Origin of the sequence: Streptomyces sp. CB02261, from assembly GCF_001905665.1 — a bacterium.
Classification (GTDB): domain Bacteria; phylum Actinomycetota; class Actinomycetes; order Streptomycetales; family Streptomycetaceae; genus Streptomyces.
In genome coordinates this window covers 514631-625065 of the sequence record NZ_LIVX01000001.1, presented here as the reverse complement: position 1 = coordinate 625065, position 110435 = coordinate 514631, and the positions used below count along the sequence as shown (strand labels likewise).

The window sequence follows — 110435 nt, the reverse complement described above, 5'->3', positions numbered from 1 at the left end:
CGGCGGAAAGCCCCCGACCGGCGGCGGCAACAACAACGGCGGATCCGGCAACGGGCCCCGCGGCAACCCCCTCACCCCCCAGCCCGGCTGGCACGGCCAGACCGGAAAGGGCATGAAGAACCACCGCAGGGACGCGCTGGACGTCAAGCACCTCAGCCCGGAGGAGCAACGGAAGCTGCTCGTCGACGAGGCCGACAAGCTGGCGAACGACGCCAAGAACCAGCCGCCCAGCAACCCCTACCCGGAGGGCAAGCACCGGCTGAAGACCGCCTGCGCCGGGACGCTCCTCCACGACGGCGTCCTGTCCTCCCACACGAGCAACACCGGCCTCGGCGACTCCCAGATGTCCACCCACCCGGCCCTGAAACAGATCCTGGACCAGGTGGAGAGGGACCTGAAGGCGGCCGACCAGAACCCGGGCAACGGCCACGGGAAATGCGCGGAGGTCGCCCTGGTGTCGGACCGGCTGCACCAGCTGGACCCCGACGGGACCAAAATAGTCTCCGGCGACGACGTCCAGCAGGCCATGAAGGGGTCGCTCGTGTACTCCGTGCAGATCGGGGACCTGCGACCCGGTGAGGGCCAGCTGTTCCACGGCGACTACAAGCCGCCGTGCCGGTCCTGTTCGAAGATGCTGCCGCTGGCCGGCGTCATCGCGCACCACTGAGAGAGAGCAAGGCATGCCGAGAATGACAGCGGAGCAGGTCGAGGCCGCCCTGACCGAGGCGGGCTGGTCCCGCGGACGCGACATCGGCGCGGAGCTGCCCGGACTCCTGCGGGTCGTGACGGAACGCTTCGCCGAGGAGGGGCACCCCGTCGAGCCGTTCGGGGCGGCCGAGGACTTCGTGCGCGAGTTCGGCGGGCTGCGCCTGGTCGTTCCCGGGGACCCGCCGGACGCCGTCGGCTTCACCCCGCACTGGATCTACGAGGAGAGCGGCGAGGACGTGGCCGAGCTCGCCGAGAACCTGGGCCGGAGACTGTTCCCGGTCGGATACGAGGAGTTCGACGGCGCGATGATCCTCATCGACGACACCGGGCGCTTCTTCCTCATGCACCACACCGGTCCCTATTTCCTCGGAGCGAACACCCACGAGGCCGTCAGCTGCCTGCTCCGCGGCCCCCAGCAGGAAGCGAGGCAGTACTTTGTCTGACGTCATCCCGGGCACGGCCGCCTCCCTGCTGGTCCAGGGGACCATCACCACCCAGACCAACCTGACCGGCGAGGGCGAGCCGCGCCTCCACCCCGCCGTCCAGGAGTTCTTCGACGCGCTCCCGACGCGCCTGCGCGAACCGTTCCTCGGCCACTGCGCCGAATCCGCGCTCATCTCCGACCAGCTGTACGCCCTCGACGCGCAGCGCGCGGACGGCGGGACGACCACGCTCCCCGACGCCCTGCCGCACTTCGCGAACGCGGCCCTCGTCTCCCGGAAGATCCGGCCCCAGGGCGACCCCGAGCACGGCACACCGGCCCGTCTCTGCCGAAGCTGCACCGCCCTTGTCGAGGCGCTGGGCATCACCGTCGTCCAGGGCGCCTGACCGCGGCCATGACCCCTGACCACCTGACCGAGCGCGCGGGGGCGCCCGACCGTGACGCCGAGCGCGGCGGGACCTCTGATCACGGGTCCGTGTCCGGGTCCGGCGTGACGCCCGACCACGAAGCTGAGCCCGCCGGGGTGCTTGACCGTGACGCCGGGCGTGCCGGGACCTCTGTTCACGGGTCCGTGTCCGGGTCCGGCGTGACGCCCGACCACCGGCCCCCGTCCGTCAAGGTGCCCGCCCCGGCCGGCCCGCCGGAGGGCCGGGACGCCGGAGACGCCGCGATGCTCGCGCTCCTCACCACCGCCGGCCTGGGCCCCTGGGCGCTTTTTCCCGCCGCCGAGCGCGCGGCCCGGGAGTTCCACGGGCTGCGCCTCGAACCCGCCGCCCACGGCGGCCGTGAGGTCGCGGCGACCGGTTGCGTCGTCGACCCCCGGGAGGCCCGCTACTCGGGCCCGTCCCTGCACCGGCTCGCCGGAACGCTCGGCACCCGTCTCTTCCCCCTGGGCCGCACCGACGCCGACGCGACACTCGCCGTGGACGAGGAGGGCCGGCTGTTCTCCCTGGACGTCGGGGGCGCCTGGCTCCTCGCCGACAGCGTGCGGGCCGGGCTGACCGCGCTGACCGAGGGCCTGCGCCCCGTACGCCTGCGAGCGCGGTCGTGGCAGTGGCCGCTGGACGCGACACGGGCCGACCTGGCCGGCGGCGTCCGGGCGGCACTGGTCGCCGTCTACGTCCTGCACACCCACGAGGTGTTCGACGCCCGAAGGCTCCGGCTGCGCGCCACCACCCTCCGGGGGATCGGCGTGACAGTCCTTGACCAGGTCTTCCGCCTGAGCCCCGGTCGCCTGGAGGCCAGCGCGCAACCCCTGGTCACGGCGATGGAGAGCCACCTGTCCGCTCTGTCGCAGCGAGCCCACTCCTGCGAACTGGTGCTGTCGGTACCGCCGCCGGCCGGCACGCGGGCGCCCCTGGCCGAGCTGGCCTGCGAGGTCACGGTGGGCGGTTCGGCGGGCTTCGCCCTGTCCCTCTCGGCGGGCGCGGGCGCCTCCGTGGGATCCCCGGCCGCCCTCGTGGAGCGGTGCGTGGCCGCCTTCGACGCCTGGGCGCCCACCACCTGACCGCCATGGCCGAGGCACGCCTTCTCGTCCGGACCCGTCGCGGGACGCCCGCGCCCCCGTCCGGTCCGGACGGGGCGCACGCCCCCGCCCCGGCCGCCCCCCTCACCCCAGCCCCAGCGCGAAGACCGCGAAGCCCGCCGCGAGCAGTCCCGCCAGGGTGCGGCGGGCGGGGCCGGTGGTCGTCCAGGGGGATTCGAAGGACCGGGCGTACCGGCCGATCAGGACGAGCAGGCCGGCGAAGACCGGCATCCACGCCAGCCGGGCGAGGATCCAGCCGACCGAGTCCGGCGCGCCGACCAGGCCCGGCACCTCCCCGAGGTACGAGGCGGGGATCGCGGCGGTCAGCATCGCCGTCTGGTGCCAGCACAGGATCGTCATCGCGGACAGGTTGATCACCACGACCGGGGCCCACAGCGCGGGCCGCTTCAACAGACCGCCGAGCCGCTCCCGGAGCAGGATCGCCGCACCGCTCTGCGCGGCGGCGAGGGCGAGGACGAGCAGCGACGGCGGGTGCGAGTTGGTGCGGGCCTCGCCGGGCACGCCGACCATCGACGCCGGGTAGCCGAAGACGAGCAGGAGTGCGGCGAACAGCGCCGCCCCGCCGACCAGCAGCCCCCACGCGTGCCGCCGCGTGACCCGTCCCTCGCCCCAGGAGACGCCGAGCTGGTACGCGAAGAGCCACCCGGGCATGATGTTCAGGAGGCTCAGCCAGGACGGCACGGCGTCCGCGTACGGCCCGTACCGCAGGAAGTCGACCACGGCGACCGAACCCAGCAGCGGAGCCGCGGCCCAGACCCCGAAGCGGCGGGTCGCCCGCACGCACAGCGGGGTGAGCGCCGTGACGACCGTGTACACCCCGACGAACCACAGCGGCTGGATCACCAGCGTCGACGCCGTCCGCAGGGTGTCCACCGGCACCCCGAGGCCGAAGTGGAGCAGCGGCAGGAGCGCCGCCCACACGGCCGTGACCCCGAGGACCGGGCGGCCGAGCCGGGCGAGGCGGCCCTTCAGCCACGCACCCGTGGAGCCCTCCCACCGCCGGTACGACAGGACCGAGGCGTAACCGCCGACGAGGAAGAAGATGCCCAGCATCTGGAGGACCCAGCTGACCGGGGCGAGACCGGCGAAGGCGCCCAGCGGGCTCGCGTTGTGCAGGGCGCCGTCGGCGGAGAGCGTGAAGCCGCCGAGCAGCCAGTGCCCGGTGGGCACGGCGAGCAGGGCCAGGGCGCGCAGCCCGTCGATCGCCCGGTCGCGGTGGGTCGGCGTGCCCGCCTCGATCTTCTCGATGAGCCTGTTCATCGGACGTCTCCCTCGGCGATCGCGGCGAACGTACGGAGCGAGGTGGTGCCGGGCGCGAAGTAGCCGCCGTGGCCGGTGGAGTCATCGGCCGGGATCCGACGGGCCCCGAAGGCCGGGTCGGACGGGTCGGCGCCGTGCCCGAGCCCCGCGAACTCGACGTTCGGGACGCGGTCGATCCAGTCGGTGGGGTCCTTCGCGGCCCAGACGCGGGCGGAGGTGTCGAGTTCGGCCACGTTCTCGGCGCGCATCCCGGGGGAGCCGAGGACGACCAGGTCCTTCGCCTTCAGTTCGTGGGCGGCGAGGCCGCAGACCACGGAGCCGTAGCTGTGGCAGAACAGGGAGGGTTCGGCCGCCCCCACGGCCGCGAGGCCGGCGACGAAGCGGGTGAGCCGGTCCGCCCCGGCTTCGGCGAGCCGACCGGTGGCCGCGTCGAGGCCGACGCCGACGGGGGTCGTGTACCCGGCCCAGGCGACGACCGCCGTCCGGTCACCGGTCGCCCGGCGCAGCGCGGTCGCCATGTCGGCGAGGGGCCGTACGCGGCCCGCGTCGATGTCGGAGCCGGGCACGATCACGGCCACGTGCTCGGCCCGCGCCAGGTCCCCGTACACCAGGGCGACCTGACCCCGGCCGCGCGGATCGTGCGCCAGGACTCGTGCCCCGCCGAACTCCCCCCGGGTGGAGCGGGCGTTGGCCTCGTACCGCAGCTCCAGCGGCGCCCCGTCGAGGTTCCCGACGACCCCGGGGTGGGTGCGGGCCAGTTCCCTTTTTCGTACGGGGTCGAGTCCCGCGAAGTACCGCGCGATCTCGGCCGGGCTCATCCGCTCCGGGTCCGGCAGCCCCGCAGCCCGCCACCCCGCCGTCCCGACCGGCGCACCGGTGACGGCCTCCTGGGCGTCCCCGGACGCCCAGCCGGCCGTCCCGGCGATCACGGTGGCCACCAGGGCCACGGTGGTCAGGGTCCTCGCAAAGCGGCGCATGGGGTCGCCCTCCCTCTCCGGTTCTCGCTCGTTCGTCGGCGAGAGGAAGGTAGGAAGACGACGGGTGTCGGCACGTCACACCGGGGAGCCAACCGTGGGCTGATACCCGGGTAGGGGGTGGAGGAGCGGGCAACACCCGGGTGGGGGTGGGGTTTTCCCCCGGGGGACGGCCGGGGGGCTGGTATCTCAGTCCCCGGACGCGTACCTCAGTCCCAGGGCGCGTACCGGAACGTCAGGACGTGCCCGGGGTCACCAGTCCCGACTCGTACGCGAAGACCACCGCCTGCGCCCGGTCGCGCAGGTCCAGCTTGGCGAGGACCCGGCCGATGTGGGTCTTCACCGTCTGTTCGGCGAGGACGAGGTGGTCCGCGATCTCCTGGTTCGACAGGCCCCGGGCGATGAGTTCGAGGACCTCCGTCTCGCGCGGGGTGAGTCCGTTCAGGCGCAGCGCCGTGGTGTCCCGGCGCGGTGCCGGCCGGGACGCGGCGAAGTCGGCGATGAGCCGTCGGGTCACGGACGGCGCGAGCAGGGCCTCGCCCGCCGCCACCACCCGTACCGCCGCGATCAGATCGGCCGGCGGCGCGTCCTTCAGGAGGAAGCCGGAGGCACCCGCGCGCAGCGCCTCGTACACGTAGTCGTCCACGTCGAAGGTGGTCAGCATCAGCACCTTGGGCCGGTGCGTGACGCCCGTCGGCGGGTGCAGGATCTCCCGGGCGGCTGCGAGCCCGTCCAGCTCCGGCATCCGTACGTCCATCAGCACGACGTCCGGGTGGGTCGACCGTGCCACGTCCACGCCCTGCCGCCCGTCCGGCGCCTCGCCCACCACGTCGATGTCGGGCTGGGCGGAGAGGAGCGCGGCGAAACCGGCCCGCACCATGGCCTGGTCGTCGACGATGATCACGCGGATGGTCACTCGGGGTCCTCGGCGGTCGGAGGCGGCGTCGCCGCGGGCGGGTCGGGGGTCGACGGGTCCGGAGTCAGCGGCCCCGGGTGCAGCGGGTCCGGGGTCAGCGGGCCCGGGGGCACCGGGTCCGGGGTCAGCGGCAGGCGGGCGGCGACCCGGAAGCCGCCGTCCGGCAGCGGCCCGGTGTCGAGCGTGCCGCCCGTCAACCGTACGCGCTCCCGCATGCCCACGAGCCCGTGCCCGGTACCGGACGCGCCCCGCTCCACCGAGGAACCGGGCTCCACGGACGGGCCGTTGACGACGAGGACCGTCAGCCATCCCCCGTCGGCCCGCACCGACACCCGGGTGGACGCCCCGGGGGCGTGCCGGACGACATTGGCCAGGGCCTCCTGCACGATGCGGTACGCGGACAGGTCCACCGCCTGCGGTACGTCCCCGAGGTCGGCGGCGAGCCGCAGCTCCGCCGGCACCCCGGCCCGTACCGTCGCCTCCACCAGCTGCTGGACCCGGTCGAGACCCGGCTGCGGGGCCCGCTCGCCCTCGCTCCCGTCGCTGCGCAGCACGGACAGGAGCCGTCGCATCTCGGCCAGCGACTCGCGGGCGCTCGCCGCGATCGAGGTGAACTCCTCGCGGGCCGCGTCCGGAAGCTCAGGGATGCGGTACGGGGCCGAGTCGGCCTGCACGGTGATCACGGACATGTGGTGGGCCACCACGTCGTGCAGCTCGCGCGCGATCCTGGCCCGCTCCTCGAGGAGGGTGCGGCGGGCCCGCTCGGCCTCGCTGATGGTCTCCTGCTCCACCAGGCGCCGCTGCACGTCGCCACGCGCGCGTACCGCCGAGGTGAGGAGCAGCAGGACACCGCTCAGGACGAGCAGCAGGGTGTGGACGCTGGTGTACCCGGCCGGCCGGAACGCCTCCAGGACGTACCCGGCCGCGCCCGTCGCCAGCCAGACCCCGAACAGGGCCCGGCGGGACTCGCGGAGACCGAGGGCGATCATCAGCGCGCAGTAGCCGACCACGGCGGGCGGGGTCCAGGGCCAGAGGTGGGCGCGGGGGCCGTCCGACGCGAGCAGGACGAGCGCGCCGAGCACGTCGGCGGCGAAGATGATCCACCAGGCCTGGAGGGGGCGGGCGACGGCGAGGATCAGCGGCGCGGTCTGGGCGGTGCCGATGGCCCCCGCGAGCGCGCCGTTGACGCCGTAGTCCCCGGTGAGGAGGTGGACGGTGGTGGGGAGCAGTGAGGCGACGAGGGCGACGGCGACGGCGTACGGCAGCGCCCGCACCCAGCGCGAGGAGGCGTCGGCGAGGAGCGGCGCCCCGGGCGCGGCCGGGGTGGTGAGCGCGGTGCCGAGCCCGTGGAACATCTCGCGTGTCCGGGCGCTGAGCCCTCGGAGGGTGGGCGGCTCGTGCCGCGGTTCGGTAGCCATGACCCGCCCAGCGTAGGCAGGGCACCCGGCCCCCGGCGTCATACCGGGGACCGGGCTCCGGCCTGATACCCGGGTATGACGCGGCGGGTGCGGGGGTCTAGAGCTCCGCCAGGAGTTCCGCCTTCTTCGCCGAGAACTCCTCGTCCGTCACCAGGCCCGCCTGGTGCAGTTCACCCAGGTGCCGAATCCTTTCAGCAACGGCCCCCGGGGCGGCGACACGGGCGGGGACGCGGTCCGTGGTCCGGATCGCGGCCAGGACCGCCGCCGCGAAGGGGAGCGACAGGTGCACCGGCCCGTAGCCGAGGCCGAAGACGACGGAGGCGGGATCCAGGTCCGGCTGCGGGGCCCGGGGTTCGCCGCCCCGGGGCAGCAGGCGCAGGTGCCCGTCGAGGACCTCGGGCGAGCGCCACTCGACCCCGCAGAGGTCCCGCACCTGGAACGTCTGGTCGCCCGCCTTCCACTTCTCGGAGGACGCCCCCGTCCAGGACCAGCGGAACGCGACCTCCCCGTGTCCGTCGAAGCTGGCCTTCCCGTCGTACGCCTTGAACGACTGCGGACCCGCGGGCGGCGCCACCAGGAAACGGTCGGTCGGCGTCATGTCCACGATGTCCGGGGCGTCCGGGACGGAGTCCGGGGCGTCCCCGACGTCCGGAGCGTCCGGGAGGTGCGAGGCACCCGTGATGCCGGTCGCGGCGCCGGCGACCTCCGCGGCGCCGGTGACCCCCACGGCACCGGCGACGTCCGCGGGACCCGTGACGTCCGCAGCACCCGCGACCCCCGCGGCGCCCCACGCGCTCGCCGGTCTACGCGCGAGCACCGTCCGCAGTTCGTCCCGGTAGTACTCGGCCAGCGTCTCCCGGTCCGCCGGCAGCACCAGGCGGTACGGATCGCAGTGCTCCGCGAGCTGCCCCGCGGCCGCCTCCATCAGGGGATCGGCACCCGGCCTCGGCACGGCGTGCAGCACGACGGTGCCCCGCTTGCCCGGCGTGAGCGTCACGGACGCCAGCGCCTCGTGCGGTATGCGGCGTTCGCGCAGCACGCTGAAGAGCCTCGGCGTGCGGTTCCCCCGGTCGAAGCGGATGACGAGGGCGTCGCTCTCGAACTCCCAGGTGGCTTGATTTCCGGCCAGCACATCACCCATACGCCTCATCGTAAGCGGCGCGTGCCCGCGCGTCGCCCCTGTGAAAGGTCCCGAAATTACGGGATCTACGCGCGTCAGCGCCCTTCCGCACCGGATATTCCGTCGTGGCAGGCACCGTCGGCACGTGCGCACACCAGGTTCCGGTAGGCGCCGACGCCTATCGCGGCGAAGTTGCCGAGACTGTCGGTTCCCGGCTCGAAATAGCCGCTGTGGCCGATCGCCCGGCGCGCCGACAGGAGCCGGGCGCCGAACTCCGGGGCCACCGGGTCGGCGCCGTGCCCGATGCCGGCGACCTCCATGTGGGGCACGTCCGCGATCCAGTCGTCGGCGTCCCGCATGGCCCATACGCGCGCGTGGGTGGCGAGTTCGGCCGCCCGGCCCACCCGCATGCCGGGGCTTCCGGCCACGGCCACATCCGTCACCCGGTCGGGCAGCCGGGGCGCGGCGACCCCGCAGAGCACGGAGCCGTAGCTGTGGCAGAACAGCGCCACGCGCGCGTCGCCGGGCAGGGCCTCGGTCAGCCTCACGAGCCGCGCGGCGCCCACCTCTGCGAGCCGGCCGGTCATCGCGTCGACGCCGACCCCGGCGGGCGCGGTGTAGTCGGCCCAGGCGATCACCGCGGTGCGGGTGCCGGGCGCCGACCGCCGCTCGGCGTCGTGGAGGGCCTCGGCCATGCCGACGGGGGCCGCGTACCGGCCGTGGGTCTTCTGGAAGGTGAGGAGGGTGGTGTCGACGCCGGGCACGATCACGGAGACGCGCCGGGCCCGCTCCAGATCCCCGAGGACCTCGGCGGCCCGCCCCGCGCCGGTCGGGTCGAAGGACAGGATCTGGCGGCCGGGCCGCATCAGTGAGGTGAAGCGGTCGAACCGGCGCCGCGCCTCGTGCCGTCCCTCGGAGGACAGCCGGGTGTCGTCGACCCTGCCCCGCTCGGCGGCGAGCGCGTGGCCGAGGGAGACACGGTTGGCGCGGTAGCGCAGGGCGACCGGGACGCCGTCGAGGTTGCCGACGACGAGCGGGTGCCGGTCGGCGAGCCGGGCCGCGCGCGCGTGGCCGAGGCCGGCGAAGAACGCGGCGACGGTACGGGAGGGGCTGCCGGGTCCGGGCAGCGGGCGGTGGTCGATCCGGTCCCGCGCCCAGGCGGCGAGGGCGGCCTCGCGGGACGGGCCGGGTGCGGGGCGGTGCCGGGTCGTGGTCCACCCGGTGGTCGCGAGGAGCACGAACACGACGGCGAGCGCGAGGAGGGCGCGCACGACGGCCAGGGTGGGCGAGGCGGCTTCGGCTGAGGTCACGGGCCGCCACCCTACGGGGCGCGGGTGAACCCGCGCGGGTCCGGTCCTACGGAGCGCTGCCCGGCCCTCGTGTCCCCGCGGTCCTGCGGAGCGCTGTCCCCTGCCCCGTGTCCCCGCGGCCCTACGGAGCGCTGCCCGGGCCCGCGTCCCCGCGCTCCCGCCAGCTGGGGGTGAGGGCCGGGCCGAGGTGGTCGAGGTACTTCTCCGTGAGGTCGCGGATGGCCTCCAGGCTCTGGTCCGTGCCCCGGCCCCACAGCTGGCCCGTCACCCGCATCACGCCGCTGAACGCCGCCACCGCGATCCGGGGACGCGGGTCCTCGTTCAGGTCGAGACCCTCACGGCCGGCGATGATCCGGGCGATGGTCTCCTCCATCTCGTTGGAGCGCCGCAGATGGACGGCGAGCAGCGCGGGCGTCGACTCGATCATCTGGAGGCTGCGCAGATACAGCTCGACCGGTACGACCTCGGTGATGGCGTCGCCGATGGTGTCCCAGGCGCAGAGCACCGCGTTGCGCATCGCGTCGAACGGACCCTCGGCCGGCGGACGCTGTCCGAGGGCCACGACGAAGCGCTCCTCCACCATGTGCTGGACGGCGAAGGCGACCTCCTCCTTGGAGGAGAAGTACCGGAAGAACGTGCGCTGGGACACCTCGACGGCGTCGACGATCTCGTCGACGGTGGTCCGCTCGTACCCCTGGGCGGTGAAGAGCTCGAGGGCCACCCGGGTCAGCGCGTCGCGCGTGCGTTGCTTCTTCCGCTCGCGCAGGCCGGGCAGGGTCACGTCAGGGTCCTCTTTTCAGGCATTTCGTCCAGCTCAGCGTACCTGTGAGCTACGTGACAGTTACTGGCTCATGAATCGCTTTGTCAATTGTCAGTGACTGTCACTAGCCTCGTTCGCATGAATAGTCAGACCACCGTGGAAAAGGCCCCGCAGGGTCAGGGGGGCGTCCGGGAACCCGTTCCGGGCCCGGCGAAGGGACTGCGCGGCCACCCCTGGCTGACCCTCTTCGGCGTGGCCGTGGGCGTGATGATGGTCGCCCTCGACGGCACCATCGTCGCCATCGCCAACCCCGCCATCAAGAACGACCTCGGCGCCTCCCTCGCCCAGGTCCAGTGGATCACCAACGGCTACCTGCTGGCGCTCGCCGTCGCCCTGATCACCGCCGGCAAGCTCGGCGACCGCTTCGGCCACCGGCAGACCTTCCTCATCGGCATCGCCGGCTTCGCGGCCGCCTCCGCCGCGATCGGCCTCTCCCACAGCATCGGGGCCGTGATCGCCTTCCGCGTCCTGCAGGGCCTCTTCGGCGCCCTGCTGATGCCGGCCGCGCTCGGCCTGCTGCGCGCCACCTTCCCCGCCGAGAAGCTGAACATGGCCATCGGCATCTGGGGCATGGTCATCGGCGCCTCCACGGCGGGCGGCCCGATCGTCGGCGGCCTGCTCGTCGAGCACGTCAGCTGGCAGTCCGTCTTCTTCATCAACGTGCCGGTCGGCGTCGTCGCGCTCGGCCTCGGCCTGGTCATCCTCAAGGACCACCGGGCCGAGAACGCCCCGCGCTCCTTCGACGTCCTCGGCATCCTGCTGCTCTCCGGCGCCATGGCCTCCCTCGTCTGGGGCCTGATCAAGGCCGGCGAGTCCTGGGGCTGGACCGGCGGCAAGACCTGGGGCTGTCTGCTCGGCGCGGTGCTCCTCTTCGCGGTCTTCGCCTTCTGGGAGACCAAGGTCAAGGAGCCGCTGATCCCGCTGGCCATGTTCCGCTCCGTGCCGCTCTCGGCCGGCGTGGTGCTCATGGTGCTCATGGCCTTCGCCTTCATGGGCGGTCTGTTCTTCGTGACCTTCTACCTCCAAGGCGTGAAGGGGCTCAGCCCGGTCGACAGCGGTCTGCGCCTGCTGCCGCTGACCGCGATGATGATCGTCTCCTCGCCGCTCGCGGGCGCCCTGATCACCAAGTTCGGCCCCCGGGTGCCGCTGGTCGGCGGCATGGTCTGCACGGCCGTCGCGATGTTCGGCATGATCACGCTCTCGTCCGGCACCGGCACGCTCGTCATGTCCCTCTGGTTCGCGCTGCTCGGCCTCGGGCTCGCCCCGGTCATGGTCGGCGCCACCGAGGTCATCGTCGGCAACGCGCCGCTGGAGCTCTCCGGCGTGGCCGGCGGTCTGCAGCAGGCCGCGATGCAGGTCGGCGGCGCGCTGGGCACGGCCGTGCTCGGCGCCGTCATGTCGTCGAAGGTCGCGGGCGCCTTCGAGGAGAACTGGAAGGCGGCCGGCATTCCCGCCCCGGTGAACCCGCAGCTCGAGCAGGCCGCCGAGTTCGGCATGGCCCCGGCGGAGCTGGCGAAGGCCCCCGGGATGACCCCCGACGTCCTCCAGCAGATCACCGGCGTCATCCACGACACCTTCCTGGACGGCATGGGCCTGGCCTTTACCGTCGCCGGTGGCGTCGCCGTCGTCGCGGCCCTCGTCGCCACGCTCACCAAGCGCGGCGAGAACGCGGAGGCGGGCGGCATGGGCGGTCACATCTGACGTCCGTCGGGGTTCCCGTAGGGGGCCGTCACCCGTTCGCGTGAACGGGGGCGGCCCCTCTTCCGTCGAGGGGCGGCCTCCGCCATTCTCGTGATTACAGAGAGTGACGAAACGGGGGTTCCTCAGTATGTATACGAAGACCGCTCTCACCCTCGCGGTGATGCTCACCGCCCTCCTGGTGGCTCCGGCGACGGCCGCGCCGTCCGGGGCCGCGCGCGCCCATACGGCGGCGGCCCCGTCCGGGACCGTCCTCGGAGCCTGTGGACCCGGCCGGCTCTGCCTCTGGCCCAAGTCCGACTTCAGGGGCCGGGCGCGGACGCACGAGCTGGCCACGACCGACATCGACAGCTGCGTCGCCCTGCCACCGGGCACCTCGGCACACTCCCTCGCCAACCGCACCGGCCGCCCGGTCACCACGTACCAGTCGGCCGAGTGCGCCGAGACGGGAGAGTTCGAGACCTACCCGGGCCGGGGGACATGGGTGCCGCAGACGCCCTACGAGGTCAGAGCGTTCAAGCTGTGGGAGCGCTAGGGGAGGGCTCGTCGATCACGCCGGGCCCGCCGATCACGTCGATCACGCAAGGCTCGCCGGGACGCCCGCCGGGCGCGGGGACGTCCGGCGGGCCGGCAGGTGCGGGCACCCCGGCCGGGGCCGAGAGCCGCGACACCTCGGCGCGCAGCGCGCGGACCTCCTGGGTCAGCGTCTCCAGAAGCTCGGTCTGACGGCGCTCCGCCGCGTCGTCCCGCTCGAAGCGGGAGATGAACCAGGCCGCGATGTTCGCGGTGACGACACCCAGCAGGGCGATGCCCGACAGCATCAGTCCCACCGCGAGCACCCGGCCGAGACCCGTGGTGGGAGCGTGGTCGCCGTAGCCGACCGTGGTCATCGTGGTGAACGACCACCAGACCGCGTCCCCGAGGGTCTTGATGTTGCCCTCCGGGGCGTCCCGCTCGACGTGCAGCACGGCCAGCGAGCCGAACATCATCAGCCCGACGACCGCGCCCGCCACATAGGTGGTGAGCGTTATCTGCGGGGCCATCCGGGCCCGCCGGCCCACGAGGAGGAGCGTGGACACGACCCGCAGCAGCCGCAGCGGCTGCACCATCGGCAGCAGGACCGCGAGCAGATCCAGGGGGTGGGAGCGGACGAAGGCCCAGCGGGCCGGGGCGAGCGCGAACCGGACCAGGTAGTCGACGGCGAAGGCCGCCCAGACCGCCCACTCGACATGGGTGCACAGCCGGTGCACCCAGGGCGCGGCGCCCGGAGCCACGATCGGCACGGCGTAGGCGACGCCGAACGCCACGGCGAGCACGAGCAGCGGCGCCTGTGTGCGTTCTTCCCAGCGATCCTTCATGCGGGGAATCGTAGAGAACGCCGAAGGGCGGCGGGACCAGGGTCCCACCGCCCTCACCAGGAGCTTCCGTGCTAGGCCGTGTCCGGAAAGTAGCGCCGTCCGCCCGCGAGCCGGGCGGGACGGTCCGGACACGGCCTAGGGGCTCAGGCGTCGCCGCCCGCGGGGCCCGGGTCGGCGGCGGCCACGTCGAGCAGCTGGTAGCGGTCCACGGCCTGCTTGAGGACCGACCGCTCGACCTTGCCCTCCCGGGCCAGCTCGGTCAGCACCGCCAGCACGATCGACGGGGCGTCGATGTGGAAGTAGCGACGGGCCGCGCCGCGCGTGTCCGCGAAACCGAAGCCGTCGGCGCCCAGCGAGCTGTACGTGCCCGGCACCCAGCGGGAGATCTGGTCCGGCACCGCCCGCATCCAGTCCGAGACCGCCACGAACGGGCCCTCGGAGCCCTGGAGCTTGCGCGTCACGTACGGGACGCGCTGCTCCTCGTCCGGGTGGAGCATGTTGTGCTCCTCGACGGCCACGGCCTCGCGGCGCAGCTCGGTCCAGGAGGTGGCGGACCAGACGTCGGCCCGTACGTTCCACTCGTCGGCGAGGATCCGCTGCGCCTCGATCGCCCACGGCACGGCGACACCGGAGGCCATGATCTGCGCCGGGATCGCGCCCGCGTCGGCCGGCCGGAAGCGGTGGATGCCCTGGAGGATGCCCTCCACGTCCACGTTCTCGGGCTCGGCCGGGTGCTGGATCGGCTCGTTGTAGACGGAGAGGTAGTAGAAGACGTCCTCTGCCTCGGGGCCGTACATGCGGCGCAGACCGTCCTTGACGATGTGCGCGATCTCGAAGCCGAACGCCGGGTCGTAGGCGACGCAGGCCGGGTTGGTCGAGGCGAGGAGGTGCGAGTGACCGTCCGCGTGCTGGAGGCCCTCACCGGTCAGCGTCGTCCGGCCGGCGGTGGCGCCCAGGACGAAGCCGCGGGCCAGCTGGTCGGCCATCTGCCAGAACTGGTCGCCGGTCCGCTGGAAACCGAACATCGAGTAGAAGACGTACACCGGGATCAGCGGCTCGCCGTGCGTGGCGTAGGCGGAACCGGCGGCGATCAGCGAGGCCGTGCAGCCGGCCTCGGAGATGCCGTCGTGCAGCATCTGGCCGGTCGGCGACTCCTTGTAGGCGAGGAGGAGTTCGCGGTCCACCGCCTCGTACTGCTGGCCGAGCGGGTTGTAGATCTTGGCGCTCGGGAAGAAGGCGTCCATGCCGAAGGTGCGGTACTCGTCGGGGGCGATCAGCACGAAGCGCTTGCCGATCTCCTTGTCCCGCATGAGGTCCTTCAGGATGCGGACGAAGGCCATCGTGGTGGCGATCGACTGCTGGCCGGAGCCCTTCTTGGCCGCCGCGTAGGCCTGGTCCTCGGGGAGGGTCAGCGGCTTCGCCCGTACGACCCGGGTGGGGACGTACCCGCCCAGCGCGCTGCGGCGGTCGTGCATGTACTGGATCTCCTCGGAGTCCCGCCCCGGGTGGTAGTACGGCGGCAGGCCGTCCTCCAACTGCCGGTCGGTCACCGGGATGTGCAGCCGGTCGCGGAAGCGCTTGAGGTCGTCGACCGTCAGCTTCTTCATCTGGTGGGTCGCGTTGCGGCCCTCGAAGTTCGGGCCGAGCGTCCAGCCCTTGACGGTCTGCGCGAGGATCACGGTCGGCTGGCCCGCGTGGGCCTTGGCCGCCGCGTAGGCCGCGTAGATCTTCTTGTGGTCGTGGCCGCCGCGGCCCAGGTGCAGGATCTGCTGGTCCGACATGCCCTCGACCATCGCCCGCAGCCGGTGGTCGTCGCCGAAGAAGTGGTCCCGGATGTAGCCGCCGGTCTCCGTGGCGTACGTCTGGAACTGACCGTCCGGGGTGGTGTTGAACTTGTTGACCAGGATGCCGTCGCGGTCCTGCGCGAGCAGCGGGTCCCAGGAGCGGTCCCAGATCAGCTTGATGACGTTCCAGCCGTTGCCCCGGAAGATCGACTCCAGCTCCTGGATGATCTTGCCGTTGCCGCGCACCGGGCCGTCGAGCCGCTGGAGGTTGCAGTTGACGACGAACGTCAGGTTGTCGAGGCCCTCGCGGGCGGCGATGGACAGCTGGCCGACCGACTCGACCTCGTCCATCTCGCCGTCGCCGAGGAAAGCCCACACGTGCGACTTGGAGGTGTCGGCGATGCCGCGCGCCTCCATGTAGCGGTTCATCCGGGCCTGGTAGATCGCGCCGAGGGGGCCGAGGCCCATCGACACGGTCGGGAACTCCCAGAAGTCCGGCATCAGCCGCGGGTGCGGGTACGAGGACAGCCCGTTCGGGAACTTCGACCTCTCCTGGCGGAAGCCGTCGAGCTGGGTGTCACTCAGTCGGTCCAGGAGGTACGCGCGGGCGTAGATGCCGGGGGAGGCGTGCCCCTGGAAGAAGATCTGGTCGCCGCCGTCGCCCTCGTCCTTGCCGCGGAAGAAGTGGTTGAAGCCGACGTCGTACAGCGAGGCCGAGGAGGCGAAGGTCGCGATGTGGCCACCGACGCCGATGCCGGGACGCTGGGCGCGCGACACCATCACGGCCGCGTTCCACCGGGTGGCGTTGAGGACCTTGCGCTCGATCTCCTCGTTGCCGGGGAAGAACGGCTCGTCCTTGGTGGCGATCGTGTTGACGTAGTCCGAGCTGCGCATCTCCGGCACGGCCACGCGCTTCTCGCGGGCGCGTTCGATGAGACGGAGCATGAGGTAGCGGGCCCGCTCACGGCCCCGCTCGTCGACGGCGGCGTCGAGGGAGTCGAGCCATTCCTGGGTCTCTTCCGGGTCGAAATCCGGGACCTGACTGGGAAGGCCGCCAATGATGATCGGGTTGCGATCGGATCCGGGAGCCACGCTCTTCCTTCGCTGTCGGTGGTGCCCACGGGGCCACGGAGTGGTCGGGATGTCCATCGTGTACCCCGCCGACGCCAGGCGTCACATTTACCGAGGGGTAACCCCCAGGGGGTGTCTCCGGTGTCGTTCAGCACGTCTGGGGTGCGCTCAAATCGCAACCTTACGCCCAACTCGCGCATGCGTTTCGTCCGGGCGTTCGGCAGACTGAAACCGCAGAAGTCAGTAAACCGGGATGAATCATGTGTGCCTGATCACGGAGCGGGGTCCCACGGCGCCGGAAGTTGGGGCGAGACGGCCCCAAACGTCACCGTTTCGGCGGTCTCCACGGCCGGGTACTTGCGCGATCCACCCCGGCACGTGTGGACTACGGCCAGCGCCGCGCGCATACGCGCGGCCCAAGCATTTACCGAATGAGCAGGAGGCAAGCCGTGAGCGCGACCGCGGACCACGCGGAGGAGCGGACCAACCCGGCCGGAAGGCTGGGGTTCGAGCCCGGACAGGTGGTCCAGGAGATCGGCTACGACGACGACGTCGACCAGGATCTCCGTGAAGGCATCGAGTCCATCATCGGGGCCGATCTCGTGGACGAGGACTACGACGACGTCGCTGACGCCGTCGTGCTCTGGTTCCGCGACGAGGACGGCGATCTCACCGACGCCCTGGTGGACGCCATCGGTCTTCTGGAGGACGGCGGCACCATCTGGCTGCTGACGCCGAAGACCGGCCGCGACGGCTACATCGAGCCGAGCGACATCAACGATGCCGCGCAGACAGCTGGTCTCTCCCAGACCAAGAGCATCAGCGTCGCCAAGGACTGGACGGGCACCCGCCTGACGGCCCCCAAGCGCTGATCACCACGCTGCGACGAGCCCCCGCCGGTACGCCGGCGGGGGCTTTCGTGCACAGGCCGTAGGCTGGGGTTCACCGATACGGCCCAAGGGCGGGGCCCGGCGAAGGGATGCGTGCGCGATGGCGATCGAGGTCGGCACCAGGGCTCCGGACTTCGAGCTCAAGGACAACCACGGACGCACCGTGAAGCTGTCCGACTTCCGCGGCGAGAAGAACGTGGTGCTGCTCTTCTACCCGTTCGCCTTCACCGGCGTCTGCGCCGGTGAGCTCGGCGAGCTGCGCGACAACCTCGCGACGTTCGTCAACGACGACACCCAGCTCCTCGCCGTCTCCAACGACTCCATCCACACCCTGCGCGTCTTCGCCGAGCAGGAGTCCCTGGACTACCCGCTGCTCTCCGACTTCTGGCCGCACGGCGAGGCCTCCCGCGCGTACGGCGTGTTCGACGAGGAGAAGGGGTGCGCGGTGCGCGGCACCTTCATCGTCGACAAGGCCGGCGTCGTCCGCTGGACCGTCGTCAACGCCCTGCCGGACGCCCGTGACCTCGGCGCGTACGTCAAGGCGCTCGACGCTCTCTGAGCCGCCACCCGGCCCACATCTCCGCGTGCGACGGACGACATCTCCGATTCGCGGGGCGAATCGACTGTTTCGACCGGGAACCCGTCACTAGGATCCAGTCGTTGATCCGAATGCCAACGCACGACCGGGGGCGCTGCCCCTGAAAACCTATGGAGGGACTCGTGGGAGTCAGCCTCAGCAAGGGCGGCAACGTCTCGCTGACCAAGGAGGCCCCTGGCCTCACCGCCGTGACCGTCGGTCTGGGCTGGGACGTCCGCACCACCACCGGTACGGACTTCGACCTCGACGCCAGCGCCATCCTGGTGACGGACGAGGGCAAGGTCCGCAACGAAGGGGACTTCGTCTTCTTCAACAACCTCAAGAGCGCCGACGGCTCCGTCGAGCACACCGGTGACAACCTGACCGGCGAGGGCGAGGGTGACGACGAGCAGGTCAAGGTCAGCCTGGCCACCGTCCCGGCCGAAGTCACCAAGATCGTCTTCCCGGTCTCGATCTACGACGCCGAGAACCGCCAGCAGTCCTTCGGCCAGGTGCGCAACGCGTTCATCCGCGTCGTGAACCAGACCGGCGGCACCGAGATCGCCCGGTACGACCTCTCCGAGGACGCGTCCACCGAGACCGCCATGGTCTTCGGCGAGCTGTACCGCCACGGCGCCGAGTGGAAGTTCCGCGCCGTCGGCCAGGGCTACGCCTCCGGCCTGCGCGGCATCGCGCAGGACTTCGGCGTCAACGTCTGAGCCGAACCGCTCGAACCGTCCGGCGCCGCACCTCTCGTGCGGCGCCGGACGTGCCTCATCATCACCGGGGAGGAACCGAATCATGGGCGTCACGCTCGCCAAGGGAGGCAATGTCTCCCTGTCCAAGGCCGCACCCAACCTGACCAAGGTCCTCGTCGGGCTCGGCTGGGACGCGCGCTCCACCACCGGAGCCCCCTTCGACCTCGACGCCAGCGCCCTGCTGTGCCAGGAAGGAAGGGTCCTCGGGGACGAGTACTTCGTCTTCTACAACCAGCTCCGCAGCCCCGAGGGCTCCGTCGAACACACGGGGGACAACCTCACCGGCGAGGGTGACGGGGACGACGAGTCCCTCATCGTGGACCTCTCCCAGGTGCCGGCCCGCTGCGACAAGATCGTCTTCCCGGTGTCGATCCATGACGCCGACAACCGCGGCCAGAGCTTCGGCCAGGTCAGCAACGCGTTCATCCGTGTGGTGAATCAGCTGGACGGGCAGGAACTCGCCCGGTACGACCTCTCCGAGGACGCCTCCACCGAGACCGCGATGATCTTCGGCGAGCTCTACCGGTACAACGGCGAATGGAAGTTCCGCGCGGTCGGTCAGGGGTACGCGTCGGGGCTCCGGGGCATCGCTCTAGACTTCGGGGTCAACGTTTCGTAAAGCCAAGCAGTTTCACGATGGGGTAGAGAGTGGTTCTGAAAACCTTCGGCTGGTCGTTCGCCATCACGGCGCTCGGCCTGGCCTTCGCCGCTTGGCAGTGGGGGTGGGAGGCGTTCGGGGTCGTTCTGATCCTGTCGATCCTCGAGATCTCGCTGTCCTTCGACAACGCGGTTGTCAACGCCGGAATCCTGAAGAAGATGAATGCCTTCTGGCAGAAGATCTTCCTCACGATCGGCATCCTTATCGCGGTCTTCGGTATGCGGCTGGTCTTCCCCGTCGCGATCGTCGCCATCAGCGCCAAGGTCGGCCCGATCGAGGCCGTCGAACTGGCCCTGGACGATCCCGAGCGGTACGAGGCCCTGGTCACGGACGCCCACCCGGCGATCGCCGCCTTCGGTGGCATGTTCCTGCTCATGATCTTCCTCGACTTCATCTTCGAGGACCGTGACATCAAGTGGCTCGGCTGGCTGGAGCGCCCGCTGGCCAAGCTCGGCAAGGTCGACATGCTGTCGGTCTGCGTCGCGCTCATCGCGCTGCTCGTCACGGCGATGACCTTCGCGACCCACGCGCACACCAGTACCGGCCACGCGGACAAGTCGGGGACCGTGCTGCTCGCCGGCGTCGCCGGCCTGATCACGTACCTCATCGTCGGCGGTCTCTCCGGCTTCTTCGAGAACAAGCTGGAGGAAGAGGAGGAGCGCGAGCACGAGGAGGAGGAGAAGGCCAAGGCCGAGGGCAAGCCCGTCTCCGCGGTCGGCCTCGCCGGCAAGGCCGCGTTCTTCCTGTTCCTGTACCTGGAAGTGCTCGACGCCTCGTTCTCCTTCGACGGTGTCATCGGCGCCTTCGCCATCACCAACCACATCTTCTGGATGGCGCTCGGCCTCGGCATCGGCGCCATGTACGTCCGTTCGCTCACGGTCTACCTGGTCCGCGAGGGCACCCTCGACGACTACGTGTACCTGGAGCACGGCGCGCACTACGCCATCGGCGCGCTCGCCGTCATCCTGCTCGTCACCGTCCAGCACGAGATCAGCGAACTCATCACCGGCTCCATCGGTGTCATCCTGATCGCCTTCTCCTTCTGGTCCTCCGTCCGCCGCAACAAGGCGCTCGCGGCGGCCGAGGGCGGGTCCGGTTCCTCCGGGGACAAGACCGAGGTGTCGTCCGGGGTGTGACACCCCCGACGACGAGGAACGCTTCACTGCGGGGCGGCCGGTGCACCCGGCCGCCCCGCAGGCATGTGCGGTGGTGACGACCAGTGGGGGGTGAAGGCGCATGGCCTTCTGGGACAACCTGTTTCCGGGCAGGACCGCGCAGTTCGACTCCGGCAGCGCCGCGTCGAACTCGATCGACCTGACGCGACGGCGCCCGTCCGTCTCGCTCAGCAAGCAGGGCGCCGCCACCGGCAACCTGCGGGTGAACCTCTCGTGGCGGATGCGGACCTCCGACATCGAGGGCCGCTCCCGCCAGAGCGGACGGCTCCTGCGCAACCCGGCCCTGCTCTTCAAGCCCGAGGTCGTCCAGGCGCACACGCAGGGCATGGTCAACGTCGACCTGGACCTGGGCTGCCTGTACGAGCTCAAGGACGGCAGCAAGGGCGTGGTGCAGCCGCTCGGCGGCTTCTTCGGCGACCTGAACACCGCGCCGTACGTGAAGCTCAGCGGCGACGACCGCTTCGGCGGGTCCTCCGGGGAGACCATCTTCGTCAACCTGGACCAGAAGGACGAGATCAAGCGGCTGCTGTTCTTCGTGTACATCTACGACCAGACGCCTGCCTTCGACCGTACGCACGCCAAGATCACGCTCTATCCGAGCAACGGCCCCCGGATCGAGATCGAACTCGACGAGCGCGCCCCGCAGGCCCGCTCCTGCGCGGTGTTCTCCGTGGACAACACCAAGGGCGAGCTCACGGTCCGCCGCGAGGTGCGCTTCGTCTACGGCTTCCAGGCCGAATTGGACCGGCTGTACGGCTGGGGTCTCCAGTGGGGCCGCGGCTACAAGACCAAGGCGTAGCCCTTGCCCACGTCCTCAGGAACGGACGAACTGGGGGCCCATCGGCGGCATCCGGAACTCCGGCGACGGGTGCTGCTCGGGGGCGGTCACCGGCTGCGGGTAGCCGTACGCGGGCGCGGGGACGTTCACCGGCGGCTGCGGGTAGCCGTAGGCGGGCGCCCGGTCGGGCACGGGCGGCGGCACCGTCGGCCGCGGGGGTACGGGGGTGTGGACGAGCGTCAGGTCCAGGTCGGGGGAGCCGGAGGCGGCCGTGGCGGCCTCCTGGCCCTCCTGGGGCCCCTCCGGGCGGTCCTGCCGCCCCACGCGCCCGTCCGGCCCCTCCAGGCCCTCCTGGGCCGCGTCCTGCCCGGCCTGGTCGTCCTGCGCGTCCTCGTCGACCGAGATGCCGAAGTCGGTGGCGAGGCCGACGAGGCCGGTCGGGTAGCCCTGCCCCACCGCGCGGAACTTCCAGCCGTCCCCGCGCCGGTACAGCTCGCCGCAGATGACCGCCGTCTCCTCGCCGGTCTCCGCGGTCACGGAGAACAGGGCCAGCGGCTCGCGCTCGGGCCCGGGCGTCGCGTCGTACAGCAGGATCCGCAGGTCGGAGACGGACCGGAAGGTGCCGCCGTCGGAGGAGGCCGCGATCACCACCCGGTCGACCGAGGGGTCGAGGGCGCCCAGATCGGCCTCCACGGTGTCCGTGAGGCCCTTGGAGTCCCGCTTCTTCGGCAGCCGCCGCACCAGCCCCGAAGGGTGGCGCGGCTGGTTGTAGAAGACGAAGTCCTCGTCGGACCGCACGCGGCCGTCGGGCCCGAGCAGCAGGGCCGAGGCATCCACGTCGGGGACCCCGGAGCCCGGGGTCCAGCGGAGCACGGCCCGTACGGCCGCGGTGTCGAGAGGGACGTTGGAGCCCTTCAGCATCGCGTGCGTCATGACCGTAATCCTGCCCTCCCGCCCGACCCGCGGACAACGCGGGGGCGGTACCGATACGGGGACGGGGTGACGGATGCTGTCGAGTTACCTGGATTTCATGAGTTGAGGGAACTGCGGACACCCGCACCTACGTACTATTACCGGCCACATGTCATCAGGGTCCAGAAAGGCAGACGGGGGACTTATATGCGTCATTTCGGGCACATCCCGTCCATGGCACGGGCTGGGCTGTTCCACCGCGAGCCGGCCGCGTTCACGGCCGACTCGCCCGCACGCACGCTCGCCGTGGCCCTGGGCGCCACGCTCTACAGCCCGGCCACCAGGCCGCGGCTCGCCGACGACGTGCGCAAACAGGCAGCCCGCGGAGTGGTCTCCATGGTGCTCTGCCTGGAGGACTCCATCAGCGACGCCGACGTCGAAGCCGGCGAGGACAACCTCGTCCGCCAGTTCGCCGACCTCGCCGACACCCCCGTGACGGACGCCGACACCGCCACGGACGTGCCCCTGCTCTTCATCCGGGTCCGCGAACCGCGCCAGATCACCGACCTCGTCACCCGCCTGGGCGAAACGGTCCGCCTGCTGTCCGGATTCGTGCTGCCCAAGTTCACCGAGACCCGCGGCCGCGCCTTCCTCGAAGCGCTCACCCAGGCCGAGGCGGCAAGCGGCCGGCGCCTCTTCGCCATGCCCGTCCTGGAGTCCCCCGAGCTCCTCCACCTGGAGACCCGGGCCGAGACCCTCGCCGGCATCGCCTCGATCACCGAGAAGTACCGCGACCACGTCCTGGCCCTGCGCCTCGGCGTCACCGACTTCTGCTCCGCCTACGGGCTGCGCCGCTCGCCCGACATGACCGCCTACGACGTCAAGATCGTCGCCCACGTCATCTCCGACGTCGTCAACGTCCTCGGCCGCTCGGACGGCACCGGCTTCACCATCACCGGACCCGTCTGGGAGTACTTCCGGCCCGGCGAGCGCATGTTCAAGCCCCAGCTGCGCCGCAGCCCCTTCATGGAGGGCAGCGCGGAGGACCTGCGCACGGCCCTGATCGAGCACGACCTCGACGGCCTGCTCCGCGAGATCGAACTCGACCGCGCCAACGGACTGCTCGGCAAGACCTGCATCCACCCCACCCACGTGGTCCCGGTGCACGCGCTCTCCGTGGTCAGCCACGAGGAGTGGAGCGACGCCCAGGACATCCTGCGCCCGGAACAGGGCGGCGGCGGGGTGCTCCGCTCCGCCTATACGAACAAAATGAACGAAGTGAAGCCGCATCGCGCGTGGGCCGAACGGACCCTCCAGCGCGCCGAGCTGTTCGGCGTCGCCAAGGAGGACGTCGGCTTCGTGGATCTGCTCACCGCCGGACTGTCCGGCTGACGAAGGGACGTCGACGACGTGGTGTGGACCGGAACGTGGGTCGCGGAGCGACTGGGCGTCGAACTGATCGGCGACGAGGAGCTACCGGCCCTGTTGGGCCTCGCACTGCGTCGCAACCCCAAGCGGGCGCACCTGCTGGTCTCCAGCGTGCTCGGCAAGCACGTGCCCCAGCGCCCGTCCGTCGTCTACGGCTCCGGCCTCGACCTCGGCCGGCGCGTCCGCGCGCTCCTCGGCGACGAGGAGGCCGCGCGGTCCGTCGTCCTCGGCTACGCGGAGACCGCCACCGCCCTCGGCCACGCCGTCGCCGACGGCCTCGGCCTCGCCCCGTACCTCCACTCCACCCGCCGACCGGTGGCCGGCGTCGCCCGCGCCGGCGGCTTCGAGGAGTCGCACTCGCACGCCACCTCCCACCTGCTGCTGCCGGAGGACCCGAAGCTCCTCGCGGGCGACGGACCGCTGGTCCTCGTCGACGACGAGTTCTCCACCGGCAACACGGTCCTCAACACCGTCCGCGTACTGCACGAGCGCTACCCGCGCGACCGGTACGTCGTCGTCGCCCTCGTCGACATGCGCTCCGCCTCCGACCTCGGCCGCCTGGACGCCTTCGCGGCGGAGATAGGCGCCCGCGTCGACCTGATCTCCGGCGCCGCGGGGACGGTACGCCTCCCGGAGGGCGTCCTGGAGAAGGGCCAGGCCCTGGTCGCGGAGCACGAGACGGCGTACGAGCCGGCCGACGCCACCCGCGGACCCGGAGCCGCACCCGTACGGGTCGAACTCGGCTGGCCGGCCGGCATACCCGACGGCGGCCGGCACGGCTTCACACCGGAACACCGCGCGACCCTGGAAGCGGCGCTGCCCGCGATGGCGGACAGGCTCGCGGAGGCGCTGAGCGACCTCCCCGCGACGAAGGAGCCCTCCACGACGGAGCCCGCCACGCAGGGCCCGGCCACGCAGGGCCCCGCTACCAGTGCGCCCGCCACGCAAGGCCCCGCCGACCCCGCCCCGGCGCCGCCCACAGGGCCCCGCGTGCTCGTGCTCGGCTTCGAGGAGCTGATGTACGCCCCGCTCCGGCTCGGCACCGCGCTGGAGGACGCCGGTCACGACGTCCGGTACTCCACCACCACCCGCTCGCCGGTCCTCGCCGTCGACGACCCCGGCTACGCGATACGCACCCGGCTCGTCTTCCCCGCCCACGACGACCCCGCCGACGGACCCGGCGACCGCTACGCCTACAACGTGGCCGGCGCGGGCTTCGACGCCGCCGTCGTCGTCATCGACTCCACCGCCGACACCCCGGCCCTGCACGCCCCCGACGGCCTCCTCGCCCAGCTCGCCGCCCACATCCCGCGCGTCGTGCTCGCCGTCGTCCCCTCGTACGCGCCGTCCACGCCGTACACCCCCCAGGACTCCGACTCCGAAGCTCCCGAAAGGAGCTCCATGCTGCCCGAGCCCCTCCGCGGCCCCGCCTTCTCCTCGTACGCGCCCGAGGAGGTCGGCTGGCTGCTCCAGGACCTCTCGGACGTCGAGCTGGAGGCGCCCACCGAGGAACGCGAGGAAGCCATCCAGAGCGGCGGCGCGCACTACGCCGAGTCGCTCCCCGTCGAGTACCAGCCCAGCGGCCGCTACCAGGAGCTCTTCCACAGCGCCCTGGAGAGCTCCGCCGCCCGGATCGCCCGCGCCGTCGGCACCGTCACCGAGACCGTCCTCGCCGAGCGGCCCGGCCGCGCCCCCGTCCTCGTCTCGCTCGCGCGGGCCGGCACCCCCGTCGGCGTCCTCATGCGCCGCTGGGCCGCCGCCCGCCACGGCCTCGACCTGCCCCACTACGCCGTGTCCATCGTGCGCGGCCGCGGCATCGACGCCAACGCGCTGCGCTGGCTCGCCGCCCACCACGACCCGGCCGACGTCGTGTTCGTCGACGGCTGGACCGGCAAGGGCGCCATCACCCGCGAACTCGCCGACGCGATCAAGGCGTTCGAGGCGGCCGAAGGGGTCACGGGCTTCGACCCGGAGATCGCGGTACTCGCCGATCCCGGCTCCTGCGTCCGCACCTACGGCACCCGCGAGGACTTCCTCATCCCCTCCGCGTGCCTCAACTCCACGGTCTCCGGCCTGATATCGCGTACGGTCCTCCGCGCCGACCTCGTCGGACCCGACGACTTCCACGGCGCCAAGTTCTACCGCGAACTGGCCGGCGCCGACGTCTCCAACGACTTCCTCGACGCCGTCGCCGCCCGCTTCGACGAGGTCACCGGCACCGTCGACACCGACGTCAAGGAACTCCTCTCCACCGACCGCACGCCCACCTGGGAGGGCTGGGCCGCCGTGGAGCGGATCAGCGAGGAGTACGGCATCCACGACGTCAACCTGGTCAAGCCGGGCGTCGGCGAGACCACCCGCGTCCTGCTCCGCCGCGTCCCCTGGAAGATCCTCGCCAAGCGCGGCGCGGACGCCGACCTCGCCCACGTGCGCCTGCTCGCCGAACAGCGCGGAGTACCGGTCGAAGAGGTCGACGAACTGCCGTACAGCTGCGTCGGCCTGATACACCCCCGGTTCACCAGGGGTGCGACAGGCGCCGACGGCAAGGCGGTGGTGTCCCAGTGAGTACGACCCTGGTCGCGAGCGACCTCGACCGCACCCTCATCTACTCGTCCGCGGCGCTCGCCCTCGGCATGCCCGACGCCCAGGCGCCCCGCCTGCTCTGCGTCGAGGTCCACGAGGCCAGACCGCTCTCCTACATGACCGAGGACGCGGCCGGACTCCTCGCCCTGCTGTCGGAGGAAGCCGTCTTCGTCCCCACCACGACACGGACGCGCAAGCAGTACCAGCGGATCCAACTCCCGGGCACCGAACCGAAGTACGCGATCTGCGCCAACGGCGGCCACATCCTCGTCGACGGCGTCACCGACCAGGACTGGCACGACTCCGTCCTGCGCCGGCTCGCCGACGAATGCGCGCCGCTCTCCGAGATCCGCGCCTACCTCACGGCCACCACGGACCTGTCCTGGGTGCGCAAGCACCGCGTCGCCGAGGACCTGTTCGCCTACCTCGTCGTCGAGCGGGAACGGCTCCCCGCGGACTGGCTGGGGCGCTTCGGCGCCTGGGCGGGGGAGCGCGGCTGGACGGTCTCGCTCCAGGGCCGCAAGGTGTACGCGGTACCGAAGCCGCTCACCAAGGGCGCGGCCGTCCGCGAGGTCGCCCGCCGCACCGGCGCCACGCTGACCCTGGCCGCCGGCGACTCGCTCCTCGACGCAGACCTGCTGCTCGCCGCGGACCGGGCCTGGCGCCCCGGCCACGGCGAACTGGCCGACAGCGACTGGACGGCCCCCCACCTCGACGTCCTCGCCGAGCGCGGGGTCGCGGCGGGGGAGGAGATCCTGCGCCGCTTCCGGGCGGCCGCCGCCGCGTAGACACCCCGATGGGTCAGCCGCAGCAGCCCCCACCGCAGCAGCCGCCTCCGCCCCCGCCGCCGCCGCTCGGCGCGGGGGCGGAGGAGCCGCCGACGGCCACGGCCGACAGCAGCTTCACGGTGTCGTCGTGCCCGGCGGGGCAGGAGGCGGGATCGGAGGACTCGGCCATGGGACGGCTGAGCTCGAAGGTGTCGCCGCAGGTACGGCAGCGGAATTCGTAACGAGGCATGGGAACAGGCTAGAGCCTGAGCTCAGGAACGGGCAGATGCACGGGGTCCGGTCGCGCGGGGCGGGCTCGGCCGGCTCCCTGCGGGCACCGATCTCGGCCCGGCCGGCACCCGCGACCCCGGGGGCCCGGCCCCGCCCCGGTCACAGGCGAGCCGACGACCCCGGGGCTTTCGGCCCCACCGGGGCGCCCGGCCCACAGTGGCATCCGGCCCACCGGGCGTCCGCCCGCACCGGGGCGTCCGCCAGCACCGAGGCGTCCGGCCCCACCGGGGCGTCCGCCCGCACCGGGGCATCCGGCCCCACCGAGGCGTCCGCCCGCAGCAGGGCATCCGGCATCCGGCCCACCTCGGTCTCGGTCAGTGCCCGGCGCCCCGCTCCTCCCGGATCTGCCCGACGACGTGCGCGGCCGTGGCCCGCACGCCCCCCAGTTCGGTGAGGAAGTGCCAGTAGTCCGGGTGGCGGCCCTCCAGGGTGGCGACCGCGCGGTCGATCCGGGCGACGGCCTCGTCGAGGGGGCGGGCGTGACGCGGATCGGGGGTGCTCCGCCCGAACATCGCGAGCCGCTGCGCGTCCCGTACGGCGAACCGGGTGCGGTCGATCTCCGCCCTCGGGTCCTTCGCGACGGCCTCCAGGCGGCGCAGCCGGTCCGCGGCGGCGGACACGGCCTCGTCGGTCGAGTCGAGCAGCGCGCGGACGGTGGAGAGCAGCGAGGTCGCGTCGGGCCAGCGCTGCTCGGCCCGCGCCTTCCCCGCCTCGGCGAGCCGCTCCTCGGCCTGCCGGAGCGTGTCGGCGGCGTGCTCGGGCACGTGCTGGAGGTCCTGCCAGCAGGGTGCGGTGAAACGCCGTCGCAGCTCCGAGAGGACGGGCTCGACGCCCCCGGTGCGGGTGGTGAGGGCCTCGGTACGGGTACGGAGGGAGACGAGGCGCCGGTCGATCTCGGCGGCCCGCTCGGGCAGGCGCTCCGCCTCGGCCCGTACGGCCTCGGCGTCGCGCAGGACCCGGTCGGCGCGCTGCAGGGTCTCGGGGACGCCGTGCCGGCCCGCGCCCTCGTTGAGCCTGGTCAGCTCGGGCCCGAGCTGGGCGAGCCGCAGGGCCAGGTCGTCGGCGCGCAGCCCGCTCTCCCGTACGGCGTCGAGGGCGCCGCCGGCGCCGCGCAGGGCCTGCCGGGCGCGCTCGACGGCGGGGGCGAGGCGGGCGAGCTGCGTCTCGGCGCGGTCGAGCAGCGGCCCGAGCCCCTGCTCGAACCGGTCGAGCTCGCCCTTGACGCGGTCGAGCTCGTCCTTGGCGCGGGTCAGCTCGGCGCGGGCCCGGCCGGCGGTCGCCGCGTCGAGCTCGTCGCGGTCGAGGTCGTGGGCGTCGACGGCGGAGATGTAGAGGTGGCTGACCTCGTCGATACGCCGCCCGAGAGCCTCGAAGCCCTCGACGGCACGGCGCGCCTCGGGGGAGCTGTCGACGGCGCTGATGGTCTCGATGGAGATCCGCAGGCCGCGCTGGGCGGTGTCGAGCTCGTAGAAGGCGGAGGCGGCGGCGTCCTTGGCGGCCTGAGCCTCGGCCCGCTGCCCTTCCCCCCGCCCACCGAACCAACGACGGGTCCCGCCACCGGCGAAGGCGTGCGGCAGCAGCGCACCGACCAAGAGCGGCAGAGCGAGCACAAGCCCGAGAGACGACCCCCCGGACGCCGCCCCAGCCGCCTCCGGCCCCCGGCGCGGCGCGTCACGCCACCGGACACCGGCCCCCCTAGCGTCGCTCACCGCCACGTACCTCTCCCCGTGCTGTGTCCGCCCTGCCCGGTCCGGTTCATTGTCCCACCCGGTAAGGACGAACACACGAGCTGATCAGTTCACCCCACCCCCGGAAACCCCCCATGACCGCACCCGCTACCCGGAGTACCCACCCGACCACGCAACCCAACGACCCCCCAGGTATCCGTTTGCGGGACCCACCCGTGCGCCATGTAGGCTGTTGCCTCTTCCACGGGTGCGTAGCTCAGGGGTAGAGCGCTGCTCTTACAAAGCAGATGTCGGCGGTTCGAAACCGTCCGCGCCCACCAGCAGGTAGCACGACAAAGGCTCAGGTCACCGGTACTGAACCGGGAGCCTGGGCCTTGTTCGTTCCCCGGGCCGGGGAGGCGGGGGAGGGGCGGCGTGCCAGATGCGTCGCCGGACTCGCCCGGCCGTACTTTCTTGATCTACTCGTCGACGTGAGCGGCGATGGCGTGGTCACGCCCGTGCACCAGGTGCTGATAGATCAGCGCGGCCCGCACCGAGGCATGCCTCCCGTGCCGACCTTGCTGAAGTCTAGGCGCGGGATATGACAACGGGTGTTGCCTCGTGAACTATTCGTGCGTGCCGAAGAGCACTGAGAGAGCCTGTTGGCGCGCTGACCAGGGCATCTATGACTGAGTAGGGCAGCCCCGGACATGATCCGGGGCTGCCCTGTCGTTGGGCGTGCTGCTGCTAGCCGAGAGCCGTCGCCTGATCTCCCCCTCTTCGCGGGTGGTGAGGTCCAGGGCGGGCAGGCGACGGCCGCGGATTGTTGCTACGCGGAGCACGTCCTTGAGGGCTTCTGTCAGGTCTGCCGACAGTTCTTGAAGCTCCTCCAGGTCACCAGCCTCGTCCCTGAGGACTTCCATCGCGTGTGCCACGAGGGCGGCCGCGAAGTTGAGTTGGATCGCTTCGGTACTGTCGGCCAAGCGGGACAGGTGCCCGCCTTGGTCGTCGGTGCTCAGGTAGCAAGGCTTGTCGTCCGGGCCCAACCACGGCAGGAGGCGGAGTTCGTTGTGCGGCGTCATCCTTCCTGTCCCTTCTCGCCGGCGCTTGTTGTGTGGTGCGTGATGAAGAGCGCATCAGTTCGATCGCTGGGGAGCGTCAGGAGGGCTGCCTCGACCACACGGCCCATGGTGTCTGTCGACACGCGGGTGATGGAGAGGACCGCCAGTGTTGAGGTGATTCGGAGGATGGAGGCTTCTTCGAGGGTTGGGAGACGGACGCATACCTGGTCTCGGCTTTGCTTCACGCCGGATCGGCGACAAGGCATCTCAGCCGACGCCAGGTCGCGCGGGACGTAGACGCGGGCCAGGCTGTGCAGCCTCTTTCCCTGGTGGGTGAGGTAGAGGAACTCCGTCAGTGGGGTGCGCGAGGGGACCTTGAGTAGGGGGATGAGGTCTCCGCGTGCCCGGAGGTTGGTGGTGCGGATCGTGACGTGGAGGTCTGCGTCCGGGGTGAGGTGGCCTTCCGCGTCCATGAGTCTGCGGAGGGGCGGACGGACGTAGTTGCCCTTGCCGTGGATCTTGTCGATCAGGCCCTCGGCCTGGAGGAGTGCGAGGGCGTTGCGCAGGGTCGGGGTGCTCACCTTGTACTGGGCGGCGAGCCTCGGTTCCGAGGGGAGGCGGGCGCCGGCCTGCAGATGGCCGGCGGTGATTTGGGTCCGGAGGTCGGCGGCGATGGTGTCGCGGAGAGACGGCATGGCGGTCACCACCTTCTGAGTACTCGTATGGCGATCAGGCGCGTACGGGTGTGCATCGTCAGGAGCTCGCCCGATTCGAAAAGGAGGCGCTTGGCACCGCCGGGCAGTTGGCGGAGGTCGGCCACTTGGCACGGCTGGCCGCCGATCTGAATCAGGTCGCCGCGCTGCACCGTGGTCGTGGTGATCTCGACCGGCGAGGCAAGTGCACCGCCCGAGGGATAGCCGTTCATGAGGCCGCCTCTGGTGACCTGGTCGCGGAGTGGCAGGGGCAGGCGCACGCTTCGTAGACGACGGGGATGTCGATTGGTGCCGTCGCCGGGGAGGAGTGCGCGCACTCGTGGTGGGTGCCGATCTGGCAGGCGCTGGACCGATAGGGCGTGGTCGCCGCCGAGGGGATGCGGATCATCCGTGGGCCTCCACCGGCACGAACCAGGTGTGGGCGAGGAGGTGGGGCGGAATCGGGGCCGAGTTCTGTCGGGTTCGGTCTTCGCCGACCAGGACGTACGGGCGGACGAGGGCCGTCTCTTCGCCCGGGAGGAAGTTTGTGCGGTCTCCGAGCTGTCGGAGCAACAGCGTCAGTTCGTCGGGCGGTTCGGGGAGAGCGAGCGTCGGGCGGGTCGACGTTAAGGGCTCCCAGTGCCGGGCCCTTTGGGCGTATCGATCTCTGGTGCGCCTGATGGCGCGGCGGATACGGTTGAACATGCTGATCAGCTCCTATCGCTGACGGCCAGGTCCCTGGACATCGCCCGTCGCGGGGACCGCTTTGTTCACGGCGGCCCATAGGGCGCGTCCGCCCAGGCTGGTGGCCAGGAGACCGAATCGGTCCGCCGCAGCCACGACTTCCAGAACCTCCTGCCATGTCTCGGCGGGGAGGGATTCCGGTAGCTCCGCTTCGATGGATGTGTGCTGCGGGTGCCCTTCCACGCGTGTGGTGAGCCCGACCGCTGACAACCGGGCAGCCAAGGCCTCTGCGCTTACTTCTGGAGCAGGCACAGGGCAGCCTCCGTCACCGGCGATCACTTTCAGTGAAGCTAGTTAACTAGATTAGAGCTAGTGGACTAGATTTTCCATATGTCTGAGCAGCCGCCTTATCTCCGCATCGCCGACGAACTGCGGCGGCGGATCGCGGAGCACGAGTGGACTCCAGGAGACCGGCTACCCTCTCGGGCCCAGATCGGCCAAGAGTGCGGGGTGGGTGAGAACGTCGTTCGCCGGGCCCAGGAGCTGCTGATCTCCCAAGGTGTGCTGGAGGGACGGGCCGGGTCCGGGGCCTACGTGGCCGAGCCTCGGCGGCGGGTGCGGATGGTTCGGTCTGCGGCGCGCGAGCAGCCGGACGGGTCGCCGTTCCGGGCCGACATGAAGGCCGTGGGACGGAATGGCGGCTGGGAGAGCCGGACGGATGCCAAGGTACCCGCGTCGGCCGAGATCGCTGCGCGGCTCGGGATCGGGGAGGGCGAGCTGTGCGTCCGGACCGTGTACGAGTTCCTCGCCGACGGGCGGCCCGTGCAGTTGTCGACGAGCTGGGAGCCGTACGACCTCACCGGTGGGACGCTCATCGTCCTTCCCGAGGGCGGGCCTCACGCCGGGGCCGGTGTCGTGAACCGGATGGCCCAGATCGGCGTCACCATCAGCCACGCAGTGGAGCAGCCCGAGCCGCGGCAGGCGACCGCCGAGGAAGCGTCGCTTCTTGGGATTCAGAAGGCCGGACTCGTCACACACATCCGGCGGACGTACTACAGCGATCAGGGGCGGCCCGTGGAGACGGCGGACATCGTCGTCCCAGCCGCCCTGTGCGAGATCGTCTACGAGGTCCCCATTAATCAGCAGCAGGCGTAGCCCGGCTCGAAGTATCGTCGGGCCGGCTGCAATCCCGGTGCTGCAAAGACGGGCGATCGGGCGACGATTGGCCGGGAGTTTCCGTTGCCCGCACCCGTACCAGCACCAGATTCGGGCAAGACCGATGATCGTTGCGAGGCACCGTGATCGACGCAGCACGTAGGGCGCGGATAGCCAGCATGGCCGAGGCAGCGGAACCCGTCTGGGTGGAGTCCCATGACGGCACAGCCTTGCAGGCGTTCTTGAAGGAGCGCGGCTGTGACGGGGTGGACGCCGTCAGGGTCACCATGCAGGTCGTGGGATGTGGGCTCGTCGAAGCGCAAAGGATGTTCTTCGCCGCGCCCTGCCGGTCCGACGAGCTCGCCTTTCATAACGCGGTTATGGAGGGCTTGGAGCAGTCTCAGACCCGCAGCACGTGACGATGCCGGCGGTTGTGCTGTCCGGCCCCGTGGGGGCTGGGCTCAGCGGCACAGTCCCATGATGGTGTCGTCGAAGTCGGGGAACTCTTGTGTGGCCTGCGCGACGATCGTTGCTGCCGACGCGCGGCAGGCCGGAGCGTGCTGCTCCGCGATGGCTGCTAGGTCCTCGTTGAGCCGCGGAGCCCAGTCGGGTTCGGGCTCGTAGAAGGCGGCCGCTTCCCACGGGCCGAAGCCGTCAGCCAGCAGCCATAGGAAGGCGCCCAAGTCGCGGGCGACGACTCCGGTCTCTCCTTCGGAGCCCATGAAGACAACGGGCTGCTCTGCCAGGTCTTGGCCGGGGCGGATAAGCCAGAAGGCGACGTTCCCGCCGGTGCCGTCCTGGCCGAAGACGCGGAAGTCATCGCCGGTCAGGTCGCTGTTCCCCGTCCATGCACGGAGCCAATCCGTGGTCTCTTCGGTAGTCAGGAAGGACTCGTAGGGCTCGAAGTCGACGCCGTCCTTGCCTATGCAGTCGAGCCGGACCGCCATGGCAGCGGCGAGCGCAGCGGGAAACTGACGGTCTTCGTTCGGGATCATGCGAACAGATTAGTGACCGCTCGGGAGGCCCACGAGGCAACTGGCCTCACCGGCTGTGCACGTGGGCGTTCGTGGGAGGCCTGTAAAAGCAGCTGTGAGCAGCCGCCCGCGGCGGACAATGGGGTCATGACGCTGACGATTTGGGTCGATGACTGGCAGATCCAGTGCTGTGGAGAGAGCTTCGCGCCAGGAGATGTTGTCTCGTGGACCTTGCTGGAGGTCGATCCGGAGGACTACGCCGACGTCGTCGGTAGCGAACGTGCGGCTGAGATCGACTTTTGCGAGGAGCATCACGGCCAGGAGGAGGGGCACGCGCCCACCTCGGTGGAAGTGGTGTCGATCGTCGAGGTGCACTGCCGTTACGGGGTACCCCTGGGCGCCGCAGACAAGGTGAACTACCCCGTTCCGGGCACGACCGTACTGGTACCGGTTGAGAAGGCGGACGGGTGGGCGAAGGCCGGGCCGGATCTCAGGTTCGCGGGCTACTTGGTGACCGCCCGGCGTGTCACAGGCCTGCCGGAAGGCGCGGCAGCTCGCGGTCAATGAAGGAGCCTGCGGACGCGTGCCAGATGCGTGCCAGATCGAACGGTCAACCACGGTCACTGGAGGATCGCTGCGGTACCCACAGCTTGTGACAGCCCTCGTAGCGCACAGAGCCGGTGAGCTGCGATGACGGATCAGCCTGCGGGTGCCAGGCTTACAAAGCAGATGTCGGCGGTTCGAAACCGTCCGCGCCCACCAGGGAAAAGGCCCCCAGTCGATCTTGACTGGGGGCCTTTGACATCCGCATCTGACGTCAACGTCCATGGTCGGGGGAAACGGTGGAGGACGTCTTCGATACGACCGGGACCCCGCCGAAGGGCTGGATGCACGCCGTCTTCCACGGCGGCCCGTACGGAGAGGACGTGGGGCGCCGCATCCCGGGTCCTCCCGCGCCGGTAACGCTCTCGGTACGGCTGGCCCGGGGCGGTGTGCACGTCTACCGTCTGTGGACGGTGGGGTCATGGTCCGATCCGGATGACCCGATAGCCGTCTACAACCCCGACGGCCCCCCGGTTCCGCCGTCTGTCCTGACCGCCCAGGAGAAGGAGTGGCTCCAGGAGGGGCAACGGAGGCAGGGACTCGAGCCCGTGAGGCTTGTCGCGCTGGCCGCTGGCGGATGAATGGTGTGCGACCCCGATGCCCCCGCCATCGAGACGATGCTCACCGGACTGGCGAAGGGACAGCACCTGCTGCTCCAGCGACTGACCGGTCACGACGAAGGTGACTGCTTCCTCCAGGTCCTGCTCGCCGATGACACCACCTACCTGGTGGAACACAGAACAGGCACAACCGCCGAGCGCCACCGGACGCGATCAGCTACCCAGGCGGAGGTCCATGACGCTGTCCTTCGCTGGACAGCTGATCACGGGACGGTGACCTGACGGTGTCCAAGAGTCGCCACCCCAACGCGGGGCGGAGCGTCGCCGTGTCGTGGCGGGCGTCGTGGAGGCTGGCGTTCTTCGCGACGTGGGGAGAACCACGGCGGGGCCGACGGTGCGTGAGGCGCGGGTTCGAGCGATGCCCTCGGCGGGCCCGAGCAGGGCCGTGCAGCCGAGTCGGGTTGTCAGTGCTCCGGCTTACCTTCTCGGCATGGCGAACAGACCCTCTGAGAACTGGCGTACGTGGATGGCGGAGGTGGCCCGCGACGTCGAGGCCGGAATCCTGGGGCCCGAGTGTGCCGGCGTGGCCGAGATGTACCCCGAATCCTTGCTGAGGGCGACGGACTCAGTGCTGGAGGCGTTCGAGGCGGAGGTGTGTGCGCTGGTGGAGCCCTCCGACGAAGAGATCTTCGGGACGGTCGAGAGGGTTGTCCTCGCGCTCAATTCTGTCGACGAGGACGTCGACCACGGCGGCGCCGGATTCTGCACCGAAGAGCGGGAGCAGCTCTGCGCGTACATCGATCTCACTTTGGGCGAGCATGGAGTGGACGTGGCTGCTCTGGCGGCGAGGAGAGGTATCGATCGAGCCGAGATCACGGACGCGTGGCGCGACTGGTGACCGGCTTCCCCGGCGGTGGACGGCGGTCTGACGCGGTGTGCGGTGGCACCGCCTGGCAGTGGAACCGGAGGGTAAGGCCGGGCTGCTCACGCCGTACGAACGGCATAGTGATCTCTGGGCGCTCACCGAGGCCAGGGTGGGCGGCTCGGCGTGCTCTTGGCTCCGGGGCGAGTTGACGGGGGATCCACAAGGCCGGTGTACTCGCCGCATGGTTGAGGTGGGGGACGCGCCCGGGGGTGGGGTGCTCGGTGGGGAGATGACGGCGCAGCGGTACGTCGAGACGCGGCTGTCGCAGTATCAGGAGTGGTACGACGCCAAGGCGACGCGGATGAAGGCGATGCATCTGCGGATGCGGACCGTGTCCGTCGTCGGTGCGGCGCTCGTGCCGGTGTTCGTGAATCTCGATCTGGGCTTCGCGCGGGTCACGGCCACCGTTCTGAGCGTGATCGTCGTCGCCGCCGTGTCGCTGGAGAGCGTCTACCGGTACCGGGAGCAGTGGAAGAACTACCGGTCGACCGAGCAGCTCCTCGGGCACGAGCGGGTCTACTTCGAGGCCAAGGTGGGTCCGTATCAAGGCCTTCAGAAGCGGGAGGCGTTCTCGACGCTCGTCGCCCGGGTCGAGAGGGCCATCGCCAACGAGAACTCCGCGACCCTGAACGTCATGACCCTCGGCGGACAGGTCGGCGCCGACGTGCAGCAGCACGGGATCCCGTCCCCCCGCGTGTCGCCCGAGGCGAGCCCGGACTAGCAGCGGGCCCCGGGGATCCCCCGAGGCCCGTCCCGCGTCAGGTGCGGCGCGGGGTCAGCACCACTTGTAGTCGACCCGCGTGGAGTTGTACGAGCAGACGTCGACCCGCGTGCCGTTCGACTTCTTCAGCGTCGCCGTGTCACGGTCGTTGTTCCAGACGTACGCGCCACGGTTCTGGTAGACGTTCGCGGCGGTGTTCGTGCCGCGGCCCGTGCGGACCGTCACGATCTTGCCCTTGCCGAGGACGTAGTTGCCGAACGTGTACTTGTGGTTCGCCGCGTCCGTGAGCGTCCACCCGCGCAGGTTGACCGCCGCGCCGGTCGTGTTGCGTATCTGGACGTACTCGGAGTTGAGGCTCGCGTTCGAGCGGCGGTCCGTGCCGGGGCTGTCGTAGTAGATCTTGTACAGGTGCACCGAGCCGGCGGCCTGCGCCTGGGTGGGCAGCAGCAGGATGCCGGAGGCGGCGGCCGCGGTCACGGCCGCGAACGTGCGTGCGCGAAGCATGAATGTCCCTCAGTTTCTGCCGGGCGCCCGCCGATGGGCCCCGACGCGCACACAGAATACGCACGCCCTTCACGTCGTCCGCACAATTTGACGGGATGTGGCCAGAGGTAATTTAAGCTTGTCCGATGTTCGGCGCGTCTGCTTGGCGAGGGCTGCACCTGGGGGGCCGCGCTGCGCTTCGAGGTCACGCGTCGAAGTCGTACTCCAGGACGTACGCCGACGCGTCCAGCGTCATCTCGTTGAGCTCCACCGCCGCCCCCTGCCCCGTGTACGCCGTCCTCCCGATGAGGACCACCGGCGTCCCGAACTCGAGCGCCAACCGCTCCGACTCGTCCGCCGTCGGCATCCGGGAGCGGATCTCCTCACGGAACCGCACCGGCCGGTGCCCCAGCTCGCCGAGCCGCGCATAGGTCCCGCCCGGCCCCGTGTCCGGCTCGGTGATCGGCGTCCCGCGCACCAGCTCGGCGGACAGGTACGACACGGAGAGCAGCACCGGCTTGGCGTCCAGGACGAAGCGGCGGCTACGGACGCAGACGGGCGCGCCCGGCGACAGGTTCAGCGCCCCCGCGACCCGCGCGCCGGCCTCCGTCTCGCCCACCTCGATCTGGTCGACGACCAGGTCCCGGTCCTCCACGTCCGCCGCCCAGACCGAGCGCCCGCTGCCCCACTGCTCGCCGGACAGCCGGGGAATGCCCCGGCGACGCAGCGGCCGGAAGACGCGGACGAAGACCCCGGCGCCCTTACGGGCCTCCGCCAGACCCTCGCCGCGCAGCACGGACAGCGCCTGGCGCGCCGTCATCCGGGCCACCGCGTACGTCGTCATGAGGTCGTTCTCGCCGGGGAGCCGGTCGCCCGGCGCGAAGGCGCCCGACTGGATCGCTGTTCTCAACTCATCAGCGATGCGCTGGTACTTGGGACGACGAACGCTGTCCTGGTCAGTCACGGGTGGACCACTCCCTTCATCTGCGGGACACCCTACGGCGCACCCCGAGGCCAGGGTGCACACGTGTACGCCGCCCCGCCCGGGCGATCCATCCATCGGGGGACATCTCTAGAGATACGTTGACAGGGCCGGTGCTCCGGGCTTCTCTGGGTGTCCCCATGCTTCGGGGACCGGGACGGAGGGACACGTGCAGCCACTGCCCGAGGTCGGTGACCTCGTCCGCGACACCGCCACCGGACGGGTCGGTTTCTACGTGGAGAGCGTCTCCGGGCGCTTTCTGATCAGGGCCGTCCACGGCGCCGGCGAGTGGGAGGCCGAGCCCGCCGACGTACAGCTCGCCACGCCTCTCCGTGAGCTGCGGGCCCGCGCCGCCGAGATCAACGCGCGTAGCCGCCGGGGGCTCGGGGCCTGACGCCTGCGGGAACCGGGCGCCTCGGGGCGGTTGTCAGTGGCGCGCGCCACACTGGAGGCATGTGCCGCAGCATCAAGACTCTCCGACCGCCCGTGCTGCCCGAGGAGGCGACCGAGGACGACATCCGCGCCGCCGCCCTGCAGTACGTCCGCAAGGTCTCCGGGTTCCGAGCCCCCGCCGCCCACAACCGCGAGGTCTTCGAGCGGGCCGTCGACGAGATCGCCGACGCGACCGCGAGACTCCTCGACGGCCTGGAGGTGCGCGGGGCGCACCCCGCGGTCAGGAGGCAGGAGCGGGAGCCGCAGCCGGACGCCGTATGAGATAGGCGGCGAGACCACCCGCGAGGAACAGTGCGAGGGTCGACACCCCCGCGCTGAACCAGGTCGCGCCCAGCCACTGACCGCCGAGCCAGCCGAGCCCCACGCTGTACGAGGCCCAGGTCACGCCCGCGAGCGCCGACCACGGCAGGAACTCCTCCACCCGCCGCTTCGCCGCGCCCGCGCCGAGCGAGACCACGGACCGGCCCGCCGGGGCGAAGCGCGCCAGGACCACGAGCAGGCCCCCGCCCCGCGTCAGGGCCGTGCCGAGACGTTCCTGCGCGACGGACAGGCTCCGCGACCGGGCGATCGCCCGGTCCAGCCTGGCCCCGCCCCGCCTCGCGAGCCGGTACGCGAGGAAGTCGCCGAGGACCGAGGCCGTGGCCGCGCAGAGGAGCAGGGGGAGCAGTGACGGTACGTCGGGGGTGGCCGCGGTCGCCGTCGCCGCCGCCGTGGCGGCGGTGATCACCAGGAAGCCGCTCGGCAGCACGGGCAGGAAGACGTCGAGCAGGATCGACGTCGCCACCACCGGGTAGATCCAAGGACCGGCGGTGAGCGACCGCAGCGATCCCAGGCTGTCGAGCAGATTCACAGGGCCAGAGCCTACGCGGGCGCCGCGGCCCGCCTGCCGGGTGGGTGCCAGGCCCTTTGCCGGGCGGGTGGCGGGCGCTTGCCGGGTGGGTGCCGGGCCGCCGGGCGGGTGGGTGCCGCGTCGATGCCGGGGTGATCGCCGGGTCCCTGCCGGGTTTGCCCCGCTGGAGCGTCCGCTGGGCCCCGCGGGCACGCCGGCGCCGTGACGTATGCGAAAAGGCCGGAACGCGCGCTGCGCGTTCCGGCCCCTTCCTGTATGGCGTACGGCTCCGCGCGACCCCGTAGGGCTTCACACAGCTCGTGCGGGCCGTACGGCGAGTGGTCAGGCCCTGACCGGTGCGCCCTGCTCCTCGCGCTCCTTGCTCGTCCCGCCCGTCGCCGCGCTCGCGCCGCCGCGGGTCCCGAAGAGCCGGTCGACGGCCAGGGCGCCCGGGCCCGTGAACACGAGCAGAAGGAAGGACCAGCAGAACAGGGCCGAGGCCTCGCCGCCGTTCTGCAGCGGGAAGAGGGCCTCCGGCTGGTGGGTCGTGAAGTACGCGTACGCCATCGAACCCGAGGCGAGGAACGCGGCGCTCCGGGTACCCAGACCCGCCAGGACCAGGCCACCGGCGACGAGCTGGATCACGGCGGCGTACCAGACCGGCCACGTGCCTGCCGGGGCGGTGTTGCCACCGAGGACGCCGAAGAGCGAGGCGGCGCCGTGGCAGGCGAAGAGCAGGCCTATGACGATGCGGAAGAGGCCGATCGCGTACGGCCGGGTCTGGTCGAGGCGGTAGGCGAGGCTTCTGCCCGCGCCGCTGCGGGTGGTCGGGTGGTCGGTCATGGGGGGACTCCTTCGGCCTGTGGGGACGGAAACCGATGAGGCCGTAGGTTAGGCACCCCTCAGTAGTACTTGCAAGTTCAACATTCGGCCACCGAGGAGCGGGGGGCGAGGTTCGCTCCCCGGTGGCCGGCGTCGACGTGGCGTCAGGGCGATACGTTTCAGCAGCCGTTGAGGACGGACTGGAGCGCGCTCTTCTCGGCGGAGTCGACGCTGAGGTTCCAGTGGTGCTTCACGTGCACCCACGCGCGGGCGTACGTGCAGCGGTAGGCGGTCCTGGAGGGCATCCACTCCGCCGGGTCGAGGTCGCCCTTCGCCTGGTTGACGTTGTCCGTCACGGCGATGAGCTGCGGTCGGGTCAGGTCGTTCGCGAAGGCCTGGCGCTGCGAGGTGGTCCAGGAGTTGGCGCCCGAGCGCCAGGCCTCCGAGAGGGCGACGACGTGGTCGATGTCGAGGTCGGAGGCGACGGTCCAGGTGGCGCCGTCGTACTCGGAGTACCAGCTGCCGCTGATGGAGGCACAGCTGGAGTCGGTGACGACGTTCACGCCGTCGCGCTTGAGGACGGTCTCGCGGGTGTTGCAGGCGCCGGACTGGGTGATCCAGTGCGGGAACAGGTCCCGGCTGTAGCCGGTGGAGGAACCTTCCGCCTTCACGGTGAGCGCGGCCAGGTAGCTGCGGGCCGTGGCGGCGCTGACGGGGGTGGGCATGGCGGCCTGGGCGGCCGGGGCGGTGGCCAGGAGGCCGGTGACGGTGAGGGCGGCGGAGGTGGCGAGGACCGCGAATCGACGCGCGTAGATCGTGCCGATGGGCATGTGATCTCCCTTGAGGTGGGGGGACGGTGGGTGGCGTCCCCGTGGGGGTGCCGGGCGATGGCCCGGTCATCGTCGCGGCGCGAGATGTCGCTGGGGGGTGCGCCAGGTAACAGAGTGACGACATGGACACGTCACATCAAGGGGTGTGACGTGCCTGATGGAGTGCCAGGTTCCGCCCGGCCTGCTGAGGTTCACGCACGACGAGACCCCGGGCCGTTCCCGGCCCGGGGTCCGTCGTGCGGAAGTGGTGAGGTGGGGTCCGTCCTGCGGAAGAACCTACGGGAGGACCGTCGTCAGGAGGATCGAACCGTCGGCGGCTCGCTCGACCCGCAGGTGCGTGAGGTCCGTGACGTGCAGGTCCGGCGCGAGGGCCGCCGCGCGCGGGCCCACGCCCACGACGCGCATGCCGGCCGCGCGGCCCGCCTGGATGCCGGCCTCGGAGTCCTCGAAGACGACACAGTCCGCGGGGTGGAAGCCCAGCTCGGCCGCGCCCTTGAGGAAGCCCTCGGGGTCCGGCTTGCTGGCCCCGACGCACTCGGCGGTGACCCGGGTCTCCGGCATCGGCAGTGCCGCCGCGCTCATCCGTGCCCGCGCGAGTGCCTCGTTCGCCGAGGTCACCAGGGCGTGCGGCAGCTCCGCGAGCGCGGCCATGAAGGCAGGGGCGCCGGGGACGGGCGCGACGCCGTCGAGGTCGGCCGTCTCCTCGGCGAGCATGACCCGGTTGTCGGCGTAGTTCTCCTCCATCGGCCGGTCCGGGAGCAGGAGGGCCATCGTCGCGTACCCCTGGCGGCCGTGGACCACCTGGAGGACGGCGGCCGGGTCGAGGCCCTGTCGCTCCGCCCAGCGCCGCCAGCAGCGCTCGACGACGGCGTCCGAGTTGACGAGGGTGCCGTCCATGTCGAGGAGGAGGGCGCGGGCGGTGAGCGTTGCCGGGGTGGTGGCAGCCATCGGGTCTCCAGAGGGGGTGGCGCGGAGAACGAAGCGGTCCCGCCCACCGGTCAGGGGTTGCGGGCGGGGCCACTTTGTTTTTGTACGATACAAAACCGAGGGCGGTCTTGGCCAGCCGGTCCGCATGCCGGGATCGGAGCGGGGCCGTTCCCCGTCGGCCCGCCTGCCGCGCGGCTCAGATGTCGGGGGTGTTCTGCTCCAGCGTCCGGCGCGTCTCGGAGCCGTACACGCCCTCCGGGTCTCCCTGGATGTACAGCCAGACCTGGTAGAGGGCCACCGCGTCCCGGACGTCCTCGTCGTACTTCCCGTCGATGCGGCCGCGGTAGACCCACACGGCCGTCAGCCGCCGCTGGAGCTCCCGCACCTCGGACCCGGTGGAGCCGAGGCTCAGCGTCGGCGCCTCCTCCTCGTCCGGGGACTCCGTCGGCGGGGGCGCCGTGGTCGGTGCCGTCGGCGTCGGCGCGGTCGTCGGCGCCGACGTGGAGGGGGACGCCGGCGGGGCCCCGGCGCCCGTGGGGCTCGGCGAGGCGCTGGGCGACGCGGTGGTGGGGGTCGCGGACGGGGTGGGCGTCGGCGACGCGGACGTCATGCGCGGGGTGGGGGAGGACGAGGTCGGCTCCGGGCTCGCGGACGAGGAGGACGGGGTCGGGGACGGCTCCTCGGAGACGGCGAGGTTCAGGGACGCGCTCGTGGTCACCTCGGGCACGGCCGCCCGGTCCTCGGCCTCGTCCCCGCCGCCCAGCACGGCCGCCGCCAGGGCAGCCGTGCCCGCCACGGCGACTGCGGCCACCGCCGCGACCACCAGGCCCCGCCTGCGCCCACGGCCCCGCTCCCGCTCCTGGCCGAGCGGCGGCACGTCGCCGACGCCGCGCAGCAGCAGCGGCATGGTCTCGGAGGGGTCACCGGCGGAGCCGCCGGCGGGGTACGGGTCCGAGGGGCGCTGCCCGGAGATGTGGTCACCGGCGGGGTGCGGGCCCGAGGGCTGCTGCCCGGACGGATGCTGCCCGGACTGGTTCCCGGCGCGGTGCGGGCCCGACGGATGCTGCCCGGACTGATGCCCGGCGGGGTACGGGTCTGACGGCTGCTGCCCAGGCATGGGCTGCCCAGCCGCGGGACGCCCGGCCGGCTGGTACGAACCCGCCCCCGGCGCCCCCACGGCACCGTCGTCCGGCCGGATCGCCGCCAACCGCGCGGTCGGCGGATCCTCGGCGTCGTACGGCGAAGAGGTCGGCGGATCCTCGGCCGCGTACGGCGAAGCCGGCCGCTCGGGCACCGGGCCCGGCGCGTCCTCCGGGGAGTCCAGCGTCACGTACGGCCTGATCCGGAGCGGATCGAAGTCCTCGGCCGCCGCGAGTTCCGCCCGGGCGCAGGCGCAGCCAGGTCTGTGTACACCGCATTCAGGACAGATGTGTCCGGTCATGATGGGTCCCCTCCCCGATACAACTGCGAGCGATTATGCAGCCCACCCCCTTCCTGTGGGCGAACGGCCGTGCCCCTCCGGAGGCCATAACCGGACATTCGGACCAGGATGGAGACGCCGTCCCATGGGCCGTCCGGAGGGACGCCCGACGAGACGCCCGAGGAGACGCCCATGGCCCAGGAAGCAAGCACCTCCCAGCTCGGCGGCGCCCCCATGCCCGGGGAGGGGCAGAGCCACCGCACCGTCCTCGTCGCGATCGGCGCGCTGCTCCTCGGGATGCTCCTCGCCGCGCTCGACCAGACCATCGTCTCGACCGCGCTGCCGACCATCGTGAGCGAGCTCGGCGGCATGGAGCACCTCTCCTGGGTGGTCACCGCCTACATGCTGGCGTCCACCGCCGCGACCCCCCTGTGGGGCAAGCTCGGCGACCAGTACGGGCGCAAGAAACTCTTCCAGGCGGCCATCGTCCTCTTCCTCATCGGCTCCGCCCTCTGCGGCATCGCCCAGAACATGCCGCAGCTCATCGGCTTCCGCGCGGTGCAGGGCGTCGGCGGCGGCGGCCTCATGGTGCTGTCCATGGCGATCGTCGGCGACCTCGTGTCGCCCCGCGAGCGCGGCAAGTACCAGGGCCTCTTCGGCGCCGTCTTCGGCACCACCAGCGTCCTCGGCCCGCTGCTCGGCGGGCTCTTCACCCAGCACCTCTCCTGGCGCTGGGTGTTCTACATCAACCTGCCGATCGGGATCGTCGCCCTGTTCGTGATCGCGGCCGTGCTGCACATCCCGGTGCGTCCGACCCGGCACACCATCGACTACCTCGGCACCTTCCTCATCGCCTCCGTCGCCACCTGCCTGGTCCTCGTGGCCTCCCTCGGCGGCACCACGTGGGCGTGGGGATCGGCGCAGATCATCGGCCTCGCCGTCCTCGGAGCCGTACTCCTCGTCTGGTTCGTCCAAGTCGAACGGCGGGCGGTCGAGCCCGTGCTGCCGCTCAAGCTGTTCAGGATCCGGACCTTCACCCTGGTCTCGGTCATCAGCTTCGTCGTCGGCTTCGCGATGTTCGGCGCCATGACCTACCTGCCGACGTTCCTCCAAGTCGTCCAGGGCGTCACCCCGACCATGTCCGGCGTCCACATGCTGCCGATGGTCGCCGGCATGCTGATCACCTCGACCGCCTCCGGCCAGATCGTCTCCCGTACGGGCCGCTGGAAGGTCTTCCCGATCACCGGCACCGGCCTCACCGGCCTCGGGCTGCTCCTGCTCAACGAGCTCACGGAGACCAGCTCCACCTGGGCGATGAGCGTCTCCTTCTTCGTCTTCGGTGCCGGACTCGGCCTCGTCATGCAGGTCCTCGTCCTGGTCGTGCAGAACGCCGTCTCGTACGAGGACCTCGGCGTCGCCACCTCCGGGGCCACCTTCTTCCGTTCCATCGGAGCGTCCTTCGGCGTCGCCGTCTTCGGCACGATCTTCACCAGCAGGCTCACCCACAAGCTCGACGAGGTCTTCGCCGGAGCCGCCGCCTCCGGACAGCAGCTGCCGCCCGGCACCGGCCCCGACCGGATCGCCGCCGACCCGCGCACCCTCACCGAACTGCCGGCCGCGCTCCGCCCCTCCGTCCTCCACGCGTACGCCACCTCCATCACGGACGTCTTCCTGTACGCGGCGCCCGTCGTCCTCGTCGCCTTCGTCGTCGCCTGGTTCCTCAAGGAGGACAAGCTGCGGGTCTCGGTCACCGCGCCCGACACCAGCCAGACACTGGCCTCCAACCCCGTCGAACGCTCCTCGCACGACGAGTGCGCCCGCGCCCTGTCCGTCCTCGGCTCCCGCGCGGGACGCAAGGCGATATACGAGAAGATCACCGCCCGCGCCGGCCTCGACCTGCTGCCCGCCGCGAGCTGGCTGCTGCTCCGGGTCCGCCGCCACGGGACCGTCGAACCCGCCCGGCTCGCCGAGACCGTGCCGGTACCGCTGCGGGCGATCACGGAGGCGTCCCGGCAGGTGGAGGAACGGCGTCTGGTCACGCGGGAGGGGCTCCAGCTGATCCTCACCGAGGAGGGCGTCCAGGCGGCGACGAAGCTGGCCAAGGCGCGGGAGGAGTCCCTCGCCGAACTCCTCGGCGACTGGTGGGGACCGGACCGGCCCACCGACCTCGTCCAGCTCGTGGAGGAACTGACGGCGGAACTCTGCGGCTCGGACGGGGAACGGCCGCACACCCAGGATCCGCCCGGCGACCACCACACCTGACCGGCGCCGTTCGCCACGCCTGGAGAAGGCCCGACCGTGCCGTCTCAGCCCCGCATGACGACAGCTCAGCACCGGCGGGTGGAAACGCTGACGGCCCAGGGCCGGGGCGGCCGGGGGCAGGTCAGAGTTCCTTGCCGTACCAGACGTCCATGTACGGACCCGTGCAGTACGCCGGGATCTCCGCGTACCCGTGCCGGGTGTACAGGGCGCGCGCCTCGACCAGGTCCAGGCGAGTGTTGAGGACCATCCGGCGCGCGCCGAGCGCACGGGCCGCGTCCTCAAGCCGGTCCATGAGGAGGCCTGCGCCGCCGAGGCCGCGAAAGGCGTGACGCAGGAACACCCTGGTCAGCTCGGCGCGCTCCCCGTCGAGCAGCACCACTCCGCCGCAGCCGGCCGCCTTCCCCTCGTACCGCGCGACGAGGAACCGGCCGGTCGGCGGGGTCAGCCGCTCGACCCCGTCGTCCGCCAGCCCCGCGTCGATCTCCGCCTCGGTCGCGGGGCGCTTCCAGTAGCGGCTCGCGACGTCGTCGTAGTAGTCGCGGCGCAGGGAGGTCGCGTCCGGGGTGTCGACGCGCTCGGGGATGAAGGTCCAGGTCATGCGCGCCATTGTGCGGCGCGCACGGCGAGGGACGCAGCCCGGTTTCTTCGGGTCAGCTCTTGGGCGACGCCTGCTGGACGACCTCGAAGGACCACAGCGTGGACCCGGAGGCGGCGGGCTTCGGCCGCTCGCCGCCTCCCTCACCGCCGCCCTGGTGCGCGGCCTTCATGGAACCGTTCATCCACGCCTGGAAGTCCTCCTCACTGCGCCACCGGGTGTACACCAGGTACTGGTCGGTGCCCTCCACGGGGCGCAGCAGCTCGAACCACTCGAACCCGTCGGAGCCCTCGACGGCCCCGGCCCGCGACGCGAACCGCTGTTCGAGCACCTCGCGCTGCTCGGCCGGGACGGTCAGGACGTTGATCTTCACGATGCTCATGGAGGCCAGGATATGACCCAGAGCCCGACCGACCTCGGGGCCGACGCGGTGCGGGCCCTCGCGGTTCGCTGGTTGCCCTGCCTGGGGGACGGGGACTTCGTCGTCTCGCCCGTGGGGCTGTGGCTGGCGCTCGGGGCCGTCGCCTCCGGGGCGCGGGGTGCGACCGCCGACGAGCTGCGGGGCCTGCTCGGGGTCGAGGGCGAGGCGGCGGGTGAGGCCGTGACCCGGGTCGGGCGGTGGATCGGCGGGACGGGCGCGGTCGGGGTCGCGACCGGGGTGTGGAGCACGGTGCCGGTGCTCGACGCGTTCAAGCGGGGGCTGCCCGACGTGACGTTCGGGCTGCTGCCCGGAGCGGTCGCGTTCGCGCTGCCCGATGACGTCTTCGGGGCGACGGACGACATGTCCTTCGGTGAACTCCCCGACACCCAGGCCGAACTGGACGCCTGGGTACGGGCCGCCACCGGTGGGCGCGTCGAGCGGCTGCCGCTCGGGCTCGACGGGTCCGAGGACCTCGTCCTGCTCAACGCCCTCGCCCTCAAGGCGCCCTGGCTGACCGCCTTCCCCGTGCACCTCACCCGCGACGAGCCCTTCACCGACGGGGACGGCGTCACCCGGCCCGTACCGACCATGCGGCAGCGGATCCCGGCCGGGTGGGCCTGGTACGTGGGCGGGGCCACCGTCGTCGAGCTTCCCTGCGCGGGGGACGGGGGCGTCCGCGTACGGTTCGTGCTCGGCGCACCGGGGGCCGGGCCCGCCGACGTGGTGCCGGCCGCCTGGGCCGCGCCCCCTGAGCGGCGGCCGCTCGCCGCCGGCTCCGCCGACCTCGCCCTGCCGCGGTTCACCCTCCGTACGAAGACCGACGCGAACGCGCACCTGGCCGCGCTCGGCGTCACCCGGGCACTGGGGCCCGGGGCCGAGTTCTCGGGGCTTTCCGCGGCGGACCTGTACATCGACAAGGTCGTGCAGGAGGCGGTGGTCGAGGTCGTCGAGGAGGGGGTGGAGGCCGCGGCCGTCACCCAGGTCACGATGACCCGCAGCGCCGCCCGGCCCCGCCAGGTGGTGGAGCGCATCGCCTTCGACCGGCCCTTCGGGGTGGTCGTCCTCGACCGCACGGGCGAGGTGCCGCTGTTCGTGGGCTGGCGGCGGGGCGGGGGGCGGGCGGCCGGCTGACCGCGCGGCGGTTCGCGCGGTCGGCCGAGGAAGCCGTCAGCCGGCCACGCGCGGGTGGCTCCGCGGCCGTGCGCGCCCGTCAGCCGATCACGCGGGCCAGGAGCAGGCCGTCGTAGCCCTTCGTGCCGACCGTCTGGAGGGCGGTCGCGTCCAGGCGGGGTTCGCGGGCGACGAGGTCGAACAGCTCGCGGGTGCCGGTGATCGCCGGGTCGTCCGGCTGCGCGGTGGTGATCCTTCCGCCGCGCACCACGTTGTCGACGATGATCACGGTGCCGGGCCGCGAGAGCTTCAGGGCCCACTCCACGTAGCGCGGGTTGTTGACCTTGTCCGCGTCGATGAAGACCAGGTCGAACGGGCCCGCGCCCTCCGCCTCCAGGACCGGCAGGCTGTCCAGGGCGGCGCCCGTGCGCACCTCGACGATCTTGTCGAGGCCGGCGCGGGCGATGTTGGCGCGGGCGACGTCCGCGTGGGCGGGGTCGTACTCCAGGGTGATCAGGCGGCCGTCGGCCGGCAGGGCGCGGGCCAGCCAGATCGTGCTGTAGCCGCCGAGGGTGCCGATCTCCAGGATGTTCCGGGCGCCCTGCATCCCGGCGAGCAGATGGAGCAGCTTTCCCTGGTTCGGCGCGACGGCGATCTCGGGCAGGCCGGCCGCCGTGGAGGCGGCGAGCGCGGCCGTGAGCGCGTCGTCGGCCGGTGCGATCGTCCGGCTGAAGTACTCGTCGACCGCGTTCCACTGAGGGTTCGTCATGTCACCGAACGTACACCGGTGTCCACCGCGGGGCGACGCCGTGCCGCGCGGACGAGCAGCAGCGCCGTGACCACCGCGAGCAGCAGGCCGCCGCCCACCGTGAGGAGCCACACCGGGATGCCGCCGGCGACGGTCAGGAGCCGGTCGGTGTACTCGACCCGGCGGTACGGGGTGTCGGCGACGACCCGCAGATGGTGGTCGTCGTCGATGCGGGCCGGGTTCGGGAACTCCTGCTCCAGGACCGTCAGATGGACCGGCCGCTCCCCGGCGAGCCCGGCGACGGCGCCCTCGGGCCGCTCGATCCGGCCGGCGAAGGTCACCTCCGGGCGGTCGCCGCCGATGGGGGAGCGGGGCTCCATCCGGTGGTCGGCCAGGATGTAGAGCCCGAGCGTCTGGGCGGTCGCCGCGAGGCGGGAGAGCCGCATGGGGTAGACGAGTTCGGGGGTGGCGAAGGTGATGCGCAGCGGCGTCAGCTCGCCCTGGAGGACGGCGTCCTTCCGCTGGGGCGCGAGGCGGACGGCGACGTACTCCCACTTCCGGTCCACGTACGGCCGGAGGGCGCCGGTCAGCCGGTCGGGCAGCTCGAAGCCGTTGGTCCGCAGCCAGGTGCCGAGGGCCTCGGGGTCGGTGGCGGTCAGCCGGGCGACGTCGAAGGGCCCGAGCCGCTCGCGGCCGACGACGCCGACACCGCCCGCCCCGGGCGGCGGGGCTCCGGCCCCGTCGCCGTGGTCGCGGTCGAACGGCCAGTCGCCGTCGCGCGGCCAGAAGTGGAAGCGGTCCCGCTGCTCGGGCTCGGTGAGCCGTTCGAGGGCGTCGAAGAGTCCCGGGTCGCCGAGGGTGACGCCGGCCCGGCTCGGCACGGGCATGATCCAGGCGGCGTGCCGGGCGTTGCCGTGGACGCGGAAGCGCATGACGACGGTCTCGGTGCGTCCGTCCCAGCGGACGGCGGACTCCTCCCGGTCCACGCCGATGCGTTCGGACCTGGACGGGATCATGGCGCCGCAGCCGCAGGCGTACGCCGGCGCGACGAGCGAGCCGAGTTGGAGCGCGAGCAGCGCGGCGATGGTGGTCAGGATTCTGTGGGTCCCCCGCATGCCGGGTGGGACGTGCCCGGCGCGGATGCGGTTCCGGGCGGTGGATCGGGTGGCGGTGCGGCAGGGCGCGGTGTTGATCCGGTGGCGGTGCGGCAGGGCGCGGTGTGGATCCGGTGGCGGTGAGGCAGGGCGCGGTGTGGATCAGGTGGCGGCGCGGATCAGGTCGCGGTGCGGACGCGGAGTTCCTTGACGCCGTTCAGCCAGGCCGCCCGCAGTCGGCGGGGCTCGCCGACGAGGGTGAGGTCGGGCAGGGCGTCCGCGACCGCGTTGAAGATCAGGTCGATCTCCTTGATCGCGAGGGACTTGCCGAGGCAGAAGTGCGGTCCGCCGCCGCCGAAGCCGAGGTGGGGGTTGGGGTCGCGGGTGATGTCGAAGCGCTCGGGGTCGGTGAAGACCTCGGGGTCGTTGTTGGCGGAGGAGTAGAAGAGGCCGATCCGGTCGCCCTTGGCGATCTTCTGCCCGCCGAGTTCGGTGTCCTGGGTCGCGGTCCGCTGGAAGGAGACCACGGGGGTCGCCCAGCGCACGATCTCCTCGGCGGTGGTGGCCGGCCGATCGCGCTTGAAGCGCTCCCACTCGTCGGGGTGGGTGAGGAAGGCGTGCATGCCGTGGCTGATGGCGTTGCGGGTGGTCTCGTTGCCGGCGACGGCCAGCAGCAGGACGAAGAAGCCGAACTCGTCGGAGGAGAGGTTGCCCTGGCCCTCGGCGGCGACGAGTTGGCTGACGATGTCGGCGGCGGGACATTCCTTGCGCGCGGCGGCCATGTTCATCGCGTAGCCGATGAGTTCCATGGCGGCCTCGGCGCCGATCTCCTCGGTGATGGCGTACTCGGGGTCGTCGTACGCGACCATCTTGTTCGACCAGTCGAAGATGCGGGAGCGGTCCTCCTGGGGGACGCCGATGAGTTCGGCGATGGCCTGGAGGGGGAGTTCGACGGCGACCCTGGTGACGAAGTCGAAGGTGCCGTCGGCGTCCGCGCCGCGCTTCGCCTCGTCGACGATGGCGTGGGCGCGGTCGCGCAGGGCGGTCTCCAGGTTCCGGATCGCGCGGGGGGTGAAGCCGCGTTGGACGATCTGGCGGACGCGGGTGTGCTCGGGCGGGTCCATGTTGAGCATGATCAGTTTCTGGACCTCGATCTGGTCCCGGGTGATGTGCTCGTTGAAGCGGATGACGGCCGTGTTCTCGTTCGAGGAGAACAGTTCGGGGTGGGTGGAGACGTACTTGACGTCCGCGTGGCGCGTGACGGCCCAGTACCCGTCGTCCTCGAAGCCGGTGACGCCGGGCGGCTGGGGGCACCACCAGACGGGCGCCGTCCGCCGCAGCCGGGCGAACTCCGGGAGGGGGACGCGGTCGCGGAGCAGATCGGGGTCGGTGGCGTCGAAGCCTTCGGGGAGATGGGGGCAGGGCATCGGCAGCACACTCCACATCTGAGGAGACGTCAAGGGATCTGATGGACCGTCAGGAGCTGTCGGGAAAGTTAGTAACGAGTTCTACAAGTAGCAAGGGGCGGGGCGGGAACTGTTGCGTCCCGGACCCTTGCGTACCGGCGGTAGCAGTCATAAGACTGCACGGAGAACTAGAACGCGTACTAGTTCCCCGTGACGCCGACCGACGGGCTGCCGGGACGCCCCGTCCGGTCGAGGAGAGGACGAGCTCATGGCCGCGGAACCCGTCATCGTCGAAGCCGTACGCACCCCCATCGGCAAGCGCGGAGGCGCGCTCGCCAACCTCCACCCCGCCTACCTCCTGGGCGAGACCTACCGCGAACTCCTCGGCCGCACCGGCATCCACGCCGACTGCGTCGAGCAGATCGTCGGCGGTACGGTCACCCACGCCGGCGAACAGTCCATGAACCCCGCGCGCACCGCCTGGCTCACCATGGGCCTCCCCTACGAGACGGCCGCCACCACCGTCGACTGCCAGTGCGGCTCCTCGCAGCAGGCGAGCCACATGGTCGCCAACATGATCGCGGCCGGCGTCATCGACGTCGGGATCAGCTGCGGCGTCGAGGCCATGTCCCGCGTGCCGCTCGGCTCCGGCTCCAAGCACGGGCCCGGCAAGCCCTTCCCCGACGAGTGGAACGTCGACCTCCCCAACCAGTTCGAGGCCGCCGAACGCATCGCCCGCCACCGCGGCCTCACCCGCGAACGCGTCGACTCCCTCGGGCTCCTCTCCCAGGAGCGGGCCGCGAACGCCTGGGCCGAGGAGCGCTTCAAGCGCGAGACCTTCGCCGTCCAGGTCCCCACCACCGAGGAGGAACAGGCCGCCGGACAGGGCATGTGGCGGCTCGTCGACCGGGACGAAGGGCTGCGCGACACCTCCATGGAGGGCCTCGCCCGCCTCAAGCCCGTCATGCCGACCGCCGTCCACACCGCCGGCAACTCCTCGCAGATCTCCGACGGCGCCGCCGCGCTGATGTGGGCCTCCAAGCGCATGGCCCGCGCCCTCAAGCTGCGTCCCCGCGCCCGGATCGTCGCCCAGGCCCTCGTCGGCGCCGACCCGCACTTCCACCTCGACGGGCCGATCGACGCCACGCGCGCGGTGCTCGGCAAGGCCGGGATGTCACTCAGGGACATCGACCTCGTCGAGATCAACGAGGCCTTCGCCTCGGTGGTGCTGAGCTGGGCGCAGGTCTTCGAGCGTGACCTGGACGGCCTGGAGAAGGTCAACGTCAACGGGGGCGCCATCGCCCTCGGCCACCCCGTCGGCGCGACCGGGGCCCGCCTCATCACGACGGCCCTGCATGAGCTGGAGCGCGCGGACAAGGAGTTCGCGCTCATCACGATGTGCGCGGGCGGCGCGGTGGCGACCGGGACGATCATCCAGCGGTTGTAGCGGTTGTAGCGGTTGTAGCGGTTGTAGCGGTTCCGGCGGTTCCGGCGGCTGTAGCGGCCGTCGCCGACGTTCCGGCGTGACCGGTCCGGCGGACCGGTCACGCCGGAACGGTCCGCCGCCCTCACCGCCCCGGAAACGCCGCAGGCCCCGCCCTCCCTTACGGGAGGCGGGGCCTTGCGGGGAGCTCGGCTCGTCGCGACGGTGTCGCGGGGGCCGGGCTTGGCGCGGCTGTCCGGCGGTGACTCTTAGTACCAGCCGTTGGCCTGCCAGAACGCCCAGGCGGCGTTCGGGGAGCCGTAGCGCTCGTTCATGTAGTCGAGACCCCACTTGATCTGGGTGGCGGGGTTGGTCTTCCAGTCGGAACCGGCCGAGGACATCTTCGAGGCCGGCAGTGCCTGGACCAGGCCGTAGGCGCCGCTGGAGGAGTTGGTCGCGGTGTGGTTCCAGTGCGACTCGTGCTCGACGATCTTGCTGAAGGACGCGTACTGCGAGGCGGGGACGATCTCGCGGGCAAGCTCCTGCGGGCTGGCGGCGGAAGCCGAGCCCGTCGTGCCGAGCACCGCACCCGAGGCGCCCAGCAGCACGGCTGCGGTGGCGGCGAGGGACTTGTTGCGGGCGGAGACACGAGTGGTGAGCGAGCGGAACAAGGTTTCGACCTAACGTCGGGGACAAGGGGCGTGTCAGGCGTTTTCGGCAAGCCGGAACCAGAGCCCGGGGAACCCGGGGACTGGGGGGAACCGGCCGTCCGAGGCGCTGCGGTGAGCACCGGCTGCCTGGCGACGTCCACCAGACAAGCAGGGCTGGAACCCCGATGCAACGACCCCCTGTACGAGGAAGGTTCGGACCCGAGAGGAAGGTCCCGAGGGGTGGGTCTGTGGGCTTTCCGCAGGTCATCGCCCACGATGGGCGTTTTGTACGGGTACTTCCCGGCTACTATTCCGGCTCGTACGTGACGTAGGTCCTGTGGGGCGCCTCACCCGGGGAGGGCCTCTCCGGACCCTCGAATGTGACCTGGGCCTCGAAGTTCGCCCGGCGCGTGGCCCGCCGCAGCGCCTTCAGGAGCGTGCCGCCGATCGTGAGGGTGAGGACGACGGTCAGGACGGCCCGGCCGAGGTCCCAGCCGAGGGAGGTCGCCACCAGGAAGGCGAGGAACCGGGCCAGGTTCGCGGGCGCCGGATCGCCCGGCACGAAGAAGATGCCGCCGGAGTCCCCGCCGGCCCCGCCGCCCCCGCCACCGAGCGTCACCCAGCCGTAGAGGTTGGTGACCGTGCCGTACGCGAACGCCGCCGCGAAGCCGTACGCGGACAGCATCAGGAGCTCGGCCCGGCCCCGGAGCCGCTGCGGGCCCGGCAGGAGCCCGGCCCCCATCGTGAACCAGCCCATCGCGAGCATCTGCGTCGGCATCCACGGGCCCACACCGCCCGTGAGCAGCGCCGAAGCGAACATCGTCACCGAGCCGAGGACGAAGCCGAAGCCCGGCCCGAGAACCCGCCCGCTCAGCACCATCAGGAAGAACATCGGCTCCAGACCGGCCGTCCCGGCCCCCAGCGGCCGCAGGGCCGCGCCGACGGCGGCGAGCACCCCCAGCATCGCCACGGCCTTCGCGTCCATCCCGCAGTCGGCGATCGTGGCGACGACCACCGCGATCAGCAGCGGCAGCAGCGCCGCGAAGAGCCAGGGGGCGTCGGCGGCGTGCGTCGTGACCGCCGATCCGGCGTCGGCGAAGAGGGGCCAGCAGATGGCGATCAGCCCGATCACGGAGACCAGGAGCAGCGCGGCCACGGACCGTGGTCTGAGGCGTACGGGCCGTACGCTCACAGCGCCTCCTGGACCTGCTCGACCGTGAGCCACGGCTGCGGGGCGAGGATCTTCGCCACCTGCGGCGAGAACGCGGGCGAGGAGACGACGACCTCGGCCGTCGGACCGTCCGCGACCACCTCGCCCTCCGCGATGATCACGACCCGGTGCGCCAGTTCGGCCGCCAGCTCCACGTCGTGCGTGGCCAGGACGATCGCGTGTCCGTCCGCCGCGAGGGTACGGAGACGGGCCACCAGGCGGGCCTTCGCCGCGTAGTCCAGACCGCGCGTCGGCTCGTCGAGCAGCAGCAGGGGCGGGCGGCCGGTCAGGACGACGGCCAGCGCGAGCGCCAGCCGCTGCCCCTCGGACAGGTCACGGGGGTGCGTCTCGTCCGCCACCCCGGGCAGCAGCTCCGACACCAGCGTCCGGCAGGTCCCGGGGCTCGCGCCCGCGTCCGCGTCGGCGGCGGCGCACTCGGCGGCGACGGTGTCCGCGTACAGCAGGTCCCTCGGCTCCTGCGGGACCAGGCCGACGTGACGGATCAGCTCGCGCGGGTCCGTGTCGTGCGGGGCCCGGCCCGCGACGCGGACGGTGCCGGAGGTCGGGGCGATCATCCCCACGAGGGTGGAGAGGAGAGTGGACTTCCCGGCGCCGTTGCGGCCCATCAGGGCCACGGTCTCGCCGGCCCGCACCTGGAGGTCGACCGCCCGGAGGGCCTCGACACGGCCGCGGCGGACCGCCAGCGCGGTGACGCGGAGGAGCGGGGAGGCGGAGGGTTCGGGCTCGGGCCGGGTGCGGCGCCGCGTGAACAGGGAGACCCGCCCGTCCCTGTGACCGGGTTCCCGCCCCGGCCGCCCGTCCCTGTGACCGGGTCCCCGCCCCTGCCGCCCGTCCCCGTGACCGGAGCCCCGCCCCGACCCCCGGTCCTCGGACGCCGGCCCGGCGGGAAGGGGGTGCGGAGGAAGCCCCCGGGGGTCCCGCCCCTCAAGGCGCGCCTTCAGCTCGCCTGACCTGCGGCGGGCGTCGCGCACGGTGAGAGGCAGCGGGCTCCACCCCGCGAGGCGTCCCAGGCCCACCACCGGCGGATGCACCGGGGACACGGCCATGATCTCGGCGGGGGAGCCCATCACGCCCTCCGGCAGCAGCAGCACCTGGTCCGCGTACTGCACCACCCGCTCCAGCCGGTGCTCCGCCAGGAGGACCGTCGTACCCAGGTCGTGGACCAGGCGCTGGAGCACCGCGAGGACGTCCTCCGCCGCCGACGGGTCCAGCGCGGAGGTCGGCTCGTCGAGGACGAGGACCTTGGGATGCGGGGTGAGCACGGAGCCGATCGCGACCCGCTGGCGCTGGCCGCCCGAGAGCGTGGCGATGGGACGGTCGCGGAGTTCGGCCAGACCGAGGAGGTCGAGGGTCTCCTCGACCCGCCGCCGCATCACGCCCGGCGGCAGACCGAGGGACTCCATCCCGTACGCCAGCTCGTCCTCGACCGTGTCCGTGACGAAGTGCGCGGACGGATCCTGGCCGACCGTCCCCACCAGGTCCGCCAGCTCGCGCGGCGGATGGGTGCGGGTGTCCCGCCCGTCGACCGTGACCCGGCCCGTCAGGGTGCCGCCCGTGAAGTGCGGGACGAGCCCGGAGACCGCGCCCAGGAGGGTCGACTTGCCGACGCCCGAGGGGCCGACGAGCAGCACCAGCTCGCCCTCGGGAACGGTGAGGTCCACGCCCCGCAGGGTCGGCTCGTGCTGTTCGTCCGCCCCCTCGTATCTCACCGAGACGTTCTCGAAGCGGATCACGCGTTCTCCTTGGGAACAGGGGCGACGAACGCGGGCAGCAGCCCCACCAGGATCGACGCGGCGGGCCAGAGCGGGAGCTCCGGCGCCTCCAGGGGGACCACCCCCGGGTGCAGCGCCTCCGGTGCGTACGCGTTCGCCCAGATCATCAGGACGGCGACCGCCGTCCCCGAACCGGCGACCAGCCAGGCCCTCGGGCCCCAGCGGTCCGGCCGGTAGCGGGTGCGGACGGTCCGGCGCCCGCCGAGCCGCAGCCCCGCCATGGCCGCGAGCAGCCCGACGCCGAGCAGCGGCAGCCCGTACCCCGCGCCCTCCGCCGCGAGCAGCCCGTACGAACCGGCGCAGATCCCGAGCAGCCCGCCCAGGGTCAGCACGTTCGTGGTGCGCCGTACGGACGCCGGGACCCGGGCCGTCCGGCCGTACCCGCGCGCGTCCATCGAGGCCGCGACGGCGATCGACCGCTCCAGCGCGCCCTCCAGGACCGGCAGACCGATCTGGAGGACCGCCCGTACGCCGCCGGTGGGCCGGCCGCGCAGCCGCCGGGCGGTCCGCAGCCGCACCACGTCGGCGACCATGTTCGGCGCGAAGGTCATCGCCACGACGACCGCGACCCCGGCCTCGTACAGCGCCCCCGGCAGCGACTTCAGCAGCCGCGCCGGGTTGGCGAGCGCGTTCGCCGCGCCCACACAGATCAGCAGGGTCGCCAGCTTGGCCCCGTCGTACACCGCGAACACCAGTTGCTCGGCCGTCACCCGCCCCCCGATCCGTACCCCCTGCGCCCACGCGGGCAGCGGCACCTCGGGCAGCGTGAACAGGACGTACGTCCCCGGGATCGGGGAGCCGAGCAGCAGCGAGAAGACGACCCGCAGGAAGACGACGAACAGGCCGAGCTTCACGAACGCGCCGTACGAACGGGCCCACGGCGCGTCCGTGCGCCGGGCCGCCACGACGTATCCGGCGACCCCGACGAGCAGGCCGAGCAGCAGGGGGTTGGTGGTACGGGAGGCGGCGACCGCCAGGCCGAGCGCCCACAGCCACCACGCGCCCGCGTGCAGGGCGTTGGCCCGGCTCGCCTCGGGGGCCGTGAACACGCTGAGGCTACGGGCCGCACTCATCCGCGGCGGCGGGCCTTCCAGATCGCCGCCCCGCCCAGGGCCAGCACGGCGGCCCCGCCCGCGAGCACGCCGAAGGACGGGCCGCCGCCCTCCTTCCCCGCGCCCGACGCCGCCGGGGTCTTCTCCGCGGCCCCGGGGGTCGCCGCGGGGGCCTCCGCGACCTGCTCGCCGCAGCCCCGCGCCGGGTAGCCCGCGATCCCACACAGCATGGCCGCGCCGTCGTACCGCAGCGGCTTCACCACCGTGGCGAGCGCCTCCGCGCCCGTCGCGTCCGCACGGACCTGCGCACAGCCGACCTCGACCGGCTTCACGGGCGGGGTCTCGCCGGGCGGCGCGTCCGCAGGGCCGCCGAAGTCGACGACGACCGCGATCCGCTTGGTGCCGTCCTTCTTCTCCACGCCCCCGCAGATCTCCGCGAAGTCGGGGGCGACGGAGGGCAGGGAGGTGTCGTCCGTGCCGTTGCTGACCGCGAACCGGAAGCCGATCGCGTCACCGTCGGCGGGGCGGGCGGTCGCCGGCCCCTGTGTGGCGTACGCCCACGCCGAACCGCCGTCGCTCTCCCAGAACGACCAGTAGCGGTAGCCGGCCGCCTGCGCCGGAGCCGCCGCGAACGCGGTCAGGGTGAGCAGCGCACCGGCCGCGGCGCCCGCGGCCCGCGCGGTCACCGAGCTGGCGGTTCTCACTTCTTGCGGCCGCTCACGAGGAAGCCGATGCCGACGCCGACGACCATGCCGATGCCGATGATCCACCAGACGTCGAAGCCGCGGCCCTCGTCGTCGCTCGTGGTGGACGAGGCCGAGGTGTCGGGGGTCTTCGGCGCCGGGCCGGTGGCGTTGAGCTGCTCGACCAGGTCCACCGCGCCGAACTCGCGCGGGTCGGTGTCCGTCGCGCGGGCGGCCAGGATCAGCTGCGCGTACGCCGCCGGTCCGCCCTCCTTCGCCCAGGCGGCGGAGTTCTTCTCCAGCCACTCCAGGGCCGGCTTCGCCTCCTGCGCGGCGCCGGCCGCGGCGAGCGCGACGACGGCGTCGGCGGTGTTGCCGACGTCGGGCTGCGCGGCCGTGTCGGTGGCGCCCGGCATCGGCGGCAGCATCAGGTGGCTCGTCTTCGCGAGGGCCTTCGCCAGGTAGGAGGCGCCGTTGAGCGCGGCCCGCTCGACCGTCGGCTTCGACAGGTCCGCGCAGGCCGGCGGCTGCGCCGGGGACGCCTTGGTGGCGGTGATGCTCTTGCCGAGCCCGGCGAGGGTGGCGGCGGCGGTGGCGTCGGCGTTCGCGAGCAGCGTGCCGGCCTTGTCCGGCTGGTACGCGAAGGCACCGGCGCCGGCCTTGTCCGAGCAGGGCAGGGCGAAGGAGAGGAGCGCGTCGTAGGGCGTCCGGCCCTCGGCGGAGGTGAACGAGCCGGGCTTCACACCGGTCGCGGCGATCGCGCCGATGACGATCGAGGTGGAGTTGGCGTCGCTGGCGCCGCCGGCGCCGTATCCCCAGCCGCCGTCCTTGTTCTGCACGGTGCGCAGCCAGTCGGAGGCGGCCTTCACGGCCAGGTCGATCTTCTGCGGGTCGACGGCCTGGCGGCGGACGGCGCGGAGTGCCTGCACGGCGACGGCGGTCGCGTTGGTGTCCCGCATCGTCTTCGCGTCGCAGGGCTTCGTGACGTCCGCGCGGTACGAGCTGAAGGAACCGTCCTCGCACTGCTGGCCCAGGAGCCAGTCGACGGACCGGTCGGCGGGCTGGTAGCCGGTGGAGCGCTGGGCGAGGAAGGCGAGCGACTGCCGCCAGACGCCGTCGTACGTCGGGTCCTTCGTGCCGTACAGGCCGGGCGGGATCGCGGCGGCCGACGCGGAGGGCGAGGGCGCGGCGGTCGCGGCCCCGGCTGCTCCGGAGCCGAGCAGGACTGCGGCGGCGGCGATGGCGGCGGCGCCGCGGCGGACGGTGTTCATGGGGGCCTCTCCTGCGGCCGGGCACCGGCACGCCTCAGGGGCACCAGGCTCCGGCTCCGTATTCCTCGACGGTGCCGGCGGTCACGTCCCGGGCGGGGCATTCCGACTCGCCGGCCTCCGGGGAGACGGCTCACGGTTGCGGGTCAGTGCCGGATTCGCACCGGCTTCCCCCCGTACGGGCATGATGACGACGGCCCCACTCTACCGGCCCGTAGGGTCCCGCCCCCGGGGGGTGCGAGGCGGCTCACACCCGCGGCCGGGCGCCCCTCACACGGCCACGTACTCCACCGGGTCCGTGCCCGCCACCGGCTCCGCGCGGCCCAGCTTCACCAGGCGGCGGACGTGGGCCTCGGCCTCGCTGACGGCGATGTTCCGGGATCCGTAGGGGATGTCCCGCCAGGGGCGGTTCCACTCCATCCGCTCGGCGAGCTGCCAGGGGGTGAGCGGGGCGGCGAGGAGTCCGAGGAGTCCGGTGAGGCGGTCCTCGTGGTGGTCGAGCAGTTCCCGGACCCGGCCGGCGGCGTCGGTGAAGGCGTGCTGGTGGGCGGGGAGGACCTCGGCGACGCCGAGGCGGCCGACGCGTTCGAGGGAGCCGAGGTAGTCGCCGAGGGGGTCGCCAGGGGGGACCTCGTACGGAGCGGAGAGCTCGGGGGAGTCGTCGGTGTCCTCGTACAGCCCGATGTGCGGGGAGATCCCGGGTAGCAGATGGTCGCCGGAGAAGAGCCGGCCGTGGCCGGGGAGCCGGGAGGGGTGCTCCTCCTCCAGGTGGAGGCAGACGTGGCCGGGAGTGTGGCCCGGGGTCCAGATCGCGCGCAGCCGGCGTCCGGCCAGGTCGAGCAGCTCGCCGGGGACGATCTCGCGGTCGGGGATCGCGGAGCGCAGACCGGGCAGGGTGTCCGGGCGCCCGGAGGTCCGGGCGGCCCGCAGCGGGGCGATGTGGCCCTCCGGGGCGCCGGCGGCGGCGAGCTTCCGGGCCAGGTAGTCGAGCCAGGTGCCGGGTTCGGACGCGCGGGTGCGGCGGACGACGGCGGTGTCGGCGGCGTGCATGGCGATCCAGGCCCCGGACTCCTCGCGGACCCGGCCGGAGAGGCCGTGGTGGTCGGGGTGGTGGTGGGTGATGACGACCCCGTGGACGTCCGACACGTCGAGGTCCAGTGCCCGCAGCCCGGAGGTGAGTTCGGCCCAGGACGCGGGGTCGTCCCAGCCGGTGTCGACGAGGACCGGGCCGCGGTCGGTGTCGAGGACGTGGACCAGGGTGTGGCCGAGCGGGTTGTCGGGGATGGGCACCCGGAGCGACCAGACGCCTCCGCCGTGCTCGGTCACCTGGGTCATGGGCGGGTCCTCGTCTCTCCACGGCGGTACCGGGGCGTGCTCGACCGTCGCCCATCATAACGAGAACTGACGTCGCGTCAGAGATCTGCGCCGTATCGCCTCCGCCGCCCCCGGGCCTCGCGGGGTGACGGCCCCGCGTGTGCGCCCGGGACGTGGCCGCCGGGGCCATTGCCCCCTCCAACTAGAACTGGTATCAGTTCTGAGGCATCGTCAGGCAATCCCCTCTCCTCAGAAGGCGGGCCGTCATGACCGAGCTTGTGGAGCACCGAAAGCTGTTCATCGGCGGGGAGTTGACCGACCCGCTCGGCGAGGACGTCATCGAGGTCGTCTCCCCGCACACCGAGGAGGTCATCGGGCGCGTCCCGCACGCCTCCGCCGCCGACGTCGACCGGGCCGTGGCCGCCGCCCGCCGGGCCTTCGACGAAGGGCCCTGGCCCCGGATGACGGTCGAGGAGCGGATCGCCGTCGTCGGTCGTGTCAAGGACGGGATCGCCGTCCGCCACGAGGAGATCGCGCGCTCCATCAGCTCCCAGAACGGCTCCCCGTACTCCTGGTCCGTCCTCGCCCAGGCGCTCGGCGCGATGATGGTCTGGGACGCGGCGATCACCGTCGCCCGCGACTTCGTGTACGAGGAGCGGCGCGGTGGCGTCCTCGGGCCGCTGCTCGTCCGCCGCGAGCCGGTCGGGGTGGTCGCGGCCGTCGTGCCGTGGAACGTGCCGCAGTTCACCGCCGCCGCCAAGCTGGGGCCCGCGCTGCTCGCCGGCTGCACGGTGGTCCTCAAGCCCTCGCCCGAGGCGCCGCTCGACTCGTACATCCTCGCCGACATCGCCACCGAGGCCGGACTGCCCGAGGGCGTGCTCAGCATCCTGCCCGCCGACAGGGAGGTCAGCGAGTACCTCGTCGGCCACCCCGGCGTCGACAAGGTCTCCTTCACCGGTTCGGTCGCCGCGGGCAGGCGGGTCATGGAGGTCGCGTCCCGCAACCTCACCCGCGTCACCCTCGAACTCGGCGGGAAGTCGGCCGCGGTGATCCTGCCCGACGCGGACCCGGCGACGGCCGTCGCCGGGATCGTCCCCGCGGCCTGGATGAACAACGGCCAGGCGTGCGTGGCCCAGACCCGCATCCTCGCCCCCCGCTCCCGGTACGAGGAGATCGCCGAGGCCTTCGCCGAGGCGGCCGGGGCGCTCGTCGTCGGCGACCCGCTCGACCCCGCCACCCAGGTCGGTCCGCTCGTCGCCCGCCGTCAGCGGCAGCGCTCCCTCGACTACATCGGCATCGGCCAGCGGGAGGGCGCCAAGGTCCTGGCGGGCGGCGGACGCCCGGCCGGGCTGGACCGCGGCTGGTACGTCGAGCCGACGCTCTTCGGCGGCGTCGACAACTCCATGCGGATCGCCCGCGAGGAGATCTTCGGCCCGGTCATCTGCCTCCTGCCGTACGGGGACGAGGCCGAGGCCCTCAGGATCGCGAACGACTCCGACTTCGGACTCAGCGGCAGCGTCTGGACCGCGGACGTCGAGCGCGGCATCGACTTCGCCCGCGAAGTCCGCACCGGCACCTTCAACGTCAACACCTTCAGCCTGGACATGCTCGGCCCCTTCGGCGGCTACAAGAACTCGGGCCTGGGGCGCGAGTTCGGCCCGGAGGGCTTCGGCGAGTACCTGGAGCACAAGATGATCCACCTCCCGGCCGGGCACGGGACCCACTGATGGGGGACCGCTGGCACGTGGAGGTCGACCGGGGCGTCTGCATCGGCTCCGGCATGTGCGTGAACCACGCCCCGGACGGCTTCCGCCTCGACACGGCCCGCCAGTCCCACCCCGTCGCCCCGGAGACCGACGCCGGTGAACCCCTGCTCGCGGCGGCGGAGGGCTGTCCGGTGGAGGCGATCCTGATCACCCTCGCGGACGGAGGCGAGCCGGTGTTCCCACCCGAGGAGTAGCGGGTCCCGGCCCGCGCCGTCGTTCCCACGTGCAAAACTGGCACCCTGTCAGCGGGGGCAACAGGCCTTCGTGCGTGCCGATGTGGGAGAACTGTGCGCAAGGCGATGAGTGTGGCCGTGGCCGCCGGTGTGATGCTGCTGGTCGCGGGCTGTGGCGGCGAGGGCGGCTCGGAGAAGGGCGGCTCGTCCTCGGCGGGCTCGACCGTCACGGGCGGTGCGGGCTCGGGTGGTTCGAGCGACGAGAAGATCGACGCGGCCGCCGTCACCAAGGAGCTCACCGACGCGGCGACGGGCGCCGGCTTCACGCAGGACGCCTCGGGCGAGCAGGTGCCGGCCGAGCTGAAGAACTGCATGGTCAGCTGGACGGCCGACGCCGAGAAGGCCGCGGACCCGAAGAAGTCCTACGACGGCACGGTCACGACCCTGACCGGCGGCGGCTGGAAGGAGGGGCGGAGCAACGAGATCAACGGCTCCGTCATCAAGTCCCTGTCGAAGGGCAGCTGGCAGCTCCAGGCCAGCAACCACTCCCAGGGCCCGCTGAAGCTGGTCATGTTCGTCGCCGTCGACAACGGAGCGGAGTGCGCCGCGGCCATCGCCGCCGACAACGCGAAGAACAAGCAGCCCTGATCCGAAACGCGAAGAACAAGCAGCCCTGACCCGGCCCCGTCCGCACCCCCGCCCCCACCGGCGGCGGGGGCGCGGACGGACGTCCTCAGCGCCCCGCTTCCGCCGACGCGGGGGGCGCCGTCAGCTCGATCAGCCGGCAGACCGTCTCGATGTCGAGCTTCACCTGTGCGATCGAGGCACGCCCGGACAGCCAGGTGATGAGCGCCGAGTGCCAGGTGTGCTCGATCACCCGGACCGCCGACAGCTGCGCGGGGGTCGGGTGCTCGGCCCCCATCGCGTCCAGGATGATCGCCGTCGTCAGCCGCGAGACGGTGTCGACCTCGGAGCTCACCCCACGGTCCGCGAACGTCAGGGCCCGCACCATCGCGTCGGCGAGCTGCGGCTCGCGCTGGAGCGCGCGGAACGCCCGCATCAGGGTCTCCGCGACCCGCTCCGCCGGGTCGGCGCCGGCGGGCGGATGCTTCCGCAGGGTGGTGTGCATGTGCTGGAGCTGGTCCTGCATCGTCGCGACCAGCAGGTGGATCTTGGACGGGAAGTAGCGGTACAGCGTCCCCAGGGCCACCCCGGCCGCCTCCGCGACCTCCCGCATCTGCACGGCGTCGAAGCCGCCCCGCGCCGCGAGCTGGGCGCTGGCGTTCAGGATGCGGCGGCGGCGCGCCTCCTGGCGTTCCGTGAGGGGCGGCGACGCGGGTCTGTGGTCCGCTCTGTCGTCTGCGGTCATGAGGTCCCGTTCCGTGCGGTGGGGAGCGTCAGTATGGCGGTGAGGGGGCCGTGGTGTGAATCACCTGTTCCGGATCTCACCACGGAGCTACCTGCCGGTAGATTCTGTCCTCCCTGACTCCTCCTCGTGGTCCTCCCCGAAGGGCCGGGGGAGGCCGGGAAAGCCAGGCGAACGATCAGGCGACCGTTCAAGTCTGTAACTTGTTCTAGATTAGCGCCAGCGGTTACGCTCGCGCGAAACGCACGCTCGAAGGGGGTCGCGCATGACCGCGGAGGCCATAGAGGCAGGCCCCCGGCAGGGCGTCACCGCGGCCGGTGACGTCCCGTTGCGGATCGCTCTCCTCACGTACAAGGGAAACCCCTTCTGCGGAGGGCAGGGCGTCTACGTCCGGCACCTCTCCCGCGAACTCGCCCGCCTCGGCCACAGCGTCGAGGTCATCGGCTCCCAGCCGTACCCCGTACTCGACGAGGGCGAGGACCTGAGGGGGCTCACGCTCACCGAGATCGCCAGCCTCGACCTCTACCGCTCGCCGGACCCCTTCCGGACCCCGAAGCGCGAGGAGTACCGGGACTGGATCGACGCCCTGGAAGTCGCCACCATGTGGACCGGCGGCTTCCCCGAGCCGCTCACCTTCTCCCTGCGGGCCCGGCGCATGCTCGCCGCCCGCCGCGGCGACTTCGACGTCGTCCACGACAACCAGACCCTCGGGTACGGGCTCCTCGGCGGCCCGCGCGCCCTCGGCGCCCCGCTCGTCACCACGATCCACCACCCCATCACCGTCGACCGGCAGCTCGAACTCGACGCCGCCGCCGACTGGAAGCGCCGCGCCTCCGTCCGCCGCTGGTACGCCTTCACCGGCATGCAGAAGCGCGTCGCCCGGCGCCTGCCGTCCGTGCTCACCGTCTCCGGCACCTCACGCCAGGAGATCGTCGACCACCTCGGCGTCCGCGAGGACCGCATCGAGGTCGTCCACATCGGCGCCGACACCGACCTGTGGTCCCCCGACGCGTCCGTCGCCGAGGTCCCCGGCCGGATCGTCACCACCTCCAGCGCCGACGTCCCCCTCAAGGGGCTCATCCACCTCGTCGAGGCGCTCGCCAAGCTTCGCACCGAGAACCCCGACGCCCACCTCGTCGTCGTCGGCAAGCGCGCCGAGGACGGGCCGGTCGCCCAGGCCATCGAGCGGTACGGGCTCGACGGGGCCGTCGAGTTCGTCAAGGGCATCAGCGACGCCGAGCTCGTCGACCTGGTCCGCTCCGCCCAGGTCTCCTGCGTGCCCTCGCTCTACGAGGGGTTCTCGCTGCCGGCCGCCGAGGCCATGGCCACCGGCACGCCGCTCGTCGCGACGACCGGGGGCGCGATCCCGGAGGTCGCGGGGCCCGACGGCGAGACCTGCCTCGCGGTGCCGCCGGGCGACGCGGGAGCCCTGGCCGCGGCGCTCGGACGGGTCCTGGGAGACGCGGGGCTGCGGGCGCGGCTGGGCGCGGCCGGCCGCGCACGGGTCCTGGAGCGGTTCACGTGGGCGCGTGCCGCGCAGGGCACGGCCGAGCTGTACCGCGAGGCGATCGCGGCGCAGGGCGCCGCGGTGCGCGGAGGCGCCCGGTGACCCCCACCGCCTCGCGGACCGACTGCCCACCCCACCTCTTCAACCGCGAAAGCAGGACGACCCCGTGCTGACCGTCGACTTCACCCGCTTCCCGCTCGCCCCCGGCGACCGTGTGCTCGATCTGGGCTGCGGTGCGGGTCGGCACGCCTTCGAGTGCTACCGGCGCGGCGCCCAGGTCGTGGCCCTCGACCAGAACGCCGAGGAGATCCGCGAGGTCGCCAAGTGGTTCGCGGCGATGAAGGAGGCCGGGGAGGCCCCGGCGGGCGCGACCGCCACCGCGATGGAGGGCGACGCCCTCAACCTGCCCTTCCCCGACGAGTCCTTCGACGTCGTCATCGTCTCCGAGGTCATGGAGCACATCCCGGACGACAAGGGCGTCCTCGCCGAGATGGTCCGCGTCCTCAAGCCGGGCGGGCGCATCGCCGTCACCGTGCCCCGCTACGGCCCCGAGAAGGTCTGCTGGGCGCTCTCCGACGCGTACCACGAGGTCGAGGGCGGCCACATCCGCATCTACAAGGCCGACGAACTCCTCGCCAAGATCCGGCAGGCCGGCCTCAAGCCGTACGGCACCCACCACGCGCACGCGCTGCACTCGCCGTACTGGTGGCTGAAGTGCGCCTTCGGCGTCGACAACGACAAGGCGCTGCCGGTCCGCGCCTACCACAAGCTCCTGGTCTGGGACATCATGAAGAAGCCCGCCCTGACCCGGGTCGCCGAGCAGCTGCTCAACCCCGTCGTCGGCAAGAGCTTCGTGGCGTACGCGACCAAGCCCCACCTCCCGAAGGCCGACGCCAAGTGACGTCTCCCGAGCGGATCGCGGAGCACCTCGTCCTGCCCGGGGTCCTCACCGCCGAGCAGGCAGCCGAGACCGTCGCCGGGATACTCGCCGTGCAGCGCGAGGACGGCGCCATACCGTGGTTCCGGGGCCACCACCTCGACCCGTGGGACCACACCGAGGCCGCCATGGCCCTGGACGCGGCCGGCGAGCACGCCGCCGCCGCCCGCGCCTACGAGTGGCTCGCCCGGCACCAGAACAGCGACGGCTCCTGGTACGCGGCCTACCACGACGGCGACCACGGCCGGGTCACCGACCACGGCCGGGAGTCGAACTTCACCGCGTACGTCGCCGTCGGCGTCTGGCACCACCACCTGTCGACCGGCGACGACGCCTTCCTCGACCGGATGTGGCCCGTCGTCTACGCCGCCGTCGAGTTCGTCCTCGGGCTCCAGCAGCCTGGCGGCCAGATCGGCTGGAAGCGCGAGGCCGACGGCACCCCCGTCACCGACGCGCTCCTGACCGGCAGTTCCTCCATCCACCAGGCGCTCCGCTGCGCCCTCGCCATCGCCGAGGCCCGTGAGGAGCCGCAGCCCGACTGGGAGCTGGCGGCCGGGGCGCTCGGCCACGCGATCCGCCGCCACCCCGAGCGCTTCCTCGACAAGTCCCGCTACTCGATGGACTGGTACTACCCCGTCCTCGGCGGCGCCGTCACGGGCCCCGAGGCGCAGGCCCGCATCGACGCCGACTGGGACGCCTTCGTCGTCCCCGGGCTCGGCGTGCGCTGCGTCCTGCCCAACCCGTGGGTCACCGGCGGCGAGAGCTGCGAACTCGCCCTCGCCCTGTGGGTGATGGGGGAGTCCGACCGGGCCCTGGAGATCCTCCAGTCCATCCAGCACCTGCGCGCCGGGAACGGCATGTACTGGACGGGGTACGTCTTCGAGGGCGACCGGGCCGTGTGGCCCGAGGAGCTCACCGCCTGGACGGCCGGCTCGCTGCTCCTCGCCGTGGCCGCGCTGGGCGGCGACGAGGCGACCGGGGCGGTCTTCGGGGGCGAACGACTGCCGAGGGGCCTCGAACCGGACTGCTGCGGGTGACCCCGGGGGCCGGCCGGGCCCTCAGTGGCGGCGCAGCAGCCGTCCCGCCACCATGTGCCCGATGACGAGGTACACGACGGCGGCGAGGCCGTAACCCGCCACCACCCGCGCCCAGGCCTCGTCGAAGGTGAACAGGTCGTGCGACCAGCCCGCCAGCCAGCGGGCGGCGTCCTGGACGAACTCCACCAGGCCGTTGCCCCGGTTGGCGCCCAGCAGGTACATCAGGATCCAGAGAATGATGATCGCGGCCAGGACATCGGCGAGGACGCTGATCACCCTCGCCGCTTGCGTGGTGTTGCTCCGTCCGGAAGTCATACGCCTCGCGTTGCCGCGTGTCGTCTTTCGAAACCCGTACGGAGTCGCCCCGGTGGCGGCGCCACGGGCCCCGGGTGAGGCTGGCGCCATCACCCCAGGGAGGTCCCGCCGTGCCCAGAAGTGTTTCGCGTGGAGTCGTGGCGCTGCTGCTGTCCTGCGCTCTGCTCCTGACCACCGCAGGCTGCGGTGGCGACGACGCGCAGAGCGCGGGCGGCGCCGCGACCCCGTCGAGTACGAGCACCTTCGAGCAGCAGAAGCTCGCCAAGACCCGGTTCGTGGCCAACGCCGGTCTGGCCGCGGGCGCCACGTACCAGTGGATCGTGAAGCCGTACCGGGCCGGGAAGTTCCAGAAGGGCGCGGACGGGCGGACCTTCGCCCTGGTGAAGGCGGGCCTGGCGGGCGCGTTCACGTACAACCGGCTGAAGGCGGCACTGAACAACGCCAAGGGCGACCCGCTGCTCTCGAAGGCGGTCGCGCCCCTCACGGCAGGCGTCGAATCACTCAAGGACCTCGGCACGAAGCTGCGCAAGGGCGAGGCGGGCGCGGCGGACGTCGGCGCCTTCGAGGGCATCATCAACAGCGTCAAGGACGCGGGGAAGAGCGCCGGCGCCGAGGTCGTCGAGAAGGTGCCGAGCACGTCCCAACTGGGCTGCTGACGGGAGGAGTCCGGCGCCCCGGCCCGGCGGACGGCTACCGGCCGGCCGCTTCCCTCAGGAGTTCAGCTCCGCGAGCAGCCGGAGCGTGGCGGGGTCCGGTGAGGTGACCAGGAGGTCCGTCACCGGGCCCCGCCGCCACGCCTCCAGACGTCCGGCGATCCGCTCCCGGGGGCCGACGAGCGAGATCTCGTCCGCGAAGGCGTCCGGCACCGCGAGCACGGCCTCCTCGCGCCGCCCGGCCGCGAACAGCTCCTGGACGCGCCCCGCCTCCTTCCCGTACCCCATCCGTCCCATCAGGTCCGCGTGGAAGTTGCGGGAGGTGTGGCCCATGCCGCCGATGTAGAACCCGAGCATCGCCTTGACCGGGAGCAGTCCGGCCGCCACGTCCTGACAGACCTGGGCGCGGACCATGGGGGCGACCAGGAAGCCCTCGGGGAGCCGCTCGGGCAGCGCGTACACCTCGGCCCAGCGGTCCGGCGTCCAGTACAGCGGCAGCCAGCCGTCGGCGATCGTGAGCGTCTGCGCGATGTTCCTCGGGCCCTCGGCGCCGAGCAGGACGGGGACGTCGGACCGGAGCGGGTGGGTGATGGGCTTGAGCGCCTTGCCGAGGCCGGTGCCGTCCGCCCCGGTGTACGGGTGGGAGTGGTGGCGGCCGTCGAGCCGGACCGGGGCCTCGCGGCGCAGGACCTGGCGGACCACGTCCACGTACTCGCGGGTCGCGGTCAGCGGGGAGCGGGGGAAGGGGCGCCCGTACCAGCCCTCGACGACCTGCGGCCCCGACAGGCCGAGTCCGAGGAGCACCCGCCCGCCGGAGAGGTGGTCGAGCGTGAGCGCGTGCATGGCGGTCGTGGTGGGCGCGCGGGCGGCCATCTGGGCGACGGCGGTGCCCAGCCTGACGCGGCTGGTGTGGGCTGCGATCCAGGTCAGCGCGGTGAAGGCGTCGGAGCCCCAGGCCTCGGCCGTCCACACGGAGTCGTAGCCGAGCCGCTCCGCCTCGCGCGCGAGGTCGAGATGGGCGGGGGAGGGGCCGCGGCCCCAGTAGCCGAGGGCGAGTCCGAGCCGCATGCCCGCATCCTTTCTGACGATACGTCAGCCAACGCGATGCGGGGGACTGTACGGCAACGGCCCCCCGCTCGGAAGGGATTCCGGGCGGGGGGCCGTGCGAAGAAGCGCCGTACGGGGGCGGGCGGTGCTAGCCGCGCTGGATGCCCGTCGTGTCCTGGAGGACACCACGACGGCCGTCCTGCGTCTGCGCCACCAGGGCGGCACCGCGCTGCTCGACCGCCAGGTACCAGGTGCCCGGAGCCAGCTCGGCGATCGGCGCCTGCGAGCCGTCCTCCGCGTACAGCTGACGGGCGACCGGGACGGCGAACCAGAACGGCGCGAAGTCCGAGGCCGGCTGCGCCTGCGCGGCCTGGGCCTGCGGCTCCGGCTGGTGCGGGGCCTGCGGCTGCGGGGCGCCGGCCTGCGCGCCGAACGGCTGGCCCGCACCGTGCGACGGGTCCTGCTGCCCGCCGTACTGCGGGTGCTGCGCGCCCGGGTAGCCGTAGCCGCCAGGGACGCCCTGCGGGCCGGGCTGGCCCGGCTGCATGCCGTACGGCTGCGGGGTCTGCGGGCGCGGCGCGCCGACGAGCGGGGCCTTGAGGGCGGGGACCAGCGGAGCGGCGACGGCGGCACCGGCCAGGACCAGGGAGGCGATGAGGCCGAGGATCAGACCCGCGCCGGCGCTCTGCGACTCGAAGATCCACATGAGCAGGGTCCACGCGGAGGCGATGGTGAACGCCGCGCCGACCTGACCGAGCTCCAGACCGGCCACCTTGCGCGGCTGCGGGAGGGCGCGGGAGAGGACGACGAGCGCGGCACCGGCGATGCCGAGGAAGAAGGAGCCCCAGCCGAGCGGCGACGCCTCCCAGCTGTTCGGGCTGTCGAACTGCTCGCAGATCGCCTCGGGGCCGTCGCAGCCGGAGATGCCGAGGAACGAGGCGATGAACAGCACCACCGCTGCACCGATCAGCACGCCATCGCCTCGGGTGAGGGAGCGGATATTCACGTAAGAAGTCCTTCGTCGGGTCGTCGGTCGTCGCGTCGGGTGGCACTCGGGGGGCCGGGCACGGGGGCGGCCCCATCGTACGGAGCGAATCTATCGCCCGCCGGTTCTACCCCTTGAGGTAGGTGGCGATGCCGTCCGCGATCCCCTGGGCCGCCTTCTGCCGCCACGCCGCGGACGTGAGCAGCTGTGCGTCCTTCGGATCACGCATATTGCCGCATTCGACGAAGACCTTGGGGACGGTTGAGAGATTGAGCCCGCCGAGATCGTCGCGGACGTCCAACCCCGTTCCGGAGCCCAGGTAGTTGGAGGGCGCCGTTCCGGTGGCGCGGGCGAACCGGTCGGCGATCCGCTCGCCGAGCTCGCGGGAGGGGCCGACGATCTTCGTGGTGTCGGCGGAGCCCTCGCGTACCTGTGCGGGCAGGATCACATGGAACCCGCGGTGGCCGACGGCGGAGCCGTCCGCGTGGACGGAGACGACGGCGTCGGCGCGGGCCTCGTTCCCGATCCGGGCGCGCTCGTCGATGCACGGCCCCCACGGGCGGTCGGCGTCGTGGGTGAGGACCACGGTGGCGCCGCGCGCGGCGAGGAGGTCCCGCAGCCGGTGGGAGACGTCGAGGGTGAAGGAGGCCTCGGTGTACCCGGCGTTCGTGGACGTGCCGGTGGTGTCGCACTCCTTACGGTTCGTCCCGATGTTCACCTTCTGGTTGATCTCCGAGGAGTGACGGAAGTTCCCCGGGTTGTGCCCGGGGTCGATCACCACGGTCCGCCCGGCGAGCGGGCGGCCCGGCTGCGGGGTGGAGGGGAGCGGCGTCGGCGGGGCCGTCGCGCTCTCGCCCGGTGTCTCCCGCGTCTCCTGGGACCGCGGGCTCTCCCCGGACTTCCCCGCCGGCGGCGAGGCCTGCGAGGCCCCGCACCCGGCGAGCACGGCGCAGCAGCCCGTGGCGGCGAGGGCGAGGGCGAGGGTACGGCGGGCGGTGTTCCGGTGGTCGTACGGCACCCAGCGACTTTAGGCCCTCCCCGTGGCGAAATGCGGGAGGGATAGGTCGCAGGTTGGTCACCGGCTTCACGGAACGGTGGACGCGTGTGCGCGAACCGTGAAGGGTAGGTGGGAAGAGGCGACGGTGGGTGCCACCGCGCATGGACCCACGAGGGGGAACCGTGGTGGGGGAAGAACCGAACGACGCACGTCCCGAACCGAACGACGCGAGACCGGAACCGACCGACGCGCGACCCGAACCCAGCGACGCGCGACCCGAGCCGAACGACAGACCTGGGGGCGGGACTTCGGGGGGTGGCGGGGACCCGCGGGCCTCCGACGCGCCGTGGGCTCCGCCGGCTCCGGTGGCTCCTCCGGCCCCAGCGGCAGCTCCGGCCGCAGCGGCCCCGGCCGTACCTCCCGCCCCGGCGGCCCCTTCGGCCCCGGCGGCCGGAACGCCCACGCTCGCCTTCGGCGCGCACTCCGGGCCGCCGTCCGGGCCGCCGCCGTCCGGGCCGCCGCCGTCCGGGCCGCCCGCCCCAGCGCAGCCCGCCGCGGCCGCCCCGGCTCCTCCGGCGGCCTCCGCACCGCACGGCGAGGCCCCCGCCCCGGCCGGGGCCACGCCCGGCTTCGGCGCCGCGCCCCACTGGGGCGAGGCCGGAACCGGTGGCGGAGCCGTACCGCCGCCCGGCGCCCCGCCCGGCTACGGGCCGCCGCCGGGTTACGGACCTCCCGGCTACGGCCCGCCCCCGGGGTACGGCCCGCCCCCCGGTGACGGCGGCCGCCCGCCCGCGCAGCCGCCCGGCGAGGCGAACCCGGCCCAGGCCGCCCTGATCGGTCTGCTCAACCTCTCCTGCCTGGGCCTCGGTTACGTCCTCCTGCGCAACTGGATCGGCGCCGCCCTCTGCTGGGTCGCCACCGTCGCCCTCCTCGTCATCGCGCTCCCCGCCGACGTCGACGGCGTGCCCCTCGGGCTCGTCGCCGGATACGGCGTCTTCCTGCTCGCCGTCGCCGCCGACGGGGCCAGGCGCGGGCTGCGCGCGAACCTCCGGATCGGCGCCTCCTTCCGCCGCCTCGCGCTGCCGCTCGCCCTCGTGCTGCTCGCCGTGCCCGCCGGCGGCTCGCTCGCGTACGGCGCGGCCCGCGACGAGGCGAAGGAGCAGGCCCTGCTCGAACGGCTCTCGGCGGCGGACAAGCTCGTGACGTCCGCCGACGGCCTCCCCTTCGACAAGGCCGAGCCGATCTACCGCAAGGCGCTCGCCGACTACCAGGAGCTCGGCACGAAGCACGCGGGTTCGCGGGCCGGGAAGCTGGTCCCCGCGCGCCTCGACACGTACTACGAGACGCTCTCCCGCCCGTACGCGAAGAAGACGTTCTGCGTGGCCGTCGCGCCGCTCAAGCACCTGCGCGGGCTCGCCGGCACCATCGACAAGGAGCTGCTCGGCTCCCGGCCCGCGAAGACCGACGAGCCGCTGGCCGAGTCCCTCTTCAGGTGCGGGACGGACGCGCTCGGCGTGGAGGCCGCGGACCCGCCCGCCAGCGAGAGCCTCAACGCGCTGTACGACACCTTCCCGAAGTCGCCCCAGGCGACGCAGGTGGAGCCGGCCGTGCGGGCGGCGATCAAGACCCGGACGACCGCCCTCACCGGCGGCGCCACTCCCTGCGAGACCACCGAGGAGCTGCGCGCGCTGCGCTCCTCCGTCGACAACATGACGGATCCCGCCCTCGAAGACGCCGCCAAGGAGGCAGCCGGCGCGGTCCAGAGGGGCGACTTCGCCTGCGGGAGCTTCCAGTTCAGGAGCAAGGAGTTCGGCGACGCGGGCACGACCATGACCCAGTACGCCAAGGACTACCCGAGCAGCCCGCAGGCCGCGCACGCACGCTCCATCGCCATCGCCGCCGAGATCGCCGAGGAGGAGCCCGAGGCCGGCAGGAAGCTGCCCCCGGCCGACGTCCCCGGCGGCGCCCGGATGGTGATGGTCGTCAGCAACGACGGCCCCGGTGAGGTCGAGCTGCTCTACACCGGCCCGATGACCGGCAAGGTCACCCTCAAGGCGTGCACGACCTGCACCAAGTACCGGCCCCCGCTGCTGGTCAACTCGCCCAAGATCAAGGCCTGCACCGGGCCGGCCTCCAAGTACCCGAAGGCCACCCTGCTGCTGCCCGCCGGCAACTACCACTTCCTCCAGAAGCGGGCCACCACCGGCACGTCCTCGGCCGGTGACACCAAGTCGAGCAAGACGAAGATCGAGCCCGGCTACAGCTACACCAACTGCCTGTACGTGACCTCGCTGTACTGACCCCCGCCGTCCAGGACCGCGCCGCCGCTCCGGGCCCCGTGCCCTCAGCGGCGGCGCAGCACCCGCAGCGAGTCGGTGACGGAGACCTCCTCGAAGTCGCCCGACTCCAGCGCGCGCAGGTAGATCCGGTACGGGGCCTGGCCGCCGTCCGCCGGGTCGGGGAAGACGTCGTGGATGACGAGCAGGCCCCCGGGGGCGACCTTGGGGGCCCAGCCCTCGTAGTCGTTGCCGGCGTGCTCGTCGGTGTGCCCGCCGTCGATGAACACGAGCCCGAGCTGCCCGCCCCACACCTTCGCCACCTGCGGCGACCGCCCGACGACCGCGATCACGTGCTCTTCGAGGCCCGCCTTGCGCAGGGTCCGGCGGAAGGTCGGCAGGGTGTCCATGAGCCCCACCTCGGGGTCGACCACGGACTCGTCGTGGTACTCCCACCCCGGCTGCTGCTCCTCGCTGCCCCGGTGGTGGTCCACGGTCACCGCGACCGTTCCCGCCTGCCGGGCCACGTCCGCGAGCAGGATGGTGGAGCGCCCGCAGTACGTCCCGACCTCCAGGAGCGGCAGCCCGAGCTTCGCGGCCTCCGAGGCCGCCTCGTACAGGGCGAGCCCCTCCCCGGCGGGCATGAACCCCTTCGCGGCCTCGAAGGCGGCAAGGATCTCGGGCGCGGGCACGGACATGGTGACTCCTACTGGCGGGTACGCGGGTACGGGCGCCCATCGTGCCCTACGCGCCCCCTACACGTCGCACTCGAACCACACCGTCTTCCCCCCGGGCGTCTCGTCGGCCCCCCACCGGTCCGTCACCGCCTCCACCAGCGCGAGCCCCCGCCCGCTCTCCTCCAGTGGACCGGCGAGCTTCGCGATCACGGCCCCGGGGACGGCGTCCGCGACCTCCACCCGCAGTCCGAAGGGTTCCCGCAGGATCAGGACGGAGCACCGCCGGCCCGGCACGTGCCGGACGACGTTCGCGACGAGCTCGGTGAGGGCGAGGGCCGCCGGGTCGGCCAGGCGGTCGAGATCCCACCGCGTGAGGAACATGCGCAGGATGCGGCGCATGTGACCGGCCGAGTGCTCACCGACGGTGAAGCCCATGCGGTAGCTCGTCGCAAGTGCCGGAGGATAAAGGTCTGTTGCCTGATTCATGCCACCAGGGTGGGCCGGTGTCGTTACGCTCGGCTACGGACTGAACACAACGCCTCACCGCGTGAGCTTGGGGGTGACCTCGCCGTGGTCAACATCCGCAACCTGGATCCGAGTGCCTCGCCGCTGGACTACTACGGATCGGAACTCCGCCGCCTGAGGGAGGAGGCGAAGCTCGGCCAGGCCGAGTTGGGCTCGATCCTCTACTGCACGGCCTCGCTCGTGGGCCAGATAGAGACGGCGAAGAAGGTCCCCACTCGCCAGTTCTCGGAGCGGGTGGACGCGGCCCTGCTGACGGGCGGGGTGTTCTCGCGGTTGATCGGGCTGGTGCTGAAGAGCCAGCTGCCGACGTGGTTCCAGGCGTACGCGGAGATGGAAGCGAAGGCGACGTACATCTCGACGTACCAGTCGCAGCTGGTCTACGGCCTGCTCCAGACGCCCGAGTACGCCCGCGCGGTGCTGAGCGTCGACAACCCGGGGCGGCTGGAGGAGCTGGTGGCGGCCCGGATGGAGCGCCAGCGGATCCTGGAGCGGGAGCACCCGCCGGTGCTGTGTGTCGTGCTGGACGAGGCGGTGCTGTACCGGGAGATCGGCGGTGCCGAGGTCATGCGGAACCAACTCGCCCACCTGTTGGGCTTCCTGGACCATCCGTGGATCCAGGTGCAGGTGCTTCCCTTCGGGGTGGGGCAACACTCGGCAATGATGGGCTCGTTCAACCTTCTGCGCTTCGACGACGACCCGGACCTCTTCTATGCGCCGGTCTATGGCGGGGGCCACATGACCGCCGATCCACAAGTGATCAGGGAGCGGTCCGTCAGCTACGCTCGGCTCCAGGCCTCAGCCCTCTCCCGAGAGGACTCGGCGGCGCTGATCGAACGTGTGATGAGGGAGCGATATGGGCACCAGCCGGGAACTGCGGTGGCGTAAGTCGTCCTACAGCGGCTCCGATGGCGGCGACTGCGTCGAGTGCGCCCCGCTCGGCACCGCCGCCTGGCGCAAGTCCTCGTTCAGCGGCTCCGACGGCGGCGAGTGCATCGAGGTCGCCGACCTCACCGCCCACGTCGCCGTCCGCGACTCCAAGAACCCCGAAGGCCCCGCCTTCCTCGCGACCCCCGCCGCCTTCACGGCGTTCGTGGGCGCCGCCGCCGAGGGCCGTATCGGCCGCTGACCGTGGCGACCCTCGTAGGAACGATGATCCTCGCCATCGGCCTGCCGGCCTGGGCGGGGATCACCTACGTCGGCCTCGTCCGGGCCCGGCGGGGCAACGGCCTCCCACAGCCCGACGTCCCCCTGCCCCGCCGCACACCCGCCAAGAAGGCCGCCTGGATCGCCGCGCTCGCGTACGTCGCGGGCGGGGGGCTCCACCTGTACGGCCTGTCCTACCTGCCGTTCCTCTTCCCGGAGGACGCGTGCTGGTTCAACGCGGGGTACAGGGCCGTCCCCGACTCCAGCGGCGCGCTCCCCGTCAGCCTGGTGTGCGCGGGCGAGGAGATCGTCCCGGGGTGGCTGAACCCCGGGCTGCTCGTCCTCGCGGTCACCGCCGTCGGCGCGACCGTCACGAGCGTCGTCCTGGCCCTGAGGCGTGCTCTCGGCGGCCGCTGACGGGCGATCGGCCGCGCACCCGCCCAGGGCGGCGGGCCGGTTGGTTCTGCGCCTGCGGTCAGGCGACGCGGATGACGCTCTTTCCGCAGGTCGTGCCCTCGGCGAGGCGCTGCACGGCCGTGGCCAGGTCGTCGAGGGCGTACTCGGCGGTGATGTCCGTGCGGATCTCGCCGTCGGCGACGAGGTCGAGTGCGCGGCGGGCGCTCGCGGCGAGCCGTTCGGGGTGGGTCCGGCTGAGCAGGTTGCTGTTGTAGGTCAGCAGTGACGTGCCGTGCGTGAGGAGGTCGCCGGTGTCGGCGAGGACGGGTTCGTACGGGGCGAGGTTGCCGTACGCCACGAGTCGGCCGTGTGGCGCCAGCCGCTCCAGGCCTGCGGTGCGGGCCGGGCCGCCGACCGGGTCGAGGACGACGTCCAGCTTCTCGTCGCCGAGCGCGGCCGGGAACTCCTCGCGGAGCAGGAGCCGGTCGTACCCGAACCGCGCGGCGTAGTCGGCCCTGTCGGCGGTGCCGACCACACCGACGATCCGGCCCGCTCCGGCCAGTCGGGCGAACTGGGCGGCGAGCGTGCCCACCGAGCCGGCGGCGGCGTGGATGAGCACGCTTTCGCCGGGCCGTACCCGCGCGGCGGTGTGGATCAGGTCGTAGGCGGTCGGCGCGCCCCACCCGAGCGCCGCTGCCGTCCTCAGCGGCAGGCTGCCGATGCCGAGGGTGAGGGCGGCGGGTGCGAGGACCACCTCGGCGTAGGCGCCCGAGGTGGTCAGCGCGGTGACGGCCTCACCGACACGGCGTATGTCGACGTCCTCGCCGACCGCGACGACGTGTCCGGACGCCTCGAACCCCGGGACGAAGGGGCGCGGTACGGGGAAGTGGCCGTCCCTGACCATGGTGTCGCCCCACTGGACCCCGGCGTAGGCCACGCGGATCGCCACCTGGCCGGGGCCGGGTGTGGGCTCGTCGAGTTCGGTGAGCCGGTAGCGGTCGTCGGAGTCGAGAATGACAGCCTTCATTACAGCTCCCTGTGCTGACTCAGTATCCTTACAGTCGAGACCGTAGGTATGTAAGGTTCCTGAGTCAACCCATGAACCTGTCAATGGAGTGGGAGCGTGCGCGGTGGAAGCCCCGATCGAGAACGACCTCTGCACCCGGATCAGGCGGTCGGAGCAGGCGTTGATGGCTCACCACGAGGCCGTGCTGCGCACGTACGGCCTGACGATGACGCAGTACACCGTCCTGCTGGTCCTCGCGCGCGAAGGTGGCATGTCCGGCGCCCAGTTGGCTCGGTCCTGCGGGGTGACGCAGCAGAGCATGAGCAGCGTGCTGGCCAACATGGAGAGCAAGACGCTCATCCGTCGCGAGACGTCGCCGGTGCACGCCAAGGTGCAGATCGCCAGCCTCACCGACGCGGGGCAGGGGCTACTTGACCGCGCCTACCAGGAGGTGGTCATCCTGGAGCGCGCGCTCACCGACGCGTTCACGCCGTCCGAGCACGCGGCGCTCTGTGCCCTTCTGGAGCGCGCCACCGCCGTCCTGGTCCAGCAGACGCGCAACGCGACGGCCCCGCCAGCCGGCTGAGCGCGCGGCGGTCGCCGAGCCTGTGAGGGGGTGCGCCTGTCCGGCTCGGCCAATTCTCCCCCCTGACTGCCTGCTTCCGGCCAATCAATGGCCGATAGTCACCGTCGGCACCACTGTCTCGTCATGGGCTTCGTCCAGGCAACACCGCCCGTGAGCTTCAGGAATGCGTCCGACACGCCGTGACATGCCCGGCAAGTGGTTTTTCGTTCCGCATTCCGGACTGGCCCGGCGGCCCTTGTCCAGCCCTTGTTACTCGCGGTTAAGTTACGCCGCGCGCGTCCGGGACCGACCATCCCGCCGCGACGCGCGCACGTCATCGGCGGTGGGGGGACAGGTCCGCCACGGGGAAGGGTGGCATCGCCATGTCGTGATGCCGGCTCACTGTGAACGTCGCCCAGGTCACCCCCGCCTGCCCTCGTTCGCTGTGAAGGAAGATCTCCTTGCGGTTCAAACCGGGGTTGCTCCACTCTCGACCACGCTCGTCCACCCCTCTCACCACCCGCCTCACCACGGCCGTCACCTCCGTCGCGGCCCTGGCCGTCCTCGGCGGCCTCGCCGTCCCTCCCGCCCTGGCCGCGCAGAACGCCGCGCGGAGCACCGCGCCGAACCTGGCGCCGACGGCCGACTCGTACGACGGCTACGACGGCTACGACGCCAAGGCCGCCCAGCAGCTGCGCGAGGACCAGTGCATGGCCACCGAGGGCCTGCGCATGGGCGGGCCCAACCTGCAGGCCCTCGCGCAGAACGCCCTCGTCCTGCCGCCCGATCAGCTGCACGCGCAGCTGAAGCGGGACATGATGGACGACAAGACCCCGCTGCACGCGGCCTGGAACCAGGACCGCGCGCTCACGGACCAGTGGCTCGACAAGGTCCGGAAGCAGGGCTACGCCTGGTCCGGCGCCACCAGCGGCCTGGAGTCGTACCCCGACGCGCCGAAGGATCCGGACAAGATCTTCGACCGGACCGGGCTGCTCCCGTGGCTGTACCAGGGGTTCTCGGATCCGCTCAACCTCTTCAATCCCTTCTACGACTCGTCGCCCACCGCCGACGACAAGACGAAGGCCGCCGCGCTCGCGATCGGTGACCCGCTCTACACCAGTGGCGGGACGGCGCAGGAGAAGGAGGCCTGGGCGCTGTGGAAGAAGAACTCGGGGAAGATCGAACCCAACCAGTACTTCGTTCCCCGGGTGTTCGCCGATGACGCCCGCATCTTCCTCGCCTCCGGAGGCTTCCCCCGTACGGCGTCGGAGCCGGGCACCCCGGAGTTCCGGATCGCGGTCGAGGACCTGAAGGCCCGCTTCGGGGCCTGCGGCTGGCACGACCCGATCGACCCCAACAAGGTCCTCGGCAAGCAGGTCGCACAGGCCGCCGCCGAGTGGCAGCAGGAGATCGCCGGACAGGCCGCGCAGCGGCAGCAGATCCTCACCGCCGGCAAGGACGCGGGCAAGGCGCTGCAGGACGGCACCTACGCCCTCAGCATGCTCCTCGGCCAGTCGTGGCTCGCCGACTACTACACCCGCTGGCAGGACCACTGGGCCGCCGGTGGCGTCGGCTGGATCGGTGACAGCCCCGCCGCGATCCAGGTACCGGGCGCGGCGGGCATGTGCCTGGACGTCCAGGGCGGCGGCAAGACCAACGGCACGCCGGTCCAGATCTACACCTGCAACGGCAGCGCCGCGCAGCAGTGGACCCTCGAGGGCGGCGAGGAGGACCTCCACCTCCGCAACGTCAACTCGTTCAAGTGCCTGGACGTGGCCGGGAACGCCTCGGCCAACGGTACGAAGATCCAGATCACGGACTGCTACAGCACGAAGGGCCAGTCGTGGAAGGGCGACGTCCGCGCCGCCTCGCCGCTGAAGAGCCTCAGCACCGGCAAGTGCCTGGACCTGAGCGCCTTCACGAAGAGCACTGACACGCGGCTGTGGGACTGCAACGGCACCAGCGCGCAGAAGTACCTGATCAAGCCGACCGGCCACAAGGGCACCGACAGCCTCTCCTACCCGGACAAGGCGCAGTTCGACGCGGCGACGAAGGGCCTCACCGACGCCCAGGCGGCCGCGAAGACGCACCTGGCCACGGTCAAGGCCCAGCTGGAGAAGGCCAAGAAGTCGGCTGTCACCTCCGACGCGGCCCTGCAGACCGCGTACGGGATCGCGGACGCCGCCGGCGCCCCGCGCGGCCGTGGTCTCCTCGTCGGCCAGCAGAAGGCCCAGGTCACCAAGGGTGCTGTCGCCGCGCTGACGGCGATGGTGAAGGCCGGTGAGACCGCCGAGGCCGCCACCAGGGCCGCCGCGGCCGACAGCGCCACCATCACGCAGCGCGCCATCGCCCAGACCGCACAGGTCAACGCCGAGTTCCGCAAGGAGGCGGCCCGTACAGCCGAGTTGCAGGCGAAGGCGGCGGCCGACGGGGCCAAGCTGCACCGCGACAACGCCAAGAAGGACAAGGAGACGGCGGAGGCCAAGCTCGCCGTCGCGCTCAAGGCCGAGGGCGACGCCAAGGCGGCGGCCGCCGAAGCCCACGCCAAGCGGCTCGCCGCCGAGTCCGAGGAGGCGAAGGCCAAGGCCGAGAAGGACACCGCCGCCGTCAAGCAGAACGAGGCGGCCCGGCACAAGCAGACCGCCCAGACCGAAGCGGCGAACGCCCAGGAGGCCAAGGAACAGGCCGAGGCCGCCGAGGCGACCGCGGTCGCGCGCAAGAACGACGCGGTCAAGGCGCGGGACAACGCCAGGACCAAGCGGGACGACGCGTGGGACGCCGAGCAGAAGGCAGAAGCCTCCCGCGCCAAGGCCGACGCGAAGGAGGCCTACGCGCAGTCCCTGGACGCCGGCACGGCCGCCGATGCCGCCCGTGTCGCCGCAGACGCGGCGAACCGGCACGCGAACGACGCCGAGGCCGCCGCGGGCCGGGCCCGTACCGCCGCGAACGCCGCGAGCGACGCGGCGGCCGAGGCCGACGCGGCGGCCACCCGCGCCGAGGCGGCGGCCAAGCGGTCCCGCGCCCACGCCGACGACGCCCAGGCCGCCAAGCTGAAGGCCGACGCCGCGGTGAAGACCGCGACGAGCGCCGCCGCCGACGCCATCGCGGCCTCCCAGCACGCAGCAGCAGAGGCCAAGGCCGCCGTCCGGCTGGCCGAGGAGGCGGAGGCGCTGGCCAAGACCGCCAAGGCCCACGCGGACGCGGCGAGCAAGGAGGCCGCGACGGCCCTGGCCGCATCCGCGAAGGCGGCGGGCTTCGCGTACGTCACCGCTCAGGCCGCCGTGGACGCGGGCCATGCCGCCGCCCAGGTGGCCAAGCCGGCCAACGACGCGATCCAGCTCGGCTCGCCCTACGTCACCACCGACGCGGCCGCCGGCCTGGTCGTGCTGACCGGGCAGGCGTCCAAGACGATCGCCGACCAGCAGAAGGCGGTCGCCGACGCCCACGCCAAGAACGCGCAGGCGGAGGCGGCGGCCGCCAAGAGCCTCGCCGACCAGGCCGCCGGCGACGTGAAGATCGCCTACCAGCACGCGGCCAACGCCGCCGGACACGCGGCGGCCGCCCGCACCTACTCCAAGGAGGCCCTCGGCTACGCGGCCGACGCCGCCGTGGCCGCATCGAAGGCCACCCAGTCACTGGCCCGCACCGTCGAGTACGACCGCAAGGCCGCAGCGGACGCCGCAGCCGCCGACCAGGCGGCAGGTCGCGCCGAGGGCTACGCCAGGCAGGCCCGCGACTCGGCGGACCAGGCCGCCCTCGACGCCCAGGCGGCCCGTCAGGCCGCGGTCGCGGCCGAGCAGTCCGCCAAGGACGCACGCGCCGCCGCCGACCGCGCCGCCGTCGCCGCCACCGAGGCCGAACAGGCCGCCAAGGACGCCGCGGCGTACGCCAAGGAGGCCCAGGAGGCGGCCGACAGGGCCGAGAAGGCCGCGAAGGCGCAGCAGATCGGCAACGGAACCGTCGTCGACGAGCTCGGTGGCTCGATCGGCAACATGTTCTACGTCATCGACCGGATCGAGAACATCGGCGATCCGCAGACGGTGAGGAAGACGGAGGGCTGCGACGGCTGGATCGACAAGCTCTTCTACACGGGGAACTGCACGATCACCGCGAAGCTCCGGTACAAGGCGTACCTCGACCTGTACCTGTGCTCCTCGCCGGAGCTGAACCCGTCGAAGGCCACGTGCCCCGCCGCCGCGACCGTGTACCTGGGCGAGTTCCCGACCAAGGAACTGTCCCAGGAGGTCACGCACACCATCACGATCGCCGAGTACCAGTCGAACGTCGATCCGGTGGACATCCTCTTCGGGAGCTGGATCCGGTGCGCTCAGAAGATCGCCCCCGGCGGTGAGAACGGAAGCTGGGGAGGCTGCGCCTGGGCGGCCCTGGACGTCGCGAGTCTCTTCGCGGGCAAGGCCCTCCGGCCCATCGCGGACGCCGTGCTCGCGGTGGACGCGGCGGCGCGGACGGGTATCGCCTTCGCCGACGCCTACAAGGCCCTGCGGGCCGTGGGCCTCAGCGACGACGCCGTCTACCGCATCGGGGTCAGGGGACTCGACGGGTTCATCAAGACCTGCACCAGGTCCCGCGTGTCGTCGGTCGCACGGGCGTCCGTGGCGGTGTCCAACCCGGTCGACGGCTGCCCGGTGGGCCTGATCGCGTACAACAGCGACGAACTGAGCGGTCTCGCCTACAAGTTCAGGACCGAGTCCGGGTACTACGGCGCCGACCACAACGTCGCTGTCGCGCGTGTGCCGGGGTGGAACGACCCGAAGACCGGTGACTTCGTGATCGGCAACAGTGGCTTCAACGGGCACTCGGAGATCATGATTCTGGAGAAGCTGAAGCAGAAGGGATTCAGTCCCACCCAGATCACGGCCCTGTACACCGAGCGCCAGCCCTGCCCGGACTGCGCCTCAGCCCTGACGGGTGCCCTCAAGCAGGGCACGCCCGTCAGCTGGTCCGTCCCGTACCACCCCGACTACTGGCGTGAGGCGAGGGACCTCCTCGCCGACTACGTCAAGCGGGCCGGTGGAGGACGGATGGCGCGTTCCGCGGCGGACGCCGGCGTGGCCGAGGAACGAGAAGCGCATGAATGAGCCCGAATTCGACCTGCCGCCCAGAGCCCCGGCGGCGGTCGTCGCCGGATGGAACGACCTGGCTGACCGCGTCTGCCGTGAACTGCTCCGGGCCGGACTTCCGGCCCGCCGCGGCGATCTCGACGGCGGCCCGGCGGCCGGGCCCGGCGCGGACGTCCACGTGGACCCGCTCGCCGAGGGCGGGGTGTACGTGGACTGGGAGACGGACGCGGAGCTGCGGACCACCGCCGTCGACCTCTTCGCGAAGGGGATCGACTACGCCGCTCCGCCGCCGCCGGTGCGTCACTACAACCAGGTCCAGAAGCTGATGCGGGACGCCCTGCTGGGAATCCTTGCCTCGGCCGGATTCCAGGTCGGGGAGCCCGATCCGCACACGCATGGAAGCGCCGTGCGCGTGACGGGTCTCCGCCCCTGACCTCCCGCGTGGGCCCCCTGGCCCATTGAGACCGAAACCCCCGCCGTGCGACGCCCGGCGGGGGTTTCCGGGTCAGGCCCCCGCCAGGACCGCCCGCAGCCTCCGCACCCCCGCCTTCCACTCCTCGCCGTCCGACTCCTCCCACAGCTCCAGCAGTTCGGACGGCTCGGTGAGGACCCGGTCCAGGGCCTCGGCGGCCACCGGGCGCAACTCCGCCGGAAGGGCGGGCAGCGGCTTCTTCGGGCCGTACGCGGTGGTGACCGGGTCGCCGCCCGGGCACTGCGCCGCGACCAGGGCCGCCGACGCGATCGCCTCCACGGCCACGTCCGAGTCCAGGTAGTCGTCACCCGTCCCGGTCACCTCGCGGAACGCGGTGAGGAGCACGTCAGCCTTCTTCTCCGTCGGGGCCTCGTCCACCCGGTACGAGAAGTCGGCTGCGGTGTCGTTGTCGAAGGGGCCGATGTCCCAGGTGCCCATGGCGCGCTCACTCTCTCCGTCGTCCAGATCCACGGAGATCGTGACAGGGGGCACTGACAACGGACCCGCCGTTCAGTCCTCGACGCCGAGATCGGCGCGCATGGACGTCTTCATCGCGCTCAGGAAGGGCCAGACCTCTTCGTGCAGTTCCGCTTCCATGGCCGCCAGTTCGGCCGCGTTCAGGGAGGGTTGCTCCGCGTAGGCCCGGAGCTTCTTGTAGGCCGCGTGCAAGCGTGTCTTCGCCGCGCTGGAGGGACGTGACACCACGTCCGGGACGATCATCTGGGACTCGGCGTAGCTCTCCCGGTACGCCAGTCTGCCCGCCTCCAGGTTCTCCAGAGACGGAGCGGGATCCTCGCCGCGGCGAAGGGCGTGGAGATGGTTGGACATCTCCGTCAGGTACTGGCGCGCGGCGGTGTTCAGCGTGATGTAGCAGGCGCGCCGGCGCTCCAGGCTCTCGCGCTGCTGCTGCCGGGCCTGTTCTGCACGGAGCAGTTCCTCGGCGTGGCCGCGTTCCTCGCGGCGCTGCTCGGCGGCGGCTTGGAGCTCCATGCGCTTGGTGCGGTCCGCTCGGATCTGGGTCAGGAGCGCGGCTCCGAGTGTGCCCGCCACGCCCACCACGGCGATCAGCAATGCCGTCCAGCTCGCGCCCATGTTCCCCCCTGCGGTGCGGCTCCCCGTCTGCGTGACGATGGTGTCACAGGCGCCCTCGCCCGTCGTGTGGCCGGCCTCGCAACCGAACCCGTATCTGACCTTCCGTCAGAATGGAACGTGTTCTAGTCTGCGCGCCATGGGCATCGCCATCACGCACGAACAGCGGGAGCTCGCGCGGTCCGTTCGCGGGCTGCTCGCCCGTGTCGTCCCCCCGGAGGACGTCCGCAAGGAACTCGACTCACCCGGGGCCGCCGGCGGCCGGCCCGGGTACTGGGACGTTCTCGCCGGGCAGGGGCTGCTGGGACCGCACCTTCCCGAGGAGTACGGGGGAGGCGGCGGCGACCTCGGGGACCTGGTCGTCGTCGTGGAGGAGGCCGCGCGGGCCCTGCTGCCCGGGCCGTACCTTCCCTCCGTCCTCGCCGCCGAGCTCCTCCGCCGAGCAGGAGAGGAGGAGTTGGCAGGGGCCCTCGCGGGGGGCTTACGGATCGGGGCCGTCGCCCTCGGCGGCACCGGGACCCTCACCGCCGTCCCCACCGACGACGGCCACCTCCTCGACGGCACCGCACCCCCCGTCCTCGGCGGAGCCCAGGCCGACCTGCTCCTCCTGCCGGCCGCCACCGCCGACGGCGGCGTCTGGCTCGCCGTCGACGCCGCCGGGGTCGCCGTACGGTGCCACGAGAGCGCCGACCCGACCCGGCCCACCGCCGAGATCACCGCCCGCGCCCTCCACGTCCCCGCCGCCCGCGCACTCGCCCTCGACCCCGCCCTCGTCCACGACCTCGCCGCCGTCCTCCTCGCCGCCGACGCCTGCGGCACCGCCGCCCGCGCCGTCGAGACCGCCGCCGAACACGCCCGCACCCGCGAACAGTTCGGCCGCCCCATCGGACAGTTCCAGGGCGTCAAACACCTCTGCGCCGACATGCTCGTCCGGCTCGAACAGGCCCGCGCCCTCACCTGGGACGCCGCCCGCTCCACCCATGACCCCGCCCGGCCCCTCACCGCCTCCCTCGCCGCCGCCACCGCCCTCGACACCGCGTACACCTGCGCCAAGGACTGCATCCAGATCCTCGGCGGCATCGGCTTCACCTGGGAGCACCACGCCCACCTGCTGCTCCGCCGCGCCCTCGTCGCCCGCCAGCTCCTCGGCACCGGCGACCACCACCGTCTCGCCGCCCTCCGGCACGCCGCCGCCGGCGTCCGGCGCGGCCTCCGCGTCGACCTGCCGCCCGAGGCCGACCCGTACCGCGCCGCCGCCCGTGAGGCCCTCGCCCCCGCCGCCGGACTCGACCCGCCCGCCGCCCGGCGCGCCCTCGCCGACACCGGCTACGCGGCCCCGCACCTCCCGGAGCCGTACGGGCTCGGCGCGGGCCCCCTCCACCAGCTCGCCGTGCAGCGGGAGTTCGACGAGGCCGGGATCGTCCTGCCCGGGCTCGGCATCGGCGCCTGGGTCGTGCCCTCGCTCCTCGCCCACGGCACCCCCGCCCAGCAGGCCGAACACCTCGGCCCCACCCTCCGCGGCGAACGCCTCTGGTGCCAGCTCTTCTCCGAACCCGGCGCCGGCTCCGACCTCGCCTCCCTCCGCACCCGCGCCGAACGCACCGAGGACGGACGCTGGCGGATCAACGGACAGAAGGTGTGGACGAGCGCCGCCCGATGGGCCCACCACGGCATCCTGCTCGCCCGCACCGACCCCACCGCCCCCAAGCACCAGGGGCTCACCTACTTCCTCGTCGACATGCGGAACACCCCCGGGATCGACATCCGGCCGCTGAAGGAGATCACCGGGGACTCCCTCTTCAACGAGGTCTGGTTCGACGACGCGATCCTCCCGGCCGACGCCGTCGTCGGCGAGGTGGACGACGGCTGGCGCGTCGCCCGCAACACCCTCGGCAACGAACGCGTCCACATGGCCGACCAGGTCGTCTTCGACAGCGGCCTCGAAGCCCTGATCGGACGGGCGGCCGGCACCGACGACTCCGTACGCGCCCGGATCGGCGGTCTCCTCGCCGAGGCCCACGCGCTCGCGTGCATCGGCCTGCGCACCACCCTGCTCCAGGTGTCCGGCCTCGAACCGGGCGCCGGCGCCAGCGTCCGCAAGCTCGTCCAGACCCTCCACCAGCAGAAGGTCGCCGAACTCACCCTCGAACTCCTCGGCCCCGAAGGCGCCGTCCGCGAGGGCCCCGGCGAACGGGCCGTCCACGGACTGCTCATGTCCCGCTGCCTCACCATCGCGGGCGGCACCACACAGGTACAGCTCAACGTCGTCGCCGAGCGGCTGCTCGGCCTCCCCAGGGACTGAGAGGGCACGTGATGAAGGCGTACGTCGTCGGCGTCGGAATGACGAGGTTCGAGAAGCCCGAGACCCGGGACTGGCAGTACTGGGACATGGTCCGCGAGGCCGGCACCGCCGCCCTCGCCGACGCGGGCGTCCCCTACGCGCGCGTGGAGCAGGCCGCAGTCGGCTACTGCTTCCAGGCCTCCACCGCCGGACAGCGCGCCGCGTACGAACTCGGCCTCACCGGCATCCCCGTCTACAACCTCAACAACAACTGCGCCACCGGCGCCACCGCCCTCATGGTCGCCCGCCAGTTCGTGGAGGGCGGCATCGCGGACTGCGTCCTCGCCCTCGGCTTCGAGAAGATGAGCCGGGGCCCGCTCGGCGGCGGATCGGGCGCGGGAGACTTCTCGACGTCCCCCGTCGCCCGGCACTACGGGATCATGGCCGCCGCCCACGGCTTCGAGGCCTCCCCGCCCACCGCCCAGATCTTCGGCAACGCCGCCCGCGAGCACATGGAGCGGTACGGGACGACCGAGGCGCAGCTCGCGGCCGTCGGCGCCAAGAACCACCGGCACTCGGTGCACAACCCGTACGCCCAGTTCCAGGACGCGTACACCGTCGACGAGATCCTCGCCGCGAAGACCGTCCACCGGCCGCTCACCAAGCTCCAGTGCTCGCCCACCTCCGACGGCGCGGCGGCGGCCCTCGTCGTCTCCGGACGCTTCGTCGAGGAACACGGGCTGCGGGGACGGGCGGTCGAGATCGCGGCGCAGTCGATGACCACCGACACCGAGGAGTCCTTCGCCTCCGGCTCCTGCGTCGACGCCGTCGGCCGCCCCATGTCCCGGACCGCCGCCCGGCAGGCGTACGAGCGCTCCGGTCTCGGCATCGAGGACGTCGACGTCGTCGAACTCCACGACTGCTTCTCCATCAACGAACTCCTCACGTACGAGGCGCTCGGCATGTGCGAGGAGGGCGCCTCCGGCAAACTCGTCGAGTCCGGCGCGACGACCTACGGCGGGCGCTGGGTCGTGAACCCCTCGGGCGGCCTCATCTCCAAGGGCCACCCACTGGGCGCGACGGGCCTCGCGCAGACCGCCGAGCTGGTCTGGCAGCTGCGCGGCGAGGCGGGCGCACGGCAGGTCGCGGGGGCGCGGGTCGGGCTCGCGCACAACATCGGCCTGGGAGGCGCGGCGGTGGTGACGATGCTGCGGAGGCTGTAGCTGTAGCCGTGGCCTTCCGACCTGGCGAGTGGCGAGGGGCCTCGACCGTCCCGCGGCGGAAGCCCGAGCCGTCCCGGCTGCGCCCTCAGCCGTAGGACTCCCGGCGTATGTACGGGGCTAGGGCCGTCTGCGACCATGACATCCATGCCGCAGAACGACCCCCTCAGCAAGGCCGGAACGGCCCCCTCCACCCTCCCCTCCATACCCGCCCCGGCCCGCCCCTGGCTGGTCGTCCTCGCGGCCTGCGCGGGGCAGTTCCTCGTCGTCCTCGACGTCTCCGTCATGAACGTGGCCCTGCCCTCGCTCAAGGCCGACCTGGGGCTCTCCACCCTGGAGCTCCAGTGGGTGCTCAACGCCTACTCGATCGCCTTCGCCGGTTTCATGCTGCTCGGCGGGCGGGCCGCCGACCTCTACGGCCGCAAGGCGATGTTCCTGCTCGGGCTCGGTCTCTTCACCGCCGCGTCCGTCGTCGGGGGCCTCGCCCCCGAGGGGCAGTACCTGATCGGCGCCCGCGCCGCGCAGGGCCTCGGCGCCGCGCTCCTCTCGCCGGCCACCCTCACCCTGATCACGCGCGCCGTCCCGGCGGGAGCCGCCCGCACCCGGGCCATCGGGACCTGGACGGCGGTCGGCGCGGCCGGCGGCGCGGCGGGCGGCTTCGTCGGCGGCCTCCTCGTCGACCTGCTCTCGTGGCGCTGGGTCCTCCTCGTCAACGTCCCCGTCGGCGTCCTGGTCCTCGCCGCCGGCGCCCTGTGGCTGCGCGAGAGCCGCACGGGCGCCGGGCGCCGCCTCGACCTGCCGGGCGCCGTCCTCGTCACGGCGGGCCTCGCCACCCTCGCGTACGGCATCGTGCAGACGGAGGCGGTGGGGTGGATCGCCGCCGGCACCCTGCTCCCGCTGTTCGGCGGCCTCGCCCTCCTCGCCGTCTTCGTCGTCGTGGAGTCCCGCACCCGGGAACCCCTGGTGCCGCTGGGCATCTTCCGCAACCGGACCGTGTCGGCGGCCAACGCGGCGATCCTGCTGTGCGGTTCGAGCTCCTTCGGCATGTGGTTCTTCATGACGGTGTACGCGCAGAACGTCCTCGGCTACACCCCGCTCCAGGCCGGTCTGGCGCTCGTCCCCAGCTCCCTGAGCGTGCTCCTGGGCTCCAAGTTCGCCCCGTACCTGATGCCGGCGGTCGGCGCCAGGAACCTCGCGGTCATCGGTGCGCTCCTCGCCGCGGCCGGCTTCGCCTGGCAGTCGACGCTGACCGCCGACGGCACCTTCCTCGGCACGATCCTGGGTCCCGGCATCCTCATGATGGCCGGCATCGGCCTCGCGACCACCCCGCTCGCCACACTCGCCACCTCCAGCGCCTCGCCGGGCGACGCGGGCCTGGTCTCGGGACTCGTCAACACCTCCCGCACGATGGGCGGGGCGATCGGCCTGGCCACGCTCACGACGGTCGCCGCGGCGGCCACGCCCACGGTCCTCCACTTCGGCCTGACGCCGGACCCGTCGTACCTGGTCCCGGGCTACGCGACGGCCTTCCGGGTCTCGGCCGGGGTCCTCGTCGCGGCGGCCGCGCTGATGCTGCTCGGCCTGCCGAAGGAGGCGCCCCGGCGCGTCGAGACCCAGCGCGCGGCCTCCCTCGCGGAGCGCGACCTGTTGTAGGAACCGGCCTCACCGCGACCGCCACCGCGGACGCGGACGCGGGCGCGGACCGAGCCGTCAGGCCCGGCCCGGCCCGCCCCGCGAGCGTGCGGAGCGGGCCCGTCAGTCCCGGTCCGGCCCGCCCCGGAGCGTAGGGACCCGGCCCGCAGTCCCGGCCCGCCCCGCGAGCGTGCGGACCCGGCCCGTCAGTCCCGGCCCGGGTCCGAGGCCGCCGCGAGCACCGGGTCGATCACCGTCTCCCCGCGCAGCACCCGCCGGACCGCCTCGGCCAGTTCCTCCACGGGCCCGTCCTTGACCAGGAACCCGGCGGCCCCCGCCTCCCTCGCCCGCCGCAGGTATCCCGGCCGTCCCGAGGTCGCCAGGACCAGCACCCGGCAGTCCGGCACCTCGTCCCGCAGGTCCGCGGCGGCGTCGAACCCCGACCGCCCCGGCAGCTCGGCGTCGAGCAGAGCCACGTCGGGGCGTCCGACCAGCGCCGCGTCCACGACCTCGTCGCCCCGCCCGACCTGCGCCACGACCTCGAAGTCGTGCTCCATCCCGAGCAGCAGCGCCAGCGCGCCCCGCGTCGTCCCCCGGTCCTCGGCGAGCAGGATCCTGATCATTCCGTGGGCTCCCCGTCGTGCGGGCGGCGGCCCCCACGGCGTTCCGCGGTGACCCGGGACCGCCGCGTCGACGGTCCCGGGACAAGCGTGCCGCCTGGGGCCGCGACCCGCGCGCGCAGACGCGCCGACACCGTTTCTGACGTGACGTCAGGAGGGTTCCCAAGCGCGATGGGCTGGGCTATACATGGGGACCACCGACCTAGAACGCGTTCTAGAACGGGCGCGTACGGGACGGTCCCCGCACGGCCTCGGTGCGGCCGACGGTGCGGACGGCCGCGCCGAGGTCTTCCACGCCACGAGGAGCAGCAGCCCGATGCCGATCGACCCCGCCAAGGCCGTCGCCGCCGAACCCCGCAGCGCCGAGATCTCCTGGGACCACAAGGACGTCCAGCTCTACCACCTGGGCCTGGGCGCCGGCACCCCGGCGACCGACCCCGACGAGCTCCGCTACACCCTCGAATCGCGTCTTCACGTCCTGCCCAGCTTCGCCACCGTCGCCGGAGCCGGCATGGGGGTCGTCGGCGGGCTCTCCGCCCCCGGCATCGACATCGACCTCGCCGCCGTCCTGCACGGCGGCCAGTCGATCACGCTCCACCGGCCCGTCCCCGTCGCCGGCCGCGCCGTCTCCACCTCACGCGTCGCCGCCGTGTACGACAAGGGCAAGGCCGCCGTCCTCGTCCTGCGCTCCGAGGCCGCCGACGAGGACGGCCCGCTCTGGACCAGCGACGCCGAGATCTTCGTACGCGGTGAGGGAGGCTGGGGCGGCGACCGGGGGCCCTCCGAGCGCCTCGCCCTGCCCGAGCGCGCGCCCGACGTCACCGTCGAACGCCCGGTCCGTGAGGAGCAGGCCCTGCTCTACCGGCTCTCCGGGGACTGGAACCCGCTCCACGCCGACCCCGAGTTCGCCAAGTTGGCCGGCTTCGACAGGCCGATCCTGCACGGGCTGTGCTCGTACGGCATGACCCTCAAGGCGGTGGTGGACACGGTGCTCGGCGGTGACGTCACCCGGGTCCACGCGTACCGCACCCGCTTCGCCGGGGTCGTCTTCCCCGGTGAGACCCTGCGCATCCGGATGTGGGCCGGGGACGGCCGCGTCCAGGCGACGGTGACGGCCGTGGAGCGCGACGACGCCCCGGTCCTCGCCGACACCCTCGTCGTCCACTCCTAGATCCATCCCGGCACTCGGAGATTCGTTCCGGTACTCGGAGATCCACCCCGGCACTCGTAGATCCGTCAGATCCGTCCCGGAAGGAGCCGCACCATGCGCGCAGCCGTACTGCACGAGATCGGCCAGGACAAACTCGAAGTCCTCGACGACGTCGAGGCCGTGGGCTTCGGGCCCGGCAAGGTGCGGATCCGGGTCAGGGCCACCGGCCTCTGCCACTCCGACGTCTCCGCGATGAGCGGCGTCCTCCCGCAGCCCGCCCCCTTCGTCCCCGGCCACGAGGGCGCCGGCGAGATCCTCGACGTCGGCGACGGCGTCACCGGACTCGACCAGGGGCAGCGGGTCCTGCTCTGCTGGCTGCCCGCCTGCGGCAGCTGTCCCGCCTGCAGGCGCGGCCAGACACAGCTGTGCCTGGCCGGCTTCATGAACGCCGGCACGCCCAACTTCAGGCGCCCCGGCGGTGACGTCTTCGGCTTCGCCGGCACCGGCACCTTCACCGAGGAGGTCGTCGTCGACGCCGGCTGCGCCGTCCCGATACCCGACGACGTGCCCTTCGAGATCGCCGCCCTCATCGGCTGCGGTGTCACCACCGGCCTCGGCGCCGCCATCAACACGGCCAAGGTGGAGGCCGGTTCGTCGGTCGCCGTCATCGGCTGCGGAGGCGTCGGGATCTCCGCGATCCAGGGCGCGAGGCTCCAGGGCGCCGCCCAGATCGTGGCCGTCGACCCCGTCGGGTCGCGGCGCGAGGCGGCGCTCCGCTTCGGTGCCACCGAGGCCGTCGCCCCCGACGCGCTCGCCGATGCCAAGCAGCGCATCACCGGCGGGGAGGGCTTCGACTACGTCTTCGAGGTCGTCGGCAAGTCCGCCACCGCACGCACCGCGTACGAGACGACCCGGCGCGGCGGCACCCTCTGCGTCGTCGGCGCGGGCGCCCTCGACGACCACCTCCAGCTCAGCATGTTCGAGCTGTTCTTCGACGAGAAGCGGATCCTGCCGTCCATGTACGGCGGCGGGGACGTGCTCCGTTCGTACGAGCGGGCCATCGCGCTCTGGCGGGCGGGCCGCATCGACCTGGAGTCGCTCATCACCCACCGGGTGCCGCTCGCGGGCGTCAACGAGGCCCTGGAGCAGATGCGTACGGGCGCCGCCCTCCGCACCTGCATCGAGATCTGAGACCGGAGAGGATCCCCGCGATGTCACTGCCCCTGGAAGGGCTGAGCGCGATCGTCACCGGCGCCGGGCGGGGCCTCGGCCGCGCCGAGGCCCTGGAACTCGCCCGGCTCGGCGCGGCCGTCGTCGTCAACGACTACGGGCAGCCCGGCCGCGACGGCTCGGGCGCGGCCTCCGCCGCCCCCGCCGAGGAGGTCGCCGCGGAGATCCGCGCGGCGGGCGGCCGCGCGGTCGCGCACCTCGGCGACGTCTCCGACTTCGAGACCGCCCGGGCCCTGATCGACCTGGCGGTGGCCGAGTTCGGCAGACTGGACGTCCTGGTCAACAACGCGGGCATCCTGCGCGACCGGATGGTCTTCTCGATGAGCGAGGACGAGTGGGACTCGGTCGTACGGGTCCACCTCAAGGGCCACTTCAACACCACCCACTTCGCCGCCGCGCACTGGCGGGGCCGGGCCAAGGCCGGGGAGAGCGGCGTCTACGGCCGCATCGTCAACACCTCCTCCGAGGCCTTCCTCGCCGGGTCGGCCGGCCAGCCCAACTACGCGGCGGCCAAGGGAGGCATCGTGGGCCTGACCACCTCGACGGCGCTGGCGCTCGCCCGCTACGGGGTGACGGCCAACGCGATCTGCCCGAGGGCCAGGACCCGGATGACGGAGGACGTCTTCGCGGGCTTCGGCGAGCCGGGGGACGGGGAGCTGGATCCCCTGTCCCCGGACCACGTGGCGCCGCTCGTCGGCTACCTGGCCTCGCCGGCGGCGGCCGGGGTCAACGGCCAGCTGCTCGTCGTGCACGGCGGGATGGTGGCGGTCGTGGACCGGCCCCGGGTGTCGGCCAAGTTCGACACGGCCAAGGAGGCGTTCACGTACGAGGAACTGGACGGCCTGCTCACCCCGTACTACGCCGACCGCCCGGCGGGCGAGACCTTCGCGGCGACGGAGGTACTGGGGCTCAGGAAGGGCTGAGACGGGCTCACCCGAAGGGCTTGGGAGAGGCTGAGGAGGGTCTCAGGAAGGGCTGAGAGGGACTGAAAGCGGGTGAGAGGGGCGGGGAAAGGGGGGTCAGGACCGGCCGTCCGACGACGGTCCGCGGTGGGGAAAGGCCGAGGGCCCCGGGGATACCCCGGGGCCCTCGGACTCGCTGGACTGCTCGGTCACTGCGCGTCGGGCTCGCGACGGTGGCGGCCGTGCGGGGAGGACGCGGAGTCCTCCACCGGCGCGGCCTCACCGCGGTGCTTGCCGGAACCGTTCGGCTCCTGCCCGTGCGTGCTGTTCTCCGACATGGTCGAACTCACCCCGTTGACATCGGTCCTGCTGTGCAGCCCGAGATTCTAACCAGCGGGTCTGCGGTCGGTGAGAGGCGCCTGCTGGAGCGGCACCGGACGGCACACCCGGGGCTCTTCGACGACCGCCGCCGCGACCGTCACCGGCACGGGCTCCGGCTCCGGCGGCGCCTCCAGGTCCGCGAGCCCGCACGGCGCCCCGGCCGTCACGTACGGCAGCCGCAGCACGCCGCCGGCCGTCCACAGGCCCGCACCGGCCAGCCAGCCCGCGGGGGCGGCCACATGGCTCATCCGCCGGGCCGAGGGCTGCCAGATCCCGACCCAGCTGCCGCCCGCCGCGTCGATCCGCAGCGCCACCCCGCAGCCCTCCGGCATCAGCACCTGCCCCGGCTGCACGGCGAACGGCGTCACCGCCGCGTCGTCGAGCCGCAGGCACTCGGGGAAACGCACCGGAAGGAGACTGCCGAGCACGCCCCAGCCGAGCCGGTCGTGCCCCGGGGACGGCGCGTCGGAGCGGATCAGGAGGAGCCCGCTGTCCGGGTCCGCGAGGAGCAGCCGGTCGTTGCTGTCCTCGGTGATCTGGAGCAGGGGCGTCACCTCGCCGCCGCGCTCCAGGTCGACGGTGACGGCCTTCACCGGCCCGTCGCCGAGCCGCCGGTCGAGCGCGAGTATCCGGCCCGTACGGTCGAGCCACACCCCGCCCGTACAGCGGCCCTTGACCTCCGCCACCTGCTCGGGACCGAAGGCGCCGCCCGCGACCAGCCACAGCGTGGTCGTGTCCGGGCCGACGCACATGGCGTACGCGCAGATGCCGTCCGGCGAGGGCGGCAACAGGACCAGGTGCTCGGAGCCCGGGGCCTCCACCGCGCCGAGCTGGAACTCGCCGGTGGCCGGGCCCGTGGGGTAGAGCAGCGAGAACGTGTTCCGCCGCCCGTCCACGCGGCGGGCGACGAGGACCCGGCCGTCCGCGAGGGGCACCAGCTGGGTGCCCGGCTCCTCCGGCTGGGCGAGGGGGAGCGGTACGGCGTACGGCTCCGGGCCGTCGAGGGTCCACCGCTCCACGTACAGGGCGTCCCCGGCGCCCGCGAGCCTGGCCGCGTACGCGCCGTTCGCCGTGATCGTGAACCCCGTCGGCCAGGCAGCGCTCCCGGGGCGCTCCCCGCCCCGGTTCCCCTCGCGGTCGTCGTCCTCGGCCGCCGTCTCGATGGCACACGCTGTCATCGACTCGTCACCTCCGGCCACGAAGCTAGTTTTCGCACTTCCAGCCGGACAACACGAGCCAGGTCACTTCACACATAAGGGTGGCCGTGAGGCGATTCGCCTGAGGGGCCGGGGGTGGTTGTGCTGGAGTTTCCCGTGATGAGTAAGGTAAGGCGAACCTAAACGGAGCCTGTGGCTCCGGACGGTCGCGCCCGTATCCCCGCCAGGACACGTACAGGAGCCTTCTCATGTCCCTCCGCCGCCGCGGCACCGCCGCCGTCGTCGCCCTCGCCGCCTCGCTCTCGCTCGCGGCCTGCGGAGGAGGCGACGGAGGATCCGACGCCTCCGCGAAGGACACGGGCAAGAAGAAGGACGTCGCCACCGGCGGCAAGGACTTCGGCGACGCGGCCGCCAAGACCGCGGCCATGGGGACGGACGCGAAGGCGGGCCAGTTCCCCCGCACCCTGACCCACGCCCTCGGCACCACCGAGCTGAAGTCCGCCCCCAAGCGGGTCGTCGTCCTCGACGTCGGCGAGCTCGACAACGTCGTCTCGCTCGGCATCCAGCCCGTCGGCTACGCCCCCTCCGAGGGCGACGACGGCATCCCCGGCTACCTCAAGAAGGACGCCGGCACCCCGAAGTCCGTCGGCACCATCAACAACCTCAACCTGGAGGCCATCGCCAACCTCCAGCCCGACCTGATCCTCGGCAGCCAGCTGCGCGCCGCCGACAAGTACGACGAACTGTCGAAGATCGCGCCGACCGTGTTCTCCATCCGCCCGGGCTTCACCTGGAAGGAGAACTACCTCCTCAACGCCGCCGCGCTCGACAGGACCGCCGAGGCGAAGGCCAAGCTCGCCGCGTACGAGACCAAGGCGAAGCAGCTCGGCACGGACATCGGACCGGACAAGCCGACCATCTCCATGGTCCGCTACCTCCCCGGCAAGATCCGCCTCTACGCCAAGGCGTCCTTCATCGGCACCATCCTCGAGGACGCCGGCCTGCCCCGGCCCGCGAACCAGCGGATCGACGAACTCGCCGCCGAGATCAGCCCGGAGAAGATCGACCAGGCGGACGCCGACTGGATCTTCACCGGCGTGTACGGCGACGCCAAGGCCACCAAGAAGGACACCGCCCAGGCCAACCCGCTCTGGAAGAACCTCACGGCGGTCAAGGCCGGCCGGGCGAAGGACGTCCCGGACGAGACCTGGTACCTCGGCCTCGGCGTGACCGCCGCGAACAGCGTCCTCGACGACCTGCGCGCCGACCTCGTCAAGTAGCAGGACCCGCCACCCGGGGTGGCAGAAGCCCTGGCGCCGGAAGCGACGCCAGGGCTTCGCTCCGTCCGGTCACCGCGACCCGCCGTCGACCGGCTCCGACGGCGGGCCGCCGCCCCCCCCCGCGAGGGCGCTGCCGGTCCAGGCGCGAAAAGAAGCCAGGTAGCCTTTCCCCGTGCCCCGTCTGTCTGAAGTCACCGCCGCGCTCGACGCCCTCTGGCCACCCGAGCGGGCCGAGTCGTGGGACGCCGTCGGCACCGTCTGCGGCGACCCCGACGCCCAGGTCACCCGCGTGCTCTTCGCCGTCGACCCCGTCCAGGAGATCGCCGACGAGGCGATCGCCCTCGGCGCCGACCTGATCGTCACCCACCACCCGCTCTACCTGCGCGGTACGACCACGGTCGCGGCCGGCCACTTCAAGGGCCGCGTCGTGCACGGCCTCATCAAGCACGACATCGCCCTCCACGTCGCGCACACCAACGCCGACACCGCCGACCCCGGCGTCTCCGACGCCCTCGCCGGCGCCCTCGACCTGCGGATCACCGGCCCCCTCGTCCCCGAGAACAACCTCGGCCGGATCTGCGAGCTCGACCACCCCGAGACCCTCGCCGAGTTCGCCGCGCGCGCCGCGAAGCGGCTGCCCGCCACCGCGCAGGGCATCCGGGTGGCCGGCGACCCCGGCATGACCGTCCGCCGCGTCGCCGTCAGCGGCGGCTCCGGCGACAGCCTCTTCGACGCCGTACGGGCCGCAGGCGTGGACGCCTTCCTCACCGCCGACCTGCGCCACCACCCCGTCTCCGAGGCCACCCAGCACTCTCCGCTGGGCCTGGTCGACGCCGCGCACTGGGCCACCGAGTGGCCCTGGTGCCAGCAGGCCGCCACCCAGCTCGACGAGATCTCCGACCGCCACGGCTGGGACCTCCGCGTCCACGTCTCGAAGACGGTCACCGACCCCTGGTCCTCCCATCACACCTCCCCTGGAGCCCCCAACTGAACGCCGCGCCCGCCGACCAGATCCGCCTCCTCGACGTCCAGGGCCTGGACGTCCGCCTCCAGCAGCTCGCGCACAAGCGCCGGTCGCTGCCCGAGCACGCCGAGATCGAGTCGCTGACCAAGGACCTCACCCAGCTGCGCGACCTGCTCGTCGCCGCGCAGACCGAGGAGAGCGACTGCGGCCGTGAGCAGACCAAGGCCGAGCAGGACGTCGACCAGGTCCGCCAGCGGGCCGCGCGCGACCAGCAGCGCCTCGACTCCGGCGCCGTGTCCTCCCCGAAGGACCTGGAGAACCTCCAGCGCGAGATCGTCTCCCTCGCCAAGCGGCAGGGCGACCTTGAGGAGATCGTCCTCGAGGTCATGGAGCGCCGCGAGTCCATCCAGGAGCGCCTTGCCGAGCTGACCGAGCGGGTCTCCGCCGTCCAGGCCAAGACCGACGACGCCACCGCCCGGCGCGACGCCGCCGAGGGGCAGCTGGACGCCGAGGAGGCGTCCGTGGCGAAGGAGCGCGAGCTCGTCGCGGGCTCCGTCCCGGCCGACCTCCTCAAGCTGTACGAGAAGCTGCGCGAGCAGCAGGGCGGCGTCGGCGCGGCCCGGCTCTACCAGCGCAAGTGCGAGGGCTGCCACATCGAGCTCAACATCACCGAGCTCAACGAGGTCCGTGCCGCCGCCCCCGACACGGTCGTCCGCTGCGAGAACTGCCGCCGCATCCTCGTCCGCACGTCGGAGTCCGGCCTGTAATGTCCGTCCCTCCGTCTTCGCGAGAGCTGATCGTCGAGGCCGACGGGGGCTCCCGGGGCAACCCGGGCCCCGCCGGCTACGGGGCGGTCGTCCTGGACCCCGTCACGGGCGAGACGCTCGCGGAGGCGGCCGAGTACATCGGCGTGGCGACCAACAACGTCGCCGAGTACAAGGGCCTCGTGGCGGGCCTCAAGGTGGCCAGGGAACTGTTCCCCGACGCCACCGTCCACGTCCGCATGGACTCCAAGCTGGTCGTCGAGCAGATGTCCGGCCGCTGGAAGATCAAGCACCCCGACATGAAGCCGCTCGCCGCCGAGGCCGGCCGGGTCTTCCCGGCGGGCCGGGTCCGCTACGAGTGGATCCCGCGCGAGCGCAACAAGCACGCGGACCGGCTCGCGAACGAGGCGATGGACGCGGGCAAGCGCGGCCGGCAGTGGGAGCCGTCCGCCTCGACGGCCGCCCTGGACGCCTCCGCCGCCCGCAACGCCGCCGCCCCGCCCCCGTCGGGCCCGCCCGGAGACGCGGCAGCGGGCGCGGCCCGCGCCCGCGCGGCACTCGCGGGCCTCACGGGTACGACCACGGCCACGGGGTCCGGCGCGGACGGCGCCGCGACGGGCCGGACAGCGCCGGCCACCGGCGACGACGTGCCCGCTCTGTTCGGTGACACCGCACTGTTCGGCGACTCCGCCTCGGGGTCCGAGTCGGCAGTCGCGTCGGCGTCGCAGCAGGCCTCGGGGTCCGAGTCGGCCGTCTCTGCGGTGCCGCCGCGGGCCTCGGGGTCCGGGGTAGCCTCGCCCGCGTCGCCGCAGGCTTCGACGTCCGGCACGGTCGTCCCGCCGCCGCAGGCCCCGGGGGCCGATACGGTCCTCCCCTCCGCGTCGCCGCAGGCCGCCGCCCCCGCGCCCGCCCCCCGCCAGGGCTGGTCCGGGGGGCCTGACATGGGGGCGCCCGCCACGTTCGTGCTGCTGCGGCACGGCGAGACCGCGCTCACGCCCGAGAAGCGGTTCTCGGGAAGCGGCGGCACCGACCCCGAGCTGTCGGAGGCCGGGCTGCGGCAGGCCCGGGCCGTCGCCGAGGCGCTCGCCGCGCGCGGCACCGTCCAGGAGATCATCAGCTCCCCGCTGACCCGCTGCCGGCAGACCGCCGCCGCCGTCGCCGCTCGCCTCGGCCTCGACGTGCGGATCGAACAGGGCCTGCGCGAGACGGACTTCGGTGCGTGGGAGGGGCTGACCTTCGCCGAGGTCAGGGAGCGCCACCCGGAGGACCTCGACGCCTGGCTCGCCTCCCCGAAGGCCGCGCCCACCGGCGGCGGCGAGAGCTTCGCGGCCGTCGCCCGCCGGGTCGCCGCGACCCGGGACCGGCTGACCGCCGCCCACGCGGGCCGTACCGTGCTCCTCGTCACCCATGTCACGCCGATCAAGACCCTGGTCCGGCTGGCCCTCGGCGCCCCGCCGGAGTCGCTGTTCCGGATGGAGCTGTCGGCCGCGTCGATCTCCGCCGTGGCCTACTACGCCGACGGCAACGCCTCCGTGCGGCTCCTCAACGACACCTCGCACCTGAGGGCCTGAGGCCTGCGGACCTGAGCGCCTGACGACCTGGGACGTGAGTCCCTGAGCGCCCGAGCGCCCGAGTGCCGAGAACCTTGCGCCTGGGCCCCCGACGCCGGCAAAGGGGTGGCGGGACGCCCAGGCCCCGTACCACCATCCCGTCATGACCTGGCACTTCACCGAGGACGCCACCGCGTTCCGTACCGCCGCGGCGGATCACCTCGCCGCCGAGCCCACCCGCAACACCGCCGTGCTGACGCTCATGGACCGGGCCGACCGGCTCGGCTGGTGGGCCGAGCCCGACGGCCGTGTCACGGGCGTGTTCGCCGAGTCGCCGCCCCGCGTGCCCGCGTTCGGGGCGATGACCGTCGACGCCGCCCGCGCCCTCGTCTTCCCGGCGGGCACGGAGCCGACCGAGCTGCGCGGCGAGACGGCGGCGGTGGAGGCGTACGCGGAGGCCTCGGGCCGCCCCTGGACGCCCGTCGTCCGGATGCGGCTCTTCCGGCTCGGCGAGCCGACCCCGCCGGACCCCGCCCCCGAGGGCCGGGCCCGGGTCGCCGGCGGGGCGGACATCCCGCTCGCGGCCGCCTGGGCGCGCGCGTTCGCGCGGGACATCGGGGAGGACCCGGAGCAGGACTTCACGGCGCCGGTCACCGAGCGGATCTCCGAGGGGCGGCTGCTGCTCTGGGAGACCCCCGACGGCCGTCCGGTCGCGATGGCGGCCGTCTCCCGCGTGATCGAGGGCCAGGCTCGCGTCCACCTCGTCTACACGCCGCCCGCCGACCGTGGCAGGGGCCACGCGGCGGGAGTCACCGCGGCCGCCGGCCGGGCCGCCCTGGACGCCGGCGCCGACCACGTCCTGCTCTTCACCGACCTGGCCAACCCCACGAGCAACGCCCTCTACCAGCGCCTCGGCTACCGCCCGGTGACGGATCACCTCGGGGTGGAGTTCGAGTCCGCGCCCGCCTGATCACGCAGGCCGTCAGGGGGCCGGGGGACAGGGGACAGGGACGGGGAATCGAGGGGACGCCCGCGTCAGCGCAGCCCCGCGGCCTCCCGGGCGAGGGTCTCGACCCGGCCCCAGTCGCGGGCCGCGAGGGCGTCGGGCGGAAGCATCCACGTACCGCCGACGCAGCCGACGTTCGGCAGGGTCAGATAGGAGGGGGCGGAGGCGAGGGAGACGCCGCCGGTCGGGCAGAACCGTGCCCGGGGGAGCGGTCCCGCCAGGGACTTCAGGTACGGGACGCCCCCCGCCGCCTCGGCCGGGAAGAACTTCATGGCGTCCACGCCCTGTTCGAGCAGGGCCACGACCTCCGAGGCCGTCGACACCCCCGGCAGGAACGGCACGCCCGACTCGCGCATCGCGCCGAGCAGCCGCCCGGTCCACCCGGGGCTGACGAGGAACCGGGCCCCGGCGCCGACCGCGTCCGCGACCCCGGCCGCCGAGACGACCGTCCCCGCGCCGACGACCGCGTCCGGCACCTCGGCCGCGATGGCGCGGACGGCGTCGAGCGCGGCCGGGGTACGCAGGGTGACCTCGATCAGCGGCAGCCCGCCGGCCACGAGAGCACGCGCCAGGGGCACGGCGTCGGCGGCGTCCTCGATCACGACGACCGGAACGACGGGGGTTCCCGGGGCAAGATCGAACACGCTCGTCATGGCCTCATCCTGCCGGGGTGAGGCATCACCCGCAACGAGCGTTGCAGCATGCGCAACAGCGTGGGGCCCGTCGGCCGCCGCGTGACGGTCACGCGGCGAGCGCGTGCCAGGCGTCGCGTGCCAGGAGCTACTTCCCGGCCACGGCCTAGTGGATCTCGTCCACCAGCACGTCCAGCGCCCCCGCCTTCCCGGCCTCCTCCACCACGTACCCCAGGTCCCGCAGCGTCACCACCAGCTCCTCCGGCGAGCGCGGGGCCGCGCCCGCCTCCAGGAGGCTCCGCACGATCCGCCCCTTCGTCGCCTTGTTGAAGTGACTGACCACCTTCCGGGTCGGCGCGTGCAGCACCCGTACGGTCGCCGTCCGCGCCGCCACCTCACCCTTCGGCTTCCAGGCCGACGCGTACGCCGACGACCGCAGGTCCAGGACCAGACCGTCCCCGGCCGCCTCCGGGAGGACGGACGCCATCGCGCCGCGCCAGTGCGCGCCCAGCGCGCCGAGCCCCGGCAGCTTGACCCCCATCGAGCAGCGGTACGACGGAATCCGGTCCGTCACCCGGACCGCGCCCCACAGCCCCGAGAACACCAGCAGCGACCGCCCCGCGCGCTTCCTGGCCGTCGCGTCCAGCGTCGCCAGACCCAGCGCGTCGTACAGGACGCCCGTGTAGATCTCGCCGGCCGGGCGCGCGCCCGCCGTCCGCAGCTCCACGTTCTTGGCGACCTCACCCCGCAGGCCCTCGCTCAGACCGAGGACCTCCCGCGCCTTCTCCTCGTCGGCCGCGCACAGCTCGACCAGCTCGTCCAGGACCGCCGCCCGCGCCCCCGCGAGCCCCGGCAGGGACAGCGACTCCGGCTTGAGCGGCGCCCCGCGCCCCGAGGAGGCCTTGCCCTCGGAGGGCGGCAACAGCACGAGCACGGTGGTTCTCCTTCGTCCGTACGGGATCGGGGGTGCGGCCCCGGCCGTCAAGACTACAAAGCGCGGCGCCCCTTCCCCGCCGTACGGCCGTTCAGGGTGCCGCACCCGGAACCCCGCCCTACGCTCGGTCCATGCCCCGCCGCCACATTCACGTGACCGGCGCAGCCGAGGCTCCGCTGCGGGCCGCCCTGCGCGCACTCCGTACCGAGCTCGCGATCCCCGAGGGCTTCCCGCCCGCCGTCCTCGCCGAGGCCGAGGCCGCCGCCAAGGCCCCCCGGCTCCCCGCGCACGACGCCACCGACCTGCCGTTCTTCACCGTCGACCCGCCCACCTCCACCGACCTCGACCAGGCCATGCACCTGGCCCGCCGGGCCGACGGCGGCTACCGCGTCCACTACGCCATCGCCGACGTCGCCGCCTTCGTCACCCCCGGCTCCGCCCTCGACGCCGAGGCCCACCGGCGCGCCCTCACCCTCTACTTCCCCGACGGCCGGATCCCGCTCCACCCCGCCGTCCTGTCCGAGGGCGCCGCCAGCCTCCTCCCCGGTGAACCCCGCCCCGCCCTGCTGTGGCGGATCGACCTCGACGCCGAGGGGCGCCGCGTCGCCACCGACGTCCGCCGCGCCCTCGTCCGCAGCCGCGCCAAACTCGACTACGCGGGCGTGCAGCGGCAGATCGACAGCGGCACGGCCGAGGAGCCGCTGGCCCTGCTCCGTGAGATCGGCCGGCTCCGCGAGGCCCTCGAAGCCGAGCGCGGCGGAATCTCCCTCAACGTCCCCGAGCAGGAGATCGTCGAGCAGAGCCCGCGCGGCGAGCGCGGCCCCGACCACACGGACGTTCCATCCGACCCCCACGACCCCACCTACTCCCTCGCCTACCGGGCCCCGCTCCCCGCCGACGGCTGGAACGCGCAGATCTCCCTCCTCACCGGCATGGCCGCCGCCGACCTCATGACCGCCGCCGGCACCGGCATCCTGCGCACCCTCCCCACCGCCCCCGACGGCGCCGTCGCCCGCCTGCGCCGCTCCGCGGAGGCCCTCGGCGTCCCCTGGCCGCACCACGTCTCGTACGCGGACGTCGTCCGCGCCGCCGACCCGACGAACCCGCGCCACGCCGCCTTCCTCCAGGAGTGCACCACCCTGCTGCGCGGCGCCGGGTACACCGTCTTCACCGACGGGCACGTCCCCACGCCCGCCGTGCACGCCGCCGTCGCCGACGAGTACACCCACTGCACCGCGCCGCTGCGGCGGCTCGTGGACCGTTACGCGGGCGAGCTGTGCGTGGCGGCGGTCGCGGGCGACGAACCGCCCGAGTGGGTACGGGCCGCCCTGCCCGCCCTCCCCGACGAGATGGCCGCGGGCTCGCGCCGCGCCAACGCCGTCGAGCGCGAGAGCGTCGACATCGTCGAGGCGGCCCTGATGCGGGAGCGGGTCGGCGAGGTCTTCGACGCGTACGTGATCGACGTGAAGGAGCGCGAGCCGTCCGTCGGCACCGTCCACCTGGACGACCCCGCGGTCGTCGCCCGGATCGAGGGCGGCGCGACCCGGCTGCCGCTGGGGGAGTGGCTGCGGGTCAGACTGACGGAGGCGGACCCTGGGGCGGCGAAGGTGCTGTTCGCTCCCGCGTGAGCCGCCGGAGCCGGTCGAGCAGGGCGCGCGGGTCGTCGGCGTGCACCCGGAGGACCCGTACGGGCCGGGGCGCGCCGAGCAGCCGGGGTACGTCCACGGGCTCGCTCAGCTCGATCGTGACGGAGGTCTGGGAGCCGACGGCGAGGTCGAGCTCGCCCTCGGCCTTCTCGTGCGTGAACAGCAGCTCGTGACGGACGGACGCGATCAGGTCGACGGGGACGCGCACGTCGACGTGCGCGGCCTGGCGCAGCCGCAGGACGTTCCCGGTGAGGGTGTGCGGACGGGTCACGGCGGCGGCGTGCAGCCCGAGGACGAAGAGCACGGTGTACACGTCCAGGACCAGGACGACGGCGTGGACGAGGGGCCAGTCGGCGAGCAGGTACGACATGCCGACCGTCTCGACCAGGCACACGAACGCGAAGCCGTACATCAGCGCCGCCTGGTCCCGCGCGTGCGGGAACACCGCGTCCGCGCCGTCCACCCCCTGCGGCCGCCGGGCCGCCCACCGCACCAGGCTGGTCATGATCCGCAGCTCGTGCCCCATGATCCGCAGCACGGGCCCGGGCACCAGCTCGGCCACGGCCGCCCGCCGGGAGAGCCCGCGGCGGCGCAGCCGCAGATAGGAGACCCCTTCGGCGAGCAGGAGCACGACGGCGAGGAGCTCGGCGACGGCCCACACGGGCCCGGGTATCCGCACCCCGCCCACGAGCAGGACGGCGAGGACGACCTCGGCGGGGAGCACGACGTAGGCGAGGGGACGAAGGAGCCGAACGGTGCGGGACCGGACGGCACCGGGCGGCGGCGCTCCGGGAGGGCGGCTGCCCGGCGCCTCCGTCTCCGCCAGGTGGCCGCCGGACCGTTCCGTCCCCGAGGGACGGCCGTCGTCGAGGTGGGTCGTCATCGGCTCTGCTCCCGTCGGTCCCTGACGAGGCGGATCGCCAGGCGGACGGCCGCCGACTGGGCCGGGGCGAGATCCGCGAAGAAGGTGTCGGCGAGGGAGCCGTCCGGGTGGCCTCCCGAGTCGGCGCCCGGGATCTCCACCCCCAGCTCGTCGGGCAGGCAGTCGGCGAGCACCCGGGCGGCCTCGGTGACCCGCGGGTCGTCCGGGTCCGCTCCGGCGAGCGCGTCGAGCAGCGGGTACAGCACGGGCGCGTGCTCCGCGGTGTCCCGCATCAGGTCCATCAGCCGGGCCCGCTCCGCCTCGGGTACGACGACGTCGAGCAGTGCCAGGATCTCCCGGTCCTTCGCCGCCATGGGGGACTCGGGCAGCTCGCCCAGGCCGGCGAGGAGGGCGGCGAGCTCCGGTGACACGGGCCCCTCGGCGGGCAGCCGCCCGGCCCGCGCCTCGTCCAGGAGCGGGGCGAGGCGCTCCCGCCGCGCCCGGATCACCGCCTCCTGGCGCGCCAGGTCCTCCGCCAGCTCCTCCAGCACCTCCACGAGCCCCCGCCCCTCGTCGTCCGCGAGCACGTCCCGTACCTCGTCGAGCCCGAGGCCCAGCTCGGTGAGCCGGCGGATCCGGGCGAGCAGGACGGCGTCCCGGACGCCGTACTCCCGGTACCCGTTGGCCCGCCGCACGGGCTCGGGCAGCAGGCCCGACTGGTGGTAGTGCCGCACGGCCCGGGGGGTGACCCCGACCAGGGCGGCGATCTCGCCGATACGCATGCGCCCAGTAGAAACCCTGACGCTGCGACAAGGTCAAGCGCGCTCCGTTGCGGCGGGTAGCATGGTCGGCACGGCAGACGAGCCGGGCGGACGGCCGCGTGGAGATCCTCGGATCTTCCCGAGGAACGTCCGGGCTCCACAGAGCAGGGTGGTGGCTAACGGCCACCCGGGGTGACCCGCGGGACAGTGCCACAGAAAACAGACCGCCGGGGACCTCGGTCCTCGGTAAGGGTGAAACGGTGGTGTAAGAGACCACCAGCGCCTGAGGTGACTCAGGCGGCTAGGTAAACCCCACTCGGAGCAAGGTCAAGAGGGGACACCCCGGTGTCCCTGCGCGGATGTTCGAGGGCTGCTCGCCCGAGTCCGCGGGTAGACCGCAGGAGGCCGGCGGCAACGCCGGTCCTAGATGGATGGCCGTCGCCCCGACGACCGCGAGGTCCCGGGGCACAGAACCCGGCGTACAGCCCGGCTCGTCTGCCGGCCCCCGTGAGGAATGGGCCCCCGATCAGGTTCGCGCCTGGTCGGGGGCCTTTCTCCTGATCTCGAAGTGGAAGCAGCCGTACTCCACGGCCCGCACATGGACCAGGGCCACGGCGGGGTCGGCGAAGGCCTCCGTGATGGCTTCGTCCAGGGCTTCGGCGGGGGTCTCCGGGAGTCGCAGGAGGCGGCCGCCGACGATGCGGCCGGCCGGGTCGTAGCGGCGGAGGGTGCGGAGTGCGCCGGGGCGGGTGAAGGGGTACGTCTCCGAGGGAGCGGGGCCGTCGCAGGGTTCGGCGTGGATGAAGACGGTGCCCTGCTCGTCGTACGCGCCCGGTTCCGCCCCCGTCTCCGCGGCCCAGCGCCGCAGCGGCGCGTACGAGACGAGTGCGATCCGCTCGCCGGGGGCGGAGGGGCGCAGACAGCAGCGGAGCGGGTCTCCGGCGTCGGCGGCGGTGGCGGTGTAGGGCACGCAGGCGCGTCCGGCGTCGTCCGTGACGCGCAGCTCGGCGAGGGCGGACGGCTCCACGGCGCGGGGGGCGTAGGTGGTGGGGGTGCTCATACGGTCAGGGTTGCGTGGGCGGAGCCGTACCGCTGGCGGCATTCGGACGCGGCGCTGGGGGCCGGCCGGCGCCGCGTTCCTCCGTGTGCGGGCGACCACGGGGACCGTCGCCTTCCGTGTGCGGGCAGCCGTAGGGAGTCGTCCCGGACGCCCGGTCGTCGCGGCGCCGCTGTCAGTGGGGGATGTCAGGGTGGTCCGAGGACGCGGATACCGCTACGAGAAGGAGCAGCACGATGAGCCGCCACTTCCAGGTCACCTTCGACGCCCACGACCCCCGGACCCTGTCGTCGTTCTGGCGCGATGTCCTGGGCTATGTCCACCCCGGGCCGCCGGGGGTGGAGCTGCCCGAGGGCGCCGACCCGCTGGCCGCGTGGGACGACTTCCTCGCGCGGATCGGCGTCCCCGAGGACCAGCGGAACACGCGGTCGGCCATCGAGGACCCGGAGGGCGAAGGTCCGCGGGTGTTCTTCCAGCAGGTGCCCGAGGACAAGGTCGCCAAGAACCGCGTGCATCTCGACGTCCGCGCGGCCCCCGGCCTGGAGGGGGAGGAGCGGATGGCGGCCCTCGAGGCCGAGTGCGACCGGCTTCTCGGCCTGGGGGCGAAGCGGCTGCGCCGCTTCGAGCCGGAGCCTCCGATGAGCACCGGCTTCATCGTGATGGCCGACCCCGAGGGCAACGAGTTCTGCCTGGACTGACCGCGACCCCTTCCGGGGTCAGTCGAGGACCTCGATCGTCCACTGGGGGTCGCGGTCGTCCGTGCGGACGAAGACGCGCTTGGGGAGCGAGGACCGGTCCTCGAACAGGTCGCGGCCGAGGGCCAGCCCGTTCTGGTCGATCGTGTACGTGCCGCTCCGCAGGTCGGCCAGTGAGGTGATCGTCGTGGCGCCGTCGGCGTCGGCGCGCTGGAGGCGCCAGACGGAGGCGGGGGAGTCGTCGCGGCGGACGGCCACCGGGGCGCGCTCGGTGCCGTCCGAGGCGACGGTCTCCTCCGTGCCCTTCGCGGTGAGACGGAAGCCGTCCGCCTCGCGGGTGATCAGCCACTCCGGCGACCTGGCCCGGTCGGACTCGGCGACGAAGCCGACCAGGGCTCCGTCCTCGACCCCGACCGGGGCCCCCTTCACGTACAGCTTGACGACCTTGCCGGCGTTCGGCATCGCTCCTCCTGGGTGGGATGCGGGTGGGAAGCGGGAGTCGTCCGACCATGGCCCGGACGGCTCCGTTCCGGGCCGGTGAACACGCAGCTCATAGGCCGGGTGGAGCTGAGAAGTCGTCGGAGAGGTGACAGTTCCGCGCGCCCGGCCGGGGGTGCGCGCCGGTCCGGTGTACGGGTGGGGGCATGACGATCTCCGTGCATCAGCTCACCGACCCCGCCGTGCGTGCCTTCGTCACGGCCCTCAACGCCAACGACGAGGACGCCTTCCGGGAGGCCCTCGCGCCCGGCGCGACGATGTCCGACGACGGGTCCGACCGAGACCTGGCCGCGTGGACGGAGAAGGAGGTCTTCTCCTCGCGCGGGCACATGGAGATCGAGTCCGAGAAGGGTGACGGGCGCGACCTCGTCGCCCGCTACCGCAACGACACCTGGGGCGAGATGCGGACCCGCTGGCGCTTCACCGTCGAGGGCGGGAAGATCGCCCGCTTCGAGACCAGCCAGGTCTGACCGGACGAGGGGCCGGCCCCGGACGGGTCAGCCCCTCCCGATGTACGGCATCCCCGTCGCCATCACCGTCGCGAACTGCACGTTCGCCTCCAGCGGCAGGGATGCCATGTGCACGACCGTCGCCGCCACGTCCGCCGCGTCCATCACCGGTTCCGGCGCCAGCCGCCCGTCGGCCTGGAGGATGCCGGTCTGCATGCGGGCCGTCATCTCCGTCGCCGCGTTGCCGATGTCGAGCTGGCCGCAGGCGATCCGGTACGGGCGCCCGTCGAGCGACAGCGACTTCGTCAGGCCCGTCATCGCGTGCTTCGTCGCCGTGTACGCGATCGAGTGCGGGCGCGGTACGTGGGCGGAGATCGAGCCGTTGTTGATGATCCGGCCGCCCTGCGGGTCCTGCTCCTTCATGGTCCGGAAGGCGGCCTGGGCGCAGAGGAACGCGCCGGTCAGGTTGACGTCGACGACCGCGCGCCAGGTCGCCGGGTCCAGGTCCTCGACGGGGACGCCGCCGCCCGCGAACGTACCGGCGTTGTTGAAGAGCAGATCGACCCGGCCGTAGCGGTCCCGCACCGCGGTGAAGAGGGCCGTCACCTGCTCGGCGGAGGTGACGTCCGTCGGGACGCACAGCACGTCCGGGGAGGCCGCGGCCGCCGCCGTCTCCTCCAGGGCCTCCGCCCGGCGCCCCGCCAGGGCCACCGACCAGCCGGCCGCCGCGAGGGCCAGTGCCACGCTCCGGCCGATGCCCGACCCCGCTCCCGTCACCACTGCGATGCTCATGGGCGCGCAGCGTACGCGAGACGCGTGCCCCATGAACTCATCGTTCCGACACGTGGATGTTCTGTACCCGACAACGTGAGGTCGTCGGGCCCCCCTCGAATGACGGACGGACAGCATCCGTCTGGGGAGGGGCACATGGCTCACATAGAAGATCACAGCGAGGAACTCCGCGCCGCCGCACGGCACTTCGGCCGCCGGAGGTTCCTCACCGTCACCGGGGCCGCCGCGGCCCTCGCCTTCGCCACCCAGCTCCCCGCGGCCGGGGCCGCGGCCGCCGCCGAGTTCGACGGCAGGCGCCTCACCGAGGACCCGTTCACCCTGGGGGTGGCATCCGGCGACCCCCTGCCCGGGTCCGTCCTCCTCTGGACACGGCTCGCGCCCCGGCCGTTCGAGCCGGGTGGCGGGCTGCCGGCCGAGCGGGTCTCCGTCCACTGGGAGCTCGCCCGGGACGAGCGCTTCACCCGGACCGTGCGGCGCGGCCGGGCCACCGCGCACCCGGAGTTCAGCCACACCGTCCACGTCGAGGTGGAGCACCTCGACGCCGGCCGCGAGTTCTTCTACCGCTTCCGCGTCGGCGCCTGGACCAGCCCCGTCGGGCGCACCCGCACCGCGCCCGCGCCCTGGGCCCGCCCCTCCGCCCTGAAGCTCGCCGCCGTCTCCTGCCAGGCCTACCACGACGGGTACTTCACGGCGTACCGCCATCTCGCGGACGAGGACGTCGACGTCGTCTTCCACCTCGGCGACTACCTGTACGAGTACGCCGTGAACGCCACCGGCGGCGCCCGCGCCTACACCGACCGCACCCTCCCGGCCGTCTTCGCCCGCGAGACGATCACCCTGGAGGACTACCGGCTGCGCTACGGCCTCTACAAGTCGGACCCCGATCTGCGGGCCGCGCACGCCGCCCACCCGTTCGTCGTCACCTGGGACGACCACGAGACCGAGAACAACTACGCGGGCGGCACCCCCGAGAACGGCGTCCCGCCGGAGGAGTTCCTGCTCCGCCGCGCCGCCGCCTACCGCGCCTACTGGGAACACCAGCCGCTCCGCGCGCCCCAGCGGCCCGAGGGCCCCGACATGCGGCTCTACCGGCGGCTGCGCTTCGGGAGCCTGGCCCAGTTCGACATCCTCGACACCCGCCAGTACCGCTCCGACCAGGCGTACGGGGACGGCTGGCAGGTCCCGGGACCGGAGTCCGAGAACCCGGCGCGGACGATGACGGGCGCCGCCCAGGAGCGGTGGCTGCTCGACGGCTGGGGGGCCTCCCGGGCCCGCTGGAACGTCCTGCCGCAGCAGGTCGTGTTCGCCGAGCGCCGGGACCGGCCCACCGCGGACTTCAAGCTCTCCATGGACTCCTGGGACGGCTACCCGGCCTCCCGGCGGCGGCTCCTCGCGGGCGCGGAGGCCGCCGGGGTCGAGAACCTGATGGTGCTCACCGGCGACGTCCACGTCGGCTACGGCCTCGACCTCAAGGCCGACTTCCGCGACCCGGCCTCCCGGACCGTCGGCACCGAGATCGTCGCGACCTCGATCGCCAGCGGCAAGGACGGCGCCGACCGGCCCGCCACCTACGACAAGCTCATGCAGGCCAACCCGCACCTGCGGTTCTTCAACGGCCGCCGCGGCTACGTGACCGTCGCCCTCGGCGCCGAGGCCGCCCGGGCCGACTTCCGTACGGTGCCGTACGTGACGACCCCGGGCGCCCCCGTCACCACGGCCGCCTCCTTCGTCACGGAGGCGGGCAACCCGGGTCTCACGCCGGCGTGACCAGCGCCTCCTGCGGATAGCGGACGCCGATGCGGTCCCGTACCGCGTCGAGCGTCCGCATCACGGCGAGCGAGCCGTCGAGGGGGACGAGCGGGGACTCGGTGCCGCCCGCCCGCAGGCAGCGCATGACCTC

The 110435-nt window shown here is 72.6% G+C and carries 111 protein-coding genes, 1 tRNA gene, 1 other RNA gene, 2 pseudogenes and 1 riboswitch (2 of these 116 running past the window's edge); of the genes and pseudogenes, 58 read left to right on the top strand and 57 right to left on the bottom strand.

The annotated features are described in order from the left end of the window. The 4 genes and pseudogenes from AMK29_RS37735 to AMK29_RS02855 all read left to right on the top strand — a co-directional run. Nucleotides 1-628, top strand: a pseudogene (locus AMK29_RS37735) (YwqJ-related putative deaminase) (its annotated part extends 1091 nt beyond the left edge of the window); the annotation flags it as partial. Between the two features lie 52 nt (nt 629-680). Then, nucleotides 681-1151 (top strand): SUKH-3 domain-containing protein, encoded by a 471-nt coding sequence (locus tag AMK29_RS02865; protein ID WP_073807009.1) that lies wholly within the window; start codon nt 681-683, stop codon nt 1149-1151. Then, entirely contained in the window at nt 1144-1536 is a 393-nt protein-coding gene (locus AMK29_RS02860; protein ID WP_073807008.1) for a YwqJ-related putative deaminase, read from the top strand. The genes AMK29_RS02865 and AMK29_RS02860 overlap by 8 nt, the downstream gene beginning before the upstream one ends. Before the next feature lie 200 nt (nt 1537-1736). After that, entirely contained in the window at nt 1737-2657 is a 921-nt protein-coding gene (locus AMK29_RS02855) for an SUKH-3 domain-containing protein (protein WP_241845076.1), read from the top strand. Between the two features lie 102 nt (nt 2658-2759). On the opposite strand, the gene AMK29_RS02850 is transcribed toward AMK29_RS02855, so the two are convergent. From AMK29_RS02850 to AMK29_RS02820, 7 genes are all read right to left on the bottom strand, one after another. Continuing rightward, entirely contained in the window at nt 2760-3956 is a 1197-nt protein-coding gene (locus tag AMK29_RS02850) for an acyltransferase family protein (RefSeq protein ID WP_073807006.1), read from the bottom strand. Continuing rightward, a complete protein-coding gene (locus AMK29_RS02845; RefSeq protein WP_073807005.1) occupies nt 3953-4933 on the bottom strand; it encodes an alpha/beta hydrolase in 981 nt (326 codons plus the stop codon). The genes AMK29_RS02850 and AMK29_RS02845 overlap by 4 nt, the downstream gene beginning before the upstream one ends. A 232-nt stretch (nt 4934-5165) precedes the next feature. Further along, a complete protein-coding gene (locus tag AMK29_RS02840) occupies nt 5166-5846 on the bottom strand; it encodes a response regulator (RefSeq protein WP_073807004.1) in 681 nt (226 codons plus the stop codon). Beyond that, nucleotides 5843-7264 carry a sensor histidine kinase gene (locus tag AMK29_RS02835; RefSeq protein WP_107422506.1) on the bottom strand — a complete coding sequence of 474 codons (1422 nt, stop codon included), beginning with the start codon at nt 7262-7264 and terminating at the stop codon, nt 5843-5845. Before AMK29_RS02835 ends, AMK29_RS02840 begins: the two co-directional genes overlap by 4 nt. 97 nt (nt 7265-7361) lie before the next feature. Further along, nucleotides 7362-8405 carry a DUF4429 domain-containing protein gene (locus AMK29_RS02830; RefSeq protein WP_241845075.1) on the bottom strand — a complete coding sequence of 348 codons (1044 nt, stop codon included), beginning with the start codon at nt 8403-8405 and terminating at the stop codon, nt 7362-7364. Nucleotides 8406-8479: 74 nt separating this feature from the next. Beyond that, nucleotides 8480-9694, bottom strand: a complete 1215-nt coding sequence (locus AMK29_RS02825; protein ID WP_073807002.1) for an alpha/beta hydrolase — start codon at nt 9692-9694, stop codon at nt 8480-8482. Nucleotides 9695-9815: 121 nt separating this feature from the next. Continuing rightward, nucleotides 9816-10475, bottom strand: coding sequence for a TetR/AcrR family transcriptional regulator (locus AMK29_RS02820; RefSeq protein ID WP_073807001.1), 660 nt, complete (start codon nt 10473-10475; stop codon nt 9816-9818). Between the two features lie 246 nt (nt 10476-10721). Between AMK29_RS02820 and AMK29_RS02815 the strand changes: the two genes are divergently transcribed. Continuing rightward, nucleotides 10722-12215 (top strand): MFS transporter, encoded by a 1494-nt coding sequence (locus tag AMK29_RS02815; protein ID WP_374421159.1) that lies wholly within the window; start codon nt 10722-10724, stop codon nt 12213-12215. A gap of 127 nt (nt 12216-12342) precedes the next feature. Further along, nucleotides 12343-12747, top strand: coding sequence for a peptidase inhibitor family I36 protein (locus AMK29_RS02810; RefSeq protein WP_073806999.1), 405 nt, complete (start codon nt 12343-12345; stop codon nt 12745-12747). Here the strand turns inward: AMK29_RS02810 and AMK29_RS02805 are convergent. Both AMK29_RS02805 and aceE read right to left on the bottom strand, forming a co-directional pair. Then, a complete protein-coding gene (locus AMK29_RS02805) occupies nt 12728-13570 on the bottom strand; it encodes a potassium channel family protein (protein ID WP_073806998.1) in 843 nt (280 codons plus the stop codon). The genes AMK29_RS02810 and AMK29_RS02805 overlap by 20 nt on opposite strands. A gap of 143 nt (nt 13571-13713) precedes the next feature. Next, the gene (aceE, locus tag AMK29_RS02800; RefSeq protein WP_073806997.1) at nt 13714-16446 is read right to left on the bottom strand and encodes a pyruvate dehydrogenase (acetyl-transferring), homodimeric type; all 2733 of its coding nucleotides are present in this window, start codon (nt 16444-16446) and stop codon (nt 13714-13716) included. A 428-nt stretch (nt 16447-16874) separates the two neighbouring features. Here aceE and AMK29_RS02795 point away from each other — a divergent pair, with 428 nt between their 5' ends. The 6 genes from AMK29_RS02795 to AMK29_RS02770 all read left to right on the top strand — a co-directional run bounded on the left by AMK29_RS02795 (nt 16875) and on the right by AMK29_RS02770 (nt 21282). Further along, nucleotides 16875-17297: a DUF3052 domain-containing protein gene (locus AMK29_RS02795; RefSeq protein WP_073806996.1), complete on the top strand. Its 423-nt coding sequence runs from the start codon at nt 16875-16877 to the stop codon at nt 17295-17297. Between the two features lie 118 nt (nt 17298-17415). Then, on the top strand, nt 17416-17874 hold the full coding sequence (locus AMK29_RS02790; RefSeq protein WP_073806995.1) for a peroxiredoxin: 459 nt from the start codon (nt 17416-17418) through the stop codon (nt 17872-17874). A gap of 161 nt (nt 17875-18035) precedes the next feature. Then, a complete protein-coding gene (locus AMK29_RS02785) occupies nt 18036-18611 on the top strand; it encodes a TerD family protein (protein ID WP_073808224.1) in 576 nt (191 codons plus the stop codon). Nucleotides 18612-18693: 82 nt separating this feature from the next. After that, nucleotides 18694-19269 (top strand): TerD family protein, encoded by a 576-nt coding sequence (locus tag AMK29_RS02780; RefSeq protein WP_073806994.1) that lies wholly within the window; start codon nt 18694-18696, stop codon nt 19267-19269. A gap of 29 nt (nt 19270-19298) precedes the next feature. Next, entirely contained in the window at nt 19299-20444 is a 1146-nt protein-coding gene (locus tag AMK29_RS02775; protein WP_073806993.1) for a DUF475 domain-containing protein, read from the top strand. A 100-nt stretch (nt 20445-20544) separates the two neighbouring features. Beyond that, complete coding sequence (locus AMK29_RS02770; protein WP_073806992.1) at nt 20545-21282, top strand: TerD family protein; 738 nt, start codon at nt 20545-20547, stop codon at nt 21280-21282. Nucleotides 21283-21297: 15 nt separating this feature from the next. On the opposite strand, the gene AMK29_RS02765 is transcribed toward AMK29_RS02770, so the two are convergent. Then, nucleotides 21298-22194 carry a TerD family protein gene (locus AMK29_RS02765; protein WP_073806991.1) on the bottom strand — a complete coding sequence of 299 codons (897 nt, stop codon included), beginning with the start codon at nt 22192-22194 and terminating at the stop codon, nt 21298-21300. Nucleotides 22195-22380: 186 nt separating this feature from the next. Between AMK29_RS02765 and AMK29_RS02760 the strand changes: the two genes are divergently transcribed. Genes AMK29_RS02760 through AMK29_RS02750 form a run of 3 tightly spaced genes read left to right on the top strand, consistent with a single transcriptional unit; the run spans nt 22381 to nt 26972 of the window. Next, nucleotides 22381-23565 carry an HpcH/HpaI aldolase/citrate lyase family protein gene (locus AMK29_RS02760; protein WP_073806990.1) on the top strand — a complete coding sequence of 395 codons (1185 nt, stop codon included), beginning with the start codon at nt 22381-22383 and terminating at the stop codon, nt 23563-23565. 18 nt (nt 23566-23583) lie between these two features. Next, the gene (locus AMK29_RS02755; protein WP_073806989.1) at nt 23584-26166 is read left to right on the top strand and encodes a phosphoribosyltransferase; all 2583 of its coding nucleotides are present in this window, start codon (nt 23584-23586) and stop codon (nt 26164-26166) included. Next, nucleotides 26163-26972 (top strand): HAD family hydrolase, encoded by an 810-nt coding sequence (locus AMK29_RS02750; RefSeq protein WP_073806988.1) that lies wholly within the window; start codon nt 26163-26165, stop codon nt 26970-26972. The genes AMK29_RS02755 and AMK29_RS02750 overlap by 4 nt, the downstream gene beginning before the upstream one ends. Before the next feature lie 13 nt (nt 26973-26985). On the opposite strand, the gene AMK29_RS02745 is transcribed toward AMK29_RS02750, so the two are convergent. Both AMK29_RS02745 and AMK29_RS02735 read right to left on the bottom strand, forming a co-directional pair. Next, nucleotides 26986-27201, bottom strand: coding sequence for an FmdB family zinc ribbon protein (locus AMK29_RS02745; RefSeq protein ID WP_073806987.1), 216 nt, complete (start codon nt 27199-27201; stop codon nt 26986-26988). A 355-nt stretch (nt 27202-27556) separates the two neighbouring features. Continuing rightward, nucleotides 27557-28852, bottom strand: a complete 1296-nt coding sequence (locus AMK29_RS02735) for a hypothetical protein (RefSeq protein ID WP_107422505.1) — start codon at nt 28850-28852, stop codon at nt 27557-27559. Between the two features lie 323 nt (nt 28853-29175). On the opposite strand from AMK29_RS02735, the gene AMK29_RS02730 reads away from it, so the two are divergent. Further along, a tRNA-Val gene (locus tag AMK29_RS02730) sits at nt 29176-29250 on the top strand. 342 nt (nt 29251-29592) lie between these two features. Here the strand turns inward: AMK29_RS02730 and AMK29_RS02725 are convergent. The 4 genes from AMK29_RS02725 to AMK29_RS36905 all read right to left on the bottom strand — a co-directional run bounded on the left by AMK29_RS02725 (nt 29593) and on the right by AMK29_RS36905 (nt 31658). Next, complete coding sequence (locus tag AMK29_RS02725; RefSeq protein WP_073806985.1) at nt 29593-29991, bottom strand: hypothetical protein; 399 nt, start codon at nt 29989-29991, stop codon at nt 29593-29595. Further along, a complete protein-coding gene (locus tag AMK29_RS02720) occupies nt 29988-30665 on the bottom strand; it encodes a GntR family transcriptional regulator (protein WP_073806984.1) in 678 nt (225 codons plus the stop codon). The genes AMK29_RS02725 and AMK29_RS02720 overlap by 4 nt, the downstream gene beginning before the upstream one ends. 5 nt (nt 30666-30670) lie before the next feature. After that, complete coding sequence (locus AMK29_RS02715; RefSeq protein ID WP_073806983.1) at nt 30671-30895, bottom strand: hypothetical protein; 225 nt, start codon at nt 30893-30895, stop codon at nt 30671-30673. A gap of 484 nt (nt 30896-31379) precedes the next feature. After that, nucleotides 31380-31658, bottom strand: a complete 279-nt coding sequence (locus AMK29_RS36905) for a hypothetical protein (protein WP_073806980.1) — start codon at nt 31656-31658, stop codon at nt 31380-31382. A 78-nt stretch (nt 31659-31736) separates the two neighbouring features. On the opposite strand from AMK29_RS36905, the gene AMK29_RS02695 reads away from it, so the two are divergent. Both AMK29_RS02695 and AMK29_RS02690 read left to right on the top strand, forming a co-directional pair. Continuing rightward, nucleotides 31737-32501, top strand: a complete 765-nt coding sequence (locus AMK29_RS02695) for a GntR family transcriptional regulator (protein ID WP_073806979.1) — start codon at nt 31737-31739, stop codon at nt 32499-32501. A gap of 179 nt (nt 32502-32680) precedes the next feature. Beyond that, nucleotides 32681-32920 carry a hypothetical protein gene (locus tag AMK29_RS02690; RefSeq protein ID WP_073806978.1) on the top strand — a complete coding sequence of 80 codons (240 nt, stop codon included), beginning with the start codon at nt 32681-32683 and terminating at the stop codon, nt 32918-32920. Nucleotides 32921-32962: 42 nt separating this feature from the next. Here AMK29_RS02690 and AMK29_RS02685 read toward each other — a convergent pair whose 3' ends face one another. Further along, nucleotides 32963-33496 carry an SMI1/KNR4 family protein gene (locus AMK29_RS02685; protein WP_073806977.1) on the bottom strand — a complete coding sequence of 178 codons (534 nt, stop codon included), beginning with the start codon at nt 33494-33496 and terminating at the stop codon, nt 32963-32965. 126 nt (nt 33497-33622) lie between these two features. On the opposite strand from AMK29_RS02685, the gene AMK29_RS02680 reads away from it, so the two are divergent. The 5 genes from AMK29_RS02680 (at nt 33623) to AMK29_RS02660 (ending at nt 36284) form a co-directional block, all read left to right on the top strand. Continuing rightward, a complete protein-coding gene (locus AMK29_RS02680; protein ID WP_073806976.1) occupies nt 33623-34042 on the top strand; it encodes a DUF6578 domain-containing protein in 420 nt (139 codons plus the stop codon). A gap of 275 nt (nt 34043-34317) precedes the next feature. After that, nucleotides 34318-34659: a hypothetical protein gene (locus tag AMK29_RS02675; RefSeq protein ID WP_073806975.1), complete on the top strand. Its 342-nt coding sequence runs from the start codon at nt 34318-34320 to the stop codon at nt 34657-34659. Between the two features lie 36 nt (nt 34660-34695). Further along, nucleotides 34696-34920, top strand: coding sequence for a hypothetical protein (locus tag AMK29_RS02670; protein WP_143202879.1), 225 nt, complete (start codon nt 34696-34698; stop codon nt 34918-34920). Nucleotides 34921-35128: 208 nt separating this feature from the next. Next, on the top strand, nt 35129-35536 hold the full coding sequence (locus tag AMK29_RS02665; RefSeq protein ID WP_073808218.1) for a hypothetical protein: 408 nt from the start codon (nt 35129-35131) through the stop codon (nt 35534-35536). A 208-nt stretch (nt 35537-35744) separates the two neighbouring features. Then, nucleotides 35745-36284 (top strand): DUF4231 domain-containing protein, encoded by a 540-nt coding sequence (locus AMK29_RS02660; protein ID WP_241845074.1) that lies wholly within the window; start codon nt 35745-35747, stop codon nt 36282-36284. Nucleotides 36285-36338: 54 nt separating this feature from the next. Here the strand turns inward: AMK29_RS02660 and AMK29_RS02655 are convergent, their stop codons facing one another. Both AMK29_RS02655 and AMK29_RS02650 read right to left on the bottom strand, forming a co-directional pair. Next, on the bottom strand, nt 36339-36788 hold the full coding sequence (locus AMK29_RS02655; RefSeq protein ID WP_073806972.1) for a lamin tail domain-containing protein: 450 nt from the start codon (nt 36786-36788) through the stop codon (nt 36339-36341). A gap of 184 nt (nt 36789-36972) precedes the next feature. Then, nucleotides 36973-37731: a GntR family transcriptional regulator gene (locus AMK29_RS02650; RefSeq protein WP_073806971.1), complete on the bottom strand. Its 759-nt coding sequence runs from the start codon at nt 37729-37731 to the stop codon at nt 36973-36975. 187 nt (nt 37732-37918) lie between these two features. On the opposite strand from AMK29_RS02650, the gene AMK29_RS02645 reads away from it, so the two are divergent. Together AMK29_RS02645 and AMK29_RS02640 are read left to right on the top strand one after the other, a co-directional pair. Then, nucleotides 37919-38143 carry a hypothetical protein gene (locus AMK29_RS02645; RefSeq protein WP_073806970.1) on the top strand — a complete coding sequence of 75 codons (225 nt, stop codon included), beginning with the start codon at nt 37919-37921 and terminating at the stop codon, nt 38141-38143. Nucleotides 38144-38202: 59 nt separating this feature from the next. Further along, nucleotides 38203-38463 (top strand): DUF2277 domain-containing protein, encoded by a 261-nt coding sequence (locus AMK29_RS02640; protein WP_073806969.1) that lies wholly within the window; start codon nt 38203-38205, stop codon nt 38461-38463. Here the strand turns inward: AMK29_RS02640 and AMK29_RS02635 are convergent. From AMK29_RS02635 to AMK29_RS02615, 5 genes are all read right to left on the bottom strand, one after another. Continuing rightward, nucleotides 38423-39052 (bottom strand): DedA family protein, encoded by a 630-nt coding sequence (locus tag AMK29_RS02635; RefSeq protein WP_443334043.1) that lies wholly within the window; start codon nt 39050-39052, stop codon nt 38423-38425. The two genes, AMK29_RS02640 and AMK29_RS02635, sit on opposite strands and share 41 nt — an antisense overlap. 321 nt (nt 39053-39373) lie before the next feature. Next, nucleotides 39374-39874, bottom strand: a complete 501-nt coding sequence (locus AMK29_RS02630) for a DoxX family protein (protein WP_073806968.1) — start codon at nt 39872-39874, stop codon at nt 39374-39376. Nucleotides 39875-40032: 158 nt separating this feature from the next. Further along, nucleotides 40033-40677: an HNH endonuclease family protein gene (locus tag AMK29_RS02625; RefSeq protein WP_198942181.1), complete on the bottom strand. Its 645-nt coding sequence runs from the start codon at nt 40675-40677 to the stop codon at nt 40033-40035. A 282-nt stretch (nt 40678-40959) separates the two neighbouring features. Further along, nucleotides 40960-41631 carry an HAD-IA family hydrolase gene (locus AMK29_RS02620; protein ID WP_073806966.1) on the bottom strand — a complete coding sequence of 224 codons (672 nt, stop codon included), beginning with the start codon at nt 41629-41631 and terminating at the stop codon, nt 40960-40962. Nucleotides 41632-41806: 175 nt separating this feature from the next. Then, the gene (locus tag AMK29_RS02615; protein WP_107422504.1) at nt 41807-43051 is read right to left on the bottom strand and encodes a peptidoglycan-binding domain-containing protein; all 1245 of its coding nucleotides are present in this window, start codon (nt 43049-43051) and stop codon (nt 41807-41809) included. A gap of 171 nt (nt 43052-43222) precedes the next feature. Here AMK29_RS02615 and AMK29_RS02610 point away from each other — a divergent pair, with 171 nt between their 5' ends. Then, entirely contained in the window at nt 43223-45292 is a 2070-nt protein-coding gene (locus AMK29_RS02610; RefSeq protein ID WP_073806964.1) for an MDR family MFS transporter, read from the top strand. Nucleotides 45293-45413: 121 nt separating this feature from the next. Here the strand turns inward: AMK29_RS02610 and AMK29_RS02605 are convergent, their stop codons facing one another. Further along, nucleotides 45414-45899 carry a GNAT family N-acetyltransferase gene (locus tag AMK29_RS02605; RefSeq protein ID WP_073806963.1) on the bottom strand — a complete coding sequence of 162 codons (486 nt, stop codon included), beginning with the start codon at nt 45897-45899 and terminating at the stop codon, nt 45414-45416. Between the two features lie 43 nt (nt 45900-45942). Further along, nucleotides 45943-46269, bottom strand: coding sequence for an antibiotic biosynthesis monooxygenase family protein (locus AMK29_RS02600; RefSeq protein ID WP_073806962.1), 327 nt, complete (start codon nt 46267-46269; stop codon nt 45943-45945). Between the two features lie 12 nt (nt 46270-46281). On the opposite strand from AMK29_RS02600, the gene AMK29_RS02595 reads away from it, so the two are divergent. Then, nucleotides 46282-47439 carry a serpin family protein gene (locus AMK29_RS02595; protein WP_073806961.1) on the top strand — a complete coding sequence of 386 codons (1158 nt, stop codon included), beginning with the start codon at nt 46282-46284 and terminating at the stop codon, nt 47437-47439. 79 nt (nt 47440-47518) lie between these two features. Here the strand turns inward: AMK29_RS02595 and AMK29_RS02590 are convergent, their stop codons facing one another. The 3 genes from AMK29_RS02590 to AMK29_RS02580 all read right to left on the bottom strand — a co-directional run bounded on the left by AMK29_RS02590 (nt 47519) and on the right by AMK29_RS02580 (nt 50687). Further along, nucleotides 47519-48187 (bottom strand): O-methyltransferase, encoded by a 669-nt coding sequence (locus AMK29_RS02590; protein WP_073806960.1) that lies wholly within the window; start codon nt 48185-48187, stop codon nt 47519-47521. Beyond that, nucleotides 48184-49281: a DUF2330 domain-containing protein gene (locus AMK29_RS02585; RefSeq protein ID WP_073806959.1), complete on the bottom strand. Its 1098-nt coding sequence runs from the start codon at nt 49279-49281 to the stop codon at nt 48184-48186. The genes AMK29_RS02590 and AMK29_RS02585 overlap by 4 nt, the downstream gene beginning before the upstream one ends. Nucleotides 49282-49439: 158 nt before the next feature. Further along, nucleotides 49440-50687, bottom strand: a complete 1248-nt coding sequence (locus tag AMK29_RS02580; RefSeq protein WP_073806958.1) for a cytochrome P450 — start codon at nt 50685-50687, stop codon at nt 49440-49442. A gap of 247 nt (nt 50688-50934) precedes the next feature. On the opposite strand from AMK29_RS02580, the gene AMK29_RS02575 reads away from it, so the two are divergent. After that, nucleotides 50935-52113, top strand: a complete 1179-nt coding sequence (locus AMK29_RS02575) for a steroid 3-ketoacyl-CoA thiolase (protein WP_073806957.1) — start codon at nt 50935-50937, stop codon at nt 52111-52113. A 245-nt stretch (nt 52114-52358) separates the two neighbouring features. Here AMK29_RS02575 and AMK29_RS02570 read toward each other — a convergent pair whose 3' ends face one another. The 7 genes from AMK29_RS02570 to AMK29_RS02540 form a co-directional block, all read right to left on the bottom strand. Beyond that, nucleotides 52359-52760 (bottom strand): transglycosylase SLT domain-containing protein, encoded by a 402-nt coding sequence (locus AMK29_RS02570; RefSeq protein ID WP_073806956.1) that lies wholly within the window; start codon nt 52758-52760, stop codon nt 52359-52361. A 286-nt stretch (nt 52761-53046) separates the two neighbouring features. After that, nucleotides 53047-53931, bottom strand: a complete 885-nt coding sequence (locus tag AMK29_RS02565; protein WP_073806955.1) for an ECF transporter S component — start codon at nt 53929-53931, stop codon at nt 53047-53049. After that, nucleotides 53928-55703, bottom strand: a complete 1776-nt coding sequence (locus AMK29_RS02560; RefSeq protein ID WP_073806954.1) for an ABC transporter ATP-binding protein — start codon at nt 55701-55703, stop codon at nt 53928-53930. Before AMK29_RS02560 ends, AMK29_RS02565 begins: the two co-directional genes overlap by 4 nt. After that, nucleotides 55700-56815, bottom strand: a complete 1116-nt coding sequence (locus AMK29_RS02555; protein WP_073806953.1) for an energy-coupling factor transporter transmembrane component T — start codon at nt 56813-56815, stop codon at nt 55700-55702. Before AMK29_RS02555 ends, AMK29_RS02560 begins: the two co-directional genes overlap by 4 nt. Beyond that, entirely contained in the window at nt 56812-57480 is a 669-nt protein-coding gene (locus tag AMK29_RS02550) for an SCO2322 family protein (RefSeq protein WP_241845072.1), read from the bottom strand. Before AMK29_RS02550 ends, AMK29_RS02555 begins: the two co-directional genes overlap by 4 nt. A gap of 14 nt (nt 57481-57494) precedes the next feature. Then, nucleotides 57495-58748: a prenyltransferase/squalene oxidase repeat-containing protein gene (locus AMK29_RS02545; protein ID WP_073806951.1), complete on the bottom strand. Its 1254-nt coding sequence runs from the start codon at nt 58746-58748 to the stop codon at nt 57495-57497. A 95-nt stretch (nt 58749-58843) separates the two neighbouring features. After that, a riboswitch (cobalamin riboswitch) is annotated at nt 58844-58919 on the bottom strand. 96 nt (nt 58920-59015) lie between these two features. Further along, on the bottom strand, nt 59016-60080 hold the full coding sequence (locus AMK29_RS02540; protein WP_073806950.1) for an MBL fold metallo-hydrolase: 1065 nt from the start codon (nt 60078-60080) through the stop codon (nt 59016-59018). 245 nt (nt 60081-60325) lie between these two features. Between AMK29_RS02540 and AMK29_RS02535 the strand changes: the two genes are divergently transcribed. The 3 genes from AMK29_RS02535 to AMK29_RS02525 all read left to right on the top strand — a co-directional run bounded on the left by AMK29_RS02535 (nt 60326) and on the right by AMK29_RS02525 (nt 62646). Then, nucleotides 60326-61786 carry an aldehyde dehydrogenase gene (locus tag AMK29_RS02535; RefSeq protein WP_073806949.1) on the top strand — a complete coding sequence of 487 codons (1461 nt, stop codon included), beginning with the start codon at nt 60326-60328 and terminating at the stop codon, nt 61784-61786. Next, a complete protein-coding gene (locus tag AMK29_RS02530) occupies nt 61786-62019 on the top strand; it encodes a ferredoxin (protein WP_073806948.1) in 234 nt (77 codons plus the stop codon). Before AMK29_RS02535 ends, AMK29_RS02530 begins: the two co-directional genes overlap by 1 nt. A gap of 105 nt (nt 62020-62124) precedes the next feature. After that, nucleotides 62125-62646 carry a hypothetical protein gene (locus tag AMK29_RS02525; RefSeq protein WP_241845070.1) on the top strand — a complete coding sequence of 174 codons (522 nt, stop codon included), beginning with the start codon at nt 62125-62127 and terminating at the stop codon, nt 62644-62646. Nucleotides 62647-62731: 85 nt separating this feature from the next. Here AMK29_RS02525 and AMK29_RS02520 read toward each other — a convergent pair whose 3' ends face one another. Beyond that, nucleotides 62732-63367, bottom strand: coding sequence for a TetR family transcriptional regulator (locus AMK29_RS02520; protein WP_073806946.1), 636 nt, complete (start codon nt 63365-63367; stop codon nt 62732-62734). 262 nt (nt 63368-63629) lie between these two features. Between AMK29_RS02520 and AMK29_RS02515 the strand changes: the two genes are divergently transcribed. From AMK29_RS02515 to AMK29_RS02505, 3 genes are all read left to right on the top strand, one after another. After that, entirely contained in the window at nt 63630-64973 is a 1344-nt protein-coding gene (locus AMK29_RS02515; protein ID WP_073806945.1) for a glycosyltransferase family 4 protein, read from the top strand. Nucleotides 64974-65037: 64 nt separating this feature from the next. Then, complete coding sequence (locus AMK29_RS02510; RefSeq protein ID WP_073806944.1) at nt 65038-65772, top strand: class I SAM-dependent methyltransferase; 735 nt, start codon at nt 65038-65040, stop codon at nt 65770-65772. Beyond that, on the top strand, nt 65769-66845 hold the full coding sequence (locus AMK29_RS02505; RefSeq protein ID WP_073806943.1) for a prenyltransferase: 1077 nt from the start codon (nt 65769-65771) through the stop codon (nt 66843-66845). Before AMK29_RS02510 ends, AMK29_RS02505 begins: the two co-directional genes overlap by 4 nt. Nucleotides 66846-66866: 21 nt before the next feature. Here AMK29_RS02505 and AMK29_RS02500 read toward each other — a convergent pair whose 3' ends face one another. Beyond that, the gene (locus AMK29_RS02500) at nt 66867-67160 is read right to left on the bottom strand and encodes a hypothetical protein (protein WP_073806942.1); all 294 of its coding nucleotides are present in this window, start codon (nt 67158-67160) and stop codon (nt 66867-66869) included. 110 nt (nt 67161-67270) lie between these two features. On the opposite strand from AMK29_RS02500, the gene AMK29_RS02495 reads away from it, so the two are divergent. Continuing rightward, entirely contained in the window at nt 67271-67816 is a 546-nt protein-coding gene (locus tag AMK29_RS02495; RefSeq protein WP_073806941.1) for a hypothetical protein, read from the top strand. 54 nt (nt 67817-67870) lie between these two features. Here AMK29_RS02495 and AMK29_RS02490 read toward each other — a convergent pair whose 3' ends face one another. The 3 genes from AMK29_RS02490 to AMK29_RS02480 form a co-directional block, all read right to left on the bottom strand. Next, entirely contained in the window at nt 67871-68881 is a 1011-nt protein-coding gene (locus AMK29_RS02490) for an LLM class F420-dependent oxidoreductase (protein WP_073806940.1), read from the bottom strand. Nucleotides 68882-69008: 127 nt separating this feature from the next. Then, nucleotides 69009-69866 carry a DUF5336 domain-containing protein gene (locus tag AMK29_RS02485; protein ID WP_073806939.1) on the bottom strand — a complete coding sequence of 286 codons (858 nt, stop codon included), beginning with the start codon at nt 69864-69866 and terminating at the stop codon, nt 69009-69011. A 106-nt stretch (nt 69867-69972) separates the two neighbouring features. Next, nucleotides 69973-70863 carry an N-acetylmuramoyl-L-alanine amidase gene (locus AMK29_RS02480; protein ID WP_073806938.1) on the bottom strand — a complete coding sequence of 297 codons (891 nt, stop codon included), beginning with the start codon at nt 70861-70863 and terminating at the stop codon, nt 69973-69975. A 344-nt stretch (nt 70864-71207) separates the two neighbouring features. On the opposite strand from AMK29_RS02480, the gene AMK29_RS02475 reads away from it, so the two are divergent. Beyond that, nucleotides 71208-73142 carry a hypothetical protein gene (locus AMK29_RS02475; protein WP_241845067.1) on the top strand — a complete coding sequence of 645 codons (1935 nt, stop codon included), beginning with the start codon at nt 71208-71210 and terminating at the stop codon, nt 73140-73142. A 44-nt stretch (nt 73143-73186) separates the two neighbouring features. Here the strand turns inward: AMK29_RS02475 and AMK29_RS02470 are convergent, their stop codons facing one another. Together AMK29_RS02470 and AMK29_RS02465 are read right to left on the bottom strand one after the other, a co-directional pair. Next, a complete protein-coding gene (locus tag AMK29_RS02470; protein WP_073806937.1) occupies nt 73187-73816 on the bottom strand; it encodes a class I SAM-dependent methyltransferase in 630 nt (209 codons plus the stop codon). A 57-nt stretch (nt 73817-73873) separates the two neighbouring features. Then, nucleotides 73874-74281, bottom strand: coding sequence for an ATP-binding protein (locus AMK29_RS02465; RefSeq protein WP_073806936.1), 408 nt, complete (start codon nt 74279-74281; stop codon nt 73874-73876). Nucleotides 74282-74365: 84 nt separating this feature from the next. On the opposite strand from AMK29_RS02465, the gene AMK29_RS02460 reads away from it, so the two are divergent. Genes AMK29_RS02460 through AMK29_RS02450 form a run of 3 tightly spaced genes read left to right on the top strand, consistent with a single transcriptional unit; the run spans nt 74366 to nt 75880 of the window. Next, nucleotides 74366-75205, top strand: coding sequence for a helix-turn-helix domain-containing protein (locus AMK29_RS02460; RefSeq protein ID WP_073806935.1), 840 nt, complete (start codon nt 74366-74368; stop codon nt 75203-75205). After that, on the top strand, nt 75174-75446 hold the full coding sequence (locus AMK29_RS02455; RefSeq protein WP_073806934.1) for a DUF397 domain-containing protein: 273 nt from the start codon (nt 75174-75176) through the stop codon (nt 75444-75446). The genes AMK29_RS02460 and AMK29_RS02455 overlap by 32 nt, the downstream gene beginning before the upstream one ends. 23 nt (nt 75447-75469) lie before the next feature. Further along, nucleotides 75470-75880, top strand: coding sequence for a hypothetical protein (locus tag AMK29_RS02450; RefSeq protein WP_073806933.1), 411 nt, complete (start codon nt 75470-75472; stop codon nt 75878-75880). Nucleotides 75881-75938: 58 nt separating this feature from the next. Here the strand turns inward: AMK29_RS02450 and AMK29_RS02445 are convergent, their stop codons facing one another. Further along, nucleotides 75939-76886, bottom strand: coding sequence for a quinone oxidoreductase family protein (locus AMK29_RS02445; RefSeq protein ID WP_073806932.1), 948 nt, complete (start codon nt 76884-76886; stop codon nt 75939-75941). A 103-nt stretch (nt 76887-76989) separates the two neighbouring features. Between AMK29_RS02445 and AMK29_RS02440 the strand changes: the two genes are divergently transcribed. From AMK29_RS02440 to AMK29_RS02430, 3 genes are all read left to right on the top strand, one after another. After that, complete coding sequence (locus AMK29_RS02440; RefSeq protein ID WP_073806931.1) at nt 76990-77451, top strand: MarR family winged helix-turn-helix transcriptional regulator; 462 nt, start codon at nt 76990-76992, stop codon at nt 77449-77451. A 689-nt stretch (nt 77452-78140) separates the two neighbouring features. After that, nucleotides 78141-82529 carry a ricin-type beta-trefoil lectin domain protein gene (locus AMK29_RS02435; RefSeq protein ID WP_443334052.1) on the top strand — a complete coding sequence of 1463 codons (4389 nt, stop codon included), beginning with the start codon at nt 78141-78143 and terminating at the stop codon, nt 82527-82529. Continuing rightward, the gene (locus tag AMK29_RS02430) at nt 82522-82944 is read left to right on the top strand and encodes a hypothetical protein (RefSeq protein WP_073806929.1); all 423 of its coding nucleotides are present in this window, start codon (nt 82522-82524) and stop codon (nt 82942-82944) included. The genes AMK29_RS02435 and AMK29_RS02430 overlap by 8 nt, the downstream gene beginning before the upstream one ends. Nucleotides 82945-83016: 72 nt before the next feature. Here AMK29_RS02430 and AMK29_RS02425 read toward each other — a convergent pair whose 3' ends face one another. Together AMK29_RS02425 and AMK29_RS02420 are read right to left on the bottom strand one after the other, a co-directional pair. Further along, nucleotides 83017-83421 (bottom strand): DUF4259 domain-containing protein, encoded by a 405-nt coding sequence (locus AMK29_RS02425; RefSeq protein WP_073806928.1) that lies wholly within the window; start codon nt 83419-83421, stop codon nt 83017-83019. Nucleotides 83422-83493: 72 nt separating this feature from the next. Beyond that, the gene (locus AMK29_RS02420) at nt 83494-84075 is read right to left on the bottom strand and encodes a hypothetical protein (protein ID WP_073806927.1); all 582 of its coding nucleotides are present in this window, start codon (nt 84073-84075) and stop codon (nt 83494-83496) included. Between the two features lie 136 nt (nt 84076-84211). Between AMK29_RS02420 and AMK29_RS02415 the strand changes: the two genes are divergently transcribed. The 3 genes from AMK29_RS02415 (at nt 84212) to AMK29_RS02405 (ending at nt 89226) form a co-directional block, all read left to right on the top strand. After that, the gene (locus AMK29_RS02415) at nt 84212-86374 is read left to right on the top strand and encodes an acyl-CoA dehydrogenase (protein ID WP_073806926.1); all 2163 of its coding nucleotides are present in this window, start codon (nt 84212-84214) and stop codon (nt 86372-86374) included. Between the two features lie 11 nt (nt 86375-86385). Beyond that, nucleotides 86386-87576, top strand: a complete 1191-nt coding sequence (locus AMK29_RS02410; RefSeq protein ID WP_073806925.1) for a lipid-transfer protein — start codon at nt 86386-86388, stop codon at nt 87574-87576. Nucleotides 87577-87720: 144 nt separating this feature from the next. Beyond that, complete coding sequence (locus tag AMK29_RS02405; RefSeq protein WP_073806924.1) at nt 87721-89226, top strand: DHA2 family efflux MFS transporter permease subunit; 1506 nt, start codon at nt 87721-87723, stop codon at nt 89224-89226. A gap of 203 nt (nt 89227-89429) precedes the next feature. On the opposite strand, the pseudogene AMK29_RS02400 reads toward AMK29_RS02405, so the two are convergent. Next, a pseudogene (locus AMK29_RS02400) lies at nt 89430-89828 on the bottom strand (response regulator); the annotation flags it as partial. 313 nt (nt 89829-90141) lie between these two features. On the opposite strand from AMK29_RS02400, the gene AMK29_RS02395 reads away from it, so the two are divergent. The 3 genes from AMK29_RS02395 (at nt 90142) to AMK29_RS02385 (ending at nt 93128) form a co-directional block, all read left to right on the top strand. Continuing rightward, nucleotides 90142-90996, top strand: coding sequence for a MaoC/PaaZ C-terminal domain-containing protein (locus tag AMK29_RS02395; RefSeq protein WP_073806923.1), 855 nt, complete (start codon nt 90142-90144; stop codon nt 90994-90996). Between the two features lie 93 nt (nt 90997-91089). Continuing rightward, on the top strand, nt 91090-92166 hold the full coding sequence (locus AMK29_RS02390) for a Zn-dependent alcohol dehydrogenase (protein ID WP_073806922.1): 1077 nt from the start codon (nt 91090-91092) through the stop codon (nt 92164-92166). A 20-nt stretch (nt 92167-92186) separates the two neighbouring features. After that, nucleotides 92187-93128, top strand: coding sequence for a 3-oxoacyl-ACP reductase (locus AMK29_RS02385; protein ID WP_073806921.1), 942 nt, complete (start codon nt 92187-92189; stop codon nt 93126-93128). A 188-nt stretch (nt 93129-93316) separates the two neighbouring features. Here the strand turns inward: AMK29_RS02385 and AMK29_RS37570 are convergent, their stop codons facing one another. Both AMK29_RS37570 and AMK29_RS02380 read right to left on the bottom strand, forming a co-directional pair. After that, nucleotides 93317-93445, bottom strand: coding sequence for a hypothetical protein (locus tag AMK29_RS37570; protein ID WP_260461980.1), 129 nt, complete (start codon nt 93443-93445; stop codon nt 93317-93319). A 48-nt stretch (nt 93446-93493) separates the two neighbouring features. Beyond that, nucleotides 93494-94666 (bottom strand): hypothetical protein, encoded by a 1173-nt coding sequence (locus AMK29_RS02380; RefSeq protein ID WP_198942169.1) that lies wholly within the window; start codon nt 94664-94666, stop codon nt 93494-93496. A 227-nt stretch (nt 94667-94893) separates the two neighbouring features. Between AMK29_RS02380 and AMK29_RS02375 the strand changes: the two genes are divergently transcribed. The 5 genes from AMK29_RS02375 to AMK29_RS02355 all read left to right on the top strand — a co-directional run bounded on the left by AMK29_RS02375 (nt 94894) and on the right by AMK29_RS02355 (nt 100173). Continuing rightward, on the top strand, nt 94894-95925 hold the full coding sequence (locus AMK29_RS02375) for an ABC transporter substrate-binding protein (RefSeq protein ID WP_073806919.1): 1032 nt from the start codon (nt 94894-94896) through the stop codon (nt 95923-95925). A 172-nt stretch (nt 95926-96097) separates the two neighbouring features. After that, complete coding sequence (locus tag AMK29_RS02370; protein WP_073806918.1) at nt 96098-96916, top strand: Nif3-like dinuclear metal center hexameric protein; 819 nt, start codon at nt 96098-96100, stop codon at nt 96914-96916. Further along, the gene (locus AMK29_RS02365) at nt 96913-97656 is read left to right on the top strand and encodes a zinc ribbon domain-containing protein (protein ID WP_198942180.1); all 744 of its coding nucleotides are present in this window, start codon (nt 96913-96915) and stop codon (nt 97654-97656) included. Before AMK29_RS02370 ends, AMK29_RS02365 begins: the two co-directional genes overlap by 4 nt. Next, the gene (locus tag AMK29_RS02360; RefSeq protein ID WP_073806917.1) at nt 97656-99224 is read left to right on the top strand and encodes a bifunctional RNase H/acid phosphatase; all 1569 of its coding nucleotides are present in this window, start codon (nt 97656-97658) and stop codon (nt 99222-99224) included. Before AMK29_RS02365 ends, AMK29_RS02360 begins: the two co-directional genes overlap by 1 nt. Nucleotides 99225-99366: 142 nt before the next feature. After that, a complete protein-coding gene (locus tag AMK29_RS02355) occupies nt 99367-100173 on the top strand; it encodes a GNAT family N-acetyltransferase (RefSeq protein WP_073806916.1) in 807 nt (268 codons plus the stop codon). A gap of 65 nt (nt 100174-100238) precedes the next feature. On the opposite strand, the gene eda is transcribed toward AMK29_RS02355, so the two are convergent. Both eda and yaaA read right to left on the bottom strand, forming a co-directional pair. Beyond that, complete coding sequence (eda, locus tag AMK29_RS02350; RefSeq protein WP_073806915.1) at nt 100239-100862, bottom strand: bifunctional 4-hydroxy-2-oxoglutarate aldolase/2-dehydro-3-deoxy-phosphogluconate aldolase; 624 nt, start codon at nt 100860-100862, stop codon at nt 100239-100241. A 145-nt stretch (nt 100863-101007) separates the two neighbouring features. Next, a complete protein-coding gene (yaaA, locus tag AMK29_RS02345; RefSeq protein ID WP_073806914.1) occupies nt 101008-101775 on the bottom strand; it encodes a peroxide stress protein YaaA in 768 nt (255 codons plus the stop codon). A 131-nt stretch (nt 101776-101906) separates the two neighbouring features. On the opposite strand from yaaA, the gene AMK29_RS02340 reads away from it, so the two are divergent. Continuing rightward, nucleotides 101907-103403 (top strand): RNB domain-containing ribonuclease, encoded by a 1497-nt coding sequence (locus AMK29_RS02340; RefSeq protein WP_073806913.1) that lies wholly within the window; start codon nt 101907-101909, stop codon nt 103401-103403. Here AMK29_RS02340 and AMK29_RS02335 read toward each other — a convergent pair. Both AMK29_RS02335 and AMK29_RS02330 read right to left on the bottom strand, forming a co-directional pair. Then, nucleotides 103348-104304 carry a hypothetical protein gene (locus AMK29_RS02335; RefSeq protein ID WP_073806912.1) on the bottom strand — a complete coding sequence of 319 codons (957 nt, stop codon included), beginning with the start codon at nt 104302-104304 and terminating at the stop codon, nt 103348-103350. The genes AMK29_RS02340 and AMK29_RS02335 overlap by 56 nt on opposite strands. Continuing rightward, nucleotides 104301-105065: a MerR family transcriptional regulator gene (locus AMK29_RS02330; protein WP_073806911.1), complete on the bottom strand. Its 765-nt coding sequence runs from the start codon at nt 105063-105065 to the stop codon at nt 104301-104303. The genes AMK29_RS02335 and AMK29_RS02330 overlap by 4 nt, the downstream gene beginning before the upstream one ends. A gap of 78 nt (nt 105066-105143) precedes the next feature. Here AMK29_RS02330 and rnpB point away from each other — a divergent pair. Further along, nucleotides 105144-105542: RNase P RNA component class A (rnpB, locus tag AMK29_RS02325), an RNA gene on the top strand. 28 nt (nt 105543-105570) lie between these two features. Here the strand turns inward: rnpB and AMK29_RS02320 are convergent. After that, on the bottom strand, nt 105571-106104 hold the full coding sequence (locus AMK29_RS02320) for a DUF1203 domain-containing protein (RefSeq protein WP_073806910.1): 534 nt from the start codon (nt 106102-106104) through the stop codon (nt 105571-105573). A 233-nt stretch (nt 106105-106337) separates the two neighbouring features. Between AMK29_RS02320 and AMK29_RS02315 the strand changes: the two genes are divergently transcribed. Further along, nucleotides 106338-106799 (top strand): VOC family protein, encoded by a 462-nt coding sequence (locus AMK29_RS02315; protein ID WP_073806909.1) that lies wholly within the window; start codon nt 106338-106340, stop codon nt 106797-106799. Between the two features lie 18 nt (nt 106800-106817). Here AMK29_RS02315 and AMK29_RS02310 read toward each other — a convergent pair whose 3' ends face one another. Beyond that, nucleotides 106818-107258: a hypothetical protein gene (locus tag AMK29_RS02310; protein ID WP_073806908.1), complete on the bottom strand. Its 441-nt coding sequence runs from the start codon at nt 107256-107258 to the stop codon at nt 106818-106820. Between the two features lie 182 nt (nt 107259-107440). Between AMK29_RS02310 and AMK29_RS02305 the strand changes: the two genes are divergently transcribed. Continuing rightward, nucleotides 107441-107764, top strand: coding sequence for a nuclear transport factor 2 family protein (locus tag AMK29_RS02305; RefSeq protein ID WP_073806907.1), 324 nt, complete (start codon nt 107441-107443; stop codon nt 107762-107764). 27 nt (nt 107765-107791) lie between these two features. Here the strand turns inward: AMK29_RS02305 and AMK29_RS02300 are convergent, their stop codons facing one another. Further along, the gene (locus AMK29_RS02300; protein ID WP_073806906.1) at nt 107792-108568 is read right to left on the bottom strand and encodes an SDR family oxidoreductase; all 777 of its coding nucleotides are present in this window, start codon (nt 108566-108568) and stop codon (nt 107792-107794) included. 102 nt (nt 108569-108670) lie between these two features. Between AMK29_RS02300 and AMK29_RS02295 the strand changes: the two genes are divergently transcribed. Further along, a complete protein-coding gene (locus tag AMK29_RS02295; RefSeq protein WP_073806905.1) occupies nt 108671-110302 on the top strand; it encodes an alkaline phosphatase D family protein in 1632 nt (543 codons plus the stop codon). On the opposite strand, the gene AMK29_RS02290 is transcribed toward AMK29_RS02295, so the two are convergent. Then, nucleotides 110289-110435, bottom strand: partial view of a Gfo/Idh/MocA family protein gene (locus tag AMK29_RS02290; protein WP_073806904.1) — the 3' portion only. 855 nt of this gene lie beyond the right edge of the window; 147 of the gene's 1002 nt are visible here — the last part of the coding sequence; its start codon lies beyond the right edge, outside the window — the gene reads right to left on this strand; the stop codon is at nt 110289-110291. The two genes, AMK29_RS02295 and AMK29_RS02290, sit on opposite strands and share 14 nt — an antisense overlap.

Coding starts and splice junctions, on each gene's coding strand:
- AMK29_RS02445 (WP_073806932.1), bottom strand. CDS start 76,886: ATGAAGGCTGTCATTCTCGACTCCGACGACCGCTACCGGCTCACCGAA.
- AMK29_RS02620 (WP_073806966.1), bottom strand. CDS start 41,631: ATGGCTGCCACCACCCCGGCAACGCTCACCGCCCGCGCCCTCCTCCTC.
- AMK29_RS02655 (WP_073806972.1), bottom strand. CDS start 36,788: ATGCTTCGCGCACGCACGTTCGCGGCCGTGACCGCGGCCGCCGCCTCC.
- AMK29_RS02615 (WP_107422504.1), bottom strand. CDS start 43,051: ATGACCGGACACATCTGTCCTGAATGCGGTGTACACAGACCTGGCTGC.
- AMK29_RS02335 (WP_073806912.1), bottom strand. CDS start 104,304: ATGACGACCCACCTCGACGACGGCCGTCCCTCGGGGACGGAACGGTCC.
- AMK29_RS02610 (WP_073806964.1), top strand. CDS start 43,223: ATGGCCCAGGAAGCAAGCACCTCCCAGCTCGGCGGCGCCCCCATGCCC.
- AMK29_RS02415 (WP_073806926.1), top strand. CDS start 84,212: ATGGGCATCGCCATCACGCACGAACAGCGGGAGCTCGCGCGGTCCGTT.
- AMK29_RS02520 (WP_073806946.1), bottom strand. CDS start 63,367: ATGACCGCAGACGACAGAGCGGACCACAGACCCGCGTCGCCGCCCCTC.
- AMK29_RS02315 (WP_073806909.1), top strand. CDS start 106,338: ATGAGCCGCCACTTCCAGGTCACCTTCGACGCCCACGACCCCCGGACC.
- AMK29_RS02405 (WP_073806924.1), top strand. CDS start 87,721: ATGCCGCAGAACGACCCCCTCAGCAAGGCCGGAACGGCCCCCTCCACC.
- AMK29_RS02630 (WP_073806968.1), bottom strand. CDS start 39,874: ATGACCGACCACCCGACCACCCGCAGCGGCGCGGGCAGAAGCCTCGCC.
- AMK29_RS02810 (WP_073806999.1), top strand. CDS start 12,343: ATGTATACGAAGACCGCTCTCACCCTCGCGGTGATGCTCACCGCCCTC.
- AMK29_RS02760 (WP_073806990.1), top strand. CDS start 22,381: ATGCGTCATTTCGGGCACATCCCGTCCATGGCACGGGCTGGGCTGTTC.
- AMK29_RS02385 (WP_073806921.1), top strand. CDS start 92,187: ATGTCACTGCCCCTGGAAGGGCTGAGCGCGATCGTCACCGGCGCCGGG.
- AMK29_RS02500 (WP_073806942.1), bottom strand. CDS start 67,160: ATGACTTCCGGACGGAGCAACACCACGCAAGCGGCGAGGGTGATCAGC.
- AMK29_RS02680 (WP_073806976.1), top strand. CDS start 33,623: ATGACGCTGACGATTTGGGTCGATGACTGGCAGATCCAGTGCTGTGGA.
- AMK29_RS02490 (WP_073806940.1), bottom strand. CDS start 68,881: ATGCGGCTCGGACTCGCCCTCGGCTACTGGGGCCGCGGCCCCTCCCCC.
- AMK29_RS02515 (WP_073806945.1), top strand. CDS start 63,630: ATGACCGCGGAGGCCATAGAGGCAGGCCCCCGGCAGGGCGTCACCGCG.
- AMK29_RS02330 (WP_073806911.1), bottom strand. CDS start 105,065: ATGCGTATCGGCGAGATCGCCGCCCTGGTCGGGGTCACCCCCCGGGCC.
- AMK29_RS02450 (WP_073806933.1), top strand. CDS start 75,470: ATGATCCTCGCCATCGGCCTGCCGGCCTGGGCGGGGATCACCTACGTC.
- AMK29_RS02720 (WP_073806984.1), bottom strand. CDS start 30,665: ATGCCGTCTCTCCGCGACACCATCGCCGCCGACCTCCGGACCCAAATC.
- AMK29_RS02375 (WP_073806919.1), top strand. CDS start 94,894: ATGTCCCTCCGCCGCCGCGGCACCGCCGCCGTCGTCGCCCTCGCCGCC.
- AMK29_RS02850 (WP_073807006.1), bottom strand. CDS start 3,956: ATGAACAGGCTCATCGAGAAGATCGAGGCGGGCACGCCGACCCACCGC.
- AMK29_RS02390 (WP_073806922.1), top strand. CDS start 91,090: ATGCGCGCAGCCGTACTGCACGAGATCGGCCAGGACAAACTCGAAGTC.
- AMK29_RS02395 (WP_073806923.1), top strand. CDS start 90,142: ATGCCGATCGACCCCGCCAAGGCCGTCGCCGCCGAACCCCGCAGCGCC.
- AMK29_RS02580 (WP_073806958.1), bottom strand. CDS start 50,687: ATGCCCTGCCCCCATCTCCCCGAAGGCTTCGACGCCACCGACCCCGAT.
- AMK29_RS02575 (WP_073806957.1), top strand. CDS start 50,935: ATGGCCGCGGAACCCGTCATCGTCGAAGCCGTACGCACCCCCATCGGC.
- AMK29_RS02555 (WP_073806953.1), bottom strand. CDS start 56,815: ATGAGTGCGGCCCGTAGCCTCAGCGTGTTCACGGCCCCCGAGGCGAGC.
- AMK29_RS02310 (WP_073806908.1), bottom strand. CDS start 107,258: ATGCCGAACGCCGGCAAGGTCGTCAAGCTGTACGTGAAGGGGGCCCCG.
- AMK29_RS02815 (WP_374421159.1), top strand. CDS start 10,722: ATGATGGTCGCCCTCGACGGCACCATCGTCGCCATCGCCAACCCCGCC.
- AMK29_RS02660 (WP_241845074.1), top strand. CDS start 35,745: ATGGTTGAGGTGGGGGACGCGCCCGGGGGTGGGGTGCTCGGTGGGGAG.
- AMK29_RS02780 (WP_073806994.1), top strand. CDS start 18,694: ATGGGCGTCACGCTCGCCAAGGGAGGCAATGTCTCCCTGTCCAAGGCC.
- AMK29_RS02835 (WP_107422506.1), bottom strand. CDS start 7,264: ATGGCTACCGAACCGCGGCACGAGCCGCCCACCCTCCGAGGGCTCAGC.
- AMK29_RS02745 (WP_073806987.1), bottom strand. CDS start 27,201: ATGCCTCGTTACGAATTCCGCTGCCGTACCTGCGGCGACACCTTCGAG.
- AMK29_RS02430 (WP_073806929.1), top strand. CDS start 82,522: ATGAATGAGCCCGAATTCGACCTGCCGCCCAGAGCCCCGGCGGCGGTC.
- AMK29_RS02470 (WP_073806937.1), bottom strand. CDS start 73,816: ATGTCCGTGCCCGCGCCCGAGATCCTTGCCGCCTTCGAGGCCGCGAAG.
- AMK29_RS02380 (WP_198942169.1), bottom strand. CDS start 94,666: ATGACAGCGTGTGCCATCGAGACGGCGGCCGAGGACGACGACCGCGAG.
- AMK29_RS02600 (WP_073806962.1), bottom strand. CDS start 46,269: ATGAGCATCGTGAAGATCAACGTCCTGACCGTCCCGGCCGAGCAGCGC.
- AMK29_RS02435 (WP_443334052.1), top strand. CDS start 78,141: ATGGCCACCGAGGGCCTGCGCATGGGCGGGCCCAACCTGCAGGCCCTC.
- AMK29_RS02355 (WP_073806916.1), top strand. CDS start 99,367: ATGACCTGGCACTTCACCGAGGACGCCACCGCGTTCCGTACCGCCGCG.
- AMK29_RS02585 (WP_073806959.1), bottom strand. CDS start 49,281: ATGCGGGGGACCCACAGAATCCTGACCACCATCGCCGCGCTGCTCGCG.
- AMK29_RS02665 (WP_073808218.1), top strand. CDS start 35,129: ATGGCGAACAGACCCTCTGAGAACTGGCGTACGTGGATGGCGGAGGTG.
- AMK29_RS02540 (WP_073806950.1), bottom strand. CDS start 60,080: ATGACCCAGGTGACCGAGCACGGCGGAGGCGTCTGGTCGCTCCGGGTG.
- AMK29_RS02670 (WP_143202879.1), top strand. CDS start 34,696: ATGCTCACCGGACTGGCGAAGGGACAGCACCTGCTGCTCCAGCGACTG.
- AMK29_RS02640 (WP_073806969.1), top strand. CDS start 38,203: ATGTGCCGCAGCATCAAGACTCTCCGACCGCCCGTGCTGCCCGAGGAG.
- AMK29_RS02530 (WP_073806948.1), top strand. CDS start 61,786: ATGGGGGACCGCTGGCACGTGGAGGTCGACCGGGGCGTCTGCATCGGC.
- AMK29_RS02725 (WP_073806985.1), bottom strand. CDS start 29,991: ATGACGCCGCACAACGAACTCCGCCTCCTGCCGTGGTTGGGCCCGGAC.
- AMK29_RS02685 (WP_073806977.1), bottom strand. CDS start 33,496: ATGATCCCGAACGAAGACCGTCAGTTTCCCGCTGCGCTCGCCGCTGCC.
- AMK29_RS02715 (WP_073806983.1), bottom strand. CDS start 30,895: ATGAACGGCTATCCCTCGGGCGGTGCACTTGCCTCGCCGGTCGAGATC.
- AMK29_RS02465 (WP_073806936.1), bottom strand. CDS start 74,281: ATGAATCAGGCAACAGACCTTTATCCTCCGGCACTTGCGACGAGCTAC.
- AMK29_RS02525 (WP_241845070.1), top strand. CDS start 62,125: ATGAGTGTGGCCGTGGCCGCCGGTGTGATGCTGCTGGTCGCGGGCTGT.
- AMK29_RS02830 (WP_241845075.1), bottom strand. CDS start 8,405: ATGGGTGATGTGCTGGCCGGAAATCAAGCCACCTGGGAGTTCGAGAGC.
- AMK29_RS02455 (WP_073806934.1), top strand. CDS start 75,174: ATGGGCACCAGCCGGGAACTGCGGTGGCGTAAGTCGTCCTACAGCGGC.
- AMK29_RS02605 (WP_073806963.1), bottom strand. CDS start 45,899: ATGGCGCGCATGACCTGGACCTTCATCCCCGAGCGCGTCGACACCCCG.
- AMK29_RS02865 (WP_073807009.1), top strand. CDS start 681: ATGCCGAGAATGACAGCGGAGCAGGTCGAGGCCGCCCTGACCGAGGCG.
- AMK29_RS02805 (WP_073806998.1), bottom strand. CDS start 13,570: ATGAAGGATCGCTGGGAAGAACGCACACAGGCGCCGCTGCTCGTGCTC.
- AMK29_RS02410 (WP_073806925.1), top strand. CDS start 86,386: ATGAAGGCGTACGTCGTCGGCGTCGGAATGACGAGGTTCGAGAAGCCC.
- AMK29_RS02340 (WP_073806913.1), top strand. CDS start 101,907: ATGCCCCGCCGCCACATTCACGTGACCGGCGCAGCCGAGGCTCCGCTG.
- AMK29_RS02420 (WP_073806927.1), bottom strand. CDS start 84,075: ATGGGCGCGAGCTGGACGGCATTGCTGATCGCCGTGGTGGGCGTGGCG.
- AMK29_RS02360 (WP_073806917.1), top strand. CDS start 97,656: ATGTCCGTCCCTCCGTCTTCGCGAGAGCTGATCGTCGAGGCCGACGGG.
- eda (WP_073806915.1), bottom strand. CDS start 100,862: ATGACGAGCGTGTTCGATCTTGCCCCGGGAACCCCCGTCGTTCCGGTC.
- AMK29_RS02300 (WP_073806906.1), bottom strand. CDS start 108,568: ATGGGGCACGCGTCTCGCGTACGCTGCGCGCCCATGAGCATCGCAGTG.
- AMK29_RS02425 (WP_073806928.1), bottom strand. CDS start 83,421: ATGGGCACCTGGGACATCGGCCCCTTCGACAACGACACCGCAGCCGAC.
- AMK29_RS37570 (WP_260461980.1), bottom strand. CDS start 93,445: ATGTCGGAGAACAGCACGCACGGGCAGGAGCCGAACGGTTCCGGCAAG.
- AMK29_RS02595 (WP_073806961.1), top strand. CDS start 46,282: ATGACCCAGAGCCCGACCGACCTCGGGGCCGACGCGGTGCGGGCCCTC.
- AMK29_RS02320 (WP_073806910.1), bottom strand. CDS start 106,104: ATGAGCACCCCCACCACCTACGCCCCCCGCGCCGTGGAGCCGTCCGCC.
- AMK29_RS02305 (WP_073806907.1), top strand. CDS start 107,441: ATGACGATCTCCGTGCATCAGCTCACCGACCCCGCCGTGCGTGCCTTC.
- AMK29_RS02690 (WP_073806978.1), top strand. CDS start 32,681: ATGGCCGAGGCAGCGGAACCCGTCTGGGTGGAGTCCCATGACGGCACA.
- AMK29_RS02770 (WP_073806992.1), top strand. CDS start 20,545: ATGGCCTTCTGGGACAACCTGTTTCCGGGCAGGACCGCGCAGTTCGAC.
- AMK29_RS02845 (WP_073807005.1), bottom strand. CDS start 4,933: ATGCGCCGCTTTGCGAGGACCCTGACCACCGTGGCCCTGGTGGCCACC.
- AMK29_RS02790 (WP_073806995.1), top strand. CDS start 17,416: ATGGCGATCGAGGTCGGCACCAGGGCTCCGGACTTCGAGCTCAAGGAC.
- AMK29_RS02695 (WP_073806979.1), top strand. CDS start 31,737: ATGTCTGAGCAGCCGCCTTATCTCCGCATCGCCGACGAACTGCGGCGG.
- AMK29_RS02295 (WP_073806905.1), top strand. CDS start 108,671: ATGGCTCACATAGAAGATCACAGCGAGGAACTCCGCGCCGCCGCACGG.
- AMK29_RS02545 (WP_073806951.1), bottom strand. CDS start 58,748: ATGAACACCGTCCGCCGCGGCGCCGCCGCCATCGCCGCCGCCGCAGTC.
- AMK29_RS02590 (WP_073806960.1), bottom strand. CDS start 48,187: ATGACGAACCCTCAGTGGAACGCGGTCGACGAGTACTTCAGCCGGACG.
- AMK29_RS02535 (WP_073806949.1), top strand. CDS start 60,326: ATGACCGAGCTTGTGGAGCACCGAAAGCTGTTCATCGGCGGGGAGTTG.
- AMK29_RS02765 (WP_073806991.1), bottom strand. CDS start 22,194: ATGACGCACGCGATGCTGAAGGGCTCCAACGTCCCTCTCGACACCGCG.